Annotated in this window: 83 protein-coding genes and 1 pseudogene (1 of these 84 only partly in view); 31 read left to right on the top strand and 53 right to left on the bottom strand. The window is 47.3% G+C overall.

From position 1 onward, the window contains the following. Nucleotides 1-179 precede the first annotated feature (179 nt). Together QUB63_RS12650 and QUB63_RS12645 are read right to left on the bottom strand one after the other, a co-directional pair. Complete coding sequence (locus QUB63_RS12650; RefSeq protein WP_332945513.1) at nt 180-734, bottom strand: hypothetical protein; 555 nt, start codon at nt 732-734, stop codon at nt 180-182. Nucleotides 735-1,039: 305 nt separating this feature from the next. Next, a complete protein-coding gene (locus QUB63_RS12645; RefSeq protein ID WP_332945623.1) occupies nt 1,040-1,717 on the bottom strand; it encodes an ATP-dependent Zn protease in 678 nt (225 codons plus the stop codon). Between the two features lie 243 nt (nt 1,718-1,960). Between QUB63_RS12645 and rseP the strand changes: the two genes are divergently transcribed. The 4 genes from rseP (at nt 1,961) to rpsN (ending at nt 5,508) form a co-directional block, all read left to right on the top strand. Then, entirely contained in the window at nt 1,961-3,061 is a 1,101-nt protein-coding gene (gene rseP, locus QUB63_RS12640) for an RIP metalloprotease RseP (RefSeq protein ID WP_332945512.1), read from the top strand. 154 nt (nt 3,062-3,215) lie between these two features. After that, nucleotides 3,216-3,995, top strand: coding sequence for a Uma2 family endonuclease (locus tag QUB63_RS12635; RefSeq protein WP_332945511.1), 780 nt, complete (start codon nt 3,216-3,218; stop codon nt 3,993-3,995). 237 nt (nt 3,996-4,232) lie between these two features. Beyond that, complete coding sequence (gene nth, locus QUB63_RS12630; protein WP_332945510.1) at nt 4,233-4,877, top strand: endonuclease III; 645 nt, start codon at nt 4,233-4,235, stop codon at nt 4,875-4,877. 328 nt (nt 4,878-5,205) lie between these two features. Beyond that, on the top strand, nt 5,206-5,508 hold the full coding sequence (rpsN, locus tag QUB63_RS12625; protein ID WP_332945509.1) for a 30S ribosomal protein S14: 303 nt from the start codon (nt 5,206-5,208) through the stop codon (nt 5,506-5,508). Nucleotides 5,509-5,676: 168 nt separating this feature from the next. Here rpsN and QUB63_RS12620 read toward each other — a convergent pair whose 3' ends face one another. Then, on the bottom strand, nt 5,677-5,799 hold the full coding sequence (locus QUB63_RS12620; protein WP_332945507.1) for a hypothetical protein: 123 nt from the start codon (nt 5,797-5,799) through the stop codon (nt 5,677-5,679). After that, on the bottom strand, nt 5,784-6,113 hold the full coding sequence (locus QUB63_RS12615; RefSeq protein WP_332945506.1) for a hypothetical protein: 330 nt from the start codon (nt 6,111-6,113) through the stop codon (nt 5,784-5,786). Before QUB63_RS12615 ends, QUB63_RS12620 begins: the two co-directional genes overlap by 16 nt. Before the next feature lie 65 nt (nt 6,114-6,178). Between QUB63_RS12615 and aat the strand changes: the two genes are divergently transcribed. The 4 genes from aat (at nt 6,179) to QUB63_RS12595 (ending at nt 11,665) form a co-directional block, all read left to right on the top strand. Continuing rightward, nucleotides 6,179-6,757 carry a leucyl/phenylalanyl-tRNA--protein transferase gene (gene aat / locus QUB63_RS12610; protein WP_332945622.1) on the top strand — a complete coding sequence of 193 codons (579 nt, stop codon included), beginning with the start codon at nt 6,179-6,181 and terminating at the stop codon, nt 6,755-6,757. 100 nt (nt 6,758-6,857) lie between these two features. Next, entirely contained in the window at nt 6,858-7,601 is a 744-nt protein-coding gene (locus QUB63_RS12605) for a Uma2 family endonuclease (protein WP_332945505.1), read from the top strand. A 537-nt stretch (nt 7,602-8,138) separates the two neighbouring features. After that, nucleotides 8,139-10,697 carry a leucine--tRNA ligase gene (gene leuS / locus QUB63_RS12600; protein ID WP_332945504.1) on the top strand — a complete coding sequence of 853 codons (2,559 nt, stop codon included), beginning with the start codon at nt 8,139-8,141 and terminating at the stop codon, nt 10,695-10,697. 71 nt (nt 10,698-10,768) lie between these two features. Next, entirely contained in the window at nt 10,769-11,665 is an 897-nt protein-coding gene (locus QUB63_RS12595; protein WP_332945503.1) for an alpha/beta hydrolase, read from the top strand. A gap of 106 nt (nt 11,666-11,771) precedes the next feature. Here QUB63_RS12595 and QUB63_RS12590 read toward each other — a convergent pair whose 3' ends face one another. Further along, entirely contained in the window at nt 11,772-12,602 is an 831-nt protein-coding gene (locus QUB63_RS12590; protein ID WP_332945502.1) for an SAM hydrolase/SAM-dependent halogenase family protein, read from the bottom strand. 18 nt (nt 12,603-12,620) lie between these two features. Here QUB63_RS12590 and QUB63_RS12585 point away from each other — a divergent pair, with 18 nt between their 5' ends. Further along, a complete protein-coding gene (locus tag QUB63_RS12585; protein ID WP_332945501.1) occupies nt 12,621-13,469 on the top strand; it encodes a DUF3598 family protein in 849 nt (282 codons plus the stop codon). A 341-nt stretch (nt 13,470-13,810) separates the two neighbouring features. Here the strand turns inward: QUB63_RS12585 and QUB63_RS12580 are convergent, their stop codons facing one another. From QUB63_RS12580 to QUB63_RS12570, 3 genes are all read right to left on the bottom strand, one after another. Then, nucleotides 13,811-14,488, bottom strand: a complete 678-nt coding sequence (locus QUB63_RS12580; RefSeq protein WP_332945499.1) for a GIY-YIG nuclease family protein — start codon at nt 14,486-14,488, stop codon at nt 13,811-13,813. A gap of 160 nt (nt 14,489-14,648) precedes the next feature. Beyond that, entirely contained in the window at nt 14,649-15,512 is an 864-nt protein-coding gene (locus QUB63_RS12575) for an aldo/keto reductase (protein ID WP_332945498.1), read from the bottom strand. A gap of 292 nt (nt 15,513-15,804) precedes the next feature. Further along, nucleotides 15,805-16,599, bottom strand: coding sequence for an ABC transporter permease (locus QUB63_RS12570; RefSeq protein WP_332945496.1), 795 nt, complete (start codon nt 16,597-16,599; stop codon nt 15,805-15,807). A gap of 449 nt (nt 16,600-17,048) precedes the next feature. On the opposite strand from QUB63_RS12570, the gene QUB63_RS12565 reads away from it, so the two are divergent. Continuing rightward, a complete protein-coding gene (locus QUB63_RS12565; RefSeq protein ID WP_332945495.1) occupies nt 17,049-18,122 on the top strand; it encodes a radical SAM protein in 1,074 nt (357 codons plus the stop codon). A 137-nt stretch (nt 18,123-18,259) separates the two neighbouring features. On the opposite strand, the gene QUB63_RS12560 is transcribed toward QUB63_RS12565, so the two are convergent. Continuing rightward, the gene (locus QUB63_RS12560) at nt 18,260-19,822 is read right to left on the bottom strand and encodes a hypothetical protein (protein ID WP_332945494.1); all 1,563 of its coding nucleotides are present in this window, start codon (nt 19,820-19,822) and stop codon (nt 18,260-18,262) included. A gap of 550 nt (nt 19,823-20,372) precedes the next feature. Beyond that, a complete protein-coding gene (locus tag QUB63_RS12555) occupies nt 20,373-23,444 on the bottom strand; it encodes a CHAT domain-containing protein (RefSeq protein ID WP_332945493.1) in 3,072 nt (1,023 codons plus the stop codon). Nucleotides 23,445-24,290: 846 nt separating this feature from the next. Here QUB63_RS12555 and QUB63_RS12550 point away from each other — a divergent pair. Further along, entirely contained in the window at nt 24,291-24,521 is a 231-nt protein-coding gene (locus tag QUB63_RS12550) for a hypothetical protein (protein WP_332945492.1), read from the top strand. A 174-nt stretch (nt 24,522-24,695) separates the two neighbouring features. Here the strand turns inward: QUB63_RS12550 and ndk are convergent, their stop codons facing one another. Further along, on the bottom strand, nt 24,696-25,145 hold the full coding sequence (gene ndk / locus QUB63_RS12545; RefSeq protein ID WP_332945491.1) for a nucleoside-diphosphate kinase: 450 nt from the start codon (nt 25,143-25,145) through the stop codon (nt 24,696-24,698). Between the two features lie 442 nt (nt 25,146-25,587). Here ndk and QUB63_RS12540 point away from each other — a divergent pair, with 442 nt between their 5' ends. After that, complete coding sequence (locus tag QUB63_RS12540; protein ID WP_332945490.1) at nt 25,588-26,343, top strand: hypothetical protein; 756 nt, start codon at nt 25,588-25,590, stop codon at nt 26,341-26,343. Between the two features lies 1 nt (nt 26,344). Here QUB63_RS12540 and proB read toward each other — a convergent pair whose 3' ends face one another. The 7 genes from proB to QUB63_RS12505 form a co-directional block, all read right to left on the bottom strand. After that, a complete protein-coding gene (gene proB, locus QUB63_RS12535) occupies nt 26,345-27,538 on the bottom strand; it encodes a glutamate 5-kinase (RefSeq protein WP_332945489.1) in 1,194 nt (397 codons plus the stop codon). A gap of 81 nt (nt 27,539-27,619) precedes the next feature. Next, on the bottom strand, nt 27,620-28,141 hold the full coding sequence (locus QUB63_RS12530) for a YqeG family HAD IIIA-type phosphatase (protein ID WP_332945488.1): 522 nt from the start codon (nt 28,139-28,141) through the stop codon (nt 27,620-27,622). 149 nt (nt 28,142-28,290) lie between these two features. Beyond that, nucleotides 28,291-29,415: an endolytic transglycosylase MltG gene (gene mltG, locus QUB63_RS12525; protein WP_332945487.1), complete on the bottom strand. Its 1,125-nt coding sequence runs from the start codon at nt 29,413-29,415 to the stop codon at nt 28,291-28,293. Between the two features lie 233 nt (nt 29,416-29,648). Beyond that, on the bottom strand, nt 29,649-30,224 hold the full coding sequence (locus QUB63_RS12520; RefSeq protein ID WP_332945485.1) for a DUF3727 domain-containing protein: 576 nt from the start codon (nt 30,222-30,224) through the stop codon (nt 29,649-29,651). Nucleotides 30,225-30,526: 302 nt separating this feature from the next. Next, nucleotides 30,527-30,994: a Holliday junction resolvase RuvX gene (gene ruvX / locus QUB63_RS12515; protein ID WP_332945484.1), complete on the bottom strand. Its 468-nt coding sequence runs from the start codon at nt 30,992-30,994 to the stop codon at nt 30,527-30,529. A gap of 223 nt (nt 30,995-31,217) precedes the next feature. Beyond that, on the bottom strand, nt 31,218-32,537 hold the full coding sequence (locus QUB63_RS12510; RefSeq protein ID WP_332945482.1) for a GNAT family N-acetyltransferase: 1,320 nt from the start codon (nt 32,535-32,537) through the stop codon (nt 31,218-31,220). A gap of 284 nt (nt 32,538-32,821) precedes the next feature. After that, nucleotides 32,822-34,003, bottom strand: coding sequence for a F420-0:Gamma-glutamyl ligase (locus QUB63_RS12505; protein ID WP_332945481.1), 1,182 nt, complete (start codon nt 34,001-34,003; stop codon nt 32,822-32,824). A 227-nt stretch (nt 34,004-34,230) separates the two neighbouring features. On the opposite strand from QUB63_RS12505, the pseudogene QUB63_RS12500 reads away from it, so the two are divergent. The 6 genes and pseudogenes from QUB63_RS12500 to QUB63_RS12475 all read left to right on the top strand — a co-directional run bounded on the left by QUB63_RS12500 (nt 34,231) and on the right by QUB63_RS12475 (nt 40,505). Beyond that, nucleotides 34,231-34,647: pseudogene (locus QUB63_RS12500) on the top strand (XisH family protein). After that, nucleotides 34,635-34,976 (top strand): XisI protein, encoded by a 342-nt coding sequence (locus QUB63_RS12495; protein ID WP_332945479.1) that lies wholly within the window; start codon nt 34,635-34,637, stop codon nt 34,974-34,976. The pseudogene QUB63_RS12500 and the gene QUB63_RS12495 overlap by 13 nt, the downstream one beginning before the upstream one ends. Nucleotides 34,977-35,055: 79 nt before the next feature. Beyond that, the gene (locus tag QUB63_RS12490) at nt 35,056-35,388 is read left to right on the top strand and encodes a DUF433 domain-containing protein (RefSeq protein ID WP_332945478.1); all 333 of its coding nucleotides are present in this window, start codon (nt 35,056-35,058) and stop codon (nt 35,386-35,388) included. Beyond that, nucleotides 35,385-35,771, top strand: coding sequence for an SH3 domain-containing protein (locus QUB63_RS12485; protein ID WP_332945476.1), 387 nt, complete (start codon nt 35,385-35,387; stop codon nt 35,769-35,771). The genes QUB63_RS12490 and QUB63_RS12485 overlap by 4 nt, the downstream gene beginning before the upstream one ends. Before the next feature lie 651 nt (nt 35,772-36,422). Beyond that, complete coding sequence (locus QUB63_RS12480) at nt 36,423-39,221, top strand: ATP-binding protein (RefSeq protein ID WP_332945475.1); 2,799 nt, start codon at nt 36,423-36,425, stop codon at nt 39,219-39,221. 12 nt (nt 39,222-39,233) lie between these two features. Beyond that, the gene (locus tag QUB63_RS12475; RefSeq protein ID WP_332945472.1) at nt 39,234-40,505 is read left to right on the top strand and encodes a hybrid sensor histidine kinase/response regulator; all 1,272 of its coding nucleotides are present in this window, start codon (nt 39,234-39,236) and stop codon (nt 40,503-40,505) included. Between the two features lie 356 nt (nt 40,506-40,861). Here the strand turns inward: QUB63_RS12475 and QUB63_RS12470 are convergent, their stop codons facing one another. Then, entirely contained in the window at nt 40,862-41,602 is a 741-nt protein-coding gene (locus QUB63_RS12470; protein ID WP_332945471.1) for an SIMPL domain-containing protein, read from the bottom strand. A 189-nt stretch (nt 41,603-41,791) separates the two neighbouring features. Here QUB63_RS12470 and QUB63_RS12465 point away from each other — a divergent pair, with 189 nt between their 5' ends. Together QUB63_RS12465 and pcrA are read left to right on the top strand one after the other, a co-directional pair. Further along, nucleotides 41,792-42,175: a YkvA family protein gene (locus QUB63_RS12465; RefSeq protein ID WP_332945469.1), complete on the top strand. Its 384-nt coding sequence runs from the start codon at nt 41,792-41,794 to the stop codon at nt 42,173-42,175. 266 nt (nt 42,176-42,441) lie between these two features. Then, a complete protein-coding gene (gene pcrA / locus QUB63_RS12460) occupies nt 42,442-44,790 on the top strand; it encodes a DNA helicase PcrA (protein ID WP_332945467.1) in 2,349 nt (782 codons plus the stop codon). A 57-nt stretch (nt 44,791-44,847) separates the two neighbouring features. On the opposite strand, the gene QUB63_RS12455 is transcribed toward pcrA, so the two are convergent. The 9 genes from QUB63_RS12455 to QUB63_RS12415 form a co-directional block, all read right to left on the bottom strand. After that, nucleotides 44,848-45,033: a hypothetical protein gene (locus tag QUB63_RS12455; RefSeq protein ID WP_332945465.1), complete on the bottom strand. Its 186-nt coding sequence runs from the start codon at nt 45,031-45,033 to the stop codon at nt 44,848-44,850. Nucleotides 45,034-45,086: 53 nt separating this feature from the next. Beyond that, nucleotides 45,087-45,287, bottom strand: coding sequence for a hypothetical protein (locus QUB63_RS12450; RefSeq protein WP_293182164.1), 201 nt, complete (start codon nt 45,285-45,287; stop codon nt 45,087-45,089). Then, entirely contained in the window at nt 45,284-45,628 is a 345-nt protein-coding gene (locus QUB63_RS12445; protein WP_332945464.1) for a hypothetical protein, read from the bottom strand. The genes QUB63_RS12450 and QUB63_RS12445 overlap by 4 nt, the downstream gene beginning before the upstream one ends. Before the next feature lie 180 nt (nt 45,629-45,808). Beyond that, the gene (locus QUB63_RS12440; RefSeq protein ID WP_332945463.1) at nt 45,809-47,167 is read right to left on the bottom strand and encodes an FGGY-family carbohydrate kinase; all 1,359 of its coding nucleotides are present in this window, start codon (nt 47,165-47,167) and stop codon (nt 45,809-45,811) included. Between the two features lie 150 nt (nt 47,168-47,317). After that, nucleotides 47,318-47,680, bottom strand: coding sequence for a DUF5615 family PIN-like protein (locus QUB63_RS12435; RefSeq protein ID WP_332945462.1), 363 nt, complete (start codon nt 47,678-47,680; stop codon nt 47,318-47,320). After that, nucleotides 47,677-47,979, bottom strand: coding sequence for a DUF433 domain-containing protein (locus QUB63_RS12430; protein ID WP_332945461.1), 303 nt, complete (start codon nt 47,977-47,979; stop codon nt 47,677-47,679). Before QUB63_RS12430 ends, QUB63_RS12435 begins: the two co-directional genes overlap by 4 nt. A 161-nt stretch (nt 47,980-48,140) precedes the next feature. Further along, nucleotides 48,141-49,439 carry a serine/threonine-protein kinase gene (locus QUB63_RS12425; RefSeq protein ID WP_332945459.1) on the bottom strand — a complete coding sequence of 433 codons (1,299 nt, stop codon included), beginning with the start codon at nt 49,437-49,439 and terminating at the stop codon, nt 48,141-48,143. Between the two features lie 251 nt (nt 49,440-49,690). Next, entirely contained in the window at nt 49,691-51,526 is a 1,836-nt protein-coding gene (gene ilvB, locus QUB63_RS12420; protein ID WP_332945458.1) for a biosynthetic-type acetolactate synthase large subunit, read from the bottom strand. Between the two features lie 449 nt (nt 51,527-51,975). Beyond that, nucleotides 51,976-53,274 (bottom strand): MFS transporter, encoded by a 1,299-nt coding sequence (locus tag QUB63_RS12415; protein WP_332945457.1) that lies wholly within the window; start codon nt 53,272-53,274, stop codon nt 51,976-51,978. 351 nt (nt 53,275-53,625) lie between these two features. Here QUB63_RS12415 and QUB63_RS12410 point away from each other — a divergent pair, with 351 nt between their 5' ends. Next, nucleotides 53,626-53,964: a P-II family nitrogen regulator gene (locus QUB63_RS12410; protein WP_006633346.1), complete on the top strand. Its 339-nt coding sequence runs from the start codon at nt 53,626-53,628 to the stop codon at nt 53,962-53,964. 133 nt (nt 53,965-54,097) lie between these two features. On the opposite strand, the gene rdgB is transcribed toward QUB63_RS12410, so the two are convergent. The 5 genes from rdgB to QUB63_RS12385 all read right to left on the bottom strand — a co-directional run bounded on the left by rdgB (nt 54,098) and on the right by QUB63_RS12385 (nt 59,257). Further along, nucleotides 54,098-54,688 (bottom strand): RdgB/HAM1 family non-canonical purine NTP pyrophosphatase, encoded by a 591-nt coding sequence (gene rdgB, locus QUB63_RS12405; protein WP_332945455.1) that lies wholly within the window; start codon nt 54,686-54,688, stop codon nt 54,098-54,100. A gap of 15 nt (nt 54,689-54,703) precedes the next feature. Further along, entirely contained in the window at nt 54,704-55,324 is a 621-nt protein-coding gene (locus tag QUB63_RS12400; RefSeq protein ID WP_332945620.1) for a hypothetical protein, read from the bottom strand. 346 nt (nt 55,325-55,670) lie between these two features. After that, complete coding sequence (locus QUB63_RS12395; RefSeq protein WP_332945454.1) at nt 55,671-57,098, bottom strand: phosphoglucomutase/phosphomannomutase family protein; 1,428 nt, start codon at nt 57,096-57,098, stop codon at nt 55,671-55,673. A gap of 446 nt (nt 57,099-57,544) precedes the next feature. Further along, a complete protein-coding gene (folE, locus tag QUB63_RS12390; RefSeq protein WP_332945452.1) occupies nt 57,545-58,279 on the bottom strand; it encodes a GTP cyclohydrolase I FolE in 735 nt (244 codons plus the stop codon). Nucleotides 58,280-58,531: 252 nt separating this feature from the next. Further along, nucleotides 58,532-59,257, bottom strand: coding sequence for an SDR family oxidoreductase (locus QUB63_RS12385; RefSeq protein WP_332945450.1), 726 nt, complete (start codon nt 59,255-59,257; stop codon nt 58,532-58,534). 94 nt (nt 59,258-59,351) lie between these two features. Here QUB63_RS12385 and QUB63_RS12380 point away from each other — a divergent pair, with 94 nt between their 5' ends. Continuing rightward, nucleotides 59,352-59,495 (top strand): hypothetical protein, encoded by a 144-nt coding sequence (locus QUB63_RS12380; RefSeq protein ID WP_332945448.1) that lies wholly within the window; start codon nt 59,352-59,354, stop codon nt 59,493-59,495. Between the two features lie 126 nt (nt 59,496-59,621). Here the strand turns inward: QUB63_RS12380 and accA are convergent, their stop codons facing one another. Continuing rightward, nucleotides 59,622-60,602 (bottom strand): acetyl-CoA carboxylase carboxyl transferase subunit alpha, encoded by a 981-nt coding sequence (accA, locus tag QUB63_RS12375; protein WP_332945446.1) that lies wholly within the window; start codon nt 60,600-60,602, stop codon nt 59,622-59,624. Between the two features lie 257 nt (nt 60,603-60,859). On the opposite strand from accA, the gene QUB63_RS12370 reads away from it, so the two are divergent. Then, the gene (locus QUB63_RS12370) at nt 60,860-61,615 is read left to right on the top strand and encodes a tellurite resistance TerB family protein (protein WP_332945444.1); all 756 of its coding nucleotides are present in this window, start codon (nt 60,860-60,862) and stop codon (nt 61,613-61,615) included. Between the two features lie 279 nt (nt 61,616-61,894). On the opposite strand, the gene QUB63_RS12365 is transcribed toward QUB63_RS12370, so the two are convergent. Next, nucleotides 61,895-62,917: a long-chain acyl-[acyl-carrier-protein] reductase gene (locus tag QUB63_RS12365; RefSeq protein WP_332945442.1), complete on the bottom strand. Its 1,023-nt coding sequence runs from the start codon at nt 62,915-62,917 to the stop codon at nt 61,895-61,897. A 258-nt stretch (nt 62,918-63,175) separates the two neighbouring features. After that, nucleotides 63,176-63,868, bottom strand: coding sequence for an aldehyde oxygenase (deformylating) (locus QUB63_RS12360; RefSeq protein ID WP_332945440.1), 693 nt, complete (start codon nt 63,866-63,868; stop codon nt 63,176-63,178). A 63-nt stretch (nt 63,869-63,931) separates the two neighbouring features. Here QUB63_RS12360 and QUB63_RS12355 point away from each other — a divergent pair, with 63 nt between their 5' ends. The 3 genes from QUB63_RS12355 (at nt 63,932) to QUB63_RS12345 (ending at nt 65,581) form a co-directional block, all read left to right on the top strand. Then, a complete protein-coding gene (locus tag QUB63_RS12355) occupies nt 63,932-64,129 on the top strand; it encodes a hypothetical protein (protein WP_332945438.1) in 198 nt (65 codons plus the stop codon). A 229-nt stretch (nt 64,130-64,358) separates the two neighbouring features. Continuing rightward, entirely contained in the window at nt 64,359-65,177 is an 819-nt protein-coding gene (locus QUB63_RS12350; protein WP_332945436.1) for a carbohydrate ABC transporter permease, read from the top strand. 155 nt (nt 65,178-65,332) lie between these two features. Continuing rightward, on the top strand, nt 65,333-65,581 hold the full coding sequence (locus QUB63_RS12345) for a transporter suffix domain-containing protein (RefSeq protein ID WP_332945435.1): 249 nt from the start codon (nt 65,333-65,335) through the stop codon (nt 65,579-65,581). 97 nt (nt 65,582-65,678) lie between these two features. Here QUB63_RS12345 and QUB63_RS12340 read toward each other — a convergent pair whose 3' ends face one another. Further along, nucleotides 65,679-66,707: a hypothetical protein gene (locus tag QUB63_RS12340; RefSeq protein ID WP_332945433.1), complete on the bottom strand. Its 1,029-nt coding sequence runs from the start codon at nt 66,705-66,707 to the stop codon at nt 65,679-65,681. Between the two features lie 123 nt (nt 66,708-66,830). Between QUB63_RS12340 and QUB63_RS12335 the strand changes: the two genes are divergently transcribed. After that, entirely contained in the window at nt 66,831-67,001 is a 171-nt protein-coding gene (locus tag QUB63_RS12335) for a hypothetical protein (RefSeq protein ID WP_332945431.1), read from the top strand. An 89-nt stretch (nt 67,002-67,090) separates the two neighbouring features. After that, on the top strand, nt 67,091-68,383 hold the full coding sequence (locus tag QUB63_RS12330; RefSeq protein WP_332945430.1) for a tetratricopeptide repeat protein: 1,293 nt from the start codon (nt 67,091-67,093) through the stop codon (nt 68,381-68,383). Between the two features lie 420 nt (nt 68,384-68,803). Here QUB63_RS12330 and QUB63_RS12325 read toward each other — a convergent pair whose 3' ends face one another. From QUB63_RS12325 to treZ, 6 genes are all read right to left on the bottom strand, one after another. Beyond that, a complete protein-coding gene (locus QUB63_RS12325; RefSeq protein WP_332945429.1) occupies nt 68,804-69,316 on the bottom strand; it encodes a DUF4112 domain-containing protein in 513 nt (170 codons plus the stop codon). 241 nt (nt 69,317-69,557) lie between these two features. Next, nucleotides 69,558-71,462 carry a molecular chaperone DnaK gene (gene dnaK / locus QUB63_RS12320; protein ID WP_332945428.1) on the bottom strand — a complete coding sequence of 635 codons (1,905 nt, stop codon included), beginning with the start codon at nt 71,460-71,462 and terminating at the stop codon, nt 69,558-69,560. 424 nt (nt 71,463-71,886) lie between these two features. Beyond that, nucleotides 71,887-72,408 (bottom strand): GNAT family N-acetyltransferase, encoded by a 522-nt coding sequence (locus QUB63_RS12315; protein WP_332945426.1) that lies wholly within the window; start codon nt 72,406-72,408, stop codon nt 71,887-71,889. A gap of 6 nt (nt 72,409-72,414) precedes the next feature. Then, nucleotides 72,415-72,663, bottom strand: a complete 249-nt coding sequence (locus QUB63_RS12310; RefSeq protein ID WP_332945424.1) for a type II toxin -antitoxin system TacA 1-like antitoxin — start codon at nt 72,661-72,663, stop codon at nt 72,415-72,417. A gap of 141 nt (nt 72,664-72,804) precedes the next feature. Further along, on the bottom strand, nt 72,805-75,597 hold the full coding sequence (treY, locus tag QUB63_RS12305; protein ID WP_332945423.1) for a malto-oligosyltrehalose synthase: 2,793 nt from the start codon (nt 75,595-75,597) through the stop codon (nt 72,805-72,807). Between the two features lie 363 nt (nt 75,598-75,960). Beyond that, nucleotides 75,961-77,787: a malto-oligosyltrehalose trehalohydrolase gene (gene treZ, locus QUB63_RS12300; protein ID WP_332945422.1), complete on the bottom strand. Its 1,827-nt coding sequence runs from the start codon at nt 77,785-77,787 to the stop codon at nt 75,961-75,963. A gap of 323 nt (nt 77,788-78,110) precedes the next feature. On the opposite strand from treZ, the gene QUB63_RS12295 reads away from it, so the two are divergent. Further along, entirely contained in the window at nt 78,111-80,171 is a 2,061-nt protein-coding gene (locus QUB63_RS12295) for an amylo-alpha-1,6-glucosidase (RefSeq protein ID WP_332945421.1), read from the top strand. Nucleotides 80,172-80,206: 35 nt separating this feature from the next. Continuing rightward, complete coding sequence (locus QUB63_RS12290; protein ID WP_332945420.1) at nt 80,207-81,247, top strand: glucokinase; 1,041 nt, start codon at nt 80,207-80,209, stop codon at nt 81,245-81,247. Nucleotides 81,248-81,730: 483 nt separating this feature from the next. On the opposite strand, the gene QUB63_RS12285 is transcribed toward QUB63_RS12290, so the two are convergent. The 10 genes from QUB63_RS12285 to QUB63_RS12240 all read right to left on the bottom strand — a co-directional run bounded on the left by QUB63_RS12285 (nt 81,731) and on the right by QUB63_RS12240 (nt 97,154). After that, nucleotides 81,731-82,201 (bottom strand): chemotaxis protein CheW, encoded by a 471-nt coding sequence (locus tag QUB63_RS12285; protein ID WP_332945418.1) that lies wholly within the window; start codon nt 82,199-82,201, stop codon nt 81,731-81,733. 199 nt (nt 82,202-82,400) lie between these two features. Further along, nucleotides 82,401-85,232, bottom strand: coding sequence for a hybrid sensor histidine kinase/response regulator (locus tag QUB63_RS12280; RefSeq protein ID WP_332945416.1), 2,832 nt, complete (start codon nt 85,230-85,232; stop codon nt 82,401-82,403). Nucleotides 85,233-85,401: 169 nt separating this feature from the next. Then, nucleotides 85,402-85,719: a hypothetical protein gene (locus QUB63_RS12275; protein WP_332945415.1), complete on the bottom strand. Its 318-nt coding sequence runs from the start codon at nt 85,717-85,719 to the stop codon at nt 85,402-85,404. After that, nucleotides 85,716-86,009 (bottom strand): type II toxin-antitoxin system RelE family toxin, encoded by a 294-nt coding sequence (locus QUB63_RS12270; protein ID WP_332945414.1) that lies wholly within the window; start codon nt 86,007-86,009, stop codon nt 85,716-85,718. Before QUB63_RS12270 ends, QUB63_RS12275 begins: the two co-directional genes overlap by 4 nt. 197 nt (nt 86,010-86,206) lie before the next feature. Continuing rightward, nucleotides 86,207-91,999: a PAS domain S-box protein gene (locus QUB63_RS12265; RefSeq protein WP_332945413.1), complete on the bottom strand. Its 5,793-nt coding sequence runs from the start codon at nt 91,997-91,999 to the stop codon at nt 86,207-86,209. A 308-nt stretch (nt 92,000-92,307) separates the two neighbouring features. Further along, a complete protein-coding gene (locus QUB63_RS12260; RefSeq protein ID WP_332945412.1) occupies nt 92,308-92,808 on the bottom strand; it encodes a chemotaxis protein CheW in 501 nt (166 codons plus the stop codon). A 397-nt stretch (nt 92,809-93,205) separates the two neighbouring features. Next, nucleotides 93,206-93,571 carry a response regulator transcription factor gene (locus QUB63_RS12255; protein WP_332945411.1) on the bottom strand — a complete coding sequence of 122 codons (366 nt, stop codon included), beginning with the start codon at nt 93,569-93,571 and terminating at the stop codon, nt 93,206-93,208. Nucleotides 93,572-93,829: 258 nt separating this feature from the next. After that, a complete protein-coding gene (locus QUB63_RS12250; RefSeq protein WP_332945410.1) occupies nt 93,830-94,177 on the bottom strand; it encodes a hypothetical protein in 348 nt (115 codons plus the stop codon). Between the two features lie 143 nt (nt 94,178-94,320). Then, nucleotides 94,321-95,604: an amylo-alpha-1,6-glucosidase gene (locus QUB63_RS12245; protein ID WP_332945409.1), complete on the bottom strand. Its 1,284-nt coding sequence runs from the start codon at nt 95,602-95,604 to the stop codon at nt 94,321-94,323. Nucleotides 95,605-96,164: 560 nt separating this feature from the next. Further along, nucleotides 96,165-97,154 carry a glycosyltransferase family 4 protein gene (locus QUB63_RS12240; RefSeq protein WP_332945407.1) on the bottom strand — a complete coding sequence of 330 codons (990 nt, stop codon included), beginning with the start codon at nt 97,152-97,154 and terminating at the stop codon, nt 96,165-96,167. 715 nt (nt 97,155-97,869) lie between these two features. Between QUB63_RS12240 and QUB63_RS12235 the strand changes: the two genes are divergently transcribed. Further along, nucleotides 97,870-98,270: the start of an EH signature domain-containing protein gene (locus QUB63_RS12235; protein WP_332945406.1), read on the top strand. Its footprint extends 1,051 nt past the window's final position; the window shows 401 of its 1,452 coding nt (coding positions 1-401); the start codon lies at nt 97,870-97,872; the stop codon falls past the right edge of the window.

The following is a 98,270-nucleotide window of genomic DNA, read 5'->3' as shown; positions in this document are numbered from 1 at the left end:
GATCGGGTGGGGGCGGCTTTAAGAGATTATTGGTTTTAGGCACAGATTCTTTGTAAAACCCGCCCCTACATAAATATTGTTTGAGCCTTTAACAAAAGTGAAAAACCCGGTTTCTTTGGTATAGTCTCGGACTACTTTAAATCCCAAATCCCAAATCCCAAATCTAAAATCTCAAATTGCTATGTCAGCAATCTAGATTTGGCCGTAATTGCTCCCACACACCACAAAATAGCATTGACAATCTCCGAACGCTGGATGTCTTCTTCAGCTAAAAAACTGGCAAACTCTTCGTCAATATTCAGGTGGTCTGCAAAAGCATAAAGCACGCGCTTGTACTCTGTGGGCATTGGTGTTAATGTGACTTTAACTAAATTTAACAGCGCGTTCAAACAGTTAAGTATAATCCCTGATTCGTCAATATCATCTTCTGCATCGAGCAAGTACAGCGTTTCTGCAATGTCGCAAATAGCGTCTATTTGTGTTGGCGGCTTTTCCAGTTCGCTGACATCGATCTCGCACAATTGGAGAGCGTTAATCGCTAGTTCTGGACGGGTAAAAAATACAAGTTGACCGCCGGCTACTAACGGCGGCTCTTGTTCTCCATAGACAATGAGAGTATATAGATTCGGTACTTCGGTTTCGGGGTCGATGCGGAAACCGAACAGCCACAGCAATTTTTCTTGATTTGGGTTCGCTGTTTGCAGTTTTGTTGCGAAAAGTTTGGCTTCTGACATGATTTTTTAATCCTGATATAATTTACGCTCTTCAATCCAGTTTCTACGAAAAATATTGGTTTTACAGAATTTACGCCGAACCTAATTATGTAGGGTGTACCGCAGAAGAGTACATTAGACAAGATTGCAAAATTAGCTTTCCTATCCTAAAATTCTCTGCGTTGCATCGTCGCTTGCCTCGGCCTTATATCTGCGGTTTTTGTGTCAATCAAAGACTTATGCAATTGCTCGTCTATTACCGCTTTTTTAGCTAGGGATATACCAAGAAGCTGGGTTGAGGAAGGCAAGAGTGGGTAATCTTTTTTCTACAAATTTTGCTGGATAATGTCGCAGCATTCAGCGACGGTTGCTCTTTTTTCCATTGCTGCAACTAGGGCTTCGTAAGCTGATTGATGGCTTTCGATCAGGTTTTTGGCTCGCAGCGAACCCCAGTTTTGTTTGAGTTGAATTTCGGAACTGGGACGGCGCAGTTGTGTTAAAATAGCGCTGATTTTTGTGCGGTCTTCGGCGCCTCCTCGTGCGCTGCCGTAAACAAATTTTTCGGCGACTATTCCGGCCATCCACACGGTGCAGTATTGGTCTAGAAGTTGGGCGGAAAGTGTGCCGTTTTGGAGTTGAGATGCTAGTTGTTCGTCTTCAAATCGGACGCCGCCTTGGGCTGTTTGGCCTTGTTTGAATGCTTCAAGAGCGTTGAGGGCGTAGCTGGTTACGGGAATTCCTAACAGGTGGGCGACTAGGAAGTGCCCGGCTTCGTGGTGGAGGATGCGATCGCGCTTTTGCTTAGAACTTCCTCCCAGCAAATCTACTAATATTGTACCGCCTTGACCTTGCCACTGGAAACTGTCGAGGGTGGCTAGCCCCAAGAGGCAAAATGTGGCGATCGCAGGTACGGCTTCTGGTATGTTGAATAGGGGCCCCAATATTATCGAAACGGTGATAGCGAAGATAGAAATAGCGATAATATTCAAAGAAGTGTCTTTCATAATCGGGAATTGGTAATGGGGAATTGGTAAATGGGGAATTGGTAAATCGGGAATTGGTAACAGAGGTAAACTCAGGTACGATCGCGCGATCGGTTTGGCCGTGTCCGGTCGAGCTCCGCGCCCGGACTTGCTACAACAAACACCATCTTCCAGTTTGACTGAAAATTGCCGATCGCAAGCCGCCAATCTTAAAAAGATATTAAAATAAATCAAAGTCAAGTAAAAGTGTTAGTGGAATCATTCATGTCAGTTTTGGCAGCGATCGCAGTTTTAGGTATCTTGATTGTCGTTCACGAACTCGGCCACTTCCTGGCGGCGAGACTTCAACACATTCACGTCAACCGCTTCTCCATCGGTTTCGGTCCCATCCTGTGGAAGTACCAAGGCCCGGAAACTGAATATGCCCTCCGCGCCTTTCCCCTGGGCGGTTTCGTGGGTTTCCCGGACGACGATCCCGACAGCACAATTCCCCCAAATGACCCGAATTTGCTGCGAAATCGCCCCGTGCTCGATCGGGCGATCGTCATTAGTGCAGGGGTAATTGCCAACTTAATTTTTGCTTATTTCCTGCTGGTGGTGCAATTAGGCACTGTCGGCGCGCCATCCATGAACTACCTACCGGGAGTTAAAGTCCCGGAAGTCGCGGCAGAAGTCAGTTCGGCGGCCAAACAAGCGGGAATTCGATCGGGCGACGTTGTTCTGTCCGTTGACGGCAAGGAATTGGGCGCTTCGGGCGAAGCAATCAAATCTCTAGTCGCAGCAATCCAAGATCGTCCCAACCAACCCCTGGCATTGGAAATTCAGCGCCAAGAACAAAAATTTGTGGTAACAGTAACTCCCGAACTGTCGCCCGACGGTAAAGGCCGCATTGGCGTGCAACTAACTTCTAACGGTACTGTCGTGCGGCAGCGGGCGGGAATTGTAGAGGCGTTTAGCAAGGCCGCGACAGAATTTGAGCGGATTGTGGTGCTGACGTTTCAAGGTTTTGGGCAGTTATTTAGTAATTTCGGTCAAACCGCAAAACAGTTGTCCGGGCCTGTGGCAATTGTAGCCATCGGTGCAGGGATTGCGCGATCGGATGCTGCGAATTTGTTTCAGTTTGCGGTGTTAATTAGCATCAATTTAGCTGTAATTAATATCTTGCCTTTGCCTGCTTTGGACGGCGGTCAGCTAGCTTTTCTGTTAATAGAAGGACTGCGGGGCAAGCCTCTGCCGAACCGCATTCAGGAAAATGTGATGCAGACTGGTTTGATGCTGTTGCTGGGCTTGGGAATTTTCTTGATTGTTCGCGATACTGCTAATTTGGCTGGCTTTGATTTGATGCGAAATCTTCGGCAGCAGTAGTCAGGAAAGCAGTTGACAGTTGACCTGTGACAGTTGGCAGTTGACAGTTGTTAGTTGTCAGCAGTCATTAGTGATTAGTCAGCAGCCATTAGTCATTGCACCACTGATGACTGCTGAGTAATATAAATTAACCAGTAAATTTGGGGAAACAGCAATGGTTACACAACTGCAATCTCCCGACAAATCAAAGATTATCTACCCTGATGATAACGGCGAACCAATGTCAGACAATACAGAACAGTTTAGATTGATCGTGTGGATCAAAGAAAATTTAGAACTGTTATTTGCGAGCATGGCTGATGTTTTTGTAGCGGGAAACTTACTGTGGTATCCAGTAGAAGGAAATAACAAAATTTCTCAAGCGCCAGATGTGATGGTAGTCTTCGGAAGACCGAAAGGTTATCGAGGCTCCTACCAGCAGTGGAACGAAGAGAACATTGTGCCGCAAGTCGCGTTTGAAATTTGGTCGCCGGGAAATCGCCTGACTCCGATGCTGCAAAAACTGAGATTTTACGAACAGTACGGCGTAGAAGAATATTATCTGTACGATCCAGCAAATGTGGATTTAACTATATGGGAGCGCCGAGAGCAACGATTAGAACCAATCGAACAAGTGAACGGCTGGGTAAGTCCAAGAATGGGAGTGCGGTTTCAACTATCAGAAACTGAACTGCAAATATTCAGGCCTGATGGAACACCGTTTGTGAGTTTTGTGGAGCTCGCTCAACTTCGAGAACAAGCAGAATCAAGAGCAGAACAAGAACGGCAAAGAGCCGAACAAGAACAGCAAAGAGCCGAACAAGAACGGCAAAGAGCCGAACAAGAACGGCAAAGAGCCGAACAGGCGGAAGTTTTGCTGGAGCAAGAACGATCGCGATCGCAAGCTTTAGAAGCTCGGCTCCGAGACATGGGAATTGACCCCAATCTGTTGTAAATGACTAATATCAAGTTCGATCGATTGACCGCAATAAGTAAGGTTCGTAGTGCGGACTTCAGTCCGCAGCATGAGAGCGGAATTTCGTGGACACGCGCGATCCATTTTTGTTATGGTAATCGACCGGACATGATATAATATCCAGTCCGAGCGATGACTCATGACTAATGACCAATGACTAATGACCAATGACTAATGACCAATGACTAATGACTAATGACTAATGACCAATGACTAATGACTAAAAAGTTAAGTTTGAAACAACGATCGCTCGAAATTCTGATTCGCCTCAAACGCCTGTATCCAGAAGCTCCTTGCACTCTAAACTATGAAACTCCGGTGCAGTTGATGGTGGCGACGATTCTGGCGGCTCAGTGTACGGACGATCGCGTAAATCTGGTAACGCCGGCTTTGTTCGATCGTTTCCCGGATGCGGAGGCTTTGGCAAATGCTGATTTGGATGAATTGGAGCGTCTGGTGCGATCGACTGGTTTTTACCGGAATAAGTCTAAAAATATTAAAGCTGCTTGTTTGGCGATCGTCAATAAATTCAACAATCAAGTACCGCAGCGGATGGAACTGCTGCTAGAATTGCCCGGAGTTGCCCGCAAAACGGCTAATGTCGTCCTCGCCCACGCTTTTGGCATTCACATGGGCGTGACGGTAGACACTCACGTCAAGCGTTTGAGTCAGCGGTTGGGATTGACTGAACACGTCGATCCGATTCGGATCGAGCGGGATTTGATGCTATTGTTGCCGCAGCCGGATTGGGAAAATTGGTCGATTCGTTTGGTTTATCACGGCAGGGCGGTTTGTAATGCGAGAAATCCGGCTTGCAATATTTGCGAACTTGCAGATTTGTGCCCTTCTGCTAATAGTTAGGTTTTCCACCAATGTCAGGAACAGGCTTTCCGGCCTGTTCCACAATTAGGGCTTAGATCCCCCCGGATTCTTGCCCCCTACTCCCCCGAACCAAGGGGGGAACCAGAAATAAATCAAAGTCGCCCTTGGTTCGGGGGATTTAGGGGGATATAGACTCGGCTGTGAACGAGAAATACAAAATTTTTCAAGCGATTGTTGACACCAATGGCATCTTGCCTGTTGCCAAAAATCTTGTTAACAAAAAAAGTAATTAAAATAAAAGCGATCGCAAATGACCAAAATATAGTAAAATAGTAGATTGTGATTTATCTAAGGATATCAAGAGATTATGGCTAAAAAGAGCATGGTCGAGCGCGAGAAAAAGCGCCAGAGACTCGTAGACAAGTACGCCGACAAGCGCGAAGACCTGAAAGACCAGTTTGACCAAGCTACAAATCAGATGGACAAAATGGCGATTCACCGCCAACTGCAACAGCTACCCCGCGGCAGTTCGCGGACTCGCTTGCGCAACCGCTGCTGGGCAACTGGTCGCCCCAGAGGTTACTACCGCGATTTCGGACTGTCTCGGAACATGATGCGAGAAATGGCTCACGAAGGTCTTTTGCCCGGTGTGGTGAAGTCTAGCTGGTAACAAAAAGGAAGAAGTTCGGCAACGGATTTTTTAACGGATGCAAACGGATAGAAGAAAGAAGGGTTTAGTTATCGTCGCGAGAGAGGGAAGAAAGAAGAAGGAATGAAGAAAAACTTATGAATAATCGGCCAGATTATATTTGGGTTTATTTTTGTTTCAGACTTCATATCAAACTTCCTTCTTGCTTATTCCTTCTTGTTTCTTCCTTCTAGCTTCTTCTTTCTGACTGACATCCGTTACATCCGTTAAAAAATCCGTTGCCGAACCTTCTTGCTTCATTGACCGCAGCATTTATCGATGCCGAGACTTTCGAGTAATAAGTCGCTGACGGCATTGGCGATCGCAAATTCGCCGTAAAAGCTTTTAGAAAAATCATAGGCCTGCATTTCGGTGACGATCGCAATTACGAGGCTGCCCACGTCGTTTTCGCCTTCCATGCGCTGGCGGAGGTAGATTTGGGCGGCTCTTTTAGCTATTTGCTGGTTGGCTGCTTCTGGGATAAACTCGGAGTCTAGCCATGCGAGGAGTGTTTCTTGGAGCCATTGGCTTTCTTGCTCGGGGTTTTGGGCGGGCGGTAAGGTAATAGGTTCTATGGTTTCAGACATGATTATTCCTAATTGCTAATGTTGACGAATGAAAAGTTAGCGGACAAATGACAACTGATAAATATATGCAATATGATATACCGTCAATTATACAGGGATACGCGCAAGGCTACTTCTTGATGGCAAATGACGGCGAGGAGAGTTTGGGGTGGTATTCGAGCCGCCAGCGGGCGCTGATACCCTTAGATGAGAGATTTACCTATCCGCGATCGCTCCGCCGGGCCTTGAATCAAAATCGGTTTTCGGTGGCTGTAAACCGCGATTTTGGGGCGGTAGTTGAGGGTTGTGCCGATCGAGAAACGACTTGGATTTCGGGGGAGCTCAAGCAGATTTACTGGGGTTTGTATGAGGCTGGTTGGGCTTACAGCTTCGAGACTTGGTGCGGCGGCGAATTGGCGGGCGGTATTTTGGGATTGTCTATAGGCGGTGCGTTTATTGGGGAATCGATGTTTTACCGAATTCCCGAGGGTTCTAAGGTGGCGATGGTGAAGTTGGTGGAGAGATTGCGCGATCGATCTTATCTACTGTTCGACGCTCAAATGAACAATCCGCACTTGGAAAGATTCGGAGCATATACTGTTAAGGAAAAACTCTACAAAACTCTTTTGCAAGAAGCTTTAAAGCGCCGCTGCTCGCTATTTTGAATATTCTATCACTAGGGAAAGAGCACTGCCGTGTCCGGCGCGGGGAGCGGCTTCAAACAATAGTATAATTAAGCTGAGATACTTTTCGGAGACAACCACTATGCAAGTCACAACCGAAGAAATTATTTATCCGTCCAGCGACGGTCAACCAATGGCAGACAGCACAATACAATACAAATTAATTGTCACAATCAAAGAAGGTTGCGAATCGCTGTTTGAAGATGACCCCAACGTGTTTATAGCCGCCGATTTACTTTGGTATCCGGTTGAAGGTAGACCAGATATTTCTCAAGCACCGGATACGATGGTGATATTTGGCAGACCAAAAGGCGAGCGACGTTCCTACATACAATCTCGCGAAGATAATATTGCTCCCCAAGTCGTCTTTGAGATTCGCTCCCACAACGATAGTAACACAAAAATGAACAAGAAACTTTTATTTTACTATCGTTATGGAGTCGAGGAGTATTACCTTTACGATCCCGAAAGAAATCAGTTAGAAGGTTGGCAAAGAATTGAAGGAATCTTAGAACCAATTGAACCGATGGAGGGATGGATAAGTCCTAGACTGGGAGTGCGATTTGAGTTGCCAGAAGAAGGTTTGGAAATCTATCGCCCTGATGGAGAAAGGTTTCTTTCCTATTCCGAAATAAATGCAGAGCGGCTATTAGAGCGACGGCGCGCAGAACAAGAATTTCAGCGTGCAGAACAAGAATTTCAGCGTGCAGAACAAGAATTTCAGCGTGCGGAACAAGAAGCTCTCAAGGCTCAACAAGCAGCTCAAAGGTCTCAACTTTTAGCCGCCAAGCTGCGCGAATTGAACATCGATCCTGATAGCATTTAATCCCGAATAAATGCTAAGATACCCGATTTATAAAATAAATCGGGTTTCGGGGAATTGCAGTTATTTATACTTTTAGGAATTACACATTTCTGACCAAAGAAACCGGGTTTTTTGGGGTTTTGCCGACTGTAACCAAGTATTCTCGTAAAAACCAAGGTGATGACCACGCATCAAAACCAAAGAAACCAGGTTTTTTGGGGTTTTGCCGACTGTAACGAACTATTCTCGTAAAAACCAAGGTGATGACCACCCGCGGGTAAGTCTGATTCTTTTAACGGCGAATGGGGAGATTTGGTTTACCTTTTTAACCCAAGCGTATTGAGCTATGGGTGAGAATTTTAAGTCCCTGCGATTGCTCTCCCGTAGCGCAATGACATTATCGTTTCGCCCCCCGATCGCAAATTCCATATACTACAATATATAATACAGATATTAGAGCCAAAATCCTTGGGGGTGCAAAAGAATCCTAATCGCGGCCCCATGAATGTGCAAAAATACTGAAGCCAACCTTACTAAACTCTGCACGGAGCAATTGCTGTGGACTCCAGATACAACCCCCAATCCATAGAAGAAAAATGGCAGCAGACATGGGCTGAGCAAAACTTAGACCAAATGCCAGAAGATACCCAAAAGCCTAAATTTTATGCCTTATCCATGTTCCCCTACCCGTCGGGAAACCTGCACATGGGCCACGTCCGCAACTACACAATCATCGATGTAATTGCCAGACTCAAGAGGATGCAAGGCTATCGCGTACTCAATCCGATGGGGTGGGACGCTTTTGGTTTGCCCGCAGAAAATGCCGCCATCGAGCGCGGAATTCCCCCGGCAAAATGGACCTATGAAAATATTGCCCAAATGAAAGGCTTATTTCGCAGTCTCGGCATCTCCTTTGATTGGACAAAAGAAGTTACAACTTGTTCTCCCGATTATTATCGGTGGACTCAATGGATTTTCTTGCAATTTTTAGAAGCAGGATTAGCTTATCAAAAAGAAGCCGCAGTTAATTGGGACCCCATCGACCAAACAGTCTTAGCAAACGAACAAGTAGACAACGAAGGTCGTTCCTGGCGTTCCGGTGCGAAAGTCGAGCGCAAATTATTGCGGCAGTGGTTCCTCAAAATTACCGATTACGCCGAACAGTTATTAAACGACTTAGACAAATTGCCAGATTGGCCAGAAAGAGTCAAATTAATGCAAGCCAACTGGATCGGCAAATCAGTCGGCGCTTACTTAGAATTTCCGATTGTCGGAATGGATGAAAAAATCGCCGTTTTCACCACACGTCCCGATACAGTTTACGGCGTCAGTTACATTGTTTTAGCGCCGGAACATCCACTAACTGTGCGCGTGACAACGGAAGACAGAAAAGCCGCCGTAGAAACCTTCATCAAAGAAGTCGCCGCCCAAAGCGAGATCGATCGCACAGCCGAAGACAAACCCAAGCGCGGCATTCCCACAGGCGGCAAAGCAATCAATCCTTTCAACGGCGAAGAAATTCCCATTTGGATTGCCGATTACGTGCTGTACGAATACGGCACCGGTGCAGTGATGGGAGTACCCGCCCACGACACGCGAGATTTCAAATTTGCCAATCAATATCAACTGCCAATTAAAATAGTAATTGTGGATGATGATGAAGTTCCGCTGACCGAAGCTTACACCGAACCCGGAATTATGATTAATTCCGAAAGCTTCAACGGCATGGATTCAATTAAAGGCAAAGCCGCAATCATTAAATTTGCCGAAGATGCAGGTTGCGGCAAAGCGCGAGTGCAATATCGCTTGAGAGATTGGCTCATTTCCCGACAGCGTTATTGGGGCGCTCCGATTCCGGTAATTCACTGTCCCACCTGCGGAACTGTCCCCGTCCCGCAATCGGATTTGCCCGTATTGTTGCCGGAAAATGTAGAATTTACTGGCAAAGGTTCGCCCTTGGCAAAGATGGAAGAATGGGTAAACGTTGCTTGTCCGAGTTGCGGCACTCCGGCGAAACGAGAAACAGATACGATGGATACTTTTATCGATTCTTCGTGGTATTTCTTGCGCTATCCCGATGCGAGGAATGAGGAGAAAGTCTTCGATACGGCGAAAACCAACGATTGGATGCCCGTAGACCAATATGTCGGCGGCATCGAACACGCAATCCTGCACTTACTGTATTCGCGGTTCTTTACTAAGGTTTTGCGCGATCGGGGTTTGATCGATTGTGACGAACCATTTAAACGCCTGTTAACTCAAGGTATGGTGCAAGCAATGGCCTACAAAAATCCTGTTACTGGCAAATACGTTCCCCCAGCAAATATAGACCCCGCAAATCCCAAAGATCCTCAAACTGGCGAAGCTTTGCAAGTCTTCTACGAGAAGATGTCCAAATCAAAATACAACGGTGTTGACCCCTTGGAAGTTATGGGCAAATATGGGGTAGATACGGCGCGGATGTTTATTTTATTCAAAGCGCCGCCCGAGAAGGATTTGGAGTGGGAGGACGCTGATGTGGAAGGGCAATTTCGCTTTTTAAATCGCGTTTGGCGCCTGGTGACAGAGTTTGCTGCACCCCCCCCAGCCCCCCCTTGCCAAGGGGGGGAGAAAGACGTGTTGAGCAAGGCTGAGAAAGATTTGCGGCGGGCGATTCACACTGCAATTAAGGAAGTGCGAGAAGATTTGGAGGGCGAGTATCAGTTCAATACTGCTGTTTCTGAAATGATGAAATTGAACAATGCGCTGGCTGATGCTAAATGTAAGGATTCGCCTGTTTATGCAGAGGGAATTAACACTTTAATTTTGCTGTTAGCGCCTTTTGCACCGCACATTGCTGATGAATTGTGGCACATGATTGGTAACAGCGAATCTGTGCACTTGCAAACTTGGCCTGTTGCCGATCCATCTGCCTTAATTACCGATGAAATTACGCTGGTAATTCAAGTTATGGGCAAGACTCGCGGCACTATTCAAGTGCCTTCTGGTGCTGATAAAGCTGCTTTGGAAAACTTTGCTCGCGAGTCGGAATTAGCCAAGCGTCACCTGGAAGGTAAGGAGATTAAAAAGGTAATTGTGGTGCCTGGAAAGTTGGTTAATTTCGTGGTAGCTGGATAAAGATGAGAAACCCGGTTTCTTTAATAAACCGGGTTTTTAATACTTGCAGTTAAGAATTAGCCCTGCCAAAAATGAGCAAGCTAAACAAGACAAAAAAAACTTTTTTGAGAGGGCTATTGTGTTTAGGGAAACTTTGGGCGATCGCCTACATTGCTTCCTGTATACTCTTGTTTTTTCTGCAAACTCGTTTGATCTTTCAGCCAAGACCTACAATCGCCAAAACACCGGATGCTTTTAACATCCCTTACCAAGAAGTTTGGTTGCCAGTTAAGGGTCGATCGCGCCAAATTGAAAAACTTCACGGTTGGTGGCTGCCCGCCGCAAATCGACAATCATTAGGAACTTTATTGTACCTGCACGGCAGGGGTTTGAACATCGGTGCAAATATCAATCAATCTTACCGCTTTCGGCAATTGGGTTTTTCTGTATTGCTGATTGATTACCGGGGTTACGGCCGCAGTCAAGGCAGTTTCCCGCAGGAATCACAAGTATATGAAGATGCTGAAATTGCTTATAATTATTTAGTTAAGCAGCGGCAATTGTTGCCTAGCCAAATTTTATTTTATGGTCATTCAATGGGAGGTGCTGTTGCTATTGAGTTAGCAATAAGGCATCCAGAAGCTGCTGGCTTGATTGTCCACAATTCGTTTACTTCTATGGTGGATATGGTGGAAAATAATGCTTATATGCGATTTTTTCCGGTGCGGTTGTTGCTGACGCAAAGGTTTGATTCTCTTGCTAAGGTTAAATCACTGCGAATGCCGATTTTGTTTGTTCACGGGATTGCCGATCCTTTTGTTCCTGCTACTATGAGCAAAAAGTTATATGCTAGTTCTCCTGAATCTAAAAAAATTTTGCTAGTTCCTAATGCTAGGCACAATAATGGAGATGCTTTTTTTAACAATCCCGAATATCGCCAAACTATTGTGGATTTTGCCGAAAAAGTAATTGATAGAAAAAAACTATGACTTACGCACTCCGCCTTCATAACCGGGTTTTTCACCGAATCTGCTGGTTACAACAAAGTTTTTTCGTAAAAAACCAGGTTTCTGAGCACCCATGCGTAAGTCCTATTTAATTGTTAGTTTCAAAAAGCAATTGCACGATCGCTCCGCATTCCAATTTTAATACTGATTGAGCGCTGCCGCCATTAACGGCAATTTCTACCCAACCGTCAGAACCAGTTATGGCAATTAAATCCCCTGGCTTGCTGTCGCTGTAGGTTTTACCGCTGGGGATGCGAATTGCATCAGAACTATTGCTAATTGTCAATGACCAATTGTTACCTATAATGCAATTATTGGGGATATTGGTAATTAGATTGCCGAAGCGATCGACATATTGAACGCAACCTACCGCACCTGTGGCTGTAACGGCGCAATTTGGTATCTCTAGCTGCACTAAACTCGCAGGGTCGATCGCCCTTCCCAACTCGAACAGCGGCACCCCGATCGCCAAATGAGCGCCCGCTGCTGCGAAAATATCGCGACCGTGAAAAGTGGTACTCGGTTCAGATGTGCGCCAATATTGCGAATTAGTGAGCTCGACAGCGGCGATCCTCTTCGAGGGCTTCGCTAACGCACTTTCGCGACTCAACACCCCGCTAAACAGCCCGTTATCCGGCCCGACAAGCAAGCAATTAGCACATTTAATCGCAACCCCGCGTCTCTTGCTACCCACACCCGGATCGACAACCGCAACGTGTACCGTTTCCGGCGGAAAATAAGCAAAAGCAGTCATCAAACAAAACCTCGCCGCCGCAATATTTTGAGAGGGTATTTGGTGCGTAATGTCAATCACTTTTAACTGCGGGTCGATTTGGGCGATCGCACCTTTCATCACTCCTACATAAACATCGCTCAATCCAAAATCCGTCAGTAGAGTTATAATTCTATTTTTAGACATATATCCAAAGGTAAGAATATGGTAGCGCAGTGGGAAAACTTTTTGCAAAACTTAGGAGAATGGCACGGTTCCTTCACTCAGCTATCAACGCGAGGAGAGGTACTTCAAGATACTCCTAGCATTATTTCTCTCGAAGGTTTCAATGACAACAAAACTGTGCGGTTGAAACTCCGTCGGTTTTCCCCAAATCCTAGCGGTGTCGGCGAACCCCAAGTCAGCGAACTTGTTCGAGAATATCAGAGTTTGGGACGAGATATCTTATTTTTTGAGAAGGGAGATTTTTCTCAGGGAAGTATTCAACTAGCGCCTTATTCTGAATGCGGTGCCGAGTTTGGTTTTATCTACAATTATCGCCGGTTGCGCTTCGTTCAGCTCTACAATACCGACGGTAATTTATCCAAACTTACCTTAATTCGGGAAAAGCAGCTTGACAAAAATGTGCCCGAACGTCCGCCTTTAACGGTTGGCGATTTGCTGGGAGAATGGGAGGGGGAGGCCGTGACAATGTATCCAGACTGGCGTTCACCCGATCGCTATTCTACTAAACTGCAATTGCATTTGGAAAAGGGCGATCGCATAGTGCAGAAAATTACTTTTGGCAGCAATGCTAATGTTATCAGTTCTAGCGGCAGCATTGACGGTTCAGTTATTAATTTTAATGAAGGTGCAACGCCCGTGCAAGTTTTGCTGCTTCCCGATGGCGGTTCTTGCACTTGTCCGGTGAAAGTTGAATTCAGAAAACCTATATTTTTTGAGGCCGGTTGGTTGGTAGAACCTGACTTGCGATTTCGGATGATTCGCAGTTACAATGATAAGGGTGAATGGGTAAGTTTGACTTTGGTTACTGAACGCAAAGTTAGTCATTAATTCCGTAGGGGCCCGTGAGCCAACCATCTTTAATTCGCACCAACAATCTACAAAAACCCGCCCCCGCCCAACCAATAAATTCTGATTGCGGAACAAGTTTATCGGTATCTGGGATGGGTGGGGGCGGGTTTTTGAATTTTGCGATTTGATGATAAAAAATTCGGCGAACCCGCCCCTACCAATCAGGGTGTTTTCGATGTATTCTTGTATTACCAAATTCCGTAGGGGCTCCCCTCACCAACAATCGAAGATTCCCACAGACAATCTATATAAACCCGCCCCCACTCAACGACTATTGCAGTTCGCTTTACAACAAACGAAACTTTATCTAGCACCGAATTTTATTCGCCGGACTTTGTTTCCTGAGTTTGCGATTGAATCACCGCGCTCCAATCATCATTATTAACAACAGCTTCCCGATGCTGGTGTCGTTCACCGTCACTTTTAGCCGCTGTTTCCAACTCTTTGGTAAGAGTAGAATCTGCCATTGCTTTCCGCAACTTCAACTTCTTTTCCTCATAAGCTTGTTGCTCTGCGGCCGACATTGCCGATCGCGCTGCTCGACCCACCGTACTCGCCCACATCTCGCTCTGTGCATCGTTTCCAGGCGGAATGCTGCCGAGTTCTGCTATCCAAGCATCCCGCAAACTTTCCATTTCTTCCCGCTTCGGGAATTTGAAAGTTTGCACGCGCACAAAAGCACAATTTTCCGCGCCGTTTTCGGCGATGTGACCGTTGATTGAAAGCAGGATATTTCGCGAATAACCAACATACTGGGTGTTGCCGGAAGTGTCCGTGACAGCGTAAACCCCGGCGACTTTGGCGTTAGTTGCTATCTGCAGCCACGTAGCGATCGACATTACTTGCGTGCCGTCATTTTCTAATTCAGAAATAGCAGTGGCTGCGCTGTGTTCTGAGTCGGAACTGTATAAAAAGTTGTGCAGTCCTTCATGGGCTACAGGTACGTTTTGATGTTCAATTGCTACGTCTCGATCGGCATTCACTTGATTAACTTCCATAAAATTCAATTCCTCAAAAAGTGGCCACTTTACTAATTAAATATCTTGCCTTATAAGCTGTTCTGCATTTAAATTCTATGTCAAGAATTAATATAAATCTTGTGGGGGGGATTCTAGCCTGCCCCAAATATGCAATTTAAATGCCCAACAGCTTACTTATTTAACTTGCTGCAATTTGTTGCAATTCCTCATCAGTCAATTTAACTTCGATCGCCCGCACGGAGTCCTCAATGCTCGATACTTTGCTCGCGCCGGGAATCGGAACGACACAGGGCGATTTGGCCATCAACCAAGCTAATACTATACAGTAAACTGAAACATTTTTTTCTTGTGCTAAGGAGGCGATCGCGGGCATATCTTGCAAGCTGGTGGCGCGGCGGCTTCCCCCCAAAGGACTCCAGGGGAAAAATGTCAGTTTTTCGGCTTCGCAATATTCCAGTACGCCGTCGGATTCCGGCTGTCTGTGCCACGGATTGTACTGATTCTGCACCGAGACAATTTCTACTGTATCCCGGGCGCGTTTTATCTGTTCTACAGAAAAGTTTGAAACTCCAATAAATCGAATCATTCCGGCTTCTACTGCTTCTTTTGCGGGTGCTAGGGCTGCTTCGATTTTATAGGCGGGATCGGGCGAGTGATATTGCCAAAGGTCGATCGGCTGATTGCCTCCCAAAGCTTCAAAACTTTCGCGAATTGCCTGACGCAAATGGTGGGGATTGCCGTTGCGCGTCCACGCACCTTGAGGGCGCATTAAACCCCCTTTCGTGGCGACAGTCACCGCCCGAATATCTCCCGTGTACTGTTGTAAAGCTTTGGCAATCAGGTGCTCGTTGTGGTGTTTGTCGGATTCATCTTGGCAGTAGGAATCTGCGGTGTCAATGAGGGTGACGCCCAAATCGAGGGCGCGGTGAATTACCGCAATTGCTTGCGATTCTGGCGGCCGGCCGCTTAACGACATCGGCATACCTCCCAGACCGATCGCGCTGATATTAAAATTACTGTTGCCCAGCTTTTTTCTTTTCATTCGTTAGCCCTCGTTTGCGTGGTTTATTGAGAGTTTAGATTTCAAGGATATAGCGGTTTTTAGTAGAGTTCTCGGGCCCCGGACACGGCACTGCCGTGTCTAAAGCTGTATTTCATAGAATTGAAAACTGCTATATTTTGATATTTTACATGGTTTTTTACTAGATAACTAGATAGGAAGAAATATTTTGTACAGACTTGTAGGGACTGGTAAGGCAAGGATCTATTGTAAAAGCGAGTTAACCGTTTCGCACAGGCGCCATCTCCCCACGCGATGATGTGTGCGTACTTACTTAACTGGAAGCGCTGGTGTAAAAGCGGAGTGCAAATTGCCAGAAATAGCGGGAGAAAAATAACAGCCCGATCGCCAAAATTCCCGCCCCGGCGATCCAAACAATTTCACCTCTGCCCAGCATGGCTTCTGCCGGCACAGTTGTCAAGAAGGCAACGGGAACTACAAAGGTGAAGAAAAATCGATAAGCTGCGGGATAAGCTGCCATGGGAAATCTACCCGCTTCTAACAATCCTCTGAGCACTTCGGTAACGTTGTAAATCTTGACAAACCAAATGCTAGTTGCACCTAACATAAACCAGATACTGTAAAGAGTAATAGTTCCGAATAACAGCGGGATTGCTGCTAAAAAATAGTTGCCGATTTGTACTCCCAACTTGTTAGCAGCATACAGCAGCAATAGCGCACCGAAGATTAAATCTGGGATTCCCCAAGGGGAAACTGTGTTTGCAGACAGCCAGAATTGCGAACTGATGGGTTTGAGGAGTACGAAATCGAGAGTACCTTGCTGGACTCGATCGACAATACGGCTGAGGTTGGGCGCCAGAAAGGTTGACGAAAACCCCTGCAAAACCGTAAAAATGCCGAGTACAACAAGAGCGTCTTCCCACGAATAGCCAGAAAAGCTGTAGCCGGTACGGTAGAACAGCGACAGCCCAAACCAGCTCCCAGCAAGGTTTCCCAGGCTGCTGAGGGCCGCGAGGACAAAGTTGATCCGGTATTCGAGCTCCGCTGCGATCGCCGCACCCCAGAACAATTTCAGTACGTGCAAATATCGTCCCATGTTTATCGCCATTTTTTGCCCTTGAAATACTTAAATTCCCTCACATTGTAAAGGTTGTGTGAAGTCAACTGCTTTGCGGGCCGCTCATTTCATTATAACTTTAAGTTATTGATACAGCTTACTTAAGTAGTTTTACTGAGAAAGATTATTAAGTTATTTAACTAAATTTAAGCACAAGTTAAAATCTCTTGATTTAAGTCAATTTCAGGCTGATACTTTTTCCAGATATTAAATATGATTCATGTTTCAATACAAATTCTTGCTCTATTTATTAGGAATACTAATATGTTACAAGGCTTCACATTATAAATATTTGAAAAGCATCTAGCCATACCCACAAGGAACGCTTAGGATGGTGCATACGTACTCAAAAGGAGTACGCAATCAGCAATACGTAATCATACGTACAAAAGAGGGTTCGATAAATTGACTTAAGTAACAACACGTAAGGAAAAAAAGACATGGATGCTTTAACATTATCCAGACTGGGCGTCAAGCACACCAAGAGCGCAGTAGCCGAATCGCTGCGGATCAACACAGGGCTAGACATGACAAGCCCAGTTACTTTTTACGGCATTGTTAACGAGCACTGCAACGTTAAATGCCGCCAGTGCGAATATTGGCGGCTCAAAGAATATAAAGACGAAATGACGATCGAAGAATGGCAAAATGCCCTGTTGAGCGTCAAAGAATTTGTGGGCGAATTTTCCATCAACTTTAGTGGCGGCGAACCTTATATTAAAAAAGGTTTTCTAGACTTGCTGACATTTGCGAATAAAAATGGCATCCACGCCGGTGTCACCACAAACGGCTATTGCATGACGCGGGAAAATGCAGCGAAAACTGTCGCGGCGCGTCCTTTTAATGTGAATATGTCCGTTGACGGGCCGAACGCAGAACTCCACGATTATTTGCGCGGCCAACCCGGATTGTTTGACAGACTTTCCAAAGGAATCGGTTATCTGCGCGAAGAACAAGAAAAACAAAACGTCTTGTTTCCGATCAACATCAAACCGACTATCAACCGGCTCAACTTCCGCCACCTTGAGGATATTGTCACCTGGGCGAAAGGAATTGGAGCGACGACGGTGAACTTCCAACCAGTCAACCGCTGGACTCCAGAAACCTATTCGGAATTGTGGATTGAAGAATCAGACAGGGAAGAATTTTCACAGGTAATTGAGCGCTTAATTGAAATGAAGAAAAACGGCGCGCCAATTATGAACAGCGATGAAGTATTGCGCTTGATGGTTCCTCACTTCCAGGAAGAAAAAGCTCCTGATTCGACTCGGCCTTGTCGCGTTGGACTGCGCAATTACTGGATTGATACGCGCGGCGATGTGAAATTGTGCGATGAGTTTCCGGTAATTGGGAATGTGAAAGACGCCAGCGCCCGCGAGATTTGGTACGGCGAAAAAGCTCAGGAAGTCCGCCGGGATACTTTGAATTGCGGCAAGCTTTGTCTGATTACTTGTGTCTCGCAGAAGACGATTTTGGACAAGGTGAAAATGGGGATGAAGTTATTAAAGAATTGAGGTATGAGCAGTGTTAATATTGCTTGTGTTCGTGGTGGGCCGGGTTTTTGTCAGAAACCCGGTTTTTTCTTTGATGAATGTATGTTCGCAGCATCGGACTTTAGTCCTCAGTTTTTGACTCTTGACCAAAGTCCTCACTACAAACCCTTGGGGAATATTTTCCTTACCAGCAGCAGGATACCCAGTATCAGCAAGCCGAATATTAAACCGAAAAGCAAACTCCAGACAATCGTCGCGGTGAAGGGATGAAGCGGCCGGGAAAAATCGGGTTGCCATTTAATCGGTGTATCCTTGATTAGAGGATAGCTGGCTGAAAAGATTTGTCCGCCGCCGATCGCAGTTCCGACAAAAAATATGATATTCTCAAGCTGGCGAGATCGCTTTTTCTCTTTTTCTGCGTTTTGCTTGTCGAGTATCATTCGATCGTCATCCCGCTCTTTTTGTTCTGCTTCCTTTTGCTGGTATAGTTGTATTTGTTCGCGATCGCGCTGGTGTTCTCTTTCTGCTTGTTCCCGACTCAATTCAGCTTGTTCGATTTCCACCATCCCGCGGATTGTGGAGATTGCCTGCTGGAACAAATCTTGATTCGCTATCAGGTAGTTTAAGTATTTTTGAATTTGACTTTGATATTTGCGATCGCACAAATCTTGAAACTTCTGCAAAAATAGCAGATTGTCGCCTTCAATGGACAAACCTTTAATTTTAGCATAACTTTCGGCATAATTTTCGGCATTAATCTCAACAGTATTGCTGCATTCTCGCAACTGCCGCAATTGCTGAGCATAATCAAATACTTGGCTTCTGATTTCAGCTAACAAATTCTTTAAGTTCGCGAGTTTAATTTCTCGATTTTGTTCGGCTTCTATTTGAGTAAATTCGGGCAGCTTTTTTTCTAATTCGCTGGCTATTTGCTGTCCCAGGCGATAGCTTTCCTTAGCTTGATTGTACACAAACAAGACTTTACTGCGAGTACACAGTAAATTCATCAAATAATAGTTAAACGTTGATGTTGCCAAATCCAAAGTTTGGGGACTCTGTTTCAACCAGACTAAGATATGACACTGTTTGGCAGGATTATCGTACTCAAAAATCGGACTCCCAAATAACTGCCCTGCGGCGGTAAACTTCAATTCCGGTTCGATGCCATTTCCCACAAAAGCCCCCACGCATTTGTCGGCCAGCGCGCGATAACCATCATCATACAACCCAACAGGCTCTGCATACAGTAACAGTGTCTGTCCCAACGATGCTTGAATTTGATTCGGCAGCAGGCAACCTTGGGGATTTATTTCGTTTAAACTTGCTACTGAAATGGTATCATCATCTTTATAATAAAAAGTCAAGTCTGCGGTGTATGTGTCGTGAATTCGTCTGGCCTCAATTGAGCCGTTTAGTTTGAGATTGTATTGCTGAATAAGAGGTTGAAATTTTAAAATTTTGCCATTCTTTAGCAATTTTTGTTCGCTCAAGTTGGCATCTTCGCCCGCGGCGTGATACTTTCCATCTTGGTAGCAGATGAGATTGTCTCGGAGGGATTTTAGTTCTGGAAAATCGAATTTTTCGCCGACATTATCGGCTAGATTTTGCCATAGATGTTCGGCATTTTTGGCTGTTTGTTGATAGCCTTCGTCTCCGTCATTTCGCAGGTGGAAAGGATAGAGGGTGATGCTGGTATTTCTAATTTGCGGTGGTGGCTTCATAATCAAACTTTGTGGGATATAGTGATATTATATCCGCTTAAATAAACCAAATGCCGGTAGGGGCGGGTTAACCAACCATATCTAACTCTCACAAACAATCTAGATAAACCCGCCCCCACCCAACGACGGATTTGCGATCGCATTTGTGGAAAATTGGGGGAATGGGCGATCGGTTTTTCCGCAATTATTCCGGGCTATTCGTTTCGTTTGTCCCCAAGCCCGCCGGGGATTTAAATCCCCGGCGGTATTGTGGGTAAGCGAGAGGATGAAAGGGCGCGGGCGAGTGTGGTAAATTATTGCAGATGTGCGATCGACCTTTTTGATGAAATTGGGAAAAAGGGATCTCGAATTTCTGTCGTTTGTCCCGAAGTCCGCCGGGGATTTAAATCCCCGTCGAGAGAGCAAAAGTCGGTTGAAAACCGACTGGGGAGATATGGAAATGTTTGTTAAAAATTGTGTTTTTCAGTCCTCTTTTAGAGGACTTTCGCTATGAGACGGGGGTTAAAAACCCCCGGCGGATCTGTGGGTAAGCGCGATAGAATTTCTTTATTTATGTTGGATTATCAACAGATTCCGTCCCAGAATTATCCTCTGTTTCAACCGACAGCGAAGATGGCTGCGACAGATTAAGTCGGATCAGATTCTCCCCCAGCACTTCCATAAATTCGCTCACGATTTCATCCGGTGCATCGCCATCTGTGCCGCCCGCACCAGCTTGCTCGATTTCGTTCTCTAAATTCTCTTCGATCGACCCCCTAGTTTCGCACCAGGCTTTGATTTTTTCTGCTATAATATTCACATTATCTGTCGGCTGCACGTCAAGCGCAGGTAGATCGTTAACAAATAGCTTCGGTTCCGATATTTGCAATAACTTAGTTAAACCTGCAACAATCTCTCTCGGTGTATAATTATCGGCTAGCGACATTTTTAGCCTCCTTAAATCTACTTGTTGAGTCTCTAACGATAAACTTTCGGTTTCGCCGCTTAACGTGAATGCAGCCCAGGCGATCGGACTCGGAAATCGCTCTTTTGTTGTTAGCATAGCACGCCTCAATGCGGCGGCTTTGTTCTCGCCCCGCGCTAAATTTTGGTAAAATTCAGTCATCAGTAACTTGGCTGAAATTACTCCCATATTCCACAGCGATACGATGATACTCGGTACTCCGGCGAGGATCAAGCAGCGCGACAATCCGATGACTCCATCTCCGGTGATTTTACCGCGGCCGGTGCTGCAGGCGCTCAATACTACGAGTTCCGAATTGAGTTTTAATTGCAGGATGTCGGCTGCATGAATTGCGCCGTCGTCGGTGTCTCCTGACGGTGCTAAAATAATCGCGCCGGGAATTCCCGAACCTCCGAAATCGTCGAGGAGTCCGTGGGCGGATAAATGCACGATGCGCGTGTTTAGCATTTGGTCTAAAATGATGGCTTTGGCGGCATTTTCTCCGCTAATTGCTTGGGTTCGTAAAATGGCGGCGATGGCTTCAGCGGCTTCTTTTGCCCTGGGTATTTGTCGGAGTTTGTAGGGGTGTTTCTGGTAATTTGGGTGGATGGTTGGATCGCCGACAATCAGGGCGGCTTCTCTCAATCCTCGCACTCGGTTGTGATGTTCGCGGGTGAGTTCTAATACTTGGATGGAGGGGCTGGTGAGGATGGTATAATCTTCGATGAGGTAGCGGTTGTCGATCGATTGCAAGGCGGCGAAAGGAACTAAAAATAAGTCGTAGTGCGGGATGAAAATGATGGGGGAATTAACATCGGCGGGCAGCAAGTCGGCGATGGGTTCGATGAGGATTTGATGGAGGAGTTGCAAGAGGGGAAAGCGGCCTGTTTCGTCTCGTTTGTACTCGGACTCTAGCTGAATTTTGTTGCCTTCGCCGTCGGTTTCAGTTGTACCTATCGAGACGCGGGCTTTGAGGATGATTTGTTTGAGGGATTGGTTTTGTTGGTTGAGGGGTTCGAGGTTGGCGGCGCGGTGGGTGATGTTGCCGTTTGGTTGGATTACCCAGATGTAAATGTCTGGTTTAACAATCGAATATTCAACGATTGTGGAGTTTTTCTGTTGGGCGATTTGTTGGATTCTGGGGATTGATAATGTATTTGTGATTTCGTTGTTTGCTAAGTCGGTTGTTAAGAGGTTTTGTTGTAATAATTCTGTGAAGGCGCGGGTACGGGACATTTCAGATATTTCTAGGGCTTCGTCAAATTTAGCTTGGGCGACTAGGACTTGTTGCAGCAGGCGATAGGCAGATATTTGGGTTTCAAAAAATGATACTTTGTGGTCATCCTTGACTAATTCAGAGCGTCTAGTTTCGCTAATTTGGATTGAATCACGGAGTTTTGCTTCGGCTTCTGGGAATTGGTTTATTTTGAATAGAGTTTCGCCTAAATTGTTGAGAGATATCGACTCTCCTTGGCGATTGCCGATTTCCCGTGAAATTACTAAAGACTGTTCGTGACAGTCGATCGCCCGATCGTACTGCCCTAGGGATCTGTAAGCAATGCCCAAATTGTTGAGGGGAAAAGTTTCTCCACAGCGATCGCCGATTTCCCGTGAAATTAATAAAGACTGTTCGTAAAAGTCGATCGCCCGATCGTACTGCCCTAGGGATCTGTAAGCAATGCCCAAATTGTTGAGGGGAAAAGTTTCTCCACTGCGATCGCCGATTTCCCGTGAAATTACTAAAGACTGTTCGTAAAAGTCGATCGCCTCCTTGTATTGCTCTAGGAAATCGTAAACTAAGCCCAAATGGCAGAGAACAGAAGCTTCTCGTTCGCGATCGCCGATTTCTTGTGAAATTACTAAAGACTGTTCGTGACAGTCGATCGCCTGATCGTATTGGTCTAGGAAATTGTAAGTGGTACCCAAATTGCAGAGGAAAGCAGCTTCTAGCACGCGATCGCCGATTTCCCGTACAATCACTAAAGACTGTTCGTAAAAGTCGATCACCCGATGGGACTGCCCTAGGGATCTGTAAGCATTGGCCAAACCGAGGAGGGAATAAGTTTCTGCTTTGCGATCGCCGATTTCCCGTTTAATCACTAAAGACTTTTCGTGACAGTCGATCGCCCGCTCGTACTGCTCTAGGGAATTGTAAGCATTGGCCAAAGCGAGGAGGGAATAAGTTTCTGCTTTGCGATCGCCGATTTCCCGTCTAATTACTAAAGACTGTGAGTGAAAGTCGATCGCCCGATCGTACTCTCCTAGCGAATTGTAAGCATTTCCAAAATTGTGGAGGGAATTAGCTTCTCCTTGGCGATCGCCGATTTCCCGATAGATAGTTAATGCCTGTTCGTAAGACTGTAAAGCTTCTCGATATTGACTGATTTGAGACTGTTGATTCCCTTGAGTCTTCAGTCTATCTGCTTCCGCTTTCAGTGCAATTACCGCTAAAAATTCGCTATCCACCTTACGAAGTATCCCCGTCCAATTCTTCAACCGATTAGCGTTATCTAGTTCGCCAAATTCCCTAAGATTATCTGCCTCTTCTAGCATTGCCGCCACCAAGCCACCATCCAGCAAATCCGGGTGACTTTTCAATACCTCCGCTTCTTCGTCGCTTTTACAGGTTAACAGTTGATTAATCAGGTTGAGATAGGCTTGTTGGCGATCTGAGTTCATGGGGGAGTTATGGGAAGGTTGAAGGGTGAAGGCAGAAGGCTGAATTAAATTGCAATAGATTTATTATAGATTGAACTCATCTGTTTGGCGGCGGTTCTTTCGGGCGATCTGTTTGTCCGCAAGTCCAACCGACGCGATTCGTTTGTCCCGAAGTCCGCCGGGGATTTAAATCCCCGTCTCATAGCGAAAGTCGGTTGAAAACCGACTGGGGAGATATGGCAATAATTGTTGAAAATTGTGTTTTTCAGTTTTCTTTCAGAGGACTTTTGCTATGAGACGGGGGTTTTCAACCCCCGGCGGATCTGTGGGTAAGCGAGAAGATTTTGGACGCGGGCGAATGTGGTAAATTATCGCGGATGTGCGATCGACCTTTTTGGGGAAATGGGGAAAAGGGCGATCGCAATTCTCTCGTTTGTCCCGAAATCCGCCGGGGATTTAAATCCCCGTCTCATAGCGCAAGTCGGTTAAAAACCGACTGGGGAGATATGGCAATGGTTGTTGAAAATTGTGTTTTTCAGTTTTCTTTCAGAGGACTTTTGCTATGAGACGGGGGTTTCTAACCCCCGGCGGATCTGTGGGTAAGCGAGAGGATGAAAGGGCGCGGGCGAGTGTGGTAAATTATTGCAGATGTGCGATCGACCTTTTTGGGGAAATGGGGAAAAGGGCGATCGCAATTCTGTCGTTTGTCCCCAAGTCCGCCGGGGAATCAATTCCCCGTCGAGAGAGCAAAAGTCGGTTGAAAACCGACTGGGGAGATATGACAATGGTTGTTGAAAATTGTGTTTTTCAGTCCTCTTTGAGAGGACTTACGCTATGAGACGGGGGTTTCTAACCCCCGGCGGATCTGTGGGTAAGCGAGGGGATTTGGGGCGCGGGCGATCGCAACTCTCTCGCTGCGTGGCGAGAAACCGGGTTTCTGCGACAAATCTCGGTCGATCGCGAGAAATATCGAAAGAAACCCGGTTTCACCAGATTATTGTGCACCAAGACTTTGTAGGTGGCGAGAAACCGGGTTTCTGCGACAAATCTCGGTTGAGTACGAGAAATATCGGAAGAAACCCGGTTTCACCAGATTAGCTGAGTGGCGAGAAACCGGGTTTCTGTGACAATTTTTGGTTGAGTACGAGAGATATCCGAAGAAACCCGGTTTCTGAGATTTGGGTGCGTCCAAGAAATTTTTTAGATAAATCCGGCTTTGTTTTGATTAAAACTCAGAATATCTCCCGATTAACAATCGGGAGAATATCAAAACTACTCCACAATCCAAGGACTCAAACAAGGAGTCCAACCACTCAATTCTTCAGCTTTGAACCAGAGGCTAATTTCCTGGTTCGCAGTTTCCACAGCATCAGAACCGTGAATGATATTGCGGCCGACATTCACAGCAAAATCGCCGCGAATTGTTCCCGGTTCAGAATTCAGAGGATTTGTTGCGCCAATCATCTTTCTCGCCGAAGCCACAACGCCGTCACCTTCCCACACCATCGCCACCATCGGCCCGGAAGTGATGAAGTCTACCAGTCCCGCAAAAAACGGTCTTTCTTTGTGGACGCCGTAATGCTGTTCGGCTAGTTCGCGACTCGCCGTGATTAGCTTCATCCCAACTAGGGTAAAGCCCTTGGCTTCAAAACGACCGATAATTTCGCCGACGAGTCCGCGCTGTACGCCGTCGGGCTTAATCGCTAAAAAAGTCCGTTCCAAGATTAACTCCTATTGTTTTCTTAACCGATCCAAAAGACAGAGTAGCTCACAATGCACCCAAAGGCAATTCTGGGAATAGAAAATTGTGATTTTACACAGAAGTGTCCGAAGAGAGGAACGAAGCAATCTTAGTCTTGGCGATTGCTTCGTTCCTCTCTTCGGACGACCAATATGAACTTATGCAGAACCTTTATCTTGCAGGTTTGCACACCGCACCTTACCACTACTTATCGCGCGTCAAACCACGTTTTGCGCAAGTTCTGATATTATAATTTACCCAATATGATGCAAATCACATTTTATTGTGACGGCAAACACGCTTAGCTACGATCTAAAATACAAATATGTATGATCCGAAACACAATTATTTAGGCTCACAAACATAGATAATTAACGGAGGTATCAACATTATCTTGAGAGCAGCCACTCAGGGAAAAAAGCTATGAAAGAGATGGTAGCATTCATTGAAAAAAAAAAGCAAGAATTTGCCAAATTGCCGTTATTTGAATTTCTAGCTAATAAACACATTCACCCGAATCAACGACTAATTTTTGCACCTGTACTCGCTCCTGTGGCTATGGGCTTGAGCGACTTAAATAAGTACGTCCTCCGAGAATCTTCCAGCAATAACAAGGTTCAGGAACTGATTAACAAATATACTTACAAAGAGAACTACTACTGGCAGGGATATCTGCAACATCTAGAGACATTGGGCTTTAACCAATTAATGAGTTACGGCGACTTCAGACTGCTTTGGGGTGAAGAAACTAAAAAAACTCGATCGCTCTGTTCAGTTCTCGAACGCTATGCTTGGAAAGCCTCTCCCATTCAGAAACTGGTGTTAGCGGAAGCCTTGGAAGGAACCGCCACAGTTTTTTTTGAGGCGGCGCTAGAAGTGGTAATGGAATTACATAAAATTACCCAAAAAGAATATGTTTATTTTGGAGGAGGTTATGTGGGTTTGGAAAATCATCACATTTTAAACACACCGGAGATGTTGCAAGTTTTAGCAGAGATAGAACTTACTGATTCCGAACGCCAAGCAGCTTTAGAATTAGCACAAAATGTATTTGAACTGTTTACAGAAGCGATGAACGAGCTGTTCGGACACAGCACAACAAATTCTTGCAATACTGTGCTGCAAGCATCCTCGATTTCTGCGTTCGATCGCGCTTTCGACTGTTTGGACGTTTGTTAAGTTAAACAATCACTAAGTTATCTCGGTGTACCGCCGTTTCTACGCCTGCATAACCTAAAATCTCAGCAATTTTATCTGACTTGCAGCCCTGGATTTGTCTCAATTCTAAACTGCTATAATTCACAAGTCCCCTCGCAATTTGTTGGCCTTCTGTATCGCACAACTGCACCGAATCATCAGCTTGAAATTCTCCTTCTACTCCTGAAATACCTGCCGCTAACAGCGATTTGCCGCCGTGGGAAATTGCTTTGACAGCACCCGCATCTAAATACAGTTTTCCAGCAGGAATTAGCACGTTGGCGATCCAGTGTTTGCGAGCGTTGACAGGGCGCGGTTGCGGCTCGAATTGAGTGCCGATCGACTCTCCGTTAAGTATTTTCTCGATATTACCAGGAAAGCAGCCGTTAGTGATGACTGTCCGCACTCCCGATGCTGTGGCGATTCTCGCCGCTTCAATTTTTGTTACCATTCCGCCGGTTCCCCAACCGCTGCGGGAATCTCCTGTTTGCACCTGAAATTCTGTGAGCTGTGCCATACTTTGGACTAGGGCGATCGGCTGCGCGTCGGGATTGCTGCGCGGATCTGCGGAATACAGCCGATCGACATCCGTGAGCACAAACAACCAATCTGCTTCTACCAAACTCGCCACCAGCGCCGAAAGCGTGTCGTTATCGCCAAATTTGAGCTCGTCTACCGCTACAGTATCGTTCTCGTTGACGATCGGAATTACGCCCAACCTCAGCAGTTGCTGAAACGTATTGTAAGCGTTAACATAACCGTTGCGCTGCACTAAATCGCCCCTGGTGAGCAATACTTGGGCGATCGGCTGTTGTAGAGTAGTGAACAAGTCATCGTACACGCGCATCAGCCGCCCTTGTCCCACGGCCGCCACAGCCTGCTTCAGAGCGATATTTCGCGGGCGTTCCGTCAAACCCAAGCGCGCGCAGCCCACCCCAACCGCACCGGAAGAAACCAACACTACTCGATGTCCTTGCTGCCGCAAATCGGCTAAAATTTCGACTAATGCAGCAATGGTTGACAGAGCTAAGTTTCCTGTAGTCGATCGAGTCAGGGTCGAAGTTCCTATTTTAACAACAATAGTTTTAGTCTGCTGTCTGTTGACTGTTGACTGTTGACTGTTGACTGTTGACTGTTGACTGTTGACTGTTGACTGTTGACTGTTGTCTGTTGCCATTAGTTACCAATTCCTAATTCCCAATTACCAATTACCAATTCCCTGCGCGGGCCTTCTTCCCTGTTTGGCCCATGCCCATTTTTAATCTTTAATTTTAAGACTTGCTCCCAAAGCTTGAGACACCCAAACTTCAAAAGAACGCACCGGATACTTGCGAAGCGCATATCCAGCATCAACCATTGGCTCGACTAAAATAGTAAACATACCCAAACGATTGCCGGCCAAAACATCAGTAAAAAGTCGATCGCCCACCATCGCCACCTGTTCCACCGGCAAATTCATCGCCGTCACGGCTTTGCGCAACTTGCGGCGCGACGGCTTAGCAGCACCAGTGATGTAAGGTAGATTCAAAGACTCAGCAATTCGACCGATCCGAGTCTGACTTAAATTATTGCTCGCCAACCACAGCGATACTACCGGTTTAATTTCTTCCACCCACAGGCTGAGTTCGGGAGAAGCATTGATTGCCGTAATGGGAACGAGAGTTTCGTCCACATCCAAAACTAATCCTTTAATATGATATTTCTCAAGAATATCGGCCGTTAAATTTACGACCGAATCGCCTAGAACTAAGTCAGGCTGTAGTAGTTTACCCCAAGTCATAATGATTTTATATTTGAGATTTTAGATTTTAGAGTCAGCAATAATAAATGGCAATTTTAACATTGAAAAAGTAAAAAATCAAAAGTGAATTATTCGGGCTTTTGCTTTGTAACTTTTGACTTTTTACTTATGTATTAGTCATTGCCAATCTATTGACCCGATCGCACTTTCTGGTCAACTTGAGCCACAGCAGCATCGTGTTCCGCCTGAGTGCGGCTGAAAATGTGAGTGCCGTCGTATCGAGCCATAAAATACAGGTAATCGGTCTTTTCAGGAGCCAGAGTCGCTTCCAGACTTGCTATTCCCGGAGATGCGATCGGAGTAGGGGGCAGCCCTACATTCACATAAGTATTGTAGGGAGAAGGCGTTTCCACCTGCTTAAAAGTCAGAGGTTTCTCCTTGGTTTGTCTGATGCCGAGGGCGTATTCAACCGTCGGATCGGAGCCTAACTTCATGCCCTTATTCAAGCGGCTCGCAAACACCCCAGCAATGCGATGGCGCTCCGCAGCAACCACAGCTTCTTTTTCCACAATACTCGCCAGCGTCACCCACTCTTTCAAAGAAAGCTTAGTATTGTTCTGATTTTTTTGATACACGGGCAAAGCCAGTCGCTCGAAACGGTCGAGCATTTGTTTGATGACAGCTTCCGGGCTAACTGCATCGCCGTCTAGCTGATAAGTATCCGGGTACAAAAACCCTTCCAAATGAGGCAAGCCGCTCGGCAGCCAAGGGTACTGAGCGTAGGGAACTTGACTCGCCGCCGCCATAAAATCCTTAGCCGGAAAAAAACCTTGCGCTTCAAAATAAGCGCTCATTTGTTGCAGCGACCACCCTTCTGGAATCGTGAAACTCTGCTGTACGACTTCACCCTTCCAGATTTTGTCAGCAACCGCACTCAGAGGTTCAGTCGGCGACAGTTGGTAAGTTCCGGCTTTAAAACCTCCGTCGCGGTTTTGCAGGGTCAGCCAGCGGGCCCACATATTCCACGCTCCTGCCGATCGAATTAAGCCCGCCGCTTCCAAATCCTGCCCGATTTTTTGACTGGAAGTACCGGGGGGAATTTGGATAGAAACCGCAGCATCCTGTCCCGGGGAATTTGAAGTTTCAGCTACTTTAGGCGGCGCCGAAGCCCAGCTCCACCAAGCCCAGCCCTGCCATGCGCCAACTCCCCAAATTGCCGGCAGCAACGCCAGATAAAACAACCATTTAGAGACTTGCCGAGGAGCTTTTCGGCTCTCGCGCGCGCTGCTTTTTGTCAGTTGTTCTTTGTTCATAGTCCGTTGTCCTCGATCAGCGACGGTTAACTAACGACTAATGATTGATGATCTGCAATTAATGACCAAAAAGTTACGGATACCAGCCTTTTTCAAGACCCGATTCAACAGTCATAGCTGACAGGGCAGAAGGTGGCATCTCGAAAAAGTTCGATCGACCGAGCAGTTGACTTTTTTATAAAATAGTCAAATATTCTGCTTTTTGCCTCATGCCTTCTGCCTGCAATTAATATTTAATCAAGCTCGTCAAAAAACTGGTCTTCCAGCATGGGCAACATCGGTTCTAGCCTTTGGAACTCTTCTTCCGAGAGCAATTCGGGCTTGCCGTCCTCATTCATTCTCGCCAAGATAAAGAACGGATCGAGAGGCGTATAAATGGCATATTCCTGTTCTTCGTGATAGAAGCTGGTCAACCACATCAGTTCCTCGAACTCCGACTCCTCATCGGGATCGGCATCAGGCTCCAAATCCTCGTCGGGAAATTCCGGCAATTCGCCAACCACAGTCAGCGTCACCGCCGTGCGCCGGAGCGTCAAGTTCTGCTCTTGCAGGACAACTCTAGCAGTATCAAAAATTTTGTCAATTTCCGTCTCGTCTTCTACAGGAATTGCTGCTTCGTCGGTATCGTCTCCCTGCCAAGTAAAAATTTCTACGGGAGAGTCGATCGGCAGCAGCAAAGCGTATTCTTGACCTTCTAGGTTCATCGAATATTCTATGTTGCAAGTTAGCGATCGCCCAAGTTCATCCGTCAGGGTGACGGACATTTCGTGGGAATTACCATTCTCTTTGCGGTATGGGGATGAGGACATCGCGTGTATCTTATTTTCCGTCAATAATTCACGAACGTTTGCTTGACAATTGGGGATTTTCGTGGCGATATTCTGACCGATCGGGCGATCGCCAGTCCACAAACTTAAACCGCGAGACTCGCGGCATTTTCCACAGGCGAGGAGTGCAGCGTTTAAATCTCAGTCGAGTTCGCAAGCGACACTGAGGACAAATCACAATTGTGTGCTGCTTTAATACCGAGGGTACAGCGGAATTTTATCCAGTGCGTCAACGGTTACAGGTGTGCGCAGCAAACTTGCACAACTAGGATATCACGCCTCTGTTACAACCTATCGGGATTGGGAATTGCACCGATCTTTTGCCGGCGATCGTCCAGCCACTGCTGCAAAATCAAGGCCGCTGCTTTGCGATCGATCAAACCCTTATTGCGCGACGGGGACATACCTTGAGCTTGGATCAGTTCCTCTGCGCCAACAGAAGTCAGGCGCTCGTCGGCGTATTCTAGGGGGAGTTCTAAGGCGGTGGCGATGCGAGTGGCGTATTTCTGGACTTTTCGGGCTTGAGCGCCCACTTCTCCGTTGAGGGAGTAGGGCAGGCCAGCCACCAAAATTTGCACTCTCCGCTCTTGTACGAGCCCTCTGAGATAAGCTACATCTCGATCGAAGGACGATCGCACCAGAGTAGCAATCCCCGTAGCGATTAAACCTGTGCCGTCACACCCGGCGATGCCGACTCGTTTGTTGCCGATATCTAATCCGAGGGCGGAAATCCATAATTTTTCGTTGGACATCAATCAATCTATTTTAGATTTTAGATTTTAGATTTTAGATTTACTTCTTTCTTACTGGAATATTTTTTTTTACGAACCGCGAAGACACGAATAACGTGAAGGAAGAAGGGAATAACTTGAGTTTTTTCGGTTTGTAGTGAGGACTTTAGTCCTCTCTTTGATGCGGACTAAAGTCCTCACTACAAACCGTTAATTGAGCGGACATCGTATCAGGAATTAAGTCCTACTCTTGGGCGTCGCCGTCTTGAGGCAACTCCGGCAAATAAGGAGGCAAAATGCTGCTGGCATCTGTTGCTTCTGATTCGGAATTCTGGCTGTTCAAAGGGTTAATTTGATTAGCTTGATTTTTTCCTGAGTCCAAGAAAAAGGGCTTAATCTCAGACGACACGGGCCCTGCTGCTGCTTCCCCAGCCATCTGGCCGAGCCAGGACATCCTGCCCGGTACGGGTTTGCGAGTTGGCTGGAAGCTCTGCAACACTTCTGATAGCTGGAGTCCTTCGAGGGAGACTAACTTGGACTCGCGCAATTTGTGCCATACCGATCGAGACATCAGCAAACTGTGTTCCAGACGCGCGGCTCCAAATTGCTCTAAATAAGCTTCGCGTTCGGGCTGGTAGTCGGCGGAAGCCAGTTGCAGGCTTTGAACTGGGAAATCTTGAACGAGGCGCGCCATCTGGGACAGCAGTTCTGGATACAGCCAAGTGTAGGCCGGGTGTACCGTCAACTGGGCGACGTGCGGCTGTTGGCCGTTGCGGGATAGCTGTACCTGAAAATAGCCGATCGCGGCTTTGCGCTGCGGTTCAAATACGTAAGCGCTAACTACCTCTGTTTTGCCCAGCCACTGTCTGACGCCTTCGACTAAAGCGCCGAAAAAACTGGTTTTGAAGTCTTGAATGTGCCGGTCGAATACTTGACGTACCAGCGGCGGCATAGACGCGGTATCGAGTTGATACAGCAATTGAGCGTCGGCGTTGCTTACCGGCAGCAGGTTGGGCAAATCTGGCGTCGCGGAGGCCATTTCTTGCAGGCGTTCTGGGGCGATCGTCCAGTAAGTCATCTGGGCCAACGGCTGAAACCCGTTCTGACGGTACAAAGCCAGGGAAGTTTTATCGCCGACATTCACCTCCAGCAGCCACGTCCGCGCCTCCCAGACTGCCTCAAAGCAGTACCGCAGCAGCATCGAACCAATGCCTTTGCTGCGGGCTTCCGGGTCTACTCCGATGCGATCGATCCGCCAAGTGCTGCGGGTGCGGTTGAAAGGAGAAATCTGAATTATGCCCTTAACAGTCCCCTCTTCTTCGGCAACATGGGCCCGGAACAGGGACTGGCAAGGGTTGGGAAACAAGCTAAAAATCTTTAGCAGTCCGTACCAGCGGCGAATCTGCTGCAACTTTCTACCCAGTACCAAGTCGCAGCTTGCGCCCTTGCGTTTTTCTGGCTCGTCGGCTGTTTCGGCGCACAGTTGTTCCATCGCCTCGATGTCGCGGTACTGAAACGGGCGAATTACAACCTGGTTTTGGTTTTGAGAGGTAAATGAAGTCATATAGAAATTCTCAAGTGAGTGAGGTATAAATTGGTAATTGGTAATTGGTAATTGGTAATTGGTAATTGGTAATTTTTTGGCTAGTCCCTCACGAAAGTTGAGAACCGTAATAGCACAAAACTGGACAAGAAAACTTAAAAAATCCAATATTTTTAAGAAAGGGGAAGAGTTAGGGAAGTTTTGAGTTCAAAACTTAGAACTTTTAATTCTTCTCCCTTTCTTAGTCGAGCGAAAATTAAAAATTTCAAATCATCTTGTTTAATTTTTAATTTTCAGTCTTCAACTCAAGATTTCTGTGGCAGAGGTCGAATTAAAACGACCGGTGTTCGCTCGTCAGCATTCCCGGCGGGGTTGCTGCGCAAGGCTTGCTCTAAAAATGTTACCGATAAATCGGAGGTCGCTGCTAATATCTTAACTGCTTTCAAGTCATTAGCGTCTACGATCGCCGCCGCAAGTCCGGTTTCTCGTTGAATTTCCTCTACAACTTGCTGGGGATTGTCCGGGCCGAGGACAATAAATTGGTCGAAGGGAGGCAAAGTCCCGGTAACGTCGTCAATCAGCCTTGCTTGTTCCCCTGCTAGTTGGTAAAAGACTCCCGGTTTACCGAATATTTTAGCTACAGCGCCGATCGCAAATGCTGCAACTACGCGGATGGGCCCAACTACATCCACCAATGTCTGCATTCCGCAAGCCGTGGCCAAACTCGACGTGGGCAAGAAAAACAAGCACACTCGCTTCGCCGCCCATCCGGGTTTGACTTCGCTGGGATGGCGGTAGCGTCCCTGCATCAAGGCTAGGGGAGTTTCTGCGAGGGCGACAATATCCCCTTGGAGGGCGCGCGGCAGCACGTAACGCTTGACAATTTCGACGGGATTGTCGAGTTCGGCGAGTATGTGGGTGCGAATTGGGAAGACTTCTGCAACGCCGACATTGCGGGCGACGGGTGCGGTGTCCGAGTTGGGAAATTGCAGCGGGACTACTACGTTGCGGACTTTGGGGATGCGCCCGCCAGGGCCGTAGGTGATGTAATGTATTTGCACCCAAGCTGACTGCAATTTGTTTAAATCTTGCCCTTGAATGTCTACCGAAACTTTAATTTTTGTGGTTTTTTGGGCTTTAACAATATAGCCGAACCAGTAATCGTCCGATCGGGCTTTTGCGTCTTTGTGACAAGGAATCACTTTTGTCTGGGAAGTAACGCCATCCAAACTTCCGTCTGATAGCAGTTTCACCTGTGCCTGCACGGACGGCAACATAATCTCGAACCGCTGTGTCAGGTTGCGGAATTCCATTTCGCCAACCAAAAGATAGCGGTTGGGTTCGTTTATGGCTAAGTGCCATTCTCCGGCTGTAAGTTCTAGTTTATTTGCACTCCCAGTCCGGCGATAGTTCAACTCTAGGCCCAATCCGCCCAATGCTAGCAGCGAACCGGCTGCTGCGATTCCTGTTGCTAAAGTGTCAATCACTCAAATCACCGCCAATAATATTTTGTGTTTACTGTAGTCGATCTCGGGTACTTCGAGATCCGATCCGGCAGTAATTGGATTTGCTGGGAAAACTTGGGGGGGGATGCCAGTTAGTATATTTTTCTGTCAGCGGTTTGGATGTTGGCGGGCTGTGGGGATGGGCATTCGTGTCAACCGCCGTCTTATTTTGAGTTAAAATGTAGAATATCAAATTACCTCGTCTCGCGATGCCAGCTAAAGATATCTACCATGATGCAGTCAAGCAAGCGCTGATTAAAGATGGCTGGCTGATAGTTACTGAAAACTAGGTGCTGGAATATGGCGGGGATAAACTCTATCCAGATATTGCGGCCGAAAAGTCGATCGCAGCAGAATTGCAGGGACGAAAAATTATTGTTGAGGTGAAGAGTTTTTTAGGGCGATCTTTCATGAACGATCTAGAAGGCGCTGTTGGACAGTATATCATTTACCGCAATATCTTACAAGCCCAGCAATCCGAGTATGAGTTGTATTTGGCCATAGCCAACACAGTTTATAACGGTGGCTTTCAGAAGAAAATTGCCCAATTAATTGTTGAAACTAATCGAGTAAAATTGCTAGTTTTTGACCCTGAAGTGGAGGTAGTTGAGCGATGGAAAAATTAGAGTATTATCGTCATGTGATTCGGAAAGTTTTAACCGAGTATTATGAGTTGGGGGCAAAATCCACCAATTCAACGCTAGAAAGTGCGCTGATTTTTGACGAAAGGCACGACCATTATTTATTGGTAGTAATGGGTTGGGAGGGACAAGAACGGATTAAGGGAAATACTATTCACGTGCGATTGCGGGATGGCAAAATTTGGATTGAGGAGGATTGGACAGAAGATGGGGTGGTGACAGATTTTTTGCACGCTGCGGTGCCGCGGGAAGATATTGTATTGGCGTTTCATCCACCGCATCTACGGCAATATACGGAGTTTGCGATCGCTTAATCGCTTAATTGTGCGATCGCCAATCTAACCATCTCACCTAATTCGTTTAAAATCTAGATAAAAAGCAGTGATTAGCCCTATGACACTAGCCATCACCCCAACCAAGCAGTATATCGAACAACGCAACGGAGGGTATTGGATTGAAGGAACTCGCATTTCCCTCGATTCAGTCGTTTATTCCTTCTTGAATGGAGAAGCCCCCGAAAGTATTGCCCAAAATTTTCCGCTGCTTTCCCTAGAACAGGTTTATGGTGCGATCGCCTTTTATCTTGCCAACCGAGAAATCGTGGATGGGTACTTAGAAGAAGGTGAAGCAGAATTTAAGCAATTGCAACAGTCTTTGAGACAAAAAACTCCACTTCTGTATCAACAATTGATAACTGCTCAAACTCGGAAACAAGCCGCATTATGACGAAAACTCGATTAAAAATTTGCGCTATCGTATTTGTAGAAATCGCCACTATAGCTATCTTCGCTCCACAACTAACTAAGAGTGCCAGCGCTCAATCCATCACAGATAAAAGCTGCGTTGCCGATATTGTAGGTGAAGATGTTGGCTCACAAGTTAACATCAGGTCTGGTGCAGGAAGCATTTTTAGCGTTGTAGGCACTGTATCGGTGGGAAATCTAGTGATTGTCGCCAATGACGACCAAAATACAAGTCGTGTCGTATCTCCTCTTAGCCGTAAAGATAGCGAAGGAAATGTCTGGTATTTGACGACAAGATTGAGAGCAAGTGAGTACAAAGGTTGGATCAAAGCAGACTTTTTGAGATTAAGATGTCCTAATCCCTAGGTGTGGCGATAAAAAAGAGGAAGCACTCTGGACGCACCCTCTCTTTTATTGTACTTTAAATATGCGATCGCCCAAAAACACTCGATCGCACTTATCTGAGTCTATTTACTTAAGTATTCGCAGCCCACAATTAAGTATCAATTCGGCCAACCCCTACGAGAATCCCCAGAGATAGAATTTTTTAGTCGAGATATCGGCAAGGACACGGCTTGACCTAAGTCTAAAGCTGTCTTGTCTTGATTCAATTGACAACAGCAATAGAGGTGCGGTTGTGCGTGCAAGATATTAAATTCATTGGGCCAAATATGGGCTTAAATCATTTTTGGGTTAATATCGATACATAAACACAAATTAGGAGCTTCCAACACAAGGGCGATCGCCAGATAAATATTTATTAAAAAAATAAGTCGCCTAAGTGTAGTCAAGCAAAAATGCTGGCCGCCGACCTACTTTCTTAACTTCCGGTTTTGTGGATAATCCTGAAAGCGGAGCTACAAATCACAGAAATACAATAATAGTGTTTTTAGGCTCCTATTGTGATACCATTTTCTAAAAAAAATGCAACAGTAGGCAAACTCAAAAGCCGGAGCTTCATAAGTCATTCCCAAATCTAAAATCTAAAATCTAAAATCTAAAATCCTATGAATTGCTATGTCATCATCCCAGCCTTCAATCCTCAAGAAACTGATTGGTAATGCACCCCTGCGAACCGTTTTGATTGTTCCCTTCGTGCTACAAATTATCGGTGCAGTCGGCATTGTTGGCTACTTATCCTTCCGCAACGGACAGAAAGCAGTCAATGATTTGGCATCTCAACTCCAAACTGAAGTGAGCAGCCGCATTACCCAGCATCTAGACAGCCAACTCAACACAGCGCGTCACCTGGCAGAAATCAACGGCGATGCTGTCGATCTCGGATTGCTAGACTACCACAATTCAAAACAGCTCGGACAGTTTTTCTGGCAGCAGTTGCAACAGTACAATGTCGGCTATATTGGCTTTGCTTTTACATCGGGTGATTTTGCAGGCGCTGGGCGTTTTTTTGAGGACAATCGCGTCACAGTAGATGAAGTTTCTCAGGCACGCAACGCCAACCATCATTGGTATATTTTTAACACTGATAAAGAGGGAAATCGCACAACTCTTGCTATTGATAATGGACTATACATTGCCAAAGAAGAAGGGTGGTACGTGCAGACAGCTCTAGCAGGAAAACCCACATGGAGCCTTTATCAGTGGCAGTCTCCACCTTACACGCTTTCTGTTTCGGCAAACCGACCCGTATACACTAAAAATAGACAATTAATCGGCGTAATTGGAGTTGACCAACGGCTCACACAAATTAGCGATTTCTTGCGTCAGTTAAACGTGAGCCGTTCCGGTAGAATCTTCATCATCGAACGCAGCGGGCTGATTGTTGCGTCCTCCAGTTTAGAGAAACCTTTCACAATTGTCAGCGAAAAAGCGCAGCGACTACCAGCTATTAACAGCAGCGATTTGTTAATTGCTAATACTGCTCAGTACCTGAAGAATCGCTTTGAGAATTTTAACAAAATTAAACAAAGTCAGCAGATTGAGTTTATGTGGAAAGGCCAGCGTCAGTTTGTGCAAGTTTTACCCTGGAAAGACGAGTGGGGATTGGATTGGTTGGTAGTTGTGGCGGTTCCTGAATCGGATTTTATGGGGCAAATTAATGCCAATACTCGAACCACGATTCTATTTTGTATCGGCGCTTTAATTGTGGCGACGGTTGTTGGTTTTTATACTTCCCGCCTGATTGCTGGGCCGATCGCACAATTGAGCAAAGCATCACAGGAGTTCGCCTCCGGGAAATTCGATCGCACTCTGGAAGTCTCCGGGAAAAATGAACTGGGCGTGCTTTCGGAATCCTTCAACGACATGGCGCAGCAACTGCGCGACTCTTTTACAGCCCTAGAAAAAACCAACGTCGAACTCGAACAGCGCGTCGAAGAACGCACCCTAGAACTCAAAATAGCAAAAGAAATGGCAGACGGCGCCAACCGCGCCAAAAGCGAATTTTTGGCTAACATGAGCCACGAATTGCGGACTCCCCTCAACGGGATTTTAGGATACGCGCAAATTCTCCAGCGCAGCGAACCGATGACGCAAAAAGGGCGGGGCGGCGTTGATATCATCTATCAGTGCGGTTCGCACCTGCTAACGCTGATTAATGATGTGTTGGATTTGTCGAAAATCGAAGCCCGGAAACTCGAACTGCATCCCGCCGCCTTTCACCTGCCTTCATTCATCCAAGGTGTTGCCGAAATCTGCATGATTCGCGCCCAGGAAAAAGCAATTTCCTTTGATTTGCAGATTGATTCGCAACTCCCGACAGGGGTTTGCGGTGATGAGAAACGTTTGCGCCAAGTGCTGCTAAATTTGCTGGGGAATGCGGTTAAGTTTACGGAAAAAGGCGGAGTTATTTTTCAGGTAGATGTGATAAAAAATACTAAGTTTTCCGCTCTAAGTTCTCAGTTAGATAATTCAAGTCAAAACTTATATAAAATTCGCTTCCGAGTCGAAGATACAGGCCCGGGAATGACACCACAACAAGTTAAGAAGATATTCTTGCCTTTTGAGCAAGTAGGTGATGTGAAAAAGCAATCGGAAGGCACTGGATTGGGACTTGCGATCAGTCAAAAGATTGTGGGGTTGATGCAGAGTGAAATTCTCATAGAAAGCCGTGCAGGGGTTGGCAGTATTTTTTCCTTTGAAGTGTCACTCCCGGAGGCCCTAAATTGGGCTGATAGTTCTAGAATGGTGGAACAAGGGGCTGTTTTGGGCTACTTGGGCGAAAAACGCAAAATTTTGATAGTGGATGACAGGTGGGAAAATCGGGCTGTGTTGGTGAACTTGCTGGAACCGATCGGCTTTAAGATCGTTGAAGCGGCTGACGGTAAGGAAGGACTCGAGATCGCTTTAGCCACCGCACCCGATTTAATCCTCACCGATTTAGCAATGCCGGTGATGGACGGGTTTGAGTTGTTGCGCCAAATCCGGGTTCATCCTCAATTGCGTGAGGCGATCGTGCTAGTGTCGTCTGCAAGCGTGTTTGAGATCGATCGCCAAAAGAGCCTGGATGCAGGTGGAAGTGATTTTTTGCCGAAACCGGTGCAAGCAGATTTGTTGCTGGGGTTAATTCAAAAATATTTGCAACTGGATTGGGTGTATGACGACACAGTGGATGCGGGCACAAAAGCGCAAAATGCGATGCCAAACGAAATGCAGATTCCGGCGATCGAGATTTTGCATTTGTTAAACGAACAAGCTCAAGCTGGCGATTTGGACGCAGTAATCGAGATGGCCCAAGAGATTCAAACAGCCAACCCAGAACACGGGATTTTTGCTAAAAAAATACTGGTTTTGGCAGAAGGATTTCAGGTCAAAGAACTGCAAGCATTGATTGAGGAGCATTTCTCACAAGCGTAAGGAAAAAATCTCATGGTTGAGTCAGATAAAAAATTTATTTTGATTGTGGATGACTGTTCCACCAATTTGTCTGTGCTGTCCCAGGCATTAAAAACAGCAGGCTACAAAGTGCGAGTTGCAGCGGACGGGGAATCGGCGCTGGCGATGCTGGAAAAATGTGCGATAAATCCCGCAAAAAACCCTTTCCCAGAACTAATATTGCTAGACGTGCAAATGCCGGGAATCGACGGCTTTGAAACCTGTCGCAGAATTAAAGCGAACGGGGCGACAAAGACAATTCCAGTCATTTTTATGACCGCCTTAGCAGATGCCGAAAGCAAGATCAAAGGCTTGTCGTTAGGTGCAGTGGATTACATCACCAAACCCTTTGAACAAGACGAAGTAATTGCCAGAGTTAACATTCACTGGCGGCTCAAACAGTTAACCGACAATCTGGAACAGCAAGTTACAGAACGCACCAGGGCTTTGCAACAAGCCCAAGTACAAGTAGTGCAGCAAGAAAAACTATCCGCCTTGGGACAACTCGTTGCCGGAGTCGCCCATGAAATTAACAACCCGCTGAGTTTTATGGTCAGCAACATTGCGCCAGCTAAGGAATATCTGGCTGAGATGGCAGAAGTTCTTAGCCTCTATAAAAAACACTACCCTGAACCTGCATCAGATATCGCTATCTTGATTGACGACATAGATTTGGAGTTTGTGATCGAGGATTTTTCTCACCTCTTGGATTCAATGCAAGTAGGCACTGAACGCATTAAAGATATTTCGCTGTCGCTGCGTAATTTTGCCCGTTCGGATGGAGATACTGCTAGTGCGATCGACCTGCACGAAACTTTAGATAGTACGCTGTTGCTGTTAAAACACCGACTTAAGGCTCAAGGAACTCGCCCGGCCATTGCAGTAACCCAAAACTATGGAGAATTGCCCCCGATAAAATGCTATCCAGGCCCGATGAACCAAGTGTTTATGAATTTGTTGGCAAATGCGATCGATGCTGTGGAAGAGGCTTGGGAAAAAGACCAGCGTTCGCTGATAATTACTATTAGCACGGAAGTTTGGCGCGAAAGTGCGATCGTCCGAATTGCCGATAACGGGTTGGGAATGACCGAGGAGATTCAAGAACATTTGTTTGAACCTCTGTTTACCACAAAAGCGGTGGGTAAAGGAACTGGGCTGGGATTGTCGATCGCTCGGCAGATTGTGACGGATAAGCACTGCGGTAAATTGTTCTGCAAATCTACGGCCGGTGAGGGAACTGAATTTGCGATCGAACTTCCTATTTAATTTTATAGCAGAAGGAAGTTCGGCAACGGATTCGCTCGACGGATGTAACGGATGTAACGGATGTAACAGATTTCAGTCCCATGGAAGTCGGAAGAAGGAAGAAAGAAGAAGGAAAGCAATGGCAGAAGGAAGAAGGAAGAAGGAAGAAGGAAGAAGGAAGAAGGAAGAATGAAAGCAATGGTTTCAGCTATTAATAATATCCTAACTGTGTCGGCTTCAAATCAAATCCGATGATATCGGAATTGTAGCCTAGTGCGATCGTCCTCGCTCGCGATCGATCGCGAGAGTGCGAGGAATTATTCTCAATGGTTGCGAGGGGTTATTTTCAACGCGAGCGGGGACGATTGAACCATGAATTAATAGCTAATTTGCAAAGTCACAGAAGCTTCTACCTGCTCTTCTCCTCCCACCACGGGCGTTGCAACAGCAATATCACCAGCAGTGCGAGCAGCAAACTGGCGGTAAACAGGAGGGGGCGCGATCGCACCGTTGACTTGAATGCTGAGAATCTCTCCCCGCTTCAGGTTGAGCGCGCTCAAGACTGCATCCGCTTGCGATTGAGCGTCTTGAGTTGCTTTTTTGAGTGCTTGTTTTTGAGCTTGGGCGATCGCACTTGGGGCCGCTACAAAACTCACACCTTGAATTCGGGTTGCTCCGGCCCTCACCGCATCATCGAGCAAAGTGCCGGCAGATTGAGTATTGATGCGAAAACTGACGGTATTCGTAGCAGTATACCCTGTTAGGCGCTGCTGGTTGTTTTCGTAGCTGTAATTCGGGCTGAGGGTGATGCCAGTAGTTTCGAGTTTTTCTACTTGGCGCGATCGCAGCAACTCTACCACAGCGGACGATCGTCTCGCCGCTTCTTGCTGCACCTCGGCCGCCGTTTTCCCCTGCACTTCAACCCCCAAACGCACTAAAGTTTGAGTTGTCGGAATCGCTTCAACACCGCGCCCAGTAACCGTTAGCGTTCTGATCCGCTGTTCTTGAGCAGCCGCCGGATCTAATCCCGCGAAACTCACGAGAGTTAAGGTTAAACATAAAGCTGTTATCAGGTTGCGGAAATTAATGCGATCGCCCCGTTGTAAATTTAAATTCATAAACTCCATTCTCCTCACACAATAGATGGTATAATCTTATGCTGCAACGGAAATTTTCAGATGTCCCCACGGTTACACTTTTAGAAACTTAAATGGGGAATTGGGAATTGCGAATTGGGCATGGCGAATAGTTTTTTTCTTCCTTCTTCCTTCTTCCTTCTTCCTTCTTCCTTCTTCCTTCTGCTACATATGCAATCCTTAAAACAAGCTGCCCGCCAACTCAAAAAAGAGACTTACGCTGTTTATTTAGCCAGTACAGACCAGAGAGTACCTTGGTACGCGAGAGTTTTAGCAGGTGTAACAGTTGCCTATGCCTTTAGCCCGATCGACTTAATTCCCGACTTCATCCCAATTCTCGGCTACTTAGACGATTTAATAATTGTACCATTAGGAATTTGGCTGGTATTGAAGATGATTCCGCCACAGGTTTTAGCCGAGTGTCGGGAAAAAGCAGCCGCAGAAATAGAGCGAGGAAAACCGATAAATCGGGCAGCCGCCGCTGCAATCATTGCTATTTGGATAGGTTTGGGAATATTAGCGGCAATTGGGCTCAAACAAATATTTAAACGTTAGAATACCGGGCGGTTGAAACCGCGGCTATACAGACACTCACGCGACGGGAGCGGGTTGAAGAATAGGCGTTAAAAATTACGTTTTACGTAATTTTCTTTACACCGCTTGGAGTGGACATCGTTTGTATAGGATCGGTTTCAACCGCCGTCTGATATTCATGATATTATATTCTAGGGCGATCGCGCCTGACCTTAAAAAAAACTTGCCGTATCGCATACCAACTATTATTTATCCCTTAAAAAAATCCAACAACTAACTTTCCAACTATGACTCAAACTACCGACTTTCTCAGCCACCTCAACCCATCCCAGCGCCAAGCAGTCGCCCATTACAACGGGCCGCTGTTAGTAGTAGCGGGGGCTGGTTCCGGGAAAACGCGGGCTCTAACTTACCGCGTAGCTAATTTAGTTCGCACCCACCGAGTCGATCCTGAAAATATTCTGGCGGTGACATTTACGAATAAAGCCGCTAGGGAGATGAAAGAAAGAATTGAGAAATTGCTGGCGACTCAGCAAGCTGAAGCGGAATATGGCAAACCTTTGGCAGATTTGACGCCGGATGTACAAACGAGATTGCGATCGCAAATTTACCACAGAATTACCAAACAGATTTGGATGGGAACCTTTCACTCTCTGTGCGGCCGCATTCTGCGCTACGACATTGAGAAATATCAAGACGAAAACGGCCGCCAGTGGAAACGAAACTTTTCAATTTTTGACGAGTCAGACGCTCAAACTCTCGTCAAACAAATTGTTACCAAAACCCTCAACCTCGACGATAAGAAATTCGAGCCGCGCAAAGTTCGCTACGTCATCAGCAACGCTAAAAATCAAGGTTGGTCGCCTCAAGAATTCCTCGCCGCCGAACCGGATTACAGAGGGCGCGTAATTGCCGATGTTTACAGCCGCTACCAAGACGCTTTAGCAGCCAACAACGGCTTAGATTTTGACGATTTAATTCTCGTTCCGGTTAAACTTTTGCGCCAAAACGAGCAAGTATTGAGTTATTGGCATCACAAGTTCCGACATATTTTAGTTGACGAATACCAAGATACCAACCGCACTCAATACGATTTGATTCGGATGTTGGTCACAAATAACGTTGACCCGAAAGAGTTCGATAAATGGCAAAACCGCTCGATTTTTGTGGTGGGCGATGTCGATCAATCAATTTACAGTTTTCGGATGGCAGATTATACCATATTGCTGGAATTTCAAGAGGATTTCGGCGACGGCTTGTCTGACGAGAAGACTCAGACGATGGTAAAATTAGAGGAGAATTATCGATCGCGCGAAAACATCCTGCAAGTCGCCAACCACTTGATCGAACACAATACCGAACGCATCGAGAAAGTTCTGCGCCCGACTCGCGAACCCGGAGCTCCGATTGTTGTCTGGCGCGCTGACAACGAATTAGATGAAGCGGAATTTGTAGCCGGTCAAATTCATTCCTTGAAGCGCCAAAACTCCGAATACGAACAGGGCAGCAACTTTGCGATTCTCTACCGCACCAACGCTCAATCTCGCTCTTTTGAAGAAGCGTTAATGCGTTTAGATATTCCCTACAATATTGTCGGCGGCCTGAAGTTTTACGATCGCAAAGAAATCAAAGATATCTTAGCATACCTGCGGACGATCGCCAATCCCGACGATAGCGTCAGCCTCAAACGCATCATCAACACTCCCCGCCGCGGCATTGGCGACACCACATTTGCCAAAATCGAAGACGCTGCAACTCAATTGGGCATTCCGTTGTGGGAAATCCTCAGCGATGAGTCTTCTGTAAATACTCTCGCAGGGCGATCGGCAAAAGCTATAATTAAGTTTGCCGAAATGATTAGTCATTGGCAACAACAACTGGAAACTTTGCCTGCGTCGCAAATTGTCCAAGGAATTATCGAAGATTCAGGTTACATTGACGATTTGAAAAACCAAGGAACCGAGGAAGCAGAAAATCGCATCGAAAACGTTCGAGAATTGTACAACGCGGTGCTACAATTTGAAGAACAAAACGAAGAACCGACCCTAACATCATTTTTAGCAAAAGCATCTTTAGCATCGGATTTAGATGACTTGCAGGAAGAAGATTCCCGCGTATCGCTGATGACGCTGCACTCCGCGAAAGGGTTAGAATTTCCCGTAGTATTTCTAGTCGGAATGGAACAGGGTTTATTTCCCAATTTCCGCAGTTTGGACGACCCGAAAGCTATTGAAGAAGAACGCCGTTTGTGCTACGTCGGCATCACTCGCGCCCAGGAATTGCTATTTCTCACCCACACTCGCGAACGCCGCCTCTGGGGAGGTTTCCGGGAACACTGCACCCCTTCGCTATTTTTAGGGGAATTGCCGACACATTTGCTGGCTGGAAGTGCGAAGAAAACTAAGACGGGCAAAATGGCTGCATTGCAGGGAAAAACTAATAATTCAGCAGCTAATTCCGGCAGTTCCCAACCAGCAGAGTGGAAAACAGGCGATAAAGTTTTTCATCATGCTTTTGGAGTTGGAGAAATCACGCACGTTTTGGGGACTGGTGATAAAACTAATCTCGCAATTAAGTTTACAGGTTTGGGCCGCAAAATCATCGATCCGAGAACAGCTAAGTTGCAGCGAGTTTAATAGCTTGGTTTGTAGTAAGGACTTTAGTCCTCATCTATCAAAGGACTAAAGTCCTCACTACAAACCTTTGCGGGTTGAAGAATGGGCGGTAAAAATGTGGGTAAAAATTACGTTTTTATCTTTAGTCGGCGTCCGGCGGACATCGTTTGACTTTCTGGCGGTTTCAACCGCCGTCTGCATCTTAAGGCTTAACAGGCAAGATGCCTGTTCCACAATAAAATTAACTCTTTGTGGAATAAGCATCTTGCCTGTTCATAAAAGACTTATTAAGAATGAATGATGCAACATCTCATATCTTATTCGACTACCTGAGATTCCACACGCCTGTATTTACCCGCTAAACGTTCTCGACGCTGGCGGCGGTTGTCAGCTTCAAATATGGCAATCGCTTCATCTAACTTCAAATTGAAAGCGTCAAGCTGTCGGCAGACTTCACGGATATTTTCAACGTGTCGCTTTCTGGTTTCAGCATCGGGGATTCTAGGTTGTTGATTCATCGTAAGTTCCAATCCATTTTGATTTCTTGAATGCTTGCTGCTGAGGCATCGACAATGGCCTCTCCGTCTTCTATCGTTCCATACAGAAAGTTTAACGTATCCGCAGTCGCAGCGGGTTGAGATTCTGTCACCTGCTGCAAAAGCCTGTACAAACGATTGTAAGAGGTTCTCAACCTTTCCTTAATATTATCCAGAGATTCTAGTTCGGGGAGTGTCGCTTCTGTCTCGCCAAACTGCTGCATGAATATATATTCTGTGGCGGTTGTTTCGTTGAGGATTTCCACTACCCGTCGCTGCAATGTGAAAATTGTGTTCAGGATGTCATCAGGTAACTTTGCCATTGTCCTTGATTTTTAGGGATAACAACTTAACACAATATATCAGAATGTTTGCTTCCTATCATTTTAGTTGTGATCGAGAGCGATTGCACTCCTAATTTACCACCTTAAACCTAACTAAAAGCATCCAAGTTATAATTTTTCGCATCGATTCGTGATGTCGCTTTCTTCAATCCTCCAATCTCAAATTGATTGACTTCCCTGCTTCGCCAAAAGCGCCGCCCCATAAGCAGCCGCAGTATGAATCGGCGTTTCAACAGGCACTTTCAAATAACGCTTTCTTATCGCACTCCAAACCAGATTTTTGGCGCCGCCGCCAGCAGTATAAACCTTTGTCAAAGGAGTTGCGCCCAACTCCTGCAATAATTGATATCCCCGCGCTTCAATCCGCGCCATACTTTCTAACAAACCGTGCAGAAATTCCACAGAATCAGCCGGACGCGGTTCGAGTTTCGGCGGCAAATTCGGGTCATTAATTGGAAAGCGATCGCCCTTTTTCAACAACGGGTAATAATCCAGCAAACTCTCTTGCTCTGGATCGATTTGTGTGCTATAATTCGCCAATTCAGCATCAGTAAAAAAGTGCCGCAGCACCGCACCTCCCGTATTAGAAGCGCCTCCAACTAACCACATATCCCCCCCCGCCCCCCCTTCAAAAGGGGGGGAGAATATATTAGAGAATCTGTGACTGTAAATCCCGTATCTCGAATCATCTACGCGGGTATGACTTAACAGTTTCACAGCTAAAGTTGAACCGAGAGAAGTTACTGCTTCCCCCGGTGAATTGACACCGCTTGCTAAAAATGCTGCAATGCTATCGGTTGTGCCAGCACAAACTGTACAATGGCGGGGAAATCCGAAGCGATCGCCCACTTCCTCTGTAACTTTCCCCACAGGCGCGCCCGGTGCCACAACTTGCGGCAATTTAGGCGTTGCAGCGCCGGCAATTCCCTGGATCAGCCAATCGGGATAGCACAAAGTACCAACATCGAAACCGAGTTTCAAAGCATTGTGATAGTCGCTAATTCCTAATTTTCCGTGCAGCAGAAACGCCAACCAATCGGCTTGATGCAGGAAATAAAGCTTCTCAATAACAGGCAAGATGCCTGTTCCACAAAGACTGAATTGTTTTGTGGGGTGGGCTTCTAGCCCGCCCTCTTGCCACCAGAGGAGTTTGGCTAGGCTGGATGTGGCGCTTAATACTGTGTGGTTGGGTGGCGCGATCGCCCGCAACCTCTCTGTAACCGCTGCACCGCGCGCATCATTGTATAAAATCGGTTCGCATACTGGTATACCGTCAGTATCGCACAGCATGACTGTGGAGGATGTGCCGTCAAGGGCGATCGCGCTTACCCGATTGCGGATTTTGGGGGGGATTTGCTCAATTACAGCCGAGAGTGCATTTTGCCACACCGAGGGCAATTCCGGCTGTTGTGCGTTGGCAAAAGTGTATTCTGTCTCGCAATGGATTGTACCCTGGGAGTCGATGATTGTCGATCGAGCGCCCGTAGTGCCGAAATCTATTCCCAAATAAAGATTCATTGCCGACTCCCGCGAATTTTCTTATACAGAAGTATCTCACATTCAAAGTAAGCTATTGTACATTTAAATTACATTTCAAAAAACAATGCAAATCTTGTGGGGTGGGCTTCGCAGCATCGCCCAAAAATTTAAATCTAAATTCAAAACAGCTTATTCATTCCAAGCACTGAGAAACTCTATTTGATTTTGCATTTCTTCCGCAGACTTAGCAGAAATTAATCTCAAAAGGCGACGCATTTTTTCTGCCGCAGAATAATTTTGTTGACCTAAAATAATTCCTGCATGAGAGTCACCTTTTTCTAGCCAATCGGTATGAATTCTATAAAAATCCCTAGCGTTGAAACTGTAAATTACCCTTTCATTCACAAAAGCCCAACTCAGTTGATCTTCATCACTCCGAGATAACATCGCAGCTTCGGAAACTGTAATGACATCTACACTGCGACTTTGTAAAGCTTGTAAAAGTTTTTGGCTGCGTGAATCTTCATCTAAATACAGCCGAATTTTACTCATGTTTTCTCCGGCATTTTTTGGCTCTTTAATGCTGCAAGACTCTCATATTCTGCCTGTTGGGCATCTAAATCTGCTTCTATTTCTGCTTGATTTGCGTGATAATAAGAAAGTGCAGCATAAACTTGGGCTAAGGTAAGATGATCTAAATCTTTAGCTATCTCCTCAGCATTATTGCCTTGTTTATACAACGCGGCAATTCGTCGCACGGATGTAGCTGTGCCTGCGATAATAGGGATGCCCCCGCGAAGTTGCGAATCGCGGGTAATTAAGGTGCCGATTTCTATAATTGTTGCTGTCAAAGTAGTTTCTCCTTATTAATTGATATTCAAATGATATCTCTAACTTTGATTGGCATTTATTACTCATCCAATTAGCAGGTAATGAAATCACTAAAAGCCGATAACTTCGTCAAAAAAGGTTCGATAAAAAAAACTTGACAAGGGGATGAAATCGTTATACATTACAGCTTACAACTCTTAATCCGAGAGAAGAGATATCCACCCCTTCTTCGCCATTCCCCCCACTCCCACACCCACACAGGGATATGTCCTACTTGTGCTTGCTTATTAAAGGTAAGGTCATTGTAGTCCAACCACTTACCTCCTATTCGCCAACCCACACGATCGCCCAGCTTGCATTCAGTCTTATAATCAACTTGGCCACCAACTTCTAACCAGATTTTTTTCTGAACGCTAAAGCCAAAGCGACCCTGACTGTATTTTACCCACAACTGGTCTATCGTGCGTAAATCATCGCAAGAAAAATTATCAATTGATTCCTTACTGAAATAACCTTCATCCTCCCGTCTAGCCACTTTCAGCATCACGTTGAGTGTTTCCATATCCGCCTCTTGCCACTTCCCCGCTGCCAAGAAATCCCGCAGGCGAGTATAGTCAACACCCCGCGCCGATTTAAGCTGCACCGATACACTAGCAATTGTTTGTGGAATCGGTTCCCGCAAATAACTCAACCAATCTTTCATCGACTGCGGCCGCTTTTGTGCTTCCGAAGCCATCCCCTTTTCTATTGCTAAACACACCCAATCTTGCACCCCAAAATCCTTAGCAGGCTTCAACGCCATATTTTGAAAATGTCGCTGTAAAGAAGGCGTTGGTGATTGCTTAGTTACTGCATAATATAAAGAAGCCGCTAAAGCATAAATATCAACCGTTGGTTTACCACTTCCTTCTAGTTGCTGTTCCCAAGGGGCAAAAGCTGGATTGCAAGGATGTCTGCTGCTAATAACTGTCGGCATTAATTCACTAGCAATGCCAAAATCTATTAACACAGCTTGCCCGTTGGGACGCAACATAATATTACCCGGATGAGCATCGCGATGAACAATTCCTGCTTTATGAACATCCGTTAAAGCTTCTCCAATTTGGCGAATAATTGCCACTGCTTCCGTATCCGGGAGTCGCCCTTGCTGCTGTACTGTATGCCATAAACTTTCCCCGACTACTAAATCCATTACCAAACAATGAATCCCTTTTTCCTCAAACAAGTCGCTGACGCGGACAATTCCAGGGTGCGCGTTTTCGCACAGTTGCGCTAAGATTTGCCCTTCGCGGATAAAGCGGCGCACGTAGTTGGGATATTCGGGGTCATTTTGTAAAGTTCCATTGGGCGTTTTAATTACAACTTGATGGTTTAGTTGCAAGTGTGTTGCTGTGTAAGTCATGCCAAATCCTCCTAATCCGAGGATTTTTTCGATGCGGTACGGGCGAGTTTTCAGGATTTGTCCGGGTGTCCACAGCATGACTGGTTTTTGATATTATTTCTTATTTATTAATATTATCCTAACAGAAGACCGGGCGGTTAGAAACCGCATCGATACAAACAAAACCCGCTTAAGAGCGGGTTGAAGACAAGGCGTTAAAATTACGTTATTCTCTTCAGTCCGCGTCGGCGGACGAAAGTTCGTGTAGACGCGGTTTCAACCGCCGTCTTATCTTATCTTTGAGGCAGGGGTTTAAACCCCTGCCAAACAAGGCATTGCCGTGTCCCTAGTTAAACTTTCGTCCCGCACTCAGGACAAAACTTATTGCTCGAAACATTCTTCGCGCCGCAACTCGGACAATAAATCAACTGGGCAGATTCCAACTTGCTGCGTTCGGGCAAACCAACCATTTGAGCGTTACTCTTACCAGGAACAACCATCGGATAGCAGTTTTCGTCCCGGGTCACCTTCACGTTCATCAGCACAGGGCCGTCGTGAGCTAACATTTGAGCGATCGCACCCTTTAACTCATCCGGCCGCGAAACCAGCATCCCCTTGACGCCGTAAGCCTCAGCCAGCATCACAAAATCCGGCATCCCCACAGTCATGTTCGACGACGAATAACGCTCCCCGTAGAACGCCTGCTGCCACTGCCGCACCATGCCTTGCCAGCCGTTATTTACAATCACAATCTTGACATTAATGCCGTATTGTGCTAGTGTTCCCAACTCTTGAATATTCATTTGCACGCTAGCATCGCCAGCAATACAAATCACCTGCTCGTTGGGTAGCGCCATTTTCGCGCCCATCGCCGCCGGCACCCCGAAACCCATCGTGCCCAAACCAGCGCTCGAAATCCAGCGGCGCGGCCCGTTGTTCAAGAATTGAGCCGACCACATTTGATGTTGACCCACATCCGTCGTGTAGTAAGCTTCCGGCGCTTGAGTAGCCAACTCGGAAATCACCTCTTGCGGAGACAAAATGTCTGGGTAATGAGGCACAACTAACGGATAGTCCTGTTTCCAGCGATCGATCCTGTGCAGCCATTCGGCAGTTTGTCCGGGAGTTCCCGAAACACCAGTTTCCCGACAGCGGCGCAGCATATCAATCAAAACTTGCCGGACATCTCCGACAATCGGCACGTCAGGGCCGCGAGTTTTGCCCACTTCCGCCGGGTCAATATCGATGTGAATCACCTTAGCGCGCGCGGCAAACTCGTCTAATTTGCCCGTCACGCGATCGTCAAACCGAGCTCCCACAGCAATCAACAAATCGCACTCAGTAACGGCAAAATTAGCGTAAGCAGTGCCGTGCATCCCCAGCATTTTCACAGACAAAGGATGGTTTTCATCGAAGGAACCTTTGCCCATCAGCGTTGTTGTGACCGGCAATTGGAACATCTCGGCGAGTTCCTTAATTTCCTCGTGGGCCCCGGCTGCGATCGCCCCGCCGCCCACATACAGCAAAGGACGCTTCGCTTCCTTCAACAAATGAATCGCTTGATTAATCTGGCGGGGATTTCCCTTCACCGTCGGCCGGTAGCCCGGAATTCTCACAGAGCCCGGTTCCACGGGCAGATAGTCAAATTCTTCTAAACCCACATCCTTGGGTACATCAACCAACACCGGCCCCGGCCGCCCTGTACTCGCGATGTGGAAAGCTTCAGCCACAATTCGCGCCATATCTCTCGGGTCGCGCACTACATAAGAATGCTTGACAATGGGCAGGGTAATCCCGTAAATATCTGTTTCCTGAAACGCATCAGTGCCGATCGCCGGACGGGCCACTTGACCGGTAATAATTACCATCGGGATCGAATCCATGTGCGCCGTCGCAATCCCCGTCACCAAATTAGTTGCACCCGGGCCCGAAGTCGCGAAACAAACCCCAACTTGTCCGGTAGCGCGGGCATAGCCGTCAGCCGCGTGAGCAGCACCTTGTTCGTGGCGCACTAAAATGTGTTTGATGCCGCCGCTCGCTTCAGCGCGGTAGAGTTCATCGTAAAGCGGCAGAATTGCGCCGCCGGGATAACCAAAAATATGCTTGACTCCGTGGCGGATCAAGCTGTCGATCAGAGCAAAGCCACCAGTTGCACGCTTGATGGCCACTTTAGTTTTTAGTTGCACAGAATTTCCTTCCTTAAACTAATTATGATTTTTAATGAAAGCTTTTATACTACTTTAATCTTAATAATCAAGCTATGAAAATTTAACTGCTGATATTTTACAAAAAGTTTCGCGATCGATGTGCGATCGCCCGCTGCTGAGAAATTGTGGAACAGCAGAGGCAGAAAAGAAACACAAGAAATCGCGGCATTCGGCTCGGTTTACCGCGATATGACCCTTGTATAGCATTCGTAATCCGGCATTAGACAAGAAAAACAATGGTTTGGGCAATTAACAACGTCCTAACCGTCAGGGCGGCTTGGACGTTAGAGATCGATCGCCAAAAGAAAGCCCTCTTCCTTCGGTCAACTCTCAACCCTTCTCCCTTGCAAGCTGTCAACTCTCAACTCTCAACTCTCAACTCTCAACTGTTCTCAACTGTCAACTGTCAACTGTCAACTGTCAACTCTTCACACAGCATCCCGCAAGACTTTGCGAGTATGTTTCCAAGCGGCCATGCCCATCACCGAGACCAAACAGCCCAAACTCAGCAGCACGATCCGCAAGCCGAGGTCATCCGAGCCGACGGCTTTGCTGACAGCATCAGTCAGCGGGCCCGTCACTGCTAAAGGCAAGCTGAGGGCAATATTAATCGCATTGTTCTCCAAGCCAAAGACTTTTCCCCGCATGGATTCGGGAGTTTTTTCTTGAATCAGCGCTTGCATCGGGCCGTTAATTAAAGAAGCGCCAAAACCGAACAGAGCACTCAAACTAAATCCCAGCCACAACTGTCGGGTAAAGGCAAACATTGCCAACACAAAACCCATCATCAAGAAACCAATTAACGGCAAAGGTTTGTGGTGCATTCGATCGCCCCAGTGACCCAAAAAAGCTGCGCCGAAGACCATTCCGACTCCCGCAGCAGCCAGCAAAAAGCCAAATTGAGTTTCTTTGAGACCAATTTTGCCTGAAAGTGCGATCGCCAGAACTTGCAGCGCCGCAAACACCGAATACAAAATCGTCAACTGCACCACCGCGTTGCTGACGAGGCGGTTGTGCTTCAAATAGCGCAAACCTTCTTTCAAGTCTTGCCAAGGATGGACATTTTTGCCACTGCTACCTGCATGATTTTCTTTGATCCGCATCAAGTAGAGCAAACCTGCAGATACCAGGTACAATCCGCCCAGGAAAAACTCTTGATAAGCTGGCCCGTAGCTGTGTTTGATCCAAGTAAATATCGGTTCGCCGATCGTCATCCCCACAATAATGCCGCCCATTGTGGACGACGCGAACAGAGCATTTGCCGACATCAGTCCCTCTCGCCCCACAGCCAGCGGGATTGCCGCCTGCTCTGCGGGAGCAAAAAATTGCGTTACGGTAGAGACCAAAAACGTAATCGCCAACAACACCACAAAAGTTTTGGGCAAAAACGGCAAAGCTACGATCGCCAAGGCTCGGATCGCGTTGCAGCCGATCAGCATTTGCTTTTTGGAAAAGCGGTCTACCACGATACCGGCCGCCGAACCAAAGACGATCGCCGGCAGCGTGTAGGCGATCATCACCGCTGACAGCATCGAATTTTCCGAATGCTGCCAAGAAACAGGCCAGGGTCGGTAGTCGCCCGTTTTCAGGAGAATAATCAGCAATACGTAAAAGATTTTATCCGCCACTTGGGCCAACAACTGGCCAGTCCACAAGGTGAGGAAGGGGCGATTTCTCAGTAGGGCATCAAGCCCGCTGCGGTCAGGGGGAGGGCTAGCTGGGTGCATAGGAATAGTTTAACTGACCGCTTCTGGCAATTATAGTTTTCAGCAATACGTGCAAATCTCACATAGCAAAGCGGAAACGGGCGAGAACTCCTGTCTCCTGTGTTCTTTTTCTGTTTTAGCAGATCGGCGGCTCTGGACTTGGGTCTTTTTCACTCTACCGCGATCGACCCTCTTGCCAGATCCCGCGCCCCCGGAAAATCCGAGAATATTGTTAAAGGTTGGCGTGCATTTCATCGCGAGTACAACATACGGTAGTATATTTTACAAAATAGTTGCTGTTGGCAGTGATATTAAAAGATGTCACGCCGATTAAGTAATATAACGAAAGTAGTAATGTTAGGAGTGAGAAACTTGAAAAAGGTTGAAGCTATTATTCGCCCGTTTAAACTTGACGAAGTGAAAATCGCCCTCGTCAATGCTGGCATTGTGGGGATGACTGTTTCTGAAGTTAGAGGTTTTGGCCGTCAGAAGGGCATGACTGAACGCTATCGCGGTTCTGAGTACACCGTTGAGTTCTTGCAAAAGCTCAAGGTCGAGATTGTTGTCGAAAACGATCAAGTTGACATGGTGGTGGATAAAATTATCGCTGCTTCCCGCACGGGCGAGATTGGCGACGGCAAGATTTTCATCTCTCCTGTAGAACAAATTATCCGAATTCGGACGGGAGAAAAGAACCTGGAGGCAATCTAAGATACTGGGGCATTGGCCAAACAGGGCAGAGAGGGCATCGGTCATCGGTCATCAGTAATGGATAAAGCCTCTTCCCTATTCAGTTCTGATGTCTGACGGTCAATATCCCATGCCCCTGTTTTTGCTTTTTGCCTCACTTGGGGTTGACAAGCTTCGCCATTTGTGGTAATAGAGCCTGGAATGCTCGGCCGCGGTGGGAGTGCGATCGCTTGATATCGGGTGTCATTTCTGCAAAAGTCTGTTGCTGTGCGGGCACGTAGAAAATCGGGTCATACCCGAAACCTCCGGTACCGCGAGGAGTGTGGAGGATGGAGCCCCGGCAAATTCCTTCTACTTGCAAGGCAATTGTACCGTCGGGACGGGCGATCGCGATCGCACAAACAAATTGTGCTTCCCGGTTTTGTTCGCTTCCCAATTCTTTGAGAAGCCGAGATATCCTGTCAGCATCCGTTTTTCCGTAGCGCGCCGAGAAAATCCCAGGTTGACCGTCGAGTGCATCTACCATTAAACCAGAATCATCCGCGATCGACCATTGGCCAGTTGAAGCGGCCACTTCAGAAGCTTTCAAGCAAGCATTAGCGATAAACGTTTCCCCAGTTTCCTCAATTTCCAACTCTTCCGGTTTAAGCTGCAATTCCCATCCCAAATCCTGAAGATAAAGCTGCATTTCCTTGAGTTTACCCGGATTGCCGGTAGCTACAACTAGCAATTTATTATTGGTCATTATTTCTGTTAAAAATTACGGATCTATATTAACAAAAGATTGGGAAAAGGGCTGCAACAAAATTCCCAAAATCTTATCAACGTCTTGAATATAGTATTCAATCGGATCGATATAAACAGTAGTTTCCTCCAAAATCAAGAATTTCCAGTTAGTACCCGTTGTCACCGCGCCGTAAATGCGATCGACCTCACTGTCTTGATTTTGATTGAAACATTGAGCCGCCACCATTGCTGCAACGCATTGACCCAACCCGCCAATAATATCCTCTTTTTTGGCCTCAAAAATTGTCACAACCGGAGCACTGATGAACAATTGTTCGGGAGAACCGCTAATAATATAATCACAAAATCCTTGCAAACCTCTTTCTGGATCGACAGTAAAATCCTTACCTGAAAACAGAGAAACTCGTTTGTTTAACATTCGCCTAACTTCTGCCAAGATCGGGGCAATTAAAAATTCCGATCGAGCTTTTTCTGTGGAAATAAAAGTTGCTAGCGGCACATAATCGATGAGAATTGTTGTTAATATTTCTGAGGGTGCAACAGGTTTTGTGTCGGCAAATAAATTGCGGCTTTCATTTAAGGTTAATCCAAAATCTTTTTTCGCTCTCGCAATGCTGAAATCGCTGTAAGCCATTTTTTGATACCAATTCTTGAAAACTCTTGCAACATTCGCCGTAGGGTGTGTCGCCCTTAAAAAAATCTGCATAAAAATCAACTTTTCGAGTGGCGACGCACCTGACACAATTGTTGAATAAACAAGCACGAACAATTATTGTGTATCAAGCTTTGTCAGGTGCGTCGCTTTAAGATTGTCTGTCAAATTTAGAGATTTTAAATGGCGACACACCCTACAATACTTTTGATTTGTGAATAAGAAAGATTTTTTTGAACCACAGAGGCCGCAGAGAACACAGAGAAAGAGAGGTTTCATATTAATCCATCCGCGTTTATCGGCGTTTATCTGCGGTTGCAAATTCTTCTCAATTCTGCGCCCAAGCTTTTGCCCAGTTTAAGTTTTGCATGACTTCTTTTAATGTTGCAGCTTCGGAATACAGCCGCAATACTGGTTCGGTTCCGCTAAACCGAATTAACAGCCAGCTTCCGTCGGCTAGGCGGAATTTGTATCCGTCTACTTTGTTGCAGTCTACTACTGCTTTGCCGGCGATTTCTGTTAATGGTTGGTTTTGCAGCAGGGATAGCAAACGCGCTCTTTCTTCCATGTTTGCTAGGTGCAAGTCGATTCTGTCGTAGGCTGAGGTAAACTCGGTTTCTTTTTGCAGTCGGCTGTAAATTTCGCTTAAGTCTTCGCCGGATTTGACGACTGCTTCTAATAAGTACAGGGCTGACAGTAAGGCGTCTCTTTCGGGAATGTGAGTACCGTAGCCGATTCCTCCCGATTCTTCGCCGCCGACTAGGACTTGGGTTGTTAACATTCGATCGGCTATATACTTGTAACCGATCGGCGTTTCAAACAATGGCAGGCTGTACAGTTGGGCAATTTTGGGGATGATGTCGGAACCGCTGACTGTTTTAATCACTTCTCCGCTCAAGCCGCGCCGTTTGGCTAAGTGTTCGATTAATATGGGAACTAGGATTTGCGAACTGAGGAAGTTTCCGCTTGAGTCCACGGCTGCAATTCGATCGCTATCTCCGTCAAATACAAATCCGATCGACAAACCGGATGCTTTTCGCTGGTGAGTCCGCATCACGCGGAACAACTGCGACAGGTAGCGCGGTAAAGGTTCCGGTGCACCGCCGCCGAACAGCGGATCTCGATCGCTGTTGACTTCCTGGACTGTTTCTTCTAAAATTTGAGCTAAGCCGCCCGCTGCGGCGCCGTGCATTACATCTACAAATACTGTAATTTTGCCGGATGCGATCGCCTCTTTTATCGCCTCAATATCTACCATTTCCCGCAAGGTTTTGCAGTAAGCCGGCCAAGGATTGAAATTCTCCAATTTTCCGGGAGTTGCTGAAACTGTCGCCGGATTTTCGAGTTTTGCTTCTATCTGTTGCGTAACTTCGGGGGAAACTGAACCCCCAAATCCGCCTTTGACTTTTAATCCTAAATATGCACCGGGATTGTGGCTGGCTGTTAAAACGATCGCACCTAAAGCATTTAATTGTTTTGCAGCTAAACTGAAAGCTGGAGTTGGGGCGTAGGATTCGCTCAGCAGCACGTCAAATCCGGCGTTTTGGACGGCAAGAGCCGCGTTTTTGGCAAAATCTTCAGCTAGAAATCGGCGGTCGTAACCGACAATTACGGTACCGCTGCTGCTATCGCTGCCGCCGGTTTGTGCCAGAACTTGTGCTGCTAGGGGAGCTACTAACGCTACGCGATCGAATGTGAAATCGTCAGCAATGATGCCGCGCCAGCCATCTGTACCGAATTTAATAGGATGATTCATTAGTCACAAGCCATAAGTCACTCGTCTATTTTATGAGCTTATTTGTCGATCGTCAGTCGATTTTAGATTTTAGATTTTAGATTTTAGATTTACTTGCAGCGCAGTGAATCAGCGAGCAGGAACAAGACTCTAAAATTTTGGGAGCTCCATTTATGGAGTGTACGTGGCACGGTACCCGTTTTGGGGAGCATCTCATTTTTGCAAGAAGCATTTTTTATCTTCCCTGCGAGCGTCCCCGCTCGCGAGCTTGTATAAACACGCGAGCGGGGACAGCACTATAAATGCAAAACAGAGATACTCCCTCGTTTTGGGGCTGGTTAAAAGTCATCATTAGTCAGTAGTCATCAGCCGAATGACAACTGTCAACGGTCACTGTCAACCGACAACCGACAACTGACAACTGACAACTGACAACTGTCCCAGGTCAACTGTCCCAGGTCAACTGACTAAAAGAATGCCGGTTGGTGGCGGATCAAATTCAGGAATTCTTCGCGAGTTTTCTGTTCGTCTTGAAACACGCCCAACATGGCACTCGTCACCGTCCAAGCACCGGGTTTTTGCACGCCCCGCATCGTCATGCACATATGGCTGGCTTCCATCACTACAGCCACTCCCTTCGGTTCCAATATTGTCTGAACTGCTTCGGCAATTTGGCGCGTCAAACGTTCTTGCACCTGCAACCGACGGCTGTACATCTCGACAATTCTGGCTAATTTGCTCAGTCCCACTACTTTTTGGTTGGGAATGTAAGCGACGTGAACTCGGCCCATAAATGGCAGCATATGGTGTTCGCACATACTGAATGCGCTGATGTCTCGCACCAGTACCATTTCGTTGTGGCCTTCGTCAAAGATAGCGCCGTTGAGGAGTTCTTCGAGGGATTGAGTGTAGCCGCTGGTGAGAAACCGCATTGCTTCTGCTACCCGCTTCGGGGTTTTGAGCAATCCTTCGCGTTCGGGATCTTCTCCTACTCCCAGCAGCATCGTGCGAACGGCCTCCATCATTTCTTCCATGCCTACTTCTGAGGCTACGGGTACGTTGGATTCTTGACCGTGGGAGGAATTGCGATCGGGCCGAGTGGTGATGCGCGGGGCGTTGTTGTCTGCGGTTGCTGAAGGTTTCATGCTGTCAGTCGAGATTGAGTTCGAGCCGTTGGAACCGCTGGAAGATGCAATTGTCATAACAAGTTGGTGTGAGGGTCTATCTATTTTAGAGTTGCGATTTTCGATTTTCGATTGGGGATAGAGCTATCTATTTTCGATTTGCGATTTGCGATTTTCGATTGGGGGATAGAGCTATCTATTTTCGATTTGCGATTTGCGATTTTCGATTGGGGATAGAGCTATCTATTTTCGATTTGCGATTGGGGGATGCAGCTAGAGATTCAAAGATTGTTGAATTCGATAAAAATTCAGCAGTCTACAATCTCAAGTTCACAAAACTCCGGCGTTGGACATGAGCGTGATTTCTTCAATTACTGCACTTGCAGGCAATTGAACTGCGTGCAGAATTGATTGGGCGACGATTTCTGGGGTTAACATCGCACTGCGATCGAAGTCGGCTTGGACGCTTTCTGTGTCCCACATGGGAGTGTTGACAGAACCCGGACAGATGGCTGTGACGCGAATTCCGCCAGCCCTTTCTTCGGCAGCTAATGTCTTGGACAAAGCCATGAGACCGAATTTGCTGACGCAGTAGGCTCCCCAGTTGGGGAAGACTTGGCTGCCGGCGATCGAGGAAACGTTGATGATGATTCCCGATCGCCGATCGCGCATGGACGGCAAAACTGCTTGAATGCACTGCCAAACGCTAGTTAGATTTAGGTCTAAAACTCGCTGCCAGTCGGCTAGGGACGTTTCCGTCAAGGGGCCTGTGTAGCCCATGCCTGCGCTGTTGACTAGGATATCTATCGGGCCGAATTGAGTTGCGATCGCGCTGATGCCGCTTTGCACTTGCTCAATTTTTGCCAAGTCTAAGGGATAAGCTTTTGCTTTCACTCCGACTTGGAGGGCGGCGGCTGCAACGGCTTCTAAGTTTTCCGATTCTCGGCTAACTAAGGCCAGATTTATGCCTGCGGCGGCGAAGGCCTCGGCCGTCGCTTTGCCAATACCGCTGCTGGCTCCGGTAATCAGAGCCTGCTTTGTTGTGGGATGGTTCATTCAGTGTCCTGATAGTTCCTAATTTTACGAAAAACACGGAAATTAGTTTGCAAGTGTTAGCTTGACCGGGTGAACTACTAAACCCTTTATCCCATTGCCCAAGGCATCTGGGACTACTTTTGGCATACTTTCGCTCGGCAACTACCCGTCGGGCGTTGCAGCCTTCTACGGCAAATCAGACAACTGTCTGCTGCGGGCGATCGCAGTTAATTATGAGATTAACATTAAGAACTGTTAAGCCGATCTCACCTGAGAAATTATAACACTGCTGACAGATTCGCAGAACAGTCAGGTGTGAGTTATTAGTTATGAGTGTGAAGTTAAGAGATTGTAATTCATAACTAATAACTATGAATTCCTCGGCTTAAGCCGACATTTCAGTGAATACACCGATGTGGCGAAACTTTTGATACCGGAGCCCGCGCCGCTGCTGACCCGTAAGCTGTGTCAGTTCTGCTAAGTTTTCCAACAAAGCTTGTTTGAGCATCGCCGCAGCTTTCAGGGGATTCGAGTGAGCGCCGCCAACGGGCTCGGGCACTATCTGATCTAAAACGCCCAGGTTTTTCAAATCCCAGGAAGTAATTTTGAGGGCTTCTGCAGCCAAGTTGGCTTTGCCCGCATCTTTCCAGAGGATGGCAGCACAAGCTTCGGGGGTGGCGACGGTGTACACGGAATGTTCTAGCATCAACAGCCGCTCGCCGACGCCGATGCCCAAGGCGCCGCCGGAACCGCCTTCGCCGATGACGGTGCAAATAATCGGAACGTCGAGGCGAAACATTTCTCGGAGGTTGCAGGCGATCGCCTCTCCTTGTCCGAGCTGTTCGGCTTCTAAGCCCGCCCAAGCCCCGGGAGTGTCGATAAAGGTGAAAATTGGCATACCGAAGCGATCGGCGTGTTCCATCAACCGCAGGGCTTTGCGGTAGCCGCCGGGAGCAGCCATGCCGAAGTTGCGGGCGATATTGTCTTTGGTGTCGCGCCCTTTTTGGTGGCCGATGATGACTGTGGGACGCCCGTCTATGCGGGCAATTCCGCCGACGAGGGCCGGGTCGTCTGTGCCGCGCCGATCGCCGTGCAGCTCGATCCACTCGTCGCTAATTGCCTGAATGTAGTCGAGGGTGCTGGGGCGGCGCGGGTGACGGGCGAGTTGCAGCCGCTGCATGGGGGACAAGCTGCTGAAAATTTCTTGTCGCAGTTGGGCGGAGCGAGCTTCGAGTTTGCGAATTTCGTCCGTGACATCGACGGCGTTTTCTTCGGCGAGTTGGCGAATCTGGTGAATTCTGGTTTCTAGTTCGGCCAGCGGCTTTTCAAAATCTAGGAGTAGTGGTTTGCGGTCGGGGTTTGCCACGCTGATAATTTCTATAGGGTTTTTAAGCTGAAAGTCGATCGACTGTTTCCCGATCCTACCGTGTCCGGTGTTGCTGAAAAAGAGGACTCGTGGGAAGTTTTAAGTTTTGAATTATGTTTTGCTGCGTAACAAGAGTTGAAAACCAGGGGCTTGAGCCTCGTTGTTTGCTACACTATTTTTGCTTGCTTAAGCGAGTTTTACCAGAAAGAATTGGTTTAAAGCCCCAAGCCTTGTAGGGAGAAATTAAAATCAGACTATTGATTAATCCAATCCTCGGACTTCCAGGTAGAGGTAGCCCTCCGAAGTCAACTGTCAACTGTCAACTCTCAACTGTCAACTGTCAACTGTCAACTGTCAACCTGGAAAGCTGTCAACTGTCAACCTGGAAAGCTGTCAACTGTCAACCTGGAAAGCTGTCAACCTGGAAAGCTGTCAACTGTCAACTGTCAACTGTCAACTGTCAACTGTCAACTGTCAACTGTCAACTGTCAACTGTCAACTGTCAACTGAACCGCACGACTCCCCGCGCCCCTATGCCCGCCCACAGCCACAAAAGACCTAACCCTGTTGAATTGTTCCAAAGCGCAAAAAGCGACACAAGTGCGATCGAACTCACTCCCTCGGAAGCTTTGACAGCTATTTCAGTCTTAGCTGTTGCCGCCGACGGTGAAATATCCGAAGCCGAAAGACAAACCCTTGCCGCCAATCACATTCGCTTGTTCGGCTCTTATTCTGGCGAACACTTCCAAGAACTGTTTAAGAAAGTCCTGAAATTGAGCAGCGAGTACAGTCCGGCTGAAGTATTTGCAGCGGCTAAAAATAGCTTGACACCTCAGCTTCGAGAAACAGCTTTTGCGATTGCCGCCGATTTGGTTTTGGTAGATGGAGTTTTCACCGCTGAGGAAAAGGAGTTCTTAGTTGAGCTTTCCGAAGCTCTCGACATCTCCGAGGCAATGGGCAAAAAAATCATCGAAGTCATGACCATCAAAAACTGCAGTCAGTCAGTGGATTGAAGAATTGAATAATTGAAGAATTGACTCGACCGATGAATCTGGGATATTGAACTTTGGTCTAATTTTTGTTTTCCCCAGAACCAGATTTGGGGGCTGATTCAATTAAAGACTTGAAGAATTGGAAATGACTGATGCCATCAGACTTGGGAACAGGGGCCGGCAGTTGCGTTCTTGTTTTAAACTGGTGTTGTATCCGTTTTTGGGCTAGTTCACAACTTCCGGCAAAAGTCAACAGTCAACTGTTAAATTTTATTAAAATTTAACAGTTGACTGTTAACATCAAAATGACATTAAAGGTCGGAAACCGTGTTTGACAGAAATAAGACCGATTTGCTCCATCTTTTCCACAGTAATTTGATTCCGTCCCCAAGAAAAATTGGTGTACAACTTTTCAAATTCCAGCAGCATTGATTCGGCAAAACAGGCAAACAATTGCCGGCCCGGCACATCCATATTGACAATCTTCATAATCTTCCACTCAATATCGAGGGAATGCTCCACAATCCCGCCATTGAGCACGTAAATTTCGGGATGCTGAACCTGAGTTGCCAGATTTTTCGGATAGCCACCGTCAATCAATAAACAGGGTTGCTTCAATGTCTTGGGGTCAATTTCTACTCCCTTTGGCATACTGGCTACCCAGACTACAATATCCGCTTGGGGCAAAGCTTCTTCCAAATCCATGATTTTGCCTCGTCCCAATTCCGATTGCAAATCTTGCAATCGTTCTTTGTCGCGGGCAATGAGCAACAATTCTGCTACATTGGTTTTAACATTCAGCCAGCGACAGACAGCACTGCCAATATCCCCAGTAGCTCCACAAACTGCCACAGTAGCTTTTGAAAGTTCAATCCCCAATTTGGGGGCTGCTTCTTCTACTTGGCGGCAGAGGATGTAAGCCGTGTGGGTGTTACCAGTGGTGAAGCGTTCAAACTCCAACTTGAGATTGCGAATTTGCTTAATTTGCTGCAAGTTGAAGGTTTCAAAAATGATCGAAGAAAAGCCGCCTAAAGCAGTGATATTAATCCCGTTTTTTTGAGCGTGCGCCATCGCGTTAATAATTTTGCGAGTGGCTGCTTTGATCCGGCGAGTGGCTAGCATTTCTGGCAGAAAACACGACTCCACATAACGGCCTTCTATTTTTTGCCCGGTAATGCTAGTGACAGTGATATGATCAACTATTTGGGGCGGTGCGCTGCACCAAAAATCGAGCCCTTGATCGGCATATTCTGGATAGCCCAGCTCGTTAGCTACTGATTGGGCGTGTTCTAAGCTGGTTAAGTGACCGATTAGACCAAACATTAAGTTGTCAAATGAAGGAAGATTGAAGAAGTCAGTTGACAGTTGACAGTTGACAGTTGACAGTTGTTAGTTGTTAGTTGTTAGTTGTCAGTTGTCAGTTGTTATCAGAAGTCAGAAGGGAAAATTAATTTTTTTAAATTGACTTCCCGTTCTTTATTTCCAAATTGATGAGGCTGCGAAGCCTTATGAAATAGGGAGAAGGGAAAATTAAAAAGTTTTAATTTTTAATTTTTTTCCCATTCCTTATTTCCCTATTCACTAGGCTGCGAGGCCTTGTGCTGACATCCGCATGATGTCGCGGTTGTTAAAGCCAATGTTACCTAGGGCTTCGCCGTAGGCAATCATAAAGTCTTCGATTAAAGCGTCTTTTTCCATCCCCAAGACGCGAGCATCGTCTGCGACAGCGTTGAGCAGCCTCCAGATGATGGGCAGGTTTTGGCGGTTGGCGGCTTCGAGTTCGGCTTTGGATTCTTCAAAGTGAGCTTGCAGCCAGACTTCCCCAAAGTTGAGGTGGCTGTATTCTTCTTTGACGACGCCTTCGGTGATTTTGCGGGCAAAGTCATCGGCGACGGGGATGTAGATGTTGTATGCTGCGATCGCAAAACACTCGATAATTAGCGATTGAATCAGCAAGCAAGTTACAATCTGACCTTGGGCCGCGGCCGTTTGGAAGTTGCTGTGCAAATCTGAAAAGAACTCTTTGGCAAATGCCATGTCTGGCGTGACTTTGAGATTCCGGCCGCAAGCTTGGAAGCCTTTCATGTGGCGGTTCTCCATCTTGGACAAGCCAACTAACTCACTCTTTTTGTCAGCCAACAGTTCGGCCAGTGTCAGGTAATTGTCGTGAGCTTCTTGTTCGCCTTCAATCACAATGGCGTTGATGCGGCTGTAAGCATCTTTGTAAGTTTCGGTTTGAAAGTCAATTGTTGGGCTAGCCTCAAGCTGGGGCATAGATATGTAGTCTCCTCATATAAGCTTGTGGGATGTTTGGAACCCCTGGAAAATTGGGGTTCAGTGACAGTACACTTTTCCTATTTTGAACGCACCCCATCTAAATCAAAGATTATAGCTGAGGATACTTTCGACAAAGAACTTTTCTTTGACGCTCCCGGAAAAACTGGCGCCCTCAGGGTGTTTGCCGGACTTTTGCCGTCGCACACTCCAGACAGACTATCGCTAGAGTGCTATCTATTTACTAATTACTTGAATTAGTCGTTAGTCGATCTTTTGCGCGGAAATTGATGATAGAAATACGGTCTATGTCTCCACCCTTCAGGGTTTTACAGTACCACCTCTATCTATAACATTATATCCTAACCAGAACTTCCTCCCGTGGTACTCCTTCTTTCCCTCTACGACATATTATGTTGTATGGGAATCTGGGAGGCGATCGGCTTGCAGAACCTCACAGGCTTATTATTTTAGGTTAATTCACAAATTTATGGGAAAATCCTTGGACAGGTCTCAAGCGCTGGAAATGCTGAGTTTTATTTTGTTGCTGGCGGGGGCTGGGCTGGTGCTGCTGCCGCTGGCTGCTGTATTTTTGGTTTCCTTATCACCATCTGGTGTTGGTGTCAAGGCCACAGGTCTGACTTTTGCGAACTATCAGGAGGCTTGGCGGCGGGGGAATTTTTTGTTGGCATTTCTTAATTCTACTCTAGTGGCGATCGCAGTGACTGGTTTTCAGGTAGTGACTTCTGCTTTAGCCGGTTATGCTTTGGCCCGGCTGAAGTTTCGCGGGCGGCAGGCCCTAGTTTTGGTGGTTTTGGCGACGCTAGTCATTCCGTTTCAGCTTTTGGTGATTCCGATTTTCTTGGTTTTGAAGTGGGGGCATTTGCTGAATACTTACGGGGCGCTGATTTTGCCGACGGCGGCTAACGGTTTTGGGATTTTTCTGCTGCGCCAGTATTTTATGACAATTCCGGTGGAGTTGGAGGAGGCGGCAATGCTGGATGGAGCTAACCGCTGGCAGGTGTTGTGGCAGGTGATGCTGCCTTTGGCCCGCCCTGCTTTGGTGACGCTGTTTTTGTTTGTGTTTATCGGGGAGTGGAACGATTTGTTTAAACCGCTGGTGTTTACGACGCGGCCCGAGTTGCGGACTGTGCAGTTGGTTTTAACCCAGTTTCAGGAACAGTTTACCAGCAGTTGGCAGTTGTTGATGGCGGCGGTGGTAATTGGGAGTGTGCCGGTGGTGTTGCTGTTTTTGGCCGGCCAGCGGCAGTTTATTCGGGGGATTGCCGCGACGGGAATTAAGAATTGAGTTTAAGTTACGATCGCAATTAGGTTCGATCGTTCGGACTTCAGTCCTTTCTTTGCCTTGAAAGTAAAAAAGGACTTGCATTCCGAACGATCGAACAAATATGTCATTGCGAACAAAATGAATTATATATGTAAATTATATTAATCTGTAAATATATGCAAAAGCTGGGTTGGTTTTTATTTATTGCATCTTTTCTGCCTTGGCTGGCAATCTTGTTTGTGGTGCCGTTCCTGCCGCTGAGCGTCGCCGAAAAAACTACAATTGGTGTCGTTCTAGCTGTTGGGGCAGAAATTTGTTTTTGGATTAGCGTGGTGATTTTGGGGAAAGAAGTAGTTACCAAATATCGGCGTTATTTGAATCCCCGCTATCTTTGGAACAAAATCAGAAATTTTAACCGCAGATGAACATGACGCGACGCAGATTTGGTTCTCCGCATCGGAATGCAAGTCCTGATTTCTGCGGACTTGCATTCCGATGCGGAGAACCCAGGTCAAGGTTGAGCTATTCGCTGAAAATTTGCAAGCGAATAGAGCGCTCTCCGTCTCCAAAATCCACTTCAATCTTTTCTCCCGAAAGACTGTCCAAGCATCCCAAAAGCAATCGCAAATTAGGCGTGCTTGCTCCTGTATCCACGTACAATCTATCCGCCAAACTGCCTAAACGCTTCCAAACCGTGTAGAGTTTGACTACAGTTTGTTCTAGCTGTGCGGCTTGTTTTACAACGTCGGCGGTGGTTCCCAAACAGCCGACCCGCAAAGATTCTTCTAAGGCCATTTCCATGTCTAAGTGAGACTGATTGAGAGCTTGCACTTGGGCGGCGGCGTCGAGATATTTTGATAAATTCTTGGCGTCGGAAGTTAGTTGTTTGACAGTATCTACGTCGGGATTTTCTGCTACTTCTTTTTGAATTTCGATTTGGTGAGATGGGGATAGTTTCTCCATTTCTTTGACTAAAGGAGCGAGATAGCGGGAAGGAAGAGAACCCGTAGATGCTTTTTCTTTGACTTCTTCTGGCAATAATTCGGAGTTCATTGCCATCCATTCGTCGGATAGTTGTTTGACTTCGCGGCGGGTGATGCGATCGCCTTTTCCGGCAGCATCTGTTACCATTTGCTGTACTTCTGGAGATGCTTTGGCGGTTTCTACAAAGGCTCTTTTGCTGAAGTTTCTAATGGATTCTGGGTCTAAATCTCCTTGTTCGATCAGAGTCTCGGCACTTTTAGCTAATTCTATCAAAGAATAGGCTTGACTTTTGCCAATTTCTCGTTCTTTTAGCCAGTTCAAAAAGCCGGTACCGCGTCCGTCGCCGCCTTTTTTTTCTCTGTCTCGGACTGTTCGGAGAATGCGTCCGCGCCAGATGTCGGTTTGCAAGTCAAAACGATCGCACACTTTCCAGGCATTGTCAACCTGCGATTCAAAATCGAAGTCTGGTATTTGTTCGTCTTCGGGGTCTGGTAATTGGAAATTGATATCTGTCAAGCCTCTGAGGGCTTCGGCAAGTTCTGCGGGAGATTGGGGGACTTCAGCCATTAGGAGAAATTTGTGTAGAGCGACAGCCGGTTTTTATTTGACACTTGCACGTATTGACAGTTGATACGCTATATGTAGCGGTAAAGTGAGAGGGAGTTACCCTACTGATAGAGTTTGGTGCAAGTGATATTATTATTGCACGATGGAGGGCGATCGGGCGATCGGTCTGTGTTGAGAAAATATTCTCCGGGAATTGCCTTACAGGGAGATAGGAATCGATTAGCTGCAAGACCCCTACTATACCGTATTGAGTTAAAATTAGTTAGGCGATCGGCGCGATCGGCAAAACGTTAAAAATTAACAGGTAAATATGTCAACTCTCATTGAGTGATATTGACTGTCCTAAGATAGTTGACAGATTAAAAAAATGTAGTAAGGTGACAATGAAAATTTCTGACGCAGAAATGAACTCTGAGTTAGATTCTGCGATCGCTCGGTACGAGGCTGGGCTGTGCGCGATCGAGAATGCATCAAATCCACAGCTAGAACAAGTCTTAGAAGTCATCGCAGCGCGGGATGCCGCCAGTTGTGCCCTCTCCAAAACAACTCAGCCTCCTGCTGAAAATTTAGCTGCTGTACTTGAGTTGGACGAGCGCTTGAAAAAACAAGCTGAATCAATTAATTCTGTCGCCGACTTAGGTAAGTTGCGCGGCAGTTTCAATCCCCCGCAGGCTGCGTGGTGGTGGTACCTAGACCAACTCCCGCCACCGTCAAAACAGTGGGACTGGGTGTGGCAATTGGTGACGGTTGCTTGCTTGGCAACGACTAGCAGCTTTATTGCTAGCATTCACCCGCGGTTTGCAGCAGGCGGCGTGGAGATAACCGAAGCATTTGGAATGCTAAGTCAAAGCGGGCTGACGCTGCTGGTAGCCGGCGGTTCGTTCACGCAAGGCGGGCAGCAATTCGTTGAACGCTTGCTGAAGCATTTGAAAATTCCTCTAAAATATAAGTCTGAAGTTACTTGCGGTCTCTCAGCAGTTATGCTGCTGAGCGCGATCGCTCTCAACGCTTCCCTGCCAACTATTGCTAAATATTACAGCGAAAAAGGGCAAAAATCTCTTTCTCAAGGTCAGTTGAAACAAGCAGGAAATCAGCTCGACCAAGCGATCTCTCTCGACCCCCAGAATGCGGATTTTTATTTGTATCGGGGCGAAGTTTACGAAGCCCTGCTCAAATTTGACGACGCTCAAACAGCTTATCAAACTGCCTTGGCAGGGAACTACAAAGCTTTCAACAATTTGGGTCGCTTATCTTTTCTCAAACAAAACTACACTGTAGCTGAGGGTCTGTTTCGCATCGGTTTGGAGAATAGCAAAGACGACGAAGTGAACTACAAACTGTACAAAAACCTGGGCTGGACGCTGTTGAAACAAAACCACTACAGCGAAGCTGCTGACAGCCTCAAAATTGCGATCGCGATCGATGAAAAGCTGCCGCCTTCTAAGCGGGAAGGACTCGCTCACTGCATCTTGTTCGAGGTGCTGCAAGCAGCTAAAGCCGACAAGGCAAGTTTGGAAACCGAAAAGCAAAAATGCACTGAAAACAGCGCAAAATTTGAAACTTTGCGCGATTTTGACTGGTACGCTCATACATTGCAACGGTTTCAAGCAATTAAAGATATCAATTCTCTGCCAGAACCTGCTGAAAAACAGTCGCAGCCGCCTCATAAACCTTAGCGGAGGAAGTGCGATCGCAGCGATAGGCACGGCCGAGACGGGCAGTTTCTAATTGGCACTATTGAGGAGTTATTGTGACAATTTTGTCGGTCGGAGTTCTGTGTTGCTATTTTAAGCTGATGCGATTGCTTTCCTACCCTTCACCGAACGCATAAAGGCGAACGGATCGCTTCGCTAACGATCGCCCTCGCAATGACATTGAGTTTTTGCGGTTTTTGCTCTGCTATTTGAGTAGGTTGCGATTGGTTCGCTTCCCTCGCAATGACATTGAGTTTATGTGAGTTTTGGGTTACTATTTTAATCGGCTGCGATGGCGACGCACAGCGAACAATGACATTGAGTTTATGTGAGTTTTGGGTTACTATTTTAATCGGTTGCGATGGCGACGCACAGCGAACAATGACATTGAGTCAATGAAAATTAACGCCCTGTAAATACTCGAAATAGCCACCCAAACAGCATCACGCTCAAGAAAATTACACCTCCGACAATTAACGTCAAACCTAACAGCAAAGCCGCCACAAATAACCAATCGGCTTTTTTACCAGGTTCGGGGCTACCTAAATGAGCGTCTAGCAATTCTATATTTTTGACATTAGCTTTCCAAGCCACATCAAGCAAGTCTCCCGCAACTGGTACAGTGCCTGCAACTGTATCAAATACGATGTTAGCAGCCATTTGGATTAGGGTTTCTTGCGGTACTCCGAGTTGCGCGGATTTGAAGACTACGTAACCTGCAAAAATCGATCCGATTAAATCGCCGCCGCCCGGTATAAGTCCTAATATCGGATCGAGTCCGATGCGGTAACGGGTGCCGGGAATGGGAATTGCGCTGTCGAGTAAGTGGCTGATTTGGCGGAGACGCCGCAAGGATGCAATCTGGGATTTGTTGGGAGTATTTTCGGCGGAATTTTGTATGGGAGAACGTGACATTTTATTGCTCCAGATTGCGATATTATATTGATTCCGGCTTAAATACCGCCTTTATATCATGGGCGGGGGCGGGTTTATGAGATTGTCGATTATCGGCAATTATTTTTGGTGAACCCGCCCCTACAAAATTTAACATCATACAAGTCCGAATACAGAGAAACCCGGTTTCTCTTCAAAACCGGGTTTCTTGCTGTTAGCTGCGGGCTTTCAGTTTAACTGGGAAAGCCCGATCGCACTTTCTCTATTTGCCTTCAGTGAAGTCGGCGTCAATCACGTCGTCGCCGCCGCCAGTCGGGCCGCCAGTCGGGCCGCCAGTTGGGCCTGCGCCGCCGTCAGTCGGGCCGCCTGCTTGCTGGTACAGGTTGCTGCTGACAGCGTAGAATGCTTGCTGCAACTCGGTTGTCAGCGTCTTGATGGCTGTGTCGTCTTCTTTGACGATCGCATCCCGCAAGTCTTTGATCAAGCCTTCAACCTTAGTCTTGTCAGCATCAGGAACCTTATCGCCCAATTCTGCCAACTGCTTCTCAATTTGATAAGCTAAGGAGTCGGCTTGGTTTTTGCGATCGATCTTTTCGCGACGTTCCTTGTCAGCACTCGCATTCGATTCGGCTTCCCTCACCATGCGATCGACTTCATTGCTGGGCAAAGTAGAAGCACCAGTAATACTAATCGATTGCTCCTTACCAGTACCTTTATCCTTAGCAGCTACATTCAAAATACCGTTAGCATCGATATCGAAAGTAACTTCAATTTGCGGTACGCCGCGGGGGGCTGGCGGAACTCCATCTAAGCGGAAAGTTCCTAAATCTTTGTTGTCATTTGCCATTTCCCGTTCGCCTTGCAAAACGTGAATTTCCACGTTAGTTTGGCCGTCTACAGCAGTCGAGAAAGTTTCCGACTTCTTGGTAGGAATAGTGGTGTTGCGGGGAATGATTTTGGTCATCACGCCGCCCAAGGTTTCGACGCCGAGAGACAGCGGGGTAACGTCGAGCAACAGAATGTCTTTCACTTCGCCTGCGAGCACGCCGGCTTGAATTGCTGCGCCGACTGCCACCACTTCGTCCGGGTTTACGGTTTGGTTGGGTTCTTTGCCGAGGATTTTTTTGACCAGTTCTTGCACCGCAGGAATGCGCGTAGAACCGCCAACTAAGACGACTTCATTAATTGCAGATTTGTCTAATTTGGCGTCGCGGATTGCGTTTTCTACGGGGATGCGAGAGCGATCGATCAAATCCGAACAGAGTTCTTCAAACTTGCCCCGAGTCAAAGTCGTGTCCAAGTGTTTTGGCCCGTCTTGAGTCGCGGTAATAAACGGCAAGTTGATTTCTGCTTGAGTAACGCTCGACAGTTCAATCTTGGCTTTTTCGGCCGCTTCCGTCAGGCGTTGCAGTGCTTGCTTGTCTTTGCGGAGGTCAATTCCTTCGGCTCTTTGGAATTCGTTAGCGATGAAATCGACGATTTTTTTGTCGAAGTCGTCACCGCCGAGGTGAGTGTCTCCTGAAGTTGCGAGCACTTCAAATACGCCGTCGCCGACTTCGAGAATCGATACGTCGAAAGTACCGCCGCCCAAGTCAAATACGAGGATGGTTTCGTTGCTCTTTTTATCTAATCCGTAAGCTAAAGCCGCTGCTGTAGGTTCGTTAATAATCCGCAGAACTTCAATACCGGCAATTTTTCCAGCGTCTTTAGTAGCTTGGCGCTGGGAGTCGTTGAAGTAAGCGGGCACTGTAATTACCGCTTGGGTAACAGTTTCGCCGAGGTATTTGCTGGCGTCTTCTACAAGTTTTCGCAGCACTTGCGCGGAAATTTCTTCCGGAGCAAATTGCTTGCCGCGGGCGGGACAGTCGAGTTTGAGGCTGTTGCCGACTTTGAGGACTTTGTAGGAAACTTCAGTGGTTTCGTGGGTTACTTCGTCAACCCGACGCCCGATAAACCGTTTTACTGAGTAAAAGGTGTTTTCGGCGTTCATCACGGCTTGACGCTTGGCAATTTGTCCGACGAGTTGATCGCCATTTTTAGCGTATGCTACTACGGAAGGTGTGGTGCGACCCCCTTCGGCGTTGGCTATGACGGTGGGTTTGCCGCCTTCCATAACTGCGACGCAGGAGTTTGTCGTACCTAAGTCAATTCCAACTACTTTTCCCATAGGGGTGTTCCGGCTCCAATCTCTACAAAATTTTGGTGTTCTATCTGTGCGATAGTCTGGTTATTCAGGACTGCGATTTTACCTCGGGGTTTACGGGTAGTGAGTCCTGCTTTAATACAGTCTTCGATAGGGTGCTTATCTCTATACTGCGGGCGGTTAGACCTTGCGATGAAGGGGTATTTACCGAACCTGTTGGGGGACGGTTGCATCCGTGATGCTTGCGCCGCTACAGCTTTCGACTGCTTTTGTTTACTCTTCCTAATGTACGGGGTACGATCGATTCGGGCATTGTGGCAAACCGTATATGTTGTGTTGTATTTGCCGTCTTGTGTCTATAAATTTTGGAAATGCCTGTTGGGGCGATCGCTTGCGGAGGCTGCCAAATAGAAGTAAAAATTATAAGTTAGAGTCATGAGTCTGACAGCTACCAATTTGCTGCTTGTTTAATTGTACTCATCAGAATAAACAGTGAAAGGGATGTTTCCTGGCATTCTAAGAAACCAAACTTCTGGTAAAACTCCTTTGCATTCTCGTCTATAGCATCTACTCTGACAGCGTAGACTCCTACTATTCTGGATACATCTATTGCTCTAGCAAGGGCGTGAAATAATAGTTGTTTGCCCAGTCCTCTACCCTGCATTGAGCGATCGACCGCAAGTTTAGCAATCAGTATAGCTGGAATAGGATATCTGGGCAGCCTCTGCAGCAGGTCGGCGGGCAAGTCTTCACGTTCAATCACACCTGCACAGCAAGAATAATAGCCAACTATCTGACTGCCTTCAGGCGAAAAAGCAACAAAAGTTTTGGCAATCCCATCTCGATCGTTTTTCTGAGCGTACTGTTTGAAGTACATATCTAATTCTGGATTTCCCGAATTAAATGGATCTTTTTTCAGACTACTTGCACTGCGCCCTATTGTATCTAGCGGATAAATAATGTAATCCACAGTTTATTATTTGTTTGAGTTGCCATAGTCTTGAAATAATTTAATCAGAGCTTCATTAGGCGGAGGCGGATCTAACATCATATCTAACAAAAAGTCCCAGTCGCGCTCGGACAGCTTCAAAACTGGGTTGCCAAAGGCTGCGGGGCCGTTGATCGCAGCATCTGCTTCGGCAATAAATTCATCCAGGACAAACAGGTAAGCCCACCAAGAGAGTCGGGTTTCGGTACTGGTTTCGGTTTTGACGAGCGATCGCATTTTGCTATTCCTCCCGCTACACAGATTTTTTCACTACTATTATTTTAACCCAAAAAGCACAGCGACAGGTTTCAACCTGCCGCTATAAAAACAGTTCGCCTAATGACTACTGTCCCAGGTCAACTGACTACTGACTAATGACTACTGACTAATCAGCAAAGCTGCGGGAAAGTAACTGAGAGCATCACCAATTGCCAGCGTACCGTTACTTTCAACTGGCCCATTTGTAATCGCATCTTTCCAAACCGACGGCATTTTCTCCGACAATTCCAGATTAGTATCTTTCCAGACTTGTTTGCCGATCGGCATTTCTTCCGGTTTGACAACTCCCGTCAAAAACCGGGGAGCGATCGCAATAACCGTAGTATCTCCAAAGCTTCTGGCAAAGGCAACAACATTATCTTTAAACCTGCCCGCTACCAGCAGGGGTCGATAGTCGCCGGAGCGAAAAACTTCCAAGTATTTTTTTCTCGCTTCTAGGACTCTTGCCGTCAAAAACAGCTTAATTCTCGCATCTTCCCGCGTCCTAATCAAATCTTCCACCAGTTGCAAAATATCAGTCTGAGCTTGCTGTTTAATTTGCCGCAAAACCTCAATTCTGCGGTCAAAATCAACGGGACGGCGGTTGTCCGGATCGACGTGGCTTAAATCCCAGAATTCCGTGCCTTGATAAATGTCGGGAACCCCGGGCGCCGTGATTTTTAGCAGCGTTTGAGATAAAGAATTGAAAATCCCGTAATCAGCTACTTTTTTCCAGAAAGGCGTAAATTTCTTGAGGAATTGATTTTGTTCCGAAGGTTCGAGAACGCTATCGATAAAAGTCATAAAACCAGTTTCGTAGTCGTTGTCCGGTCTCAGCCAAGCCGTATAAACTTTAGCTTCGCGGACAGCTTTAATCGCATAATCTTTCAGGCGATCGACATAATCAGTGTTTTCAATTCCCTCAAATGGAAAACTGCCGATCAGAGTTTGGTACAAGAAGTATTCGTCATTAGTATTGGGAACCATTCGATTCACAAAGTTGACTTTCTTAGAAGAGTTTAGCTCTCTCCAAGACCTGACTTGCTGTTCCCATTCATCGGGAATTTCTGACAAAACGTTAATTCTGGCTCGCACATCTTCGCCGCGTTTGGTATCGTGGGTAGCTGTAGCATTCATTTTGTGCGGCCAAGCGGCTTGCTGCTTTTGGTTGAACTCGTGAAAATCCGCCAGCGAAACGCCGAACTGACTGGGGTTTCCTCCCACTTCGTTGAGGGATAAAAGTCGGTAGTAAACGTATAAAAGCGTGTCTTCAACGCCTTTTGCCATCAACGGGCCTGTCAACTGCTGGAGTTTCATTACAAAGTGCCGGCGCTGCTCTTTTTGTTCGGCTGTTAGGGTTTCTTCTTCTTCCAGCAACAGCACCGTTTCGATAAATTTAAGTTCTTTGAGCAGTCGCGGTACTTGTTCTTTAGCGTGGGCGATCGCATATTTTACGTAAGTGCGATCGGACTCTCGCAAACCATCTTGATTGATGTAAGTTCGGTACACTGGAAAAATCGTTAAAACAGCCGCCAGCGCTTTTTCCAAACCGGGACGAGTAAAATCGTTTCCCTGTCTCGATTGACCGGAGATATTCTTCAAAAGTTGAGCCAAATTGTCTACATCTCCCGCCAAATTTTTCTCAACAATCAGCCCTTTTTTATCTAAAAACAACTGTTCGTAAGGAACATTCAAGCGAGTAAATCTCTGATATATTTCACTAAATTGCTGTTCGCGATCGCACCGACAAAAAACGCCGTTTACGTAATTCAAAAAGTCGTAACCGCTAGTTCCCTCAATCGGCCAATAAGACGGCAAATCTTCCTCGTGTTCCAGAATCTTTTCAACAGTAATGTAAGTGTCTCCAACTCTCTCCCGGAGGCGTTTCAAATATTCTGTGGGGTCGTAAAGTCCGTCAATGTGGTCGATTCTCAATCCGGTAAACTTTTCCTCTTCCACCATGTCGAAGATCAGAGCGTGGTTTTTGTGAAAAACTTTAATCTCTTCAACTTTTACCGAAATCAGTTCGTTAACTGTAAAAAACCTGCGGTAGTTGATTTCTTCAGCCCCAACTTTCCAGAAAGACAGACGGTAAAACTGCTCTGAAAGCAAATCGTCCAGCAAATTAAAGCTTTCGGGATTGCCCTTTTCTCCGTTAAAAAAATTGATGTTTTCCTCGATAAATTCCTGCACGATGGGATTTTGATTGTAGAGTTCCCACAGCAGTCCTTTGACAAAAGCTATCTGATCGTATCTGGCTTTACCTTTAGTTTCTGAAGGGGTATTTTTAATCAAATAAAGAATTCCCAGAAACTTGATAAAATCTGGATGGCGCCGGCCTAATTCCCTGCCTAAATGCCCCAGATTATGACTGATAAATTTAGCATAAGATTCAATTTTTACAGGCAATTGTAAACTGTAGTAATTGATGGTCAGCCCAATTTCGCTGTATTTGAGTTGAATCTCGCCATTTTCCAGACACTCTCCATAAAAATTGCCCAGCAGCGGAGCCAGCACTCGACCCCTAAGATGTTCGTAAGCGTGATTCCATTCAATATCGAAGTAATCGAAATAGTCGGAATCCGGCCCGTGTTCCAATACGTCTAACAGCAACAAGTTTTGAGTGTCGTAAGCCATGTGGTTCGGGACAATATCTTGCAGCCATCCCATGTTCCGTTTCTTGATTTCGTATGTGAGCGCTTCAAAGTTTTCTGAGGTGCCCAATTCGGGATTGAGCTGATTTGAATCAACCACATCATATCCGTGACTGCTGCCTTTTCTGGCTTTAAATATCGGTGAGGCGTAAACGTCGGTAATTCCTAATTCTTCCAGATAGCTCAGGATTTGTTTGGCGGCTTCAAAGTTAAAACCTGCATGAAATTGAATCCGATAAGTTGTTGTGGGAATTCTCATGATGTTAATTTTAGTCCTAGTTAATTAGTCGATCGGGTTTTTTGCTTAAAATTAGAAATAGTAGGTTGGGTTGAGCGGTAGCGCAAAGCGTGTCAATAATCACCTAAAAACCTTGAAAAATGTCGCTTTTAGCAGAATTCCGCTCCCCCTAAATCCCCCTGGTTGTTGGGGAGTAGGGGTCGACTTTGAGAAGTCTCTTGTCCCCCCTTCCCAAGGGGAGTAGGGGTTGACTTTGATGCTCTTGTCCCCCCCTCCCACCAGGGGGGTTAGGGGGGATCGGAAAGACTAGGACATCAAAGAGTAGACTATACTACGTTCGATCTAGTTGTTGACACGCTTTGAGCAGCAGCTCAACCCAACCTACTATTTGATTAATTCGTAGAGTGCGAAACTCTGCGGTTTAACAATCAATTCTTGCTCTGAATTTATCTGTTCAGGCAAGCTAGAACCTGAACCCATCCATTTTACATCAGCAGAGTCTAAAATTTTGTGACCGTTGCCTTGGGGAAGTGCCGCCGTAAAAGCGACCTCTTGACTGTTGAAGTTTAGAATGCAGAATATCTGACTGTCATCTGTCCAGCGACGGAGAAATAATATTTTTTTGGCTTCAATACTGGACACTTCTAGACTGTTTTTGTCGAGTTTTTTAAGGGCCGGTATTGTCCGCCGCAGTTGAATCAAATGTTGGTGCCATTCCCAGAGGATTTTGTGTTTTCCTTCTGTTTGTTTTTCCCAGTTTAACTTGCACTTTTGGAAGCTCTCTGGACTCTGGGGGTCTTGAAATTCGCCTCGACCTTCAAAAGCTTTAAATTCTTGCTGTTTGTCTTTGCGGATAGCTTCAATCAAGTTGGCGTCTGAGTGGGAAACAAAGTACAGAAACGGCGCTGTTTCTCCGTATTCTTCTCCCATAAATAAGAAGGGAATGTAGGGAGAAATTAAAACCGTGCCTGCTGCGAGTTTCAATGCTTCAAAGTCAACTATTTGCGAGAGTCTGTCTCCTAAAATGCGGTTGCCGATTTGGTCGTGGGTTTGGGAAAATACCAGAAATTTATCGCCCGGTTCATCCTTGACAGAATTGCCGTGTTTTCGCTTTCTGTGGGGGGCGTACTGGCCGGAGTAGACAAAGCTTTCTTTGAAGGCTTTTTCTAAGTGTTCGCACTTGCCGAAGTCTTGGTAGTAGCGGTCATTTTCTCCGGTGAGCAAGGCGTGGAGTGCGTGGTGGAAATCGTCGCACCACTGGGCGTCTAATCCGAAACCGCCGAGTTCTTTGGGACGTACAGTGCGGACATCGTTTAAGTCACTTTCTGCTATTAAGTAAAGCTTTCTTCCAAGTTCTTGAGAAATCTCTGCGGTGGCATCGGAGAGTTCTTGCAAAAACGGTCTTGCACCTACTTCAAATATTGCTTGAATTGCGTCTAATCTGAGGGCGTCGATGTGATAGTCTCGAAACCAGTAGAGGGCGTTTTCAATAAAGTAGTTGCGCACGCCGTCGCTGTAGGCGTCGTCGAAGTTGAGGGGGTCTCCCCAAATCGAGCCGTATTTTGATGTAAAGTAGGGGCCGAATTCGCGGAGGTAGTTTCCTTCGGGGCCGAGGTGGTTGTAAACGACATCGAGAATTACTGAGATGCCGTGTTCGTGGCAGGCGTTGATGAGTTTTTTGAAGCCTTCGGGGCCGCCGTAGGAGTTTTGGACTGCGTAGGGATATACGCCGTCGTATCCCCAGTTGCGATCGCCGGGAAATTGGGCTACTGGCATTATTTCTATGGCGTTGATTCCCAATTCTGTGAGTTTTTTGAGTTGGGGAATTATTGCTTCAAATGTTCCGGCTTGGGTGAAGGTTCCGACGTGCAGTTCGTAAATTATCATTTCGGATAGCGGCACGCCTTGCCAATTTGTATCTTGCCAAGTAAAGGCGCTTTCATCTATTACTTGGGAGGGGGCGTGGACGCCTTGGGGTTGATATTTTGAGGCGGGGTCTGGTCGGTCGGTTTTTCCTTCGATTTGGTAGGTGTAAAGGGTTCCTGGTTGGATGTCTGTAGCTGTGGTTTGCCAGTAACCTTCTGCGGATTGTTGCATGGGTATCAGGCGTTGTTCTGGGGAGACAATTTGGACTGCTATTTGTTTGATGGTGGGCGCCCAAACGGTAAATTCACATTGGTTGTGGCCGAGGTAGTTTGCTCCTATCTTCACTTTGAGTTGTTCTCCTTATAAAATAGGTGGGTGGTTCGATCGCCCTTTGGGCGCTATCAAATGCTTTGCTCTTAACGTTCAGCGCCTGTTTAGAGGGTAATATTACTTAAAATAACAAACAACTAACTTTAGACAGAGCGATCGAAGGCTAGAATTGTCGCTGGGGCAAAAGTCGCGGTTGGTTATGTCTTGCATTAGAGCATGAATTGGTACTCTTGGCGATCGCCATTCTTTGCTACCTGAAAATAGTTAATATTTCTTGTTTATATAATGTCTAAAATATACCTAAAGGTAGATGGCAAATCAGCGTGAGCGTGTATTCTATGGTTATTGCTTTTGGACGGGAAATCTGCTGCAATCTCGACTCTGCCGAGTCTCGCGAGTGGTTGGTGACAAACGGGATCGGCGGTTACGCTAGCGGGACGATCGCGAATCTCCTCACCCGCCGCTATCACGGGCTGCTGGTAGCCGCCCTCAAACCCCCGCTGGGACGGACTTTGATGCTCGCAAAGCTGGATGAGACGGCTGTGTGTGGCGATCGCGCCTACCCGCTTTATACCAACCGCTGGGCCGACAGTACGATCGAACCCCGCGGTTACAACTCCATCGAAAGCTTCCACCTGGAAGGGACAACGCCTGTTTGGAGGTTTGCTCTCGCCGACGCTATCCTGGAAAAACGGATTTGGATGCAGCCGGGAGCTAACACAACATATATTCAATACCGCTTGCACCGCGCCTCACAACCGATCGCCCTCGCAGTCAAAGCCCTCGTCAACTACCGCGACTACCACCGCACGACGGGCGCCGGAGACTGGCAAGTGAGCCTAGAAAGCTTGACACGGGGGGTTTGCGTGACTGCTTTTGACGGAGCAGCGCCGCTTTATCTGCTGACAGATGCCGAACCAGAGGCTAAATTCCGAGTCTCTGCGTCTTTATACAATTGGTACTACGGATTTGACCTCGAAGCAGAAAAGCGGCGCGGATTGGACTGCTGCGAGGATCACTTGCACGCGGCGACTTTTCACTTCGCGATCGCACCGGGAAATTCTCTCACATTGATCGCCAGCACCGATAAAAATCCCGAACTCAACGGCGGTACAGCTTTAGAAGTCCGTCGCGCTTATGACCGAGAATTGCTGCAAAACTGGTCAAAAGCGAGCGAATCTCCCGACTGGATAAATCACTTAGTGCTAGCAGCCGACCAATTTATCGTCAACCGCCCGCTACCGGAGGAACCTGAAGGCAAAACGATTATCGCCGGATATCCCTGGTTCAGCGACTGGGGACGCGATACGACGATCGCCCTGCCCGGCCTCACAATCTGTACCGGGCGATGGGAAATTGCGCGATCGATTTTGCGGACTTTTGCGCGGTATGTCGATCGGGGAATGCTGCCGAACCGCTTCCCGGATGCCGGCGGCGCCCCGGAATACAACACCGCAGACGCGACGCTGTGGTACTTTGAGGCAATTCGCGCTTACTGCGACTGCACCGGGGACGACGAACTTTTGACGGAACTCTGGCCGACATTATGTGAGATAGTTGACTGGCACGTGCGCGGCACTCGGTATAACATCCGCGTCGATCCTGACGACGGTTTGGTGTACGCGGGGGAAAGCGGCGTGCAACTGACTTGGATGGACGCGAAAATCGGCGATTGGGTGGTGACTCCCCGGATTGGTAAGCCGATCGAACTCAGCGCGCTTTGGTACAATGCCGTGCAAGCTATGGCAAGTTTTGCTCGAAAATTGGGCAAGTCTCACAATGAATACGAGCAGTTGGGCGATCGGACTGCTGCCGGATTCACCCGATTCTGGAACGACTCAACCAATTACTGCTACGACGTTTTAGACGGCCCGGGCGGACACGACATTTTCCTGCGGCCCAACCAAATATTCGCCGTATCCCTGCCCCTTGACTCGATTCCTGGACATTCCCTCAACTCCTTGTTAGGGGGGACGCGCCAGGAAACCCGCTATACACCGTTACTCACGCCCGTGCAGCGGCGCGGCGTAGTGGACGCCTGCGCCCAGGGGCTTCTCACTTCTCACGGCCTGCGCAGCCTCTCACCGCAGCACCCGCAGTACCGCGGCGCATATGAAGGCGACCAATTGCAGCGCGACAGCGCCTACCATCAAGGCACAGCTTGGGGCTGGCTGATGGGCCCGTTTGTCTTGGCGCACTTGCACGTATACAAAAACCCAGCACAAGCTCGCGAATTCCTCGAACCGATGGCACATCATATAATGGCCGGCGGAGTTGGCAGTCTGGGCGAAATTTTTGAGGGCGACGCCCCGCACTCGCCCCGGGGCTGCACGGCTCAAGCTTGGACTGTGGCTGAGGTGCTGCGGGCTTGGTTGGCAATTAATACTGCGGGTGTTTAAATGGGGAATGTTCTGTTGGGTGGAATAGGAGGTTTATGGCATTATTATTAGCGGGCGATATTGGCGGAACTAAGACTATTTTGCGCTTGGTGGAAAGGAATGTTAAGGGTGAAATGAAAGCTCTTTACGAGTTCCGCTATCCGAGCGGGGAGTTTCCCGATTTAGTGCCGATTGTGCGGCAGTTTTTGACGGAAGCTGCGGATCGACTGGATTTTGCACCGGAGCCGGAAAAAGCTTGTTTTGCGATCGCAGGCCCGGTAGTCAACAACAGCGCCAAACTGACTAATTTGCCTTGGCTGCTGGAAGCTCATCGTCTGGAACAAGAATTAGGAATATCTCGCGTCAGTTTAATTAATGATTTTGTGGCGGTTGGCTACGGCGTCTGGGGTTTGGAGCCTGCAGATTTGCACACTTTGCAAGTAGGAAAACCCCGCCAACACGATCCAATTGCTGTTATTGGTGCGGGTACTGGTTTGGGAAATTGTTTTGCAATTCCCGAAGCAAATGGTATCAGGGTTTTTTCCTCGGAAGGGGGACACGGTGACTTTGCTCCTCGCTCGGAGTTGGAGTTTGAATTGCTGAAATATTTGTTAGCAAAACACGACATTCAAAGAATATCGATCGAGCGTGTAGTTTCGGGACAGGGGATTGTTTCAATTTACCAGTTTTTGCGGGACAGAAAGTTTGCTCCTGAATCGCCGGAGGTGGGGGAAGCGATCGCTCAATGGGAGTCAGAAATCGGTAAAAGCGAGAAGACTGTCGATCCGGGGGCGATAATTGCGCAGGCGGCACTCCAAAAGTGCGATCGGCTTTCGGAACAAACAATGCAAATGTTTGTAGAAGCTTACGGCGCCTCTGCGGGAAATATGGCTGTGTCACTTCTACCTTACGGCGGTTTGTACGTAGCCGGCGGCATCGCTGCAAAGATTTTGCCGCTGATTGTAGAAGGGGGTTTTATGCGAGCTTTTACCCACAAAGGCCGGATGGATTTGCTGTTAGAAATGATGCCGGTGCGGGTGGTTTTGAATGACAGTGTAGGGTTAATTGGAGCTGCGGTTTGTGCGGCAGGTCTTTAGTTAATAATTGTAGGGTGCGTCAGCTTAAAGCTTCTCGATTTGTGAAAAAATCAGGCTCGGCTGAGGCACCCTACGCTAACGTTCCTCGCGATCGCACACAATCATACCAAATGCGGCTTATACCAAATCCGGGTTTGGGAACCCGGTTATTCTTCAGTCGGCGCCGGCCGACTTTGTTTGAAGAGAAGCTGTTTCAACCGCCGAAAGATAAAGGGGATATTTAACCCGGATTTGGTATTAATTGACCGCTCAAGACTTCAAACATCCTATAGCGGTTCTCAATTTTCGTGAGGTACGCGGGCGAGCTTTTTCCCGATTACCGATTACCTTTTTCCCAATTAAGTAGGTAGGCGCAAATAAACTTTCGTTATGTAACAGAATGTAAAACTCTCTTGACAAGAGCGATTGCTTTCATAATAGATCGCTACGAAGAGAGTTTCACTTCACTCTAGCAATCTTTGCCCTAAATAGAAAGCCATACATTTACGTAAATAGCTCCAAATTTAGATAAAAGACTTCGGAACCGTCGGGTGCGCGAATTAACTTTTCTATTACCGGAGGCAGTTGCTGTTGGCGGTACAATTCTGGAATTTCGCAGAAGCTTTCTTCGGGAATTTCTAAAATCTTTGGCATATCAGGAATGGGAATTCCCAACCGTTCGCTCTTATTTAAGATGCAAACAATCAGGTAATTACAGTCAGCAATGCTCCGACTGCTGGGAAATATTTTGGATAAATTAATCAGGGTAATCAGTTCTTCTTGGTGCCGGACTAAACTTTGACCGCTATCTAAAAAACCGTAGGGATTAAAGTCTTTAACAACGCGCTGCACCTTTTCTATAGGAACCGCATAGTAAACGTTCCCCAGTTCAAAGGAAACAAGTTTTCGAGGAGGAGTTCTGACAGCGCCTTGTTTCTTGCTGCGAAAGCGGCGATTGTAATTGGCGTGAGTCATGCGATTTTAGATTTTAGATTTTAGATTTTGGATTAAAGAATTGAAGATTTTGGATGAGTTTATGATTGTTGATGTTTGATTTGTGATTGAAGATTTGAAATTATTTTATTTTTAATTAATTTGAGAGTTGGGATTGTTTAACAGCGGACACTTGTCCAGACTGTCAACTGTCAACTGTCAACTATCAACTGTCAACTGTTTAATGTTTGATTAATTTGGGGATGGCTTCTAAAAGTTGGGCTTCGCTGTAAGGTTTGGTGAAATATTGATTTGCGCCTAATTCCATTGCCATTTGCCGGTGTTTTTCGCCGCTGCGGGATGTGAGCATGGCTACGGGAATTTTAGCAAACCGCTGGGTCGATCGCATCGATCGCAACAATTCAAATCCGTCCATCCGGGGCATTTCAATATCGACGATCGCCAAACTGCAATCAAGACCATTTTGCAGCTTTTCCAGGGCATCCAAGCCGTCTTTAGCCTGCACTACGCGGTAGCGGGCACGAGTCAGCATCAGAGACAGCAACTGCCGAATTGTATAGGAATCGTCCACTACCAAAATCTGCGGTGACTGACTCGAACTCGGCGCCATCTGCGGCGCTTTACCGTACCCTTGGGCGATCGAACTATTTGCGGAAGGTTGACCCACCAAATCATCCACATCCAAAATAGTTACAACTTTGCCGTCTCCCAAAATCGTGCTCCCCAAAACCCCGCGAGGCTTGGAGAGAGGCGGCGGCAAAGGTTTAACCACAATTTCCTGCTGGCCGATGAGGCGTTCCACAGCCACCGCCAGCATTCCTTCGCTAGAAGCCAAAACTAAGACGGGAATGTGATCTTGAGTCAAAGGGTCTGGAGAGGGGCCATCGGGCCCCAGAACGCTGTATTCGAGCAAATCTTGCAGCCGCACCAAACGAATAAATTCCTCCCGCCACCACAGCATCGGCTGATTGCCGGCGGTGTGAACTTCCGAAGCTTTCACGTGCAGAATTTCCTCGACTGCATCCAGCGGCACTGCTATTTTATTGCGATCGGTCTTCACCATCAAAGCCTCAGTAATCGACAGCAGCAGCGGCAGTTTGATGATAAAACTCGTACCTTTTCCCAGGCGAGAGTCCACCTTCACAGTCCCCCGCACAGTCCGCAAATTCGTTCGCACCACATCGAGCCCGACTCCCCGCCCCGAAAGGTCGCTGACCTCTTCTGCGGTGCTGAAACCAGGCCAAAACAGAAAATCGTAGAGTTCGGCAATCGAAAACTCTTGGGCTTGTTCCTCTGTCGCCAAACCCTTTGTGACAACTTTGCGGCGGATGATTTCCGGGTCAATGCCTTTGCCGTCATCGGCGACAGTAATAATAGTTTGGCCGCCTTGGTGGCGGGCTTCTATTTCAATTTGACCGCTGGCGGGCTTGCCGGTGGCTTGCCGAACTTCGGGCATTTCGATGCCGTGGTCGAAAGCGTTTCTCACTAAGTGTACTAAGGGGTCGCGCAAAGCGTCGAGCAAACTTTCGTCTATTTTGGTATCGCGTCCCACTAGCAGCAGGTTGACATCTTTATTGTATGTGAGGCACATATCCCTGAGCGCCCTGGGCAAGTGATCGACGGCGCGGCTGAAACTCACGACTCGCAACTGCATGACGCGGCTGCGCAGTTGTTCGGTAATGCGGCGCAGTTGGTCGGTACTGCGCTCGAATTTCATCGCTAAGGTGTCTAATTTGGTGGCGGATTGTGAAATTGCTTCGGCGGTTTCGATGACTTCTGCGGCTGTCGAGTGGAACTCTGTATAACGATCCATCTCTAAGATATCGAAGTGAGCATGGGCGATCGAGGATTTGCCGTTCGCGATCGCGGGAAATTCGGTTTCAGATCCTGCAAGTTTTCCTAATCCCGAATTGCCGTTTCCTCCTTTCCAGTCTGCAAAACTCAGTCTGTCGTATTCTTCTCGCAACTGGCCGCCGAATTGGTTCAAATCTACGATACTGCGGCGGATGCGCTTGACTTCGCCGCGCAGTTCGGATTCTTGCAGTTCCAAGTTGGTGCGGTTGATGACTAATTCTCCGACTAGATTCACTAATTCTGTTAAGCGTTCTAAGTCTACGCGGATTGTCGGTCTTTGCGGGTTGGGGAGCGGGGGAGTGGGGGAGGGGGAGAGGGGGGGAGGGGGGGAGGGGGAGAGGGCCAGAGGCGGGGAGTCGGGGGTTTCGGATGTTTCTGATACTTCTGTTGGGTTTTCGGCGGGTGGGGGGGAGATTTGGGGGAGTTCGATCGCCCTTCCTTCGAGTAGCTGTTGGCGTGCGGTTTGCAGGTTTTGGGCGATCGCCCAACCCTCGGACTGCAAACGTTCTAGAGTCAAGTCCTTTGAGTCGATCAAATCTCTGAGGGGTTCGGCGACTTTCCCAAAATCCGGCAATTGCAGCATTCCAGCCAAGCCGGAGAGTTGGTAGTAAACCTGGTTGAGGGCGGTGACGCTTTTTGGCAAATCTGCCTCGGAAGCTTGGGAAAGCTCGGTTTCCAGGCGATTGAAGACTGGCGGCAATTCGTGTTCAAAAATCAGTTTCAGGGTTTCCGGGGCTGCCGATCGGCTGGCTGCGGGGACTGGCGCAGGTTCGGGCTTGCCGTACTTGGCCTCGAACTGGGCGTGAATTTGGGCGATCGCCTCCAAGTTTTCCGTTTGATCCGGAGTGCTGACATCCGAGTGCTGGATGGCTTCGGCCGAAATCTTTTTGAGAGTGTCCACCCCTTGCAGCAAAACAGTTACAGTGGCCGGTTCCAGGGCCGACAAGTCAGTGCGATCGCGCAAAATGACAAAACAGTCCTCCAGCGTGTGAGCCGCCGCCGACACGTTTGGAAAGCCCAACATCGAACCCGCACCTTTAATCGAGTGCGCCGCCCGAAACATTTCTTTAACTGCCGCTTGTCGCTCTTTCAACTCGGCGCCTTCCATCGCCAGCAGGTGCGTCTCCATTGACTGGAGAAACTCTTGGGTTTCTGCGGTAAAAGCATCTATTAATTCGTTTAAATCGTCATCATTCATATATAGACTAAGACAAGCGGCCAACCGATTTTAGATTTTAGATTTTAGATTTTAGATTAAAGAATTGAAGAATTGAAGAAAGCGACCCCACTGATGAATCCGGGGGCCCCGAACCAAATTGCTCGATCGTCAGTAGTTTTGAACTCTTACCGATAACCGAGGTTCTTGGCTAATCGCTTGAACTCAACGAACTTTCTTTCGTTATTTCCGATTGTAAGCCAAGTTCTTGCCGGACTGCTTGCAATGATTTTCCTCTTTTTGCCTTCGGGCGATCGCTTGGAGGCGGCACATCGTCAGCAGAAATAACTGGCTTTTTTAGAGCAGCCAGGAGTTGGTTTAATTCTTCTTGAAGTTCTTCCACTGATTCTCCAAATGGTGCGGTTTCTTTTTCTGAGCAGGCTGCGATCGCACCTTTATCGTCATAATACACCGTGCGGATTGTGTACCCGCCCTCCTCCAAAAATACTCGATAATCCCAGTACATCATAGCTCTTCCTCTTCTCCTTGAAATATGTATTTATTCCCCGGCTTGGCAGCGATGCGCTCTATACTAACAATTTTAACTTGCTGGTCAACGTTGTACAAAACGCGATATACTCCCACTCTCAATTCCCATTCTGCTGTATTGTTTGGACGCAGAGGTTTCCGGTTCCGCGTCTCGGTAGTGGGTTCATAACAAAGGTTAGCCTCTATACCGTCAACAATTACATTCTGTTCGTGTTTCTTAAACCACTGCAAATCCTCAATCGCTTGGTCTGTAAACTCAATCTCAAACACGATAGCCGCACCCTAAAATATTCCAAATACTGATTAATGCTACCATTCATCATCGCACACTGTGACTTCTTAACGGGAGCATCTTATATCATGTCCGAAAAGGATGACCATAATAAGATTGGTGTCGATCGTTCGGAATGCGAGTCCGCATCTTCTAAGGACTCGCATTCCGAACGATCGACACCTTTGACTGATGACTAACTCCGGAAATTTGCCACAGACTTTTGCAATTTGTCAACAGAACCGGATAAATCGTCCAAAGATGCCTTAACGTCCGAACCCTTTTGTGCAGTCGTATTTGCAATGTCATTGACTTGCTGCATACTGTTAGAAATTTCCTCAGCCGAAACAGTTTGTTTAGCCGAAGCGCGAGTAATATTCTGCACCAAAGCATTCATTTCTCGACTCACTTCGATGATAGCATTGAGGTGAGTTTTAGCTTCGCTTGCTAGCTTAGTGCCTTCCACTACCTCCAGCGTCCCCGATTCCATTGCCTTCATTACGCGGCTGATTTCTTCTTGAATTGTACCGACAATTTCGGAGATTTCTTCAGTAGCGCCGGCCGATCGCTCTGCAAGCTTCCGCACTTCTTCGGCGACAACGGCAAAACCCAAACCTTGTTCGCCGGCTCTGGCAGCTTCAATCGTAGCATTGAGAGCTAACAAATTGGTCTGCGAGGCAAGTTGAGAAATCGAAGTTACAATTTTGCCGATTTGCTGCGAAGATTCGCCCAAACGCTTCATCATTTTTGAAGTAGAGGCGATCGTCAACCGGAGCTCGTTAATACCTTCAACAGCGCGATCGACCGCCAGCCCGCCGGCTTCTGCGGTGTGAGAAGACTGCTGGGCGACTGTTTCGGCGCGCACCGAAACATCTCGCACGTCGCGGATCGAATTCACAATCCGCTCGATTTCCCGCATGATCGCAGATATTTTGGCGGCTTGAACTTCCGCCTGTTGGGTGAGTTGGCTGGTATTGCTGATTGACTCGCCCGTGGCAGATGTTACCTGTTCGGCTAAAGTTTGAATTCCCGTTACCACTTTCCGCAGAGAACCGATTAAGAAGTTGAAAGAGTCGGCGACAGCACCTAAAACATCGTTAGTCACTTCCGCCCTGACTGTCAAGTCGCCTTGAGCCGCGCCTTTAATTTCTCCCAACAATTTAAGGACTTGCTGCGTCAGAGAATCAGCTTCAGCTTTGCGTTCGGCTGCCAATTTTTCCAGTCGTTCTTCTGCCTCTTTGCGCTCGGTAATGTCAAAGCGGATGGCGATATATTTGACTATTGTGCCGCTGGTATCACAAATGGGGGCGATCGTCGAATCTACCCAGTAAAACGAGCCATCTTTGCGCCGATTTTTGATTTCCCCTTTCCACACCAAACCGCGAGAAATTGTCAGCCACATTTCGGCAAAAAATGCTTTGGGATGGTAGCCGGAATTGATGATGCGGTGGTCGCGGTGCAGCAGTTCTCCCATGCTGTAACCGGAGATTTGGGTGAATCTTTCGTTGACGTAGGTAATCGTGCCTTTGAGGTCTGTTTCGCTGACGATCGCAGATTCATCGAGGGCATTTTGGCGCGTTTTGAGTTCTTGCAGCAAGCGTTCCTGTGCCTCGGCCAACTGCTGCATCTGCTGCTGCGATGCTCTTTCTTGGGTGACGTTGCGGCAAACGACTACGCCGCCTTTGAGCGCCCCGGTTTCGTCTTTGAGCGGGCTGCCGTTAATTTTCACCCACAGGCCCTCTGGCTTGCCTGGGTGGCGGGTGAAAAGCTCTACTTCGCGTACTGATTCTCCTCGAATCGTGCGCGCTAAAGGTATGTCGGCTGCGGGATAGGGAGTGACGGCATCGGCCAAAAATAAACCGTATTTGGCCGACCACTCGTTGGGGAGAGTATCTGTCGCACCCATGCCAAAGATATCTTCGGCGGCGGGGTTGAACAAAACAAAATTGCCCTTGGTGTCGGCAGCAACCACGCCGTCGCTAATGCTGTCAATTAGCAGTTGCAAGAGATTGCTTTGTCCTCTAAATTCGTCTTCGGAACGGGCTAATTGGGCTGTTGTTTCTTGCAGTTGAGTAATTCTTTGTTTGCTTTCGGTAATGTCGCGAGCGACTGCATACATAATCTTTTCTTCGGCTAGAGGTCGCGATTTCCACGACAGCCATTTGTAGGAACCGTCTTTGCAGCGGTAGCGATTTTCAAAAGTCATTGTTTCGATGCCGCTGGCTATTTTTGCTGTTTCTGTTAAGGTTTTTTCGCGATCGTCTGGATGGACGAAATCGAGAAAAGATTGGTCTTGCAGTTCCTCTACTCTGTAGCCGAGGGTTGTGGCCCAAGCGGGATTGAGGCGCTTGAATTTGCCTTGAAAATCGGCTATGCACAGCAAGTCGAGGGACAGGGTGAAAAACCGATCGCGCTCTGCTTCGGCTTTTTTGCGATCGGTAATTTCGATCGCCACACCCCCGACACCCATCGGTTTACCGTCAACTCCCGGTAAAGGAAAGTAAGAAGCCAGCCAATCTCGGATAACGCCCGGTTGGCCCAGAGTTGTACCTGAAACCTCAATGTTTAAAAGCGGCTGGTTGTTTGCCAGAACGCCCTGCAAAATCGGCTGTAGAGTATCGACCATTTCGGGTACAACTTCCCTCACCGTGTTGCCTAGGTGTTCGGCAACTGAGACGCCGGTAGTTTCGGCTAATTTCTCGTTTGCTTGCACGTAGCGCAACTGGTCGTCAAAAATAAACATGGATGCCGGGGCGGCGGCGAAAAATGCGTCAAAGCGGGATTGACGCAAAACTAATTCTCGTTCTAGGGCTTTGCGATCGCTGATGTCGCGAGCTTCTGGAATCAGCAGCACGACTTTGCCACTATCGTCTACGATCGGCTTGAGGGAGAAGTCCACTGTCATCACAGCACCCCCAGCAACGAGCACGTCGGCTTCGTAGCGGACAAATTCGCCGGCGGCGGCTTTTGCGACCGCATCTTGCACTTTTTGCTTGGCTTCTGGGGAAATTTGCCACCACAGATTCTCGGCAAACTGGGTGCCTACGAAGTCTTCGCGTCGCAGTCCAGCGACTGTCAGGGCTGTTTGGTTGGCTTCTAAAACGGTGCCGTCGGGTTCCAGCAGCCCCACTAATTGGAACGATTGGTCGAAAATGGCTCGGAACAGTCTTTCCCGATCGCGCAGCATCTCTTCTGCGCGTTTGCGATCGCTGATGTCGCGGGTAACTGTTGCGAACCCCATAGGCTCGCCGGTTTCTGGGTGTTTGACTGTAAATAGGGTGAAGTCAACCGGAAAGTCTTGGCCGGTTTGAAAGTTCCTCAAGCGGAATTCACCCTGCCAAAAACCGTCTCGCATAGTAGTCGGCACGATTTCTTCTTTTAAAATCTTAGAATCTTCTGCTGAGAAGAAGTCATATATACTTTTGCTTTTGACTTCTTCAATATTTGGCAATCCTACGAGTTTCATTCCAGCGAAGTTCAGGTATGTTCCCTGTCCCTCCAGGGTGGCAGTGCCGATAAAATCTGAGCTGCTTTCTACGATTGCAATCAATCTTTGCTTTTCGATTTCTGCTTGCTTGCGCTCCGTGATATCGTTGTTAGTTTCTAAAATTGCTTTGGGTTTTCCCTGTTCGTCTCGCTGCAAATTCCAGCGGGTGAATACGGTAATTTTGGTGTGGTAATTGGTGGTGTGAATCACTTCTCCTTCCCAATAATCCCGCTCTGCTAACTGTGCCGATATTATTTCTAAAGGCTGGGGGAAGATGGTGTGAAATAGATTATGGGTGAGTTGACCCAAAGCTTCTTGTTTCGTGAAGCCGTACATTCTCTCGGCGCCTTGGTTCCAGTAATTAATCGTGCCTTCTACATCTCGAACGATCAAGGCATCGCTGGCGAGGTCGAGCATTTGCAGGTTTTGCTCCAAGATTTGTTCCGTGCGCTTGCGTTCTGTAATGTTGCGGGCGATCGTTGACAGAAATTCAATTTCTCCGCTCTCGGATTTGTGGGCAATAATTACTTGAGAAACCGGTATTTCTTCGCCGTCTAAAGTCTGCCAAATTGTCTCGCCGCTCCACACCCCGTCCCGACAAGCTGCGGGGATGCCGACTTTCATCAGAGTGTCCATACTTTTGGGCGATGTCAGGTCGGAAATGCTGATTGGGCCTAAATCTGAGTCCTCGCCAACTCCCAACATTTCTCTGCCTGCGCGGTTGAGATAGATGCTGCGCTGTTGCGAGTCGGCCATGCCTACCCAGTCGGTTGTGGTTTCTAAAATTGCTTTGAGCCGCAATAGTTCTTGTTCGGATTTGCGGCGCTGTGTGATGTCGCGCGCCAAGCCGAGCATTCCTAAAATGTTGCCTTCTGCGTCTTTGAGGGGCAATTTCAGGGTGTCGAAGGTGTGTACTTTGCCGTCGGCTAAGGTGCCTAAGTCGTTGGAGCCCGGCGCGAGGTGCTTGTCGGCCCGGAAGTTTTGGATTTGGTTTTGGGAATCGGTTTCGGCGTGGAAGTTGGGGAAGATGCGATCGACAGATATACCAATTTCTCCATCGTCTTTGCCGATAATTTCTGCTTGAGTTTTGCCGAAGGCGGCGGCGAAACCTGCATTGACTAGGGTGTAACGGAAGTTTCGATCTTTGACGAAGATGCAGTCTGGCGTAGCGTCAATCACTGTGCGCAGCAAGTTTTGGGAGCTTTCTGCGGCTGCGAGTGTCTCCCGCAGTTGTTCTTCCATTCGCACGCGCTTGGTGATTTCTCTAATGGCGCAAACGAGGACTTTGCTGCCGCAGGCATCTACAAAAGTAGATTTTTTGACGGACAGAAAACGGGTATTTCCGTCTGGCTCAGTAATGGTTTCTTGGCTTTCGATGCTGCTGTTTGCCAAGAAAACTAATTTGTTTTTTTCTTCATATATGTCTGCTTGTTCTTTGGGCAAGAAGTCGCGGTAAGCTTTGCCAATTAGTTCCGATCGGCTGCGACCTATGTATTGACAAAAGGCATCATTTAATGCTAACCAGCGGTGCTGTTCGTCTTTGACGTAAATCGGGTCAGGGATGGTGTTGATGATGTTGTTTAAAAATTGTTCGGAGGCTTTTAATTGCTCTTGAATGGCGGTGCGATCGCGAACTTCCTGTTGCAATAGTGCGTTGGTTTCCTGAATCTGCTCGGTTCTTTCCCTCACTCGCTGCTCTAGTTCGGCGCTTAGCTGCTGCAAGGCCGCTTCTGTCTGTTTGATCTGGGTAATGTCGCGACCTTCGGCGAGGATTTGAAATAGTTCTCCTGTTTCATTTAACAGCGGCTTAAACGACAGGTCAATTACTGTCACCTGGTTGTTGGCTCCGGTGATTTCGTATTCTTCCCGAACAAACTTGCCGGCCGAAACTTGTTTAATGTTGGTTTTTAGGCGCTGCTGGTTGGTAACGGAGGATGCCCACCAAGGTGTGTGCCAAAATTTCAGCCCGAGCACTTCTGATGCTTCCAAATCGCCCAATTCTAGCGCTGTCTGATTTGCTTCGATCAGAGTACCGTCTGGTTGCAATACTGCCAGCAGTTGAAAAGCTTGGTCGAAGATTGCGTGAAATCGCTGGGTAGTTTCGTTTAACGCTTGTTCAGTTTCTTTTTTGGAGGTAAGAATTTGGGTGGAACCTACTAACAACTGGTAGCGGTTGGACAAACTCAAAAAGGCGATCGCCGGAATTACAGTTATCCAATCCCACACTGTTTGCGCCACCGGAGAGTGCGGCAGTCCTAGGTATTCGGCGGCGTGGCCGCTGTGACCGAAAGCGCAGCTCCAAAATATGCCTGCTGTGACTGTGGCAAAAATGTCGAACCCGAATTGACGGTTTCGCCACAAACCTAAGCTGATCAGCCAAGCAATGGCAAAGTAACACAAACAAATGATGCAATTGGCTGCCCCAGCTACCAGCGAGGCGGAGAAGTCGGGGAATGTCAGGGTGAATGTCGTGGCGATCGAGCTATAGAGAAGTTTCATCATAAAATTTATAGTTGGCCAATTAAATGCGGGCGATAGATCGATTTTAGATTTTAGATTTTAGATTTTAGATTTTACATTTACTCCATATTCTTCATTTCTCAATAGTCAACTATCTAAAAACCTCGCTGTCAACTGTCAACTGTCAACTGTCAACTGTCAACTGTCAACTGTCAACTGTCAACTGTCAACTGTCAACTGTCAACTGTCATCTGTCAACTGTCAACTGTCAACTGTCAACTGCCAACTGCCAACTGTCAACTGCCAACTGTCAACTGTCTACTGTCAACTGTCAACTGTCAACTGTTTAATTACCAGCGTTCGGAATGGGCGATCGCTTCTACATCGACTATCATTAGCAAGCGTCCATCTGAATTGTACAAACCTTTTAAGAAGGGAGCTAAGTCGGGACTGACATCTACTGCTGAGACAGTGCGATCGGGATTTAGAGACAAAACTCCTTCGACGCGGGAGACAGCCAATCCCATCCGCATTCTAGACAATCTCACGTCTCGCGGATCGGGCGCTTCCACCACTAAGATGCGACTGCTTGGGTGGTGGGTGTCAACCGGTTCGATGCCTGCAAACCTTCCGAAGTCTGCTGCTGCTAAGATTTCGCCCCGCAAGTTGGTTAATCCCAGCAAAAATGGCAGGGTGTTGGGAACCGGGGAAATCGGTTGTTCTTTGAGGGAAAGCACTTCCCGCACTGCCTCTAACTCTACGCCAAAGATACTGCCTCCTTGACCGAAAAGGAGAAATTGCTTTGTTCCACTTGTCTGATTCCCCGCTGCGGGGGGAACACTTGTTTTCATTGCTGATTTTTTGTTTTTAGTGTAGCTCACAAATTAGGATTTTGCTTTGCCAGGAAAGCCGATCGCTCGCGGCGAGTTTTTGAGCATCAGTTTGCCAGGATCAAATGGTTAAATAAATCGCGGGCTGGGCAACGGGAATGATTGCTATCATTATAGGTACAACTTTTTGGGAATTCTGAAACCCAGTTTTTTCAAAAAAAACGGGGTTGATCGCTATGATATTTTGTGAAAGCTACTGAACACTCGATCTAGCACAAAAGAGTGTGAGTGAAGTCAAGCGCAATTCCCAATTTCCTTTTTCCCAATTCCCTTTTTCCCAATTCCCTTTTTCCCAATTCCCCATTCCCAATTCCCCATTCCCAATTACCTCACTATTAGGAGAAGGGCTATATTGTGTTTAGGCCCAAAGCAGGCGCTGCACGATGTTGACGAGTTGCTGAGGTTCAAAGGGTTTGCTGAGGAAAGCGTCGGCGCCTAAATCGGTTCCCCAAGCTTTATCGATCTCGGTGTTTTTATGAGTACAAAATACTACTGGCAAATGTGCAGTTGCGCGATCGCCCCGCAATTCTCGGATCACTTCAAATCCGTTCATTCGCGGCATCACTACGTCTAAAACGACCAGATCCGGGGGCACTTCTCGGATCAGGGCGATCGCTTCTTCGCCGTCACCAGCCCGGATCACGTCGAGTCCGGCATCTTGAAGAATGCGGCAGATGATTTCCAATTCGCTGGGAACGTCGTCCACTACTAAAATTTTTGACATAATTCCACACTTCCTTATTGTTGTTGACGGCGGACTATTCAGGATTCAGAAGCTGCTTGCGCGATGGCGATCGCCCCGCGAAAGCTACGGCTGTTTGACGGAGCCGCTTGGCAAACAAATAAATGCACTTCTAAATACAATATAGCCGGTCAGATGGCCCAAGGGAGGAGGGAAGTTCGGCAACGGATTGTATAACGGATGCAAACGGATTTTGAGGAAATTGGGAATAGGGAATCCCCTATTCCTAATTTCCTCAATTTAAGCTTCGATAATTACTCGCAAATTACCGCGTTTTTTAATCACCCGACAAGCGGTGGATGAACCCGATCGCTCTAATTCCAAATCCAGCAAAGTTGAGCCTATTCTTAAGTTGTGGAGCGACAGTTTGTTAATCGATTCTGGCAGTGCCGGATCGATAATTCGCAGTTGGTTGTTAGGGGCATCGGGAACTAAATTTAACATCATTTGCAAGAGTTGAAAAATACTGCCCGTTGCCCAAGCTTGGGGCGAGCAAGCTACAGGATACTGCACGGGGCGATCGCTCTCGCTGTTGCGCTCGCAGCCGCAGAAAAGTTCGGGGGGACAGTAGGGTTGCAGCAATGTCATGTCAATCGATTTTAGATTTTAGATTTTAGATTTTAGATAGACCCCACGGATAAATGCGGGGGACGCAAGGATGAGCGTTGAAGATTTTGGATTGATTCCACGGATGCAAGTCCCTGGCGGGTACCACCTTTGAAATTCAAAGGTCAAATAAGCCTTGAGCTACTTCTAGGGCTTGTTCGACGCGGCGATCGCGATCGCAGTCCCATAGCTGTCAAAGCGTTGTCGTGGGGCCAGACTGAGCCTGTGTGGTAGCCTATGGGATTGTAGGCGGGAGATTTTGACGATAGGGTGCGAATTCCCCAACCGCTAAACATATCTGGGGCTTGCAATCTTTCTGCGACGCTTTGAGCTTTTTCGGGCGAGAAAATGCCGAGGTGCAAACAGTGTCCGGGATTGGATGAAATGCTGTCTGCGGGTTTGCCTTCGCCGTCTAATGCTAGGGCGCAATAACCTAAATCTTCGATCCAAAAATCGCGGTTGAATCGGGTTTTTAGGTTTTTTGCTTCTTCTAGCCAGCGATCGCATAAATCGATGCGTTTCTTGATGCGGGCAATCTCTGCCAGCCGGATTTTGGCAGCGCAAACGCAGGCTTGGACTTCGCCCATGGCGATCGCTCCTTCTGCCATTACGCCCGATCGGTTGACGATGCAATCTCCCGAGTCTTTCGGGCCTTGATTTGCTAGGCCGCGCTGGGACTTTTGGTAATAGCTGAGGTAGCCTGTTTCCGCGCATTTGCGATCGATCCATTCCATCGCTGCCAAGGCATTCGGCCACAAAATATCTAAAGTTTGGCTGTCGTAAGTCCAGGCGTAATATTCAGCATAAAGCATCAACCACAGCGGCGTTGCATCGACTGTTCCGTAATAGGGAGTGTGGGGGATTTCGTGACAGCGAGCCATTTCTCCCATGCGAATTTCGTGCAGTATTTTGCCCGGTTCTTCGTCGCGCCAGTCGTCGGTTTTACCTTGATAGTGAGCTAAAGTTGTTAAAGTTTCTCGGGCTAAAGTAGGATCGAGAATTAAGATTTGAGAAGCGGCGATGATGGAGTCGCGGCCGAATAATGTTGAGAACCAGGGAACTCCGGCTGAAATTGCTTTGCCTTTACCAAAGGTTTGCCGCAGGGAATAAATGTCTTGTTCGGCGCGTTTTAGGAGTCGGTTAAAGGTGTTTTTGTCCGAGTTAATTCTGGTAATTTGGCTCAGCCATTTTCGCTCTTCTAAAAGTTCCGCTGCTTTGGCTTGAATTAAAGTTACGGGAGTGCTGACTTTGGAGATAGATTTGCCGTCGATCAGCATTTTGAGCCGATATCCCAATTTGATTGCTTGGTGGGATTCTAGGGAGATGCGCCACACTGCTGTGTTGCCTTGAAACAGTGCTGGCGGTTGGTTGTAAAACTCGATGCGAGATTCCATTACCGATGCCATCATACCATTTTTTTTAGCCTAGTGCCAACCAAAAATTAGATAAATGAAAAACTTTTAATTTTTCTTAAAATGACCGCAAAAAGTGAAGCGATGGGTAAAAAATCAGCATAATATCTACCAACTTATATAGCAGTTTTCACTCCCTAAAATACAGCTTTAGACACGGCACTGCCTTTCGTAGTGTCAACAATCGCCTAAAACCCATGAGAAATCTCGGTTATAGCAAAGTCTCGCTCCCCCTCGCATACCCCCTACTCCCCCTCCCGGGGGACGCAAGAATACTTCTTGTCCCCCCCGGGAGGGGGGCGCCAGGGTGAAGAAGCCTCAATCGCCAGACAGAAGACCGGCCCTACGTTTAACCTTAAATTGACACTTTCCCAAAGGCAGTGCCGTGTCCTTCTTCCTCCTGCTGCTGAGAGTTAAATACTGGTTGAAGCACAACTAAAATGACAATTAAACTCAGGTAAAAACCGGGCATTTCCGCAAACAACCCAGCTTCTTAAATGTTGTGCGTAAATTTTAGATAAGTAAACCCGCCGTGCGTTTAATTTGTCCTCGCGCAGCTATCTGCTGTGCATTTCTAATTCAGTCAAATGATGCGCGTGACCGTTTTGGGAAAAGCGATATTTTAAAATTTGTCGGTAAACTGCTTCGTAGCCATCGACCATTGTTTGAACGCTGAAGCGATCGATCGCGTGTTGGCGGCAAGCCCTGCGATCGAGTTCTCGGGCCGGTTCGATGGCGGCGATACATTCTGCCGCGCTTTCGCACAGAAAACCCGTTTTCCCGTGAACAATTACTTCGGAAGTCGAGCCTAATTTCATGGCAATTACGGGCGTTCCCGTTACCATTGACTCAATCATGACTAACCCGAAAGGTTCGCGCCAAGTAATGGGAAATAATGTCGCGACTGCACCTCCCATCAGCAGGCTTTTTTGGGCGTGGTTGGCTTCGCCTAAATATTCTATTTGTTGGCCGTCAATGTGCGGCTTGATTTCTTGCTGGAAATATTCGCGATCGACAACATCAACTTTACCTGCCATCTTTAAATGCCAGCCGGAGGTCTTAGCAATTTCTATTGCTAAATGCGCCCCTTTTTCTGGTGAAATTCGACCGAGAAAAGCTAAATAAGCAGGATTGTCCGGCTGCGCGTGAAATTCGTAGGTGGCCGGATCTATGCCGTTATAAACTGTGGCGACGCAGTTGAGATTTAGTCTATCTTCCCGCTGAGAGTTGGAAATACTTACATAGGGCTGAGTGCGGGCGTAGCTAAACATCTTCTCGTTGTCGGGGGTAAAAATGCCGTGGAGGGTGTGAACTGTGGGCGTTTTTACTAAGCGCGAGTAAGACAAAGCGGCGCCGCCTACGTGGGAGTGAATGATGTCAAATTCTCCGGCTTTTTCATAGACTTTGCTCAGTTGCAGCATCTCGTAAATTCCGTATTCTTTAACTGTGGAATCTAGACGCAAAGCTCTGGGGTGAATTGATTCTAAAGTAGCAGAAGTAATTGAATCGCCGGAGGCAAATAAAGTGACTTCATGTCCCCTTCTCACTAATTCGTCGGTCTAGAGGCTGACAACCAGTTCAATTCCTCCCTAAGCTGGCGGCGGAACTCGCTCTGCTAGGGGGGCAATTGGGGCAATTCTCATCACAAACCTTCTAGTTTTATCTACTGTAAAATTTGCTACGCGAGAGAGGGTTGTTGCGGTAGGTAGTGCTGGCAACTTCTCTTAGCTTGAGAGTTGTTGTCGCGTACCATCAAATTTAATAACACTTTACAAATTTAGTCTATGCTACCTGAGAGGGAGATTGTGATTTCAGTTGACAGTTGACAGTTGACAGTTGACAGTTGAGTGCGACCTCTACCTGGAAGTCCGAGGATTGGAGTAATGAATAGTCTGATTTTAATTTCTCAAGGGATCTCGGGCTTTGGGCTTTAAACCAATTCTTTCGGGTAGCCCGATCGCACTTTTGTCATTCTTTTTTGAGTTCACAGGGCTACTGCCGCACGGACAAGCTGAATTGACTTCTGCCGAAAGAGAGAATAACACGCAACTGAGCGATTTTTCCCAGTCGCATCCTCCCTGAATCTCGAAATTTGTGTAAAATATTACAATCACAGAACTTACGCGCGGGCGATCGCCAAAACCGGGTTTTTCAATTATGAGCGATCGCGCACTCGCGAGAGATTTTTGTAAAAAAGTCGGTTGATGCGCCCAGAATTGTATAATGCTAGTGCAGCAACTTTATGGGAAATAAATTATAAATATGAGCGTTGAGTTTCGCGAGATTCAACTGCCGCCAAACCCCAGCCAGCGGCAACCAGAAAAAATGAAAAGTGCTGGAAATTTTGCACCGACAAGCAAGCCAAATGTTCCCCAAGTGAAAGCTGGCGATCTGCGAGGGATGGCAGAAATTATTGCAGATATTCAGAGCGATCGCTCTGATAGCATTACTCCTCTGGAATGGACTTATTGCCTCTGGGCAAAAGCTGAATGGGACATCAAAAACCCCGATCGCACTCAAGAAATATCTCAAGCTATTTGGCTGGTAGCTCAGAACAATTCGCGGCTGAAACAGCAGTTGCTGTGGCGTTTGGCTCTCCATCACAGCCGCCAGTTAGAAAATGCTGTTTCCAGCAATTTTCCCGCGCTCGATCGAGCTTTGGT

This window comes from Microcoleus sp. ARI1-B5 (assembly GCF_036705795.1).
In the GTDB taxonomy this organism is placed as follows: Bacteria; Cyanobacteriota; Cyanobacteriia; order Cyanobacteriales; family Microcoleaceae; genus Microcoleus.
This window is presented reverse-complemented; position numbering and strand designations above follow the sequence as displayed.

Excerpts from the sequence above, each read along its gene's own strand:
- QUB63_RS12650 (WP_332945513.1), bottom strand. The coding sequence starts at position 734 with ATGTCAGAAGCCAAACTTTTCGCAACAAAACTGCAAACAGCGAACCCA.
- QUB63_RS12645 (WP_332945623.1), bottom strand. The coding sequence starts at position 1,717 with ATGAAAGACACTTCTTTGAATATTATCGCTATTTCTATCTTCGCTATC.
- rseP (WP_332945512.1), top strand. The coding sequence starts at position 1,961 with ATGTCAGTTTTGGCAGCGATCGCAGTTTTAGGTATCTTGATTGTCGTT.
- QUB63_RS12635 (WP_332945511.1), top strand. The coding sequence starts at position 3,216 with ATGGTTACACAACTGCAATCTCCCGACAAATCAAAGATTATCTACCCT.
- nth (WP_332945510.1), top strand. The coding sequence starts at position 4,233 with ATGACTAAAAAGTTAAGTTTGAAACAACGATCGCTCGAAATTCTGATT.
- rpsN (WP_332945509.1), top strand. The coding sequence starts at position 5,206 with ATGGCTAAAAAGAGCATGGTCGAGCGCGAGAAAAAGCGCCAGAGACTC.
- QUB63_RS12620 (WP_332945507.1), bottom strand. The coding sequence starts at position 5,799 with ATGCTGCGGTCAATGAAGCAAGAAGGTTCGGCAACGGATTTTTTAACG.
- QUB63_RS12615 (WP_332945506.1), bottom strand. The coding sequence starts at position 6,113 with ATGTCTGAAACCATAGAACCTATTACCTTACCGCCCGCCCAAAACCCC.
- aat (WP_332945622.1), top strand. The coding sequence starts at position 6,179 with ATGCAATATGATATACCGTCAATTATACAGGGATACGCGCAAGGCTAC.
- QUB63_RS12605 (WP_332945505.1), top strand. The coding sequence starts at position 6,858 with ATGCAAGTCACAACCGAAGAAATTATTTATCCGTCCAGCGACGGTCAA.
- QUB63_RS12595 (WP_332945503.1), top strand. The coding sequence starts at position 10,769 with ATGAGCAAGCTAAACAAGACAAAAAAAACTTTTTTGAGAGGGCTATTG.
- QUB63_RS12590 (WP_332945502.1), bottom strand. The coding sequence starts at position 12,602 with ATGTCTAAAAATAGAATTATAACTCTACTGACGGATTTTGGATTGAGC.
- QUB63_RS12585 (WP_332945501.1), top strand. The coding sequence starts at position 12,621 with ATGGTAGCGCAGTGGGAAAACTTTTTGCAAAACTTAGGAGAATGGCAC.
- QUB63_RS12580 (WP_332945499.1), bottom strand. The coding sequence starts at position 14,488 with ATGGAAGTTAATCAAGTGAATGCCGATCGAGACGTAGCAATTGAACAT.
- QUB63_RS12575 (WP_332945498.1), bottom strand. The coding sequence starts at position 15,512 with ATGAAAAGAAAAAAGCTGGGCAACAGTAATTTTAATATCAGCGCGATC.
- QUB63_RS12570 (WP_332945496.1), bottom strand. The coding sequence starts at position 16,599 with ATGGCGATAAACATGGGACGATATTTGCACGTACTGAAATTGTTCTGG.
- QUB63_RS12565 (WP_332945495.1), top strand. The coding sequence starts at position 17,049 with ATGGATGCTTTAACATTATCCAGACTGGGCGTCAAGCACACCAAGAGC.
- QUB63_RS12560 (WP_332945494.1), bottom strand. The coding sequence starts at position 19,822 with ATGAAGCCACCACCGCAAATTAGAAATACCAGCATCACCCTCTATCCT.
- QUB63_RS12555 (WP_332945493.1), bottom strand. The coding sequence starts at position 23,444 with ATGAACTCAGATCGCCAACAAGCCTATCTCAACCTGATTAATCAACTG.
- QUB63_RS12540 (WP_332945490.1), top strand. The coding sequence starts at position 25,588 with ATGAAAGAGATGGTAGCATTCATTGAAAAAAAAAAGCAAGAATTTGCC.
- proB (WP_332945489.1), bottom strand. The coding sequence starts at position 27,538 with ATGGCAACAGACAACAGTCAACAGTCAACAGTCAACAGTCAACAGTCA.
- QUB63_RS12530 (WP_332945488.1), bottom strand. The coding sequence starts at position 28,141 with ATGACTTGGGGTAAACTACTACAGCCTGACTTAGTTCTAGGCGATTCG.
- mltG (WP_332945487.1), bottom strand. The coding sequence starts at position 29,415 with ATGAACAAAGAACAACTGACAAAAAGCAGCGCGCGCGAGAGCCGAAAA.
- QUB63_RS12520 (WP_332945485.1), bottom strand. The coding sequence starts at position 30,224 with ATGTCCTCATCCCCATACCGCAAAGAGAATGGTAATTCCCACGAAATG.
- ruvX (WP_332945484.1), bottom strand. The coding sequence starts at position 30,994 with ATGTCCAACGAAAAATTATGGATTTCCGCCCTCGGATTAGATATCGGC.
- QUB63_RS12510 (WP_332945482.1), bottom strand. The coding sequence starts at position 32,537 with ATGACTTCATTTACCTCTCAAAACCAAAACCAGGTTGTAATTCGCCCG.
- QUB63_RS12495 (WP_332945479.1), top strand. The coding sequence starts at position 34,635 with ATGGAAAAATTAGAGTATTATCGTCATGTGATTCGGAAAGTTTTAACC.
- QUB63_RS12490 (WP_332945478.1), top strand. The coding sequence starts at position 35,056 with ATGACACTAGCCATCACCCCAACCAAGCAGTATATCGAACAACGCAAC.
- QUB63_RS12485 (WP_332945476.1), top strand. The coding sequence starts at position 35,385 with ATGACGAAAACTCGATTAAAAATTTGCGCTATCGTATTTGTAGAAATC.
- QUB63_RS12480 (WP_332945475.1), top strand. The coding sequence starts at position 36,423 with ATGTCATCATCCCAGCCTTCAATCCTCAAGAAACTGATTGGTAATGCA.
- QUB63_RS12475 (WP_332945472.1), top strand. The coding sequence starts at position 39,234 with ATGGTTGAGTCAGATAAAAAATTTATTTTGATTGTGGATGACTGTTCC.
- QUB63_RS12470 (WP_332945471.1), bottom strand. The coding sequence starts at position 41,602 with ATGAATTTAAATTTACAACGGGGCGATCGCATTAATTTCCGCAACCTG.
- QUB63_RS12465 (WP_332945469.1), top strand. The coding sequence starts at position 41,792 with ATGCAATCCTTAAAACAAGCTGCCCGCCAACTCAAAAAAGAGACTTAC.
- pcrA (WP_332945467.1), top strand. The coding sequence starts at position 42,442 with ATGACTCAAACTACCGACTTTCTCAGCCACCTCAACCCATCCCAGCGC.
- QUB63_RS12455 (WP_332945465.1), bottom strand. The coding sequence starts at position 45,033 with ATGCTTATTCCACAAAGAGTTAATTTTATTGTGGAACAGGCATCTTGC.
- QUB63_RS12450 (WP_293182164.1), bottom strand. The coding sequence starts at position 45,287 with ATGAATCAACAACCTAGAATCCCCGATGCTGAAACCAGAAAGCGACAC.
- QUB63_RS12445 (WP_332945464.1), bottom strand. The coding sequence starts at position 45,628 with ATGGCAAAGTTACCTGATGACATCCTGAACACAATTTTCACATTGCAG.
- QUB63_RS12440 (WP_332945463.1), bottom strand. The coding sequence starts at position 47,167 with ATGAATCTTTATTTGGGAATAGATTTCGGCACTACGGGCGCTCGATCG.
- QUB63_RS12435 (WP_332945462.1), bottom strand. The coding sequence starts at position 47,680 with ATGAGTAAAATTCGGCTGTATTTAGATGAAGATTCACGCAGCCAAAAA.
- QUB63_RS12425 (WP_332945459.1), bottom strand. The coding sequence starts at position 49,439 with ATGCTGTGGACACCCGGACAAATCCTGAAAACTCGCCCGTACCGCATC.
- QUB63_RS12415 (WP_332945457.1), bottom strand. The coding sequence starts at position 53,274 with ATGCACCCAGCTAGCCCTCCCCCTGACCGCAGCGGGCTTGATGCCCTA.
- rdgB (WP_332945455.1), bottom strand. The coding sequence starts at position 54,688 with ATGACCAATAATAAATTGCTAGTTGTAGCTACCGGCAATCCGGGTAAA.
- QUB63_RS12400 (WP_332945620.1), bottom strand. The coding sequence starts at position 55,324 with ATGGCTTACAGCGATTTCAGCATTGCGAGAGCGAAAAAAGATTTTGGA.
- QUB63_RS12395 (WP_332945454.1), bottom strand. The coding sequence starts at position 57,098 with ATGAATCATCCTATTAAATTCGGTACAGATGGCTGGCGCGGCATCATT.
- folE (WP_332945452.1), bottom strand. The coding sequence starts at position 58,279 with ATGACAATTGCATCTTCCAGCGGTTCCAACGGCTCGAACTCAATCTCG.
- QUB63_RS12385 (WP_332945450.1), bottom strand. The coding sequence starts at position 59,257 with ATGAACCATCCCACAACAAAGCAGGCTCTGATTACCGGAGCCAGCAGC.
- QUB63_RS12365 (WP_332945442.1), bottom strand. The coding sequence starts at position 62,917 with ATGTTTGGTCTAATCGGTCACTTAACCAGCTTAGAACACGCCCAATCA.
- QUB63_RS12360 (WP_332945440.1), bottom strand. The coding sequence starts at position 63,868 with ATGCCCCAGCTTGAGGCTAGCCCAACAATTGACTTTCAAACCGAAACT.
- QUB63_RS12350 (WP_332945436.1), top strand. The coding sequence starts at position 64,359 with ATGGGAAAATCCTTGGACAGGTCTCAAGCGCTGGAAATGCTGAGTTTT.
- QUB63_RS12345 (WP_332945435.1), top strand. The coding sequence starts at position 65,333 with ATGCAAAAGCTGGGTTGGTTTTTATTTATTGCATCTTTTCTGCCTTGG.
- QUB63_RS12340 (WP_332945433.1), bottom strand. The coding sequence starts at position 66,707 with ATGGCTGAAGTCCCCCAATCTCCCGCAGAACTTGCCGAAGCCCTCAGA.
- QUB63_RS12330 (WP_332945430.1), top strand. The coding sequence starts at position 67,091 with ATGAAAATTTCTGACGCAGAAATGAACTCTGAGTTAGATTCTGCGATC.
- QUB63_RS12325 (WP_332945429.1), bottom strand. The coding sequence starts at position 69,316 with ATGTCACGTTCTCCCATACAAAATTCCGCCGAAAATACTCCCAACAAA.
- dnaK (WP_332945428.1), bottom strand. The coding sequence starts at position 71,462 with ATGGGAAAAGTAGTTGGAATTGACTTAGGTACGACAAACTCCTGCGTC.
- QUB63_RS12310 (WP_332945424.1), bottom strand. The coding sequence starts at position 72,663 with ATGCGATCGCTCGTCAAAACCGAAACCAGTACCGAAACCCGACTCTCT.
- treY (WP_332945423.1), bottom strand. The coding sequence starts at position 75,597 with ATGAGAATTCCCACAACAACTTATCGGATTCAATTTCATGCAGGTTTT.
- QUB63_RS12295 (WP_332945421.1), top strand. The coding sequence starts at position 78,111 with ATGGTTATTGCTTTTGGACGGGAAATCTGCTGCAATCTCGACTCTGCC.
- QUB63_RS12290 (WP_332945420.1), top strand. The coding sequence starts at position 80,207 with ATGGCATTATTATTAGCGGGCGATATTGGCGGAACTAAGACTATTTTG.
- QUB63_RS12285 (WP_332945418.1), bottom strand. The coding sequence starts at position 82,201 with ATGACTCACGCCAATTACAATCGCCGCTTTCGCAGCAAGAAACAAGGC.
- QUB63_RS12280 (WP_332945416.1), bottom strand. The coding sequence starts at position 85,232 with ATGAATGATGACGATTTAAACGAATTAATAGATGCTTTTACCGCAGAA.
- QUB63_RS12275 (WP_332945415.1), bottom strand. The coding sequence starts at position 85,719 with ATGATGTACTGGGATTATCGAGTATTTTTGGAGGAGGGCGGGTACACA.
- QUB63_RS12265 (WP_332945413.1), bottom strand. The coding sequence starts at position 91,999 with ATGATGAAACTTCTCTATAGCTCGATCGCCACGACATTCACCCTGACA.
- QUB63_RS12260 (WP_332945412.1), bottom strand. The coding sequence starts at position 92,808 with ATGAAAACAAGTGTTCCCCCCGCAGCGGGGAATCAGACAAGTGGAACA.
- QUB63_RS12255 (WP_332945411.1), bottom strand. The coding sequence starts at position 93,571 with ATGTCAAAAATTTTAGTAGTGGACGACGTTCCCAGCGAATTGGAAATC.
- QUB63_RS12250 (WP_332945410.1), bottom strand. The coding sequence starts at position 94,177 with ATGACATTGCTGCAACCCTACTGTCCCCCCGAACTTTTCTGCGGCTGC.
- QUB63_RS12245 (WP_332945409.1), bottom strand. The coding sequence starts at position 95,604 with ATGATGGCATCGGTAATGGAATCTCGCATCGAGTTTTACAACCAACCG.